The following is an 82,671-nucleotide window of genomic DNA, read 5'->3' as shown; positions in this document are numbered from 1 at the left end:
TTTGCGAGATTAAACCATTTCCGTGCTATTGCAACTCGATTTGATAAACTGGCACGCAATTATAAATCTATGATTCGTATAGCCTGTATATTTATTTGGTGCAAAGCCAAATGAGGACACACCCTAGCCTTTTTGAGAAATTTTCCAGATTTTTTGCATTAAAAGTATAACCAAATATTAATCTCTGCGCTCTACCCTATTAAAAAAGCATCAATACCATTTGATCCTTTATACTTGATCTTTTAATTCGTCTGTTCAGCCAACCAAGTCATAAATTTTTGACGTTCAGCTTTGGAGGCCTTTTGCCATAATTGAATGAGTTGTTGATCATTCTGCCCGATGAATTGAGTTTGAGGAGTGGCGACCGTAGCTACACTAGCTGCCTGAGCATATACAGGTGCTGGTTGATTAAGTGATGTTGCTGACTTGCTACTCATCTCGACTGTTTTGGTCAATACATTATTTGCAAACCATGTTCTCGCTGCATCTTTAGCGCCCGCTTGCTGAACAAGCAGCTGATTTTTTGCATCATATAAGCCAATGATGGGCTGATCCTGGTACTTTTTAGCTTCGTCAAAATTCTGAGGTGCATTAATTAACGCTAAACGATAGGTTTCACCATCTTTAAGCTCTGGAGTTTTTACAGTAAGCACTCCCGACTTTAAAATGTCATGTGAATTATCAGAGTGCTGAAAAAACTCATTATAGCGGACGCTGATATTATTCATTCCAGCATCCAGTTTATAAGTTGAATTAGAACGTAATAGACTTGATTTTATTTCCTGATTATTTACCGCAACGATCTTAATTTCTTCAGGTACTGTAATAGTCACCGCTGAAAAAACCGAGGTACTAAACAACAGTGCCGCTACAGTTGCCGCAATACGAAAATCCATATCATCTACTCATTTCAAGTTAATTATTAAAGTTGAGCTGCACTATGCCGCGTCGAAATGACAATTTTATGACAAAAACTTCTCTTATTTCACCTGAACTTTTAGCATTTATTTGACTAGCAATTTTAAATTATCTGCTATTAGCCAGTACAAATAAAAAAAGAAGCACAAAAGCACTTCTTTTTAGCTGAAACCCGATTTATGCAAAGGTTTTAAAACGCTCCGCATCATCCATAAAGGTTTTTTCGCCTGCAGGTGCTTCAATAGAACCAAAGACCAATTGCGCGCGAAGCTTCCAGTGCGATGGGACTTCAAAAGTTTGTGCAACTTCTTCATCAATAATTGGATTGTAATGCTGCAACGAGGCACCGATATTTTTCTCTGCCAAAGCTGTCCAGGTTGCAAACTGCGCAATGGCTGAAGAATGCTCTGACCAGACCGGGAAGTTATCGGCATAGAGTGCAAACTGTTCTTGCATCGATTTCACCACATTCTGGTCTTCATAAAACAATGCGGTGCCATAACCTGCTGCAAAACCATTAATTTTATTATTGGTTGCTTCAAATGCATCTGTCGAAACAAGATCACGCAAGGTTTCACGCACAATATGCCAGAAAGTATCATGTGATTGACCAAATAAAATTACCACACGAGAAGTTTGCGAGTTAAAAGATGATGGGCTGTGTTTAACTGCATCTTTAATGAGATTTTCAATTTCAGCCTGCTCCAGGCTCACATTTTTCCCAATGGTATAAATGCTTCGGCGCTGTTTGATTTGATCTAAAAATGCCATAAATTCACCTCTATGTATTTTGATTATTAAAAACTGATAAAGTCATACTACGTGTTTTGAGCACTTAAAACAGGTGCATTCCCATAACAATGTGTTTTATTTATAGAACAATCAGACTTAGATCTGAATAGAATATTTGTATTAGATTTCATTCGCAGCATCCATGCTGCTATACCGTCCTTCATCGGTTTTTAACCCAATACTTTAAAAAAGTGCTGATCTTGCTGTTCTAATTTTTCTTTTGCTGCCTGCTCAATCGAGCCAAAGCAAAGTTGGGCACGTAACAACCAGCTCTTTTCAATGTCAAAATGCTCGGCGACTAAAGTGTCGATCTGCGGATTATAATGCTGTAAAGATGCACCTAAACCCGAATCTGCCAATGCAGTCCACACGGCAAATTGCGCCATTCCTGATGTCTGTTCAGACCAGATCGGGAAATCTTCTGCATTGAGCGGCATTTTCTTTTGTAGTTGCTGAATCACGGCTTGATCTTCGTAAAATAAAATCGTGCCATATGCCGCGGCACACTGATTTAACTTGATCTCTGCACCTTCGTAAATATGTGTGGGCACATGCTGGCGCTGAACCTGTTTGACAAGTTCCCAAAACTTATAATGAGAATCCGCAAATAACACTACAATCCGCGTACTTTGGGAATTATAGGCTGAAGGACAACTGCGAACTGCTGCCTGAAGCATTTCACTCAGATACGCCTGACTATAATGTACCCGCTTGCCAAGTTCATAAATACTACGGCGCTTTTTCAACTGATCAACAAAAGTCAGTTTCAAATCATCATCAGGTTTGTTTTTTTTCGAAAATTTAAAGTCCTTGGTTATATCACTTGTTAATACCTGACCAATTTTATTTAGCAATGCCATTTCTTCCCCCCACAAAACCCAGCTAAAACAGCTCGAATAATCCCATACAAGTATAATGGCTTTATTACGGTAGATAGATCTGGTTCATATTTTCTAGCTGATTTTTAAAGCATTCAAACCCCTCAAAAACAACAAACTCCGCACTTAGCGGAGTTTGTGTGAATTATCACGCATTATTTATTTTCAGTTTCAAACAATGCAGCAACAAAAGATTTGGCAGAGAAAGGACGCAAGTCATCAATTTTCTCACCCACACCAATAAAGCGAATCGGCACATGAGTACGACTGGCAATATTAAACAGTACGCCACCTTTGGCAGTCCCATCGAGTTTGGTAATGGTCAAACCGGTTAGGCCTACCGCCTCATCAAACATTTCGACCTGGTTAATGGCATTCTGACCTGTTCCGGCATCGACAACCAACATCACTTCATGTGGTGCAGTCGCATCAATTTTCTGCATGACACGTTTTACTTTGGTCAACTCTTGCATCAAATGACCTTTGTTATGCAAACGACCAGCTGTATCAGCAATTAATACATCTACGCCTTTGGCACGCGCACTTTCAAAAGCATCGAAAATGACTGAAGCCGAGTCTGCACCATTGCCTTGAGCCACGACCGCAATATTATTACGCTCACCCCAGATCTGTAGCTGCTCCGTTGCAGCTGCACGGAAAGTATCACCTGCCGCCAGCATGACCGTCTTGCCTTCACCTTGCAGACGTTTGGCTAGTTTGCCAATCGTGGTGGTTTTACCTACACCATTTACACCGACCACTAAAATCACATAAGGCGATTTATTCGGATCAATGTGTAGCGGTTTTACCCGGGGTGCCAATAAAGCCACCAGTTCTTCCTGAAGCGCCTTATACAGTGAATGCGAGTAGATCAAGTCACCACGTTCGGTACGCTCGGTCAGGTTAGCAATGATGGTCTTGGTGGCTTCCACACCAATATCGGCCACCAGCAGCTGCTCTTCGACTTCTTCTAATAATTCATCATCAATTTCTTTACCACCGATCAGGATATTGACCATCCCATCGGCAAGGTTTTTACGGGTTTTGGTTAAACCCTCTTTCATACGGCTAAAGAAGCCACCTTTCGCCGCAGAATCTTCATTTTCAGTTTCTGTTACGACAGGTGCAGAAACTACAGCTGCTTCGCTTGGCGTTTCTACGATAGGCACATTGACCGCAGGTAAGCTCGGTAATGTGACATCATCATCTCCGATATCAGCATCAATCAAAAATTTGTTTTGCCCATTAGATTGCTGTTGCATGCCGAATCCTTGAAAAGCATTGCGTTAAAAACCCAGATTCTACCATAACTTGCCTGCTTTGCAGCTAGCAATGCAAATGCTGGACAAACATACCAAAAAGCTACAGCTCTTGGTTGCTTTCATCTCCGCATTTATTAAAAATAACCCTAAATACAAATGCCTATTTTTGGGAGATCTAGTGTCCGCCACCTTTTTGACTGTCTCCTCTTTTTCCAGAATGATTAAACAAACACTTTATCCACTTGGTGCCTTATTGCTGGGATTAAGTATTAATCAGGCCCAAGCCCAGACTCGCAGTGAATTATCACGCACCACTTTTGAAACGACTTTAAGTAATGGATTAAAAGTCATTATTCGGGAAGACCATCGTGCGCCCATGGTGATGACCCAGATCTGGTACAAAGTCGGCAGCAGTGATGAATCTGGCAATATTCTGGGGGTCTCGCATGCACTTGAACACATGATGTTCAAAGGTACGCATAAAGTTCCAAATGACGAATTTACCCGTCTGAGCCGGATTTATGGCGGTAGCATCAATGCCGCCACCTTTACCAATTACACCAATTATTATCAGCTCTATCCTAAGGCCTATTTCCCTATGGCACTGGAACTTGAATCTGACCGCATGAGCAATTTATTACTGCGGCAGCAGGACTTTGAGCCAGAAATTAAAGTGGTGATGGAAGAACGGCGCCAGCGTACCGATGACAACCCGCGCGCTCAGGCCTTTGAACGCTTTAAATGGATCAGTTATCCGACCAGCCATTATCGCCAACCGGTGATTGGACATATGAAAACCCTGAACAATATTCAGTTAAATGATATCAAAAAATGGTATCGGGACTGGTATAGCCCCAATAATGCCATTCTGGTAATTGTTGGAAATATGGAATCGGAAGCGGCTTTAGCGCAAGTGCAAAAATATTTTGGAGATATTCCCGCGCGTCCAACACCGCCACGTAATGATGTGCTGGAGTTTGAACGCTTAGGCTATCGACATATGGAAATTAACAGTAATGTTCAGGTGCCCAATCTGTACATGACCTGGAATGTGAAATCCCTCGGCACTGCCAAAAACCCCCAAGATGCGTATGCCTTGACCATTATTCGTAGCCTTTTGGACAGCGGCATTTCTTCACGCCTGCAAGACCGTCTGGTGCGTGATCGTAAAATTCTGACCTCTGTCAGCGCTTCTTATGATCCTTATAATCGTGGTGACAGCCTGTTTGGCATTTCTGCCTTACCTGCGCCAGGCGTATCTTTGCAAGAGTCACAACAAGCGATTCAGGATGAAGTGGATTTACTCAAAACCACCGCCATGACCCAACAGGAAGTAGATCGTATCAGCACCCGCTTTATCTCCAGTTTGATTTATAGTCAGGATGATATTGCCGGCCAGGCCAAAATGATTGGCAATCTGGAAGTCAATGGACTGAGTTATCGGCTGATGGATGAACTACCCAAGCATTTTGAAAGTGTCAGCGTTCAGGATATCCAGCGTGTCGCCAATGCCTATTTCGTCCGAGACAATCTCAGCACACTTTATCTCTCACCTGAACAAAAAGCCCAATAATGGGGATTGCAATGCGTCATCATCTTCGCCCTTTTTTACTTATTTTTATTTTAAGTTTTGCTTCTGCTGTTCATGCAGAAAATTATCTGGACCCTCAACCCGATCAAAACGATAATCCGAGTCAGTTACAGTCTATCCCTCTGTTGCAAAGCCTGAAAAATCTCAATCCGCAGCGTGAATTTCAGGCACCGTATATTCACGACCTGAACAATCGCTATCAGGTACGTACGCTATTTGTTGAAACCCAAGATCTTCCAATGGTGGATATCCAGCTGACCTTTAATGCCGGCTCGGCGCGTGATCAAGAAATTACTAAAGGACTCTATGGCCTGTCCAGCATGGCAGCCAGGCTGATGCGTGAAGGCACAGACAGATATAGTGCGAATCAGGTGGCGGCAATTTTTGACCAAGCCGGCGCACAATTTAGCGTACAGGCCTATCGAGACATGTTTGTGGTTCGGCTGCGTACGCTTTCAGATCCAAATAAATTGGAACCGGCACTCGGAATGATGATGGAAGTTCTAAAGAATGCGTCATTTAAACCCGCCAGTATTAATCTGGCTTTAAGCAATACCCAAGTGGGACAAAAGCAATTACAGGAAAATCCAAGCCGGCTGATGGATATTCGTTTTTATCGTACTCTATATGGTCAGCATCCTTATGCAGAACCAATCAGTGGCACCCAAGGCAGTACCAAGAAAATTAATGCCGAATTATTAAAACAATTCCGTGATCAGTTTCTGGTGGCGCAAAATATGAATATTGCTATTACCGGTAAACTCAGCCCCAAACAGGCGCTGGAACTGTCAGAACGGATTGCCGGCAATTTAACTCAAGGTCAAAAAGCAGCTGCATTACCACAGCCTGAAATTAAATCTGGTTTTGAAGTGGTGCATTTACCCTATAACTCGTCTCAGGCGCATATCACTTTTGGACATATAGGGCCATCACGCTTTACTGAAGATCGACTGGCCCTAGAAGTCGCCAACCGCATGTTTGGCGGGAGTGGATTTAATGCAGTACTGATGCAGGAACTGCGGGTCAAACGTGGTTTTAGCTACGGCGCTTATAGCTCATTCAGCTTTAGTCAGGCACCCGGAGTATTCAGCTTTAAATATTCTACACGGCAGGATCAGCTACTAGAGAGTATTCAGGTTGCACATCAGGCATTTATCAATTTTGTCAGCCAACCGATTGACACTCAACGTCTGGAAGAAACCAAAGCAGGCATGCTGCGCGCCTTCCCTAACAATTACAGCAGCAATGCCACCATTAATGCCCAGTTAGGCAATATGGGCTTTTATAGTGAGCAAAATGATTATTTATCCAGTTATCCGGAACGTCTGGCCAGAATTAGCGCAAAGGATGTGCAAAATGCAATACGCAAACATTTACATCCAGACCGCCTAACGCTGGTCGTGGTCAATAAAGAACTGGATAAAGATGCCTTGAAAATGCGCTTGGAGCAGAATTTAATGGATGCCAATTTCAATTTGCCAGCAAACCCTGTGCCTAAGGCATCTCCACCGAGAGCGGTGGCAGCTGACGCGCCCGCAGAGACTCCTGCTGATAGGCCTGCATCAATTTAAGATACTGCCCACGACGGATGTGCTGCTGCTCTAACAGAGCCAGTGCCAGATCCTGAGTTTGGGGCAAATTTTGCTGTTCAGAAAGTTGCCGAATCTGGGTGATTTGAGAGATGTTAAGCGGACGATAGAGAGCCAATGCGGCTAAAAATAAAATTACCACAACCATAAAAATGACAACAATATTATAAATCTGTTCCAGCTTGATTCTGCTGAACCATTGAATTAACTTTTCTGTATCTATAGACATACACTACCTCAAGTTAAAGGTAGTGTATGGTTAGGTTTATATAAGTTCAAGTCAGTAGCGCCATATTTAGCAGGGCTAAAACCCACGACTCTGCGGATTAGCTCATCATTCTGCTCAGAATAGTTGAATACAGCACCAATGCTACAATCACCAATACCAGTGCAACAGCAAATTTACTTAACCCCGCTTCTGCTTCAGGGGGATGCAGGCGATCTTCATCTGCAATTCGAACCAACTCGCCATTATAGAGTTTATAGAACTGCTCACGCTGATTGACATCCAGAGCACGGGTAAAGTCATACACCTCTTTACGTTGTGCCAGCCCATAATTACCCAGATGCGTATATTTACTAAATATAGCGTCATCCAGTTTTTTGCGATGCAAATGTGCAAGTTCCAGGATTTGCCCAGCAGTTGGTGGCATATCAAAATTTACACCATCTAAAGTTCTTGTCATCATGGTTTTCTCCTTATTGTTTGATCTCTATTTACAATTTATCTTAATAATATTTATAAGTGTGTATAGTTTAGTCATGTAAACTATAACTAAAGTAAACGAATAAAATCGAATGGTTGACTTTTCCATTATTTTGTAATATTAGTTTAACAATACTAAGTTATATTTGTATTTAGACTGATTAGTCTGTCCTGTAATCATAATTAAAATTAAGGAGTTTTTATATGATACAACAACTCTCTCAACACGATCTGGAACATCTGTATGCAGATGCCGTGAATACCATCCAATCCCAAATGAACTTTGTGGATGCGGTAAAACAGCTTGAAGATGCAGCTCGTGCAGGTCATGGTAAAGCGGCGCTTTTTTTAGCAGAACTTTATTATCAAGGCTTCCGTGTAGAACGGGATTCACTCAAAGCGCAGTACTGGCAAAACATGGCCACCCTACAAGCATGATGAAACGTCACCTAGGTGGCGTTTTTTTCCGCTCTTTTTTCGATAAATAGCAATAAATACATATTCTCTTACGAAATCTTGCAAAGCTGAAACAGTAATTTCATACAAAGTTCCTAGAATAGAGCCAGACACTTAATTGCACTTTATTCTAATGAAACCACGAAAAATTATTCAAATTGATCCGATCTGTAAAGAGTCTCTTTTCAAGATCACCATGCTGAAATCCCTAAGGAATTGTGGCGAGCTATGGGGCGCATATCATCAAGGCTGGGCCATGATGCGCGATCAGGAAGACTGTATTTTTCCCTTTTGGCTGAATCCACTGGATGCCAAAAACTACGCCAAGCAGCATTGGCCGGATTATATCCCGCGTAAAATCAACTCTGAAGATTTTGAAAATGCATTATTGCCGACCCTGTCACGACTGAATGTTACGCCAGCCCTGTGTAATACCAATGGCACCAGACTCAAACTGACTGCTGCACAAATGCGTCATCTATTTTTTTCTGAACAAAGACTGCACATTGCTTAAATAACATGTTATTTATAAAGACTAAAACCTAAACACTTAGAGATGTTCAGGTTGAATGCATACTCTAGGATTAATAATAAATTGACCAGTAAGGATGATTAAGCATGACCAATGTGGCACAGGTGCTCAATGAAAAAATGCATCAAGCTATTTATACCATCCGTCCAGATTCTACAGTTCTAGAAGCCATCACCTTGATGGCCGACAAAGGAATCGGGGCGCTTGTGGTAACCCATGAAGACAATGTAGTCGGTATTCTGTCAGAGCGAGATTACACCCGTAAAATTGCCCTGATGCAAAGAACCTCATTCGACACCACGGTTAACGAGATCATGACCTCTAAAGTGATTACCGTAACCACATCTACCACCGTAGAAGACTGTTTATCGCTGATGACTGAACGTCACCTGCGGCACTTACCAGTAGTGGAGAATGAAAAACTGATCGGTTTGATTTCAATCGGAGATCTGGTCAAGGCAGCAATGGATGATCAACGCAAACTCATTGAACAGCTGCAGCAGTATATTTCAGGTTAAAAGCATCTCTGGCTTTCTCTCCAATATTTGAAGCGCATTTAAATAACTGAAGATCAAGCTTCGATTGAATGTATAAAAAATCCCGGTATATAACCGGGATTTTTTATACTCGTGTTTTGGATAAAATCAGTTTAGACCTAATTTTTCTGCCACATAATCCGAGTCTTTATCACCACGACCAGAAAGATTGACCACGATCTTGACTTCTTTTGGCAATTTGCCTGCTTCACGAATTGCCCAGGCCACTGCATGCGAACTCTCTAAAGCCGGCACAATACCTTCTACACGCGACAAGGTCATGAAAGCATCCAGACATTCCTGATCGGTGGCGGTGGTGTACTCGACCCGGCCCAAATCCTTAAGCAGACTATGTTGCGGCCCCACACCAGGATAATCCAGGCCAGAAGCAATCGAATGTACCGGTAAAGGTTCACCCTGCTCATCTTCCAGCACATAGCAGGCCATACCATGCAATTGACTTGGTTTACCCAGTGTTAAGGTCGCCGAATGCATATCGGTGTCCAGGCCATGACCTCCCGGCTCTACGCCCACCAGCTTTACTTCCGGTTCATTTAAAAACGCGGTAAATGCACCCACTGCATTGGAACCACCGCCAACACAGGCCACCACATAGTCCGGGTTTGCACCAAAACGGTCATTACTTTGCACTTTGATTTCATCACCGATAATGGACTGGAAATCACGTACCATCATTGGAAATGGATGCGGCCCCACCACCGAACCAATGGCATAGATATAATTTTTCGGGTCTTTCAAGTATTCTTCAAATGCACTATCAACTGCATCTTTCAGGGTTGCTGTACCACGCGTCACAGAGATCAGGCGCGCACCCAGAATCTTCATTTTTACGACGTTTGGATGCTCTTTTTCAATATCCACCTGACCCATGTGAATTTCACATGGAATCCCAACCAAGGCACAGGCAGTTGCCAATGCGACGCCGTGCTGACCCGCACCAGTTTCTGCAATGACTTTGGTCTTGCCCATGTATTTGGCCAGCAAAGCCTCACCCAGACAATGATTGATCTTGTGTGCACCTGTATGATTTAAATCTTCACGTTTCAGATAAATCTGTGCACCGCCTAACTGATCTGACAGACGCTTGGCATGAAATAAAGGACTTGGACGACCCACATAGTTGGCAAACAGGTCTTTAAGCTCGTTCTGGAATTCTGGAGTATGGCGGATTTCCTGATAAGCGACATTGATATCGTCCATCGCCTGTTTTAGATCGGGCGGAATAAACTGACCGCCATATTGACCAAAAAAGCCGTCCTCATTGGGTAAAGCAATACCATTAATTTGATGAGCCATAATAATTCCTGAACTTTGGAATGTACAACAAATGACTTTATCCTAAAATAATGTGGTTAACCCACTCATAATTATAGATAAAGCCACTAACAGAAAAATAAAATTAACGCGCGAGATATTTGGTCATATCTTCAATGCCTTTCAAAGTCATTGGAAACATATGATCTTCAAAGATTTGCTTAATTAAACCAATGCTATGCGTGTAATGCCAATAGTTTTCTTCTTCGGGATTCAGCCATGCGGTTTTATCAAAATGCTGTCGCAGACGCTGTAGCCAGACCTGTCCTGCTTCATCATTCATATATTCAACCGAGCCGCCGACCGAGGTGATTTCATAAGGCGCCATACTGGCATCACCGACCACAATTACCCGATAATCGCGGCCATAGGTATTGAATAAATCCCAGGTATTCATGCGCGAGCTGGACCGGCGGATATTGTCTTTCCAGACATAGTCATACAGGCAGTTATGGAAATAAAAATAGTCCAGGGTTTTAAATTCGGTTTTGGCTGCGCTAAACAGCTTTTCACACTGGGCAATATGCGAATCCATCGAACCGCCAACATCAAACAGCATCAAGACTTTAATGCGGTTACGGCGTTCAGGCACCAGCTGTACGTCTAAAATACCCTGCTTGGCGGTTTCACGAATCGTGCCATCGATATCCAGCTCTTCGGCTGCACCCTGACGCGCGAATTTACGCAAACGGCGCAGTGCCATTTGCATCTGGCGACTTCCCAGAATCTGCTCATCATCGAGGTTGCGATATTGACGCTGCTCCCAGACTTTTACCGCAGAGCGTTTCCGTCCCGGCCCACCAATACGCACCCCTTCCGGATGATCACCATAAGCACCGAAAGGCGAAGTGCCGCCGGTACCAATCATCTTGTTGCCACCCTGATGTTTTTTATGCTGTTCGCGCAAGCGCTCTTCCAGCATTTTCATCAGTTCTTCTAATGATCCGGCTTTTTTCAGCTCTTCGCGCTGTTCAGGAGTCAAATGCTTTTCAAGCAGTTCAAGATCGAACCAGTCTTTGGGCAGCTTATGCACTTGATTCAGCAGTTCATCCAGATCAAAGCTCTGAATACCATCAAAATAGTCCTTCATGGCACGATCGAATTTGTCGAAATAGCGCTCATCCTTAACCATTACAGTTTTGGCCAGCTGATAGAACTCATCCTGATCGGCAAAGACCAGTCCAGCCGCAACCGCCTGATTCAAATCGATCAGCTCACGGGTTGAGACCGGTACGCCGTATTTGCGTAAGGTATAAAACAGTCGCACAAACATGCGTGTTCTCCCTTAACGACGTGACATAAAGGCTAGACGTTCAAGCAACTGTACATCTTGCTCATTTTTGATCAAGGCGCCGTACAAGGGTGGAATCGCTTTGGATTTATCAGTATTGCGCAAAATATCTTCCGGCATGTCGTCAGCCATGAGCAGGCTGAGCCAGTCAATCAGCTCAGATGTTGATGGTGGTTTTTTCAAACCCGGAATCTGGCGCAATTTAAAGAAAACCTGCAAGGCTTCATTGACCAATGTGGCAGAGATATTCTCGAAATGTACATTGATGATTTCGCGCATGGTCGCTTCATCCGGAAATTCGATATAGTGGAAGAAACAACGGCGCAGGAATGCATCGGGCAATTCTTTTTCATTATTTGAGGTAATGATGACGATTGGACGCTGGGTTGCGGTAATGGTTTCCCCGGTCTCGTACACATAGAACGACATTTTATCGAGTTCATGTAGCAAGTCATTCGGAAACTCGATGTCTGCCTTATCAATTTCATCAATCAGCAAGACACAACGTTCTTCGCTGGTAAATGCTTCCCACAGTTTACCCGGCTTGATGTAGTTCTTGATGTCATAGACACGGTCATCACCAAGCTGACTATCACGCAGGCGCGACACCGCATCGTATTCATACAGGCCTTGCTGTGCTTTGGTGGTGGACTTGATATGCCAGGTGATCAGTCTTAGGCCCAGACTTTCTGCTACCTGCTCAGCCAATAAAGTTTTCCCTGTACCAGGCTCACCTTTGACCAATAACGGCTTTTGTAAACTACGGGCAGCTTTAACCGCCAACTTTAAACTGTCAGTCGCAATGTACTGAGCTGTACCTGAAAATTGTTGATGATCAGCAGACATGATTTAACCTTATTTTTTTACTTACAACGGTGAACTTTTCTTGTGAACACGAAGATTGCCCTTGTTCGACACATAGGTCGACCAGCAATAGCCAATCACAGATCCAATCCCAATGACAAATAAAATAAGTGACGCATTAATCCAAATCAGAGCTTGCTCTTTGGTCAACACACCAAACAGCAAGCCAAAGATTGCAGGTGCGATAGAGGCATTCGGCCCCTCGGATACCGTCGGTGTCAATAGAATGGCAAAGCCTAAAATCCACAAAAAACCACCCAGTGGCTTAGGCAGGCGCCTGGTTACGCCATACCAGCACCATAAAGCAATCAGGCTGCCCAGCAGATAAACCGCAACAGCAATGCTCTGTTCAGGAATTGAGTCTAAGACAGCAACATAACCATTCATTTCACAACTCCTGAATTAACATTAAGCGCCACGCAATCCTTCTGGAGCGACTGCATTCGGATCAATCAAGCCTTCTGGCGGCATTTGCAAAAAGAAACCACGTGTAGCAATAGAATCCATCACATGCAATACATTGGCACGTGCCAGTTTACGCGATTCGCTCAGTTCAAGATGCATGACAAAAGTCGCACGTCCAAATGCGGCTTGTACGGGCTCAGACAATACGCTGAGTGGCTCGAATGTTTCAGCTTCGCTTTCATCCGCAGGACGCGCCACATACAGATACATTTCACTTTTTTTGCTGGATTTGTAGATAGACACTTGCATGTTTCAAACGACTTTTCTGGAAAAACATCCGCAAGGATACATCAAAAAAAAGACAGAAACATTAGCCACGTCTCATGCATCAGTCGTGATTTTGTATAATTGCTCTATCTTTAACCAATCCTGCAAGCGATCACTCGCTGACTTTCATCTGGGTCGATAAATAAGATTCATCCTGATGCAGCACCTGAATCAGTGGCTGGGTTAACAGTTCATAGCGCCAGCCCAGCAGATAATCCGGCAGATCCTGCTCATCCTTATGAAAGACCACATGCTGATACAAGGCATTCAGCCATTTTTTACGCATCAGCACTTCTTTTGGAATTGAGGTTTCATCGACTACATTTTGAATGATGTTATCGATCTTTTCGCCGATATCTTTGGAGGAATGACGGATTGGACGCGCCAGACGTAACGGCCAGCTTTCCGGTTCCGGCAAGAATTTCAGCAGATCCAGAATGGTTTTACCATGTTCACGAACCACATTTGAACGGATATCTTTGACTTGACTCAACTGGAAGTTATTGCGCGGGAACTTCTCGACCAGATCAATCATACTGACATTTTTTAAGATAAAACTACGTGGCTGATTCAGTGCTTTGGCAATCTGATCGCGCCAGACCATCAATTGCTGTAATTGCATCAGCTGACGGCGTGAATGGCGATAATTCCCCACATCCTGATATAACAAGGCCGTTGGTGTGTCTTCACCAATTTCCTGAGTCAAGAAACGACAGTCTTGCAAAGCAAAATCCAGTAGGTATTTCGTATCCAGCTCTTGTTTGATTTTGTCAGACAGCTTGACCAGATAATGCACATCATTGGCCGCATAAAGTAATTGCTCTGAACTTAAAGGACGTGCCAGCCAGTTAGAACGGGTCTGGTCTTTTTCGATATCGACTTCCAGCATCTGTTTGAGCGCATTCTGATAGCTGACTTGCAGACCATGCCCCAGAAAAGACATGCCGACCTGGGTATCAAACACATTGGTCAGTGATTTCTTTTGGGTATAGTGATAAAGCAGATCAATATCTTCGCTACAAGCATGAAAAATATTCTGCTGGGCGTTAAAAACTTTATTGAAGAACTCAGTCAGATCCAGGGTGGTTCCATCCAGCAAATAGACCTTGTTGTCTACATTGATCTGAAACACACCCAGTTTCGGCCACAAAGTATCGACCTTGATAAATTCGGTATCCAGCCCGTAAACAGAACTCTGATCCATCAGGTTCAGCACAGGGTATAAATCGTTTTGATGTTGAATAAATTGAAACATAAAGACTGAGTCTAAAATTAGATTCTCGATAGATCCATATTAACTGATCTATAGAATTTTTGTATAAAAAATAACGCTGATTCTGCTCTATCTAGCAAAAATACCCCTTATTTATTAGGCTCTAGATTTTAAATAATATCTTTTTTATATTAAAACTAACAAGATTTTTAAGTCTATCTTACTTCATGCGCATCCGGTTATGTACGGCCTGACTCAAGGTATGGCTATCGACATATTCCAGCTCACCACCTTGAGGTACGCCTTGGGCAATTCGGGTCATCTGGATCGGCAAATGTTTGCTGGCCTCAACCAGATAATGCGCCGTGGCCTGACCTTCTACCGTAGCATTGGTCGCCAGAATCACTTCTTTCACCTGACCATTGGCCAAACGGTGCAATAAGTACGGAATACCGATTTCTTCTGGTCCAATACCATCCAGTGGCGATAAATGTCCACCCAATACATGATATTTACCTCTGAAGCTGCCACTTTGTTCAATCGCCATGACATCTGCAGGTGATTCTACTACGCAAAGCAATTCATCATCACGATCCAGCGAAGTACAGATATTGCAGACTTCGTCTTCGGTCAAAGAATGACAGACTGAACATTCATGAATGTAATTGGTGGCCTCAGTCAGCGCATGTGCCAGACCAATTGCACCCTCACGATTTTTCATGATCATATGCAATGCCATACGTTGAGCCGATTTCGGCCCAACGCTTGGCAAAATGCGTAATGCTTGAACGAGTTGATCAAAACGATCACTAAACATTGCACATTCTTCCTTAGAACATACCTGCAAGACCAGGCGGTAAACCCATGCCTGAGTTCGCTGCTTTCATTCTTTCGTCAGATACCACTTCTGCCTGACGTGCTGCATCATTCATTGCAGCTGCAATCAGGTCTTCAATCATGTCTGGATCATCCTGAAGTAACTCAGGATTGATTTCGATACGTTTTACCACGTTACGGCAAGTCATGGTTACTTTGACCAGACCGCCACCCGCCTCGGCATGCACTTCAGTTTGCGCCAGCTCTTCTTTGGCATTTTTTACGTTGTTTTCAACTTCTTTCTGCATGCGCTGAGCTTGCTGCATCAACATGTTAATGTTCATAAATATCTCCGAACATAAATTTATAAAATTAAATCAGGTCTAAACCGCGACGAATATCCTGAATAATATCACCAATCTCTTCCAAACCAACAGATACGCGAATTAAACCTTCACGAATACCAGCAGCTTCTTTGGCTTCAGGCGACAATTTACCGTGTGTCGTGGTTGCCGGATGGGTAATAGTGGATTTCACATCGCCCAGATTGCCGGTAATCGAGATAAACTGGGTATTGTCGATGACAGTCCATGCTTCCTCACGGTCACCTTTCACCTCAAAAGACACAATACCGCCAAAACCGCTCTGTTGTTTGGCTGCCAGTTCATGGCCGACATGCTCAGGCAAACCAGCATAATAAACTTTTTCCACTTTTGGATGCTGATTCAAAAATTCAGCCAGTTGCTGTGCACTTGCTGAATGTTCACGCATACGCAAACGTAGTGTTTCCAAGCCTTTCAGGAAAACCCAGGCATTGAATGGACTCATTGACGGGCCGGTAGTACGCACATAGCCGAAGATTTCTTCCAGCAACTTGTGATTACCGACAACAGCACCACCAAGCGCACGGCCTTGGCCATCCAGATATTTAGTCGCAGAATACACCACCAGGTCTGCACCAAATTTGAGTGGTTGTTGTAACACAGGTGTACAGAAGCTGTTATCAATCGCCAGTAAAGCATCATTGGCATGCGCAATATCGGCGAGTCCCTGTATATCGGCTACTTCTGCTAAAGGATTCGATGGAGATTCAACAAAGAGAATTTTGGTTTCAGGCTTGATGGCATTTTTCCATGCATCAAGATCAGTCAAATCGACGAAATCAACACTGACGCTAAATTTTGCGACATATTTTTCAAACATGGAAACCGTAGAGCCGAAGACAGCACGTGAACAGATCACATGATCACCGGCTTTTAAGAATGCCATCATCACTGCCATAATGGCTGCCATACCCGAACTGGTGGCGACGGCGCGCTCTGCACCTTCAAGTGCAGCCAGACGCTTTTCAAACATGGCAACGGTCGGATTGGTAAAGCGAGAATAGATATTGCCCGGTTCCTGGCCTGAGAATTTGGCTGCGGCTTCTGCAGCATTTTCATACACAAAGGACGATGTTAGAAAAATTGGTTCGCCATGCTCACCTTCAAAAGTGCGGGTATGACCGGTACGAATGGCTAAAGTTTCTAATTGGTAAGAAATATCGTCTTGCTGGCTCATCGCTTTACCTCAGCCCTCGGGCTGCCTTTTGTAAAAATTTGCCAACATTTTGAGCGCCTAAGCTATTTCAGGTCAAGGCATAATAAGCGATTATTGCTTAGACTTCGATCAATCCTCCCGCGGATACGGATATTTTATTTACATGATTCAGTTAAAACAAAACTTTCAGCGCCAGCAAAAAAAATTGAAACACCTCAGCACCCGGGTGTTTAATGCCTCCTCACTGATCCTGTCGCAAAAAACCCCTTTTGAATATATTGCCGGCACCGAGTTTTGCAAGATTCGTTATTACGCTTCACCCGAGAAAAAATATAAGGAGCCTCTGGTTTTTATCGCACCCTTGGCCATTAATATGGATATTTATGATCTGTATCCTTATCGCTCTCTGGTCAAGCATTTTCAGCATAGCGGTTTTGATGTCTATCTGGTGGAATGGAAACGCTTTAACTTTAAGCACCGCCACCTGAATTTTTTATCTTTTATTGATGCAGCCATTCCTCAATCCATTGAAACCATCTGCAAGCATTCAGGCAGTCAGTTCATTTCCTTACACGGCTGGAGTATGGCTGGGGTGTTTGTCACGCTCTATACAGCCCTGCATTCGCCTGAACATGTCAAGAATCTGATCGTGGTGGGCAGTCCTATCGACAGTTATGCGTCAGGACGTGTCGGCAAACTTTTTTCTACGACCAATAAACTGATTTCTAAAAATAAGAATTTGCAACAGGCCATTCATCAAGGATTGATCCCGAAGCAATATATTCATACGCCGGGTATTGTAAATGCCTTGGGCTTTAAATTACTTGATCCGATTGGCTGGCTAAAAAGCCAGAAGCAGTTTTTGCTGAATCTGGATCATGTCGAAGATGTCTATGAACATGCCACCATGGGGAATTTCCTGAACAAGATGATCGATTATCCGGGCGGGATTAATCAGGACATGGTTCTGCATTTATGGCTGCAAAATCCTTTAAAATACGGTTCTATCACTTTAGATGGTCGTATTGTTGATCTTAAAAATATCAGCTGCTCCCTATTGGTAGGTGCAGGTCAAACCGACCAGATTGTCACAGAACAGTCAGCTAAGCCTTTGATAGAATTGACAAGTAGCCAGGATAAGACGTTTACTCTGATTCCGGGTGGTCATCTGGGCCTGATGTCCAACCAGAAAACAGCCAATACGTTCTGGCCCAAAATGACGACCTGGCTGGCGCAGCGCTCTACACGTCTTGATGCTTAGCGCATCTGCGTCAGCATCGCCAAAAAACATTAAAATTTATTTACATATTCAGAGGATACAGCATGATTCAGTCAGTAGCATTTATCGGCTTAGGTGCCATGGGTTATCGTATGGCGGCACATTTACCCAAGCAGTTTGATACCGTCTATGTCTGGAACCGCAATTTTGACAAAGCAGAGCAACATGCTGCTGAATATGGCACTCAAGCCGTTACGCTAGAACAGGCCGTTCAGGCAGATATTATCTTTTCATGTTTGCCGACCAGTGCCGATGTAGCACAACTTCTGGAAAATTTGTCGCTTAAATCCGGCTCAGTCTGGGTCGACTGTACCAGTGGTGTACCGGATTCCGCGCAAACACTGGCAGCACAACTGGCTGAACGTGGGGCGATCTTTCTGGATGCACCGGTCAGCGGTCAAACCATTGGTGCTGAAAATGGCACCTTGACAGTGATGGTAGGCGGCGATGTCCAAGGTTTTGAAAAAGCCCTTCCTGCGATGCAGGCTTTTGGCACACTGATTAAGCATGTCGGTGAATCTGGCGCAGGTTTTGCAGTGAAAGCCGTGAATAATATGTTAATGGCTGTAAACCTGTGTGCGGTCGCAGAAGGCTTTACTACGCTGAAAGCACATGGAGTCAACCTGAATGAAGCACTGGATTGTATTAATGCTTCAAGTGGTAAAAGCATGGTGACCGAAACCGTATTACCACAGCGTATTTTAAATCGCAGTTTTCCTGTAACCTTTGCCCTGCCACTCTTGGCCAAAGATACCGGCATCGCAATCGATCTGGCGCGTGAGGCTAAACTGTCTGCGCCTGTGCTCTCGTTGACCCAGAATCTAATTCAGGCGGCCAGTGATCTATCGGATAAAAACAGTGATTTTTCCAGTGCCGTGAAAATGTATGAATCATGGAGTAATATTACCATCGAGTAATATCTCGCCATTGAATAATGATAACAAAACCTCATATTGTGACTAGTAGGCAGGCACATATAGTGGATAACCCAGAGGAAACTCGCATGAAGAAATTTTCTGTTGCAGCATTAATTGGCTTAGCAACTTTGTTCGGGGCTTCAACATCGGTTCTTGCATCTGAACAGGAATGCAAAAAATTGAAAAATGATCATGACGTGATTTATGCGTCTAAAGGATTCTGTTTTAAAGATCCAGAAGCAAAAGCGAAGTTCGGCAATGACAATTGCTATACAACCAAGCCAAAATTCTCGGAAAAAGAGCAACAGCGTCTTGACGTGATCAAAGATCGTCAGAAAGAATTGAACTGTAAATAATTCAATTCAATAACGCTCAAGGAATGTACTTATGACTTATGATGATCAGAATATTTTTGCACGAATTCTACGCGGTGAACTTCCTGCGATTAAAGTGTATGAAGATGACCAGGTTCTTGCATTTATGGACATCATGCCGCAAGCAGATGGTCATACTCTGGTCGTTCCGAAAGCACCAGCCATCACTTTACTGGATCTAGATCCTGAAGCTGCGGCCTATACGATTCAAATTGTACAGAAGGTTGCGAAAGCAATTGAAAAAGGTTTGGGCGTTGATGGCATTGTCCTGATGCAATTATCAGGTGCTGCTGCTGGTCAGACTGTACCGCATATTCATTTTCATCTAGTGCCGACTTCTCTGCACAACTTGGGTAAACATGCTGCCCAGATGGGTGATCAGGAAAAAATTAAAGCGCTGGCTGAAAAAATCAAAGCTGCACTTTAAGTTTAACTGAATAAAAAAATGGAGCTTCGGCTCCATTTTTTTATTCTACTTAAAGCATAAAACTTTAGAAATAAATGCGAATCATTAAGATAATAGCAACCAAATTATCTTTAAATACAAAAAATTGAATGTGTAATATTACAAAACTTACAAAATACAACATTTAACAGATTTGAAATATTTCCTTAATCTTACTGTCTTATTTGTAATCGATACTTGGCACCAATAGAGCGGTACATGTTTCAACACATGACTGAAACTTGTTTTAAGACGATGAATAAAAAGTCTTTATTGGAGCAACACATGAAAAAAACGTTATCTGCATTAGCAATTGGGGCAACAATTTTAACACCAGTCATGGCAGCTGCTGCTGACGTTAAAATTTATGGTCGTGCACACGTTTCTTTAGATTATCTGGATGATGGTGCAGATTATAATGAAGTTGGACTTTCTTCAAACTCTTCACGCCTAGGCTTCAAAGCTGAACAAAAACTAGAAAATGGCATGACTGTTTTTGGTCAAATCGAACAAGAAATTAACTTTGCTAGCGGTTCTGCAAATGATGATGTTGAATTTGCAACTCGTGATACTTTTGTTGGTTTAAAAGGTGATTTCGGTCAAGCGCGTATAGGCCGTTTTGACAGCCCATTCAAAGTAGCACGTGGCCCGGTCAACTTCTTTGGTGATATGGTCGGTGACGTTCGTAACGTCACACGTGTAGGCAACCTGCGTTTTGATGAACGTAATAACAATACGATTGAATATAAATCACCAAAATTTGGTGGCGGTTTCAACGTATTAGGTGCGATGTCACTACATGAAACAAATAGCCCGGATGCTAGTAAAGATGGTGCCAAGGACAAAGATAAAGCTTACGACCTCGCTTTAACCTATAAAGAAGGTAAAGTTGATTTTGCTGCTGCATATGAACATTATGAAGAAGAAGCTACCCGTGGCGAACGTGATGGTTTCCGTATCGCAGGTGCTTACAAAATCACCCCTGAGTTCAACCTGGGTGGTTTATATCAATACTTAACACATGATAATGATATTGCAAACCCAGATGCTCAAGTGTTTGGTGTGGCCGGTGAATATAAATTTGCACCAAAAACCTCATTCCGTGGTGAAGTATTCCACCGTGATGTAGATGCAGATGATGCAAATGCAACTTTACTGGCAATCGGACTTGAGCACCGTTTAGATCCAACAGTCCGCATTTATGGCAACATAGCAACTGTACTCAATGATGAAAACTCAAACCTTAGCCCTTGGGCACAAGGTCGTACCAATGCTGTAGGTGGCGCACGCGGTGAAGACAGCTTAGGTCTTTCTCTAGGCATGCGTTACGACTTCTAAGCTGAATACCTATTCGCTTAAAGAGAACATCTCTGTAGCTATTATTTATTAAACATGACATACAAAAAGATCCCTAAACGGGATCTTTTTGTTGATGCGTTTCTATTAAAGAAACAGTATAAGAAAGCCTGTGATCAAGATCGCTTATCAGGCACATCTTTGAATAACCTCCTATAACACTTCCCTTTCAACCCTCTATAAAACCGACTAAAACAGTTTGAATAATTTAGACTCATTTTTTAAACCCAACCTTTTTAATCAGATTAAAAAGCAATCAATTAATATTAATCCAACTAAAACAATCTACATTTAAAGTATAAATATAAGCATTTTAGTCGGATTTAAAACCCAATAAGCTTACACAAAATAATACAAAATATTTAGAATAATTTTTAACTCATAAAAATATATAATCATTATATTCATATACTTATAAATATATATTTATTTAAACTGTATTGTCTATTTATTTTACATTTACAATTGGTTAATAATATATAACAAACCATATAACAGGCTTGTTCGAATGAGCTTAGTTCCCAAAAATCTAAACCAAAAAGTGGTGAGAGAAATAACCGCTATTTTAATTATCAAAGTTATTTTGCTTATGATTATTAAAAATATCTGGTTTGACGCACCTACTATTCCTAAAAATTTTGACAATCAAGTCGCCGAGCGTATTGCCGGCAATCCTTCCCAAATCCAGGAGACACGTTGATGATTTCTGAAAGCGTGGTCGATCTCTCGCGGTTCCAGTTCGCCATGACCGCGATGTATCACTTTATTTTTGTTCCACTGACTTTAGGTCTGGCTTTTCTGCTTGCCATCATGGAAACCACTTATGTGATTTCCGGCAAAGAAATCTATAAAGACATGACCAAGTTCTGGGGAAAACTGTTTGGTATTAACTTCGCCTTGGGGGTGACCACAGGTCTGACCATGGAATTCCAGTTCGGAACCAACTGGGCTTATTACTCGCATTATGTTGGTGATATTTTTGGTGCACCGCTGGCGATTGAAGGTCTGATGGCCTTCTTCCTTGAATCGACTTTCATCGGCCTGTTCTTCTTTGGCTGGGATCGCCTGTCCAAAGTGCAACATCTGGCAGTCACCTGGCTAGTCGCTTTGGGTTCGAACATGTCCGCGTTATGGATTCTGGTCGCCAATGGCTGGATGCAAAACCCGGTCGGTTCGGCATTTAACTATGAAACCATGCGTATGGAAATGGTGGACTTTGCTGCACTGATCTTTAACCCGGTCGCTCAGGTTAAATTCGTGCATACGGTATCCGCCGGTTATGTCACGGGCGCTATTTTCGTACTGGCCATTTCAAGTTTCTACATGCTGAAGAAACGTGATCTGCCTTTTGCACGTCGTTCTTTTGCCATTGCTGCCATCTTCGGGCTTGCGTCTACACTTTCAGTGATTTTACTGGGTGATGAATCAGGTTATGAGCTGGGCGATGTCCAAAAAACCAAACTTGCGGCGATTGAAGCAGAATGGGATACGCATCCTGCACCAGCAGCATTCACCTTATTTGGGATTCCAAATGCAGAAACCCAAACCACTGACTATGCGATCAAGATTCCTTATGCGATGGGTCTGATTGCAACCCGCTCCACCACTGAACAAGTGACCGGAATTAAAGATCTGATTACTCAGCACGAACAGCGGATCCGTAACGGTATGGTGGCGTATGAACAGTTAGAGCTGCTCCGTGCAGGAGATAAATCACCTGAGCTTAAAGCGGCTTTTGATGAATCACAAAAAGACCTCGGTTATGGCTTGCTGCTGAAGAAATATACGCCAAATGTGGTGGATGCGACTGAAGCACAAATTAAAGCTGCGGCGGCAGACACCATTCCACATGTACCAAGCCTGTTCTGGGCATTCCGCGCCATGGTGGGTTCTGGTTTCTTGATGCTGCTTCTCTTCATTCTGGCAACTGTTGCAGTCGCAAAACGCAATGCTGAAAACAAACCTTGGTTATTGAAATTTGCCTTATTTGCGCTTCCTTTACCTTGGGTGGCTGCACAAACCGGCTGGTATGTGGCAGAGGTCGGTCGTCAACCATGGACGATTGGTGAAGTATTACCGACGCATCTTTCAGCATCTAGCTTAAGTACTGGCGATGTATGGGGTTCAATCCTGGCATTGGCAGCCTTCTACACGGTGTTATTGATTATCGAGATGTATCTGATGATCAAATTCTCACGCCTTGGTCCAAGTTCCCTGCATACCGGTAAATACCACTTTGAAAAGCTTGCAGCAGAAAAAGCAAATGGGGAGACTCAAGCATGATCGAATATGAATTGCTCAAAATAATTTGGTGGGTGCTGGTTGGCGTATTGCTGATTGGTTTCGCCCTCACCGATGGCTTCGATATGGGTTCCATGGCAATCATGCCATTTGTGGGCAAAAATGATAACGAGCGCCGTGCTGCGATCAACACCATTGCCCCACACTGGGACGGCAATCAGGTCTGGTTCATTACCGCAGGTGGTGCTCTATTTGCTGCCTGGCCAATGGTTTACGCAACCGCCTTCTCTGGCATGTACTGGGCACTCTTACTGGTACTGTTTGCCTTATTCTTGCGTCCGGTCGGCTTTGACTATCGCTCAAAACTGGAAAATACTAAGTGGCGTACGTCTTGGGATTGGGGCCTGGCTGTAGGCGGTGCGGTTCCGGCATTGGTTTTTGGTGTTGCGTTCGGCAATATGTTTCTGGGCGTGCCTTTTACCCTGGATGAAACTGTGCGCTCTACCTACACAGGTAGCTTCTTTGCCCTGCTAAATCCATTTGCAATTGTATGTGGTCTGGTCAGTTTATCGATGTTATGCGCACATGGTGGTGCATGGCTGATGCTGCGTACTGATGGCGACCTGCGTCAACGTTCTGCCAAAGCGACACAAATCATGGGTCTGGTCTACTTGGCGACTTTCCTTGCTGCGGGTGCATGGTTGTATTTTGGAAACATCCAGGGTTATAGCCTGGTGATGCCTTTTGACACCAATGGTGTTGCCAACCCATTAGCAAAAGAAGTACTGACCAATGCCAATCCGGGCTGGATGAACAACTATTCAACTTATCCAATTACAATGGCAGCTCCAATTGCCGGCATTCTAGGGGGATTAATCATTGTACTGGCTGCAGGTAAAAACAAGGCTGGCTTGAGCTTCCTGGGTTCTTCTCTGGCAGTCGTCGGTGCAATCTTGACTGCCGGTTTTGCCCTGTTCCCGTTCCTGATGCCATCCAGCTTAAATCCGACTGTCAGTCTGACGATGTGGGATGCGGTATCCAGTAAAAACACCTTAACTGTCATGACAGTTGCAGCTTGTATTTTTGTTCCATTGATCCTGATCTATACCACTTGGTGTTATTACAAGATGTGGGGCGTGATTACCAACAAACATATTGAAGACAATTCACACAGCCTGTATTAAGGCTGTGCACTAAGGAGATAAAATTATGTGGTATTTTGCCTGGATTCTGGGTGTACTGATGGCGTGTTTTGCCAGTGTGATTGCTGCAATTTATATGGAACAACACCAAGACCTGGATGAGGAATAAAATATGACCGAAGCTGCGCTTGAGAAAACCGTTGTAGACAAGAAACCAAACAAATTTGCGATGATGATTTCCTGCCTGCTGGCTTTTCCTCTCGCCGCAGTGTTATTGGTTCATCCCTCTGCAATGCTGGATGCCAACGGTGAATATAGCCATAGTGCCATGATGTATATCATGATTGGTATTTCTGGAGGCTTTGTACATGGTGTCGGTTTCGTACCTCGCCACTGGTTCTGGAAATGGCTATTTAGTCCATTTTTGGCTTGGCCTTTGATGATCTGGGGCTATTACACCTGGTTTTTCAGTTAAGTTTTAAGACGAAAGAAGCCCTCGATTGAGGGCTTCTTTATATCGTTTATCCATTTCTGCTTTTTGTTGTACGCTTATATCACTCTGCATTTGGAAGCAATTTCCACATTGAGCATGAATGTAATGAAGATACTTTTCTTTACCCGCATGTCTTAACAATATTTGTAAAACCGGAACACATCCGACTTTTAGAATAATTTATCGATGGGTATGAATCGACATCACAATTCCCATGCCTGCGAGCATTGAGATTACCGCCGTTCCGCCATAACTCATAAGCGGCAATGGATCTCCAGTCACCGGTAAGATACCACTCACCATGCCCGAGTTTAAAAATACAAAGAAGAAAAAGGTCAGTCCAATAGCTCCGGCATATAAACGTCCAAAATTATGAAAACTGTTTAAGCCAATCATCAAACAACGAATAATAATCGCAGTAAATAAACTGAACAGCAGAAACACACCAATAAAACCGAATTCTTCGGCATAGGTCGACATAATAAAGTCGGTATGATGCTCGGGCAGATAACCCAAATGCGATTGGGTCCCCTCAGTATAGCCTTTGCCTGTGGAACCACCTGAACCAATCGCGATTTTGGACTGAATGATATTCCAGCCTGCACCCAATGCATCCGACTCCGGATCAAACATCGTGGTGATACGTTTCTTTTGATACTCTTGTAGTACGAACATCCATAAAACCGGTGCTGCTACAGCCAGTGCTGCGGCCGCACCAACAATCAGACGCCACGACATCCCACTTAAAAACAAGACAAAAACACCCGGAATCACCAAACCAATATTCAAGTCAGGTTGGAGTGCAACCAAAACAAATGGTATAGCCAGTAAAATTAATGCACCGACAATATGTACAAATTTGGGAGGAAATGGCTTACGTGCAAAATACCAGGCCATCATCAAAGGCATGGCAAATTTCATCACCTCACTCGGTTGCATACTCCCAATACCAGGCAAAGTAATCCAACGCGTTGCACCCAGGCGTTTTTCACCAATCACAAACACCAAGAGCAGCATGAATATGCCAAAGGCATACAGGTAGGGACTGATCGCCTGATAGACTTTCGGTGGAATCTGCGCACAGATAAACAGCAGCACAAAACCAATCCCGAAACTGATTGCCTGACGAACAACCATTCCGGAGTCTTCAGAGGTCGCGCTATACACCACCATCAAACCCAGGATTGCATTGAGAACCAGAAAGCACAACAACCAGGGATCAAGGTGCAACTTGGTCCACCGGGAGGAATCTTGCGGGTTAATACTACGTCCATCACGCAAAGAATGACGTAAAAACCGATACTGCTGTGAAGGTATCATTGGCCAAAAGGTGAAAAAGAATGATGGCAAAATTATAAGTGAAAGCTATAGGGAATAGATCGCTATAGCCAGATTTATTCTACTTTTATTCAAATTTTATCGAATATATTTTTAAGCCTGAGCTTGTAAAATCAGCTTGGCCAGTTCCAGATCATCTGGATAGGTAATTTTAATATTATCGGAACGTCCTTGCACCACACTCACCTGCTCACCGATATGTTCCAGTGCGCTGGCTTCATCGGTAATGTTAGCACCATCCTGCAAAGCCTGTTCAATCGCCCGTTTTAATGTGCCCAGCTTGGCCATTTGCGGCGTTTGTGCCTGCCAGAGCATGGAGCGATCCACCGTTTCCTCAATATCAGAACCGGTGACTACACGCTTAAGTGTATCTCGTACCGGAATCGCCAGAATCGCAGCCCGATCCTGTGCAATTGCCGTATTGACCAACTGTTGAAGACAATCCAGACTGACACAAGGGCGTGCCGCATCATGCACCATGATCCAGTCATCTTCAGAGGCCATTGCAGATAAATAATTTAATGCATTCAGCACCGAATTCACTCGCTCTGCGCCGCCCAAACAAAAATGTGCTTTTTCCAGATCGGAAAATGGCAGAGTTTTTGCGACATTGTCCTGTGTACCAATCGCCAATACATAACCAGTCAAAGGCAATTGATTCAGACGTGCAACGGTATGTTCAAGAACAGTTCGTTGTTGAAGCGTCTGATATTGCTTGAGTTCTGTTTTAGAAAAACGGCTACCTGAACCTGCAGCAGGAAGAATGACCCATAATTTACGGGGTATTTGTTGGCTCAGGTGACTCATTGGTTCGCAGATCTACTTTAGAATTTGGATTAAGATAGATGGGTTTATATTGAGTACTGATCGTGCTCATTTGAATAAAAGTTTCACGTGGCTTAATCAGGCCAAGATCTAAACGCGCATGTTCTTCGATGGCTTCAATACCATTCTTTAAATCGTAGACTTCTGCCGCCAGAACGCGATTACGTTCTTTCAGCTCATCATTCAATTCCATTTGCTGCTGGATTTTCTGGGTCAGCTGCTGATGATCATGATAACCACCTTCACCAAACCAGTATAAATATTGAAACCCTGCGATCAAAATGATCGCAAGGCCCAACAGTACTTTACTCGCAGTCGAGTCGAATACATTTAACATTGACATAAGTCGCTTAGTTCAAACCTTTGAACTCAGCTTTACCGCGATATGCAGCATTAGTCAATTCTTCAATACGAAGTAATTGATTATATTTCGCTACACGGTCAGAACGGCAAAGTGAACCAGTCTTGATTTGACCCGCTGCTGTACCTACTGCAAGATCCGCAATGGTTGAATCTTCAGTTTCACCTGAACGGTGTGAAATCACAGTAGAGTAACCATTTTCTTTGGCAAGATAGATCGCATCTAAAGTTTCAGTCAAGGTACCGATCTGGTTATATTTGATCAGGATCGAGTTACCTACTTTTTCGTTGATACCACGTTGCAGGATTTTAGGATTCGTTACGAACAGGTCATCACCTACCAACTGGATCTTGTCGCCAAGAATCGAAGTCAGGTAAGACCAGCCTTCCCAATCCGACTCATCCAAACCATCTTCAATTGAAATAATTGGGTATTGGTTTACAAGGCCAGCCAAATAGTCAGAGAACTGGTTGCTGGTGAACGCTTTGTTGCCTTCGCCCGCAAGAATGTACTGACCATTTTTGTAGAATTCTGAAGATGCACAATCCAGCGCCAGCATAATGTCAGAACCTGCTTTGTAGCCAGTTTGACCAATTGCTTCAAGAATAACCGTGATTGCTTCTTCGTTAGAACGAAGGTTTGGTGCGAAACCACCTTCATCACCCACAGCAGTGTTTAAACCTTTTTTGTTTAAAACTGATTTTAAAGAATGGAAGATTTCAGCGCCAGCGCGTAAAGCTTCAGAGAATGAAGTGAAGCCCACTGGCTCAATCATGAATTCTTGAATATCAACGTTATTGTCTGCATGTGAACCACCATTGATGATGTTCATCATTGGTACAGGCATGGTCAAAATCGAGTTGTTGCGAAGGTCTGCAATATATTGAAAAAGAGGAATTTTCTTTTCATCAGCAGCAGCGCGTGCAGCAGCCAAAGATACAGCTAAAGTTGCGTTTGCACCCAGTTTTTCTTTGTTTTCAGTACCGTCTAAAGCAATCATCGTGTTATCGATGTCTTTTTGTTCGAATACAGATTTACCAAGCAAAGCATCACGGATTAAGGTGTTTACATTATTTACCGCAGTTTTAACACCTTTACCTAAGTAACGTGCTTTATCGCCATCACGAAGTTCTAAAGCTTCACGAGAACCAGTTGAAGCACCAGATGGTGCACATGCACGGCCAACTACGCCAGATGCTAAGATTACGTCTGCTTCGATGGTAGGGTTACCACGAGAGTCCAAAATTTCACGTGCACGAATGTCAACGATTTGGCTCATGAACTATTCCTCAGTTGATTAATATGAGCTGCCTTTAGGGCAGCGCAAGAGTGATAAACTCAGTGTGTATCTAACTTTTCGAAACCTTTGACCAAGGTATCCAATTCTTTTAGCTGTGCCAAGAAAGGCTCAAGTTGAGACATGCGCAATGCACATGGGCCATCACACTTGGCTTTCTCTGGATCAGGATGTGCTTCCAGGAACAAACCTGCAAGACCGGTTGCCATACCTGCACGCGCCAATGTGGTAATCTGGGCGCGGCGTCCGCCAGCAGAATCGGCACGGCCACCTGGAGTTTGCAAGGCATGCGTCACATCAAAGAACACAGGCACATTCATTTCTTTCATGATATCGAAGCCCAGCATGTCTACAACCAGATTGTTATAGCCAAATGCTGAACCACGCTCACAAATGATCAGTTTGTCATTTCCTGCTTCCAGACACTTATGCAAAATATGACGCATTTCGTGTGGTGCAAGGAATTGTGCTTTTTTGATGTTGATGATGGCATCGGTTTTTGCCATGGCTTCCACCAGATCCGTCTGACGACTCAAGAAAGCCGGCAGCTGGATAATGTCCGCCACTTCTGCAACAGGCGCCGCCTGGTACGGCTCGTGTACATCAGTGATGATTGGCACATTAAAGTGTTTTTTAATGTCAGCTAACCACTCGAGACCTTTGTCGAGGCCTGGGCCACGGAACGAGTTCAAGCTTGAACGGTTGGCTTTATCAAAGCTGGCCTTGAACACATAGGGAATACCCAAACGTGTACAAATATCGACATAAGTCTCAGCGATCTCAAAAGCCAAGTCTTTAGATTCAAGTACATTCATTCCGCCGAATAATACAAATGGCAAATGATTTGCCATTTGTATATCGCCCAAACGTACAATTTCTTGTGGTTTTAATTGCGACATTTAAACTTCCTAGTTGTGTCCTACACACCGATTATTGAGTTTTTTGGTACTGCTTTTTCGCAGCATCAATGAAACCGGCAAATAATGGATGACCTTCACGTGGTGAGCTGGTAAATTCCGGGTGGAATTGTACCGCAATAAACCAAGGATGTTGAGGAATTTCAACTGTTTCTACCAGATGCTGTACCGGTGAATAACCAGAAATCTTCATGCCTTTTTCTTCAAGCAATGGGATATAACGGTTGTTCATTTCGTAACGGTGACGGTGACGCTCAATGATTTCTTCAGAACCATAGATTTCAGCTGTTTTTGTGCCTGCAACCAGTTCAGATTTTTGAGCCCCTAGACGCATGGTGCCACCCAAATCAGAGTCAGCAGAACGTTGCTGAACTTCACCGCGCTCATCTAACCATTCAGTGATCAAGCCAATCAATGGAGATTTGGTCGAACGGTTAAATTCAGTCGACGTTGCATCGCTAATGCCCACAACATTACGTGCATATTCGATTACAGCCAACTGCATACCTAAGCAAATACCAAGGAAAGGTACACCGTTTTCACGTGCGAATTGAATCGCCTGCATTTTGCCTTCAGTACCACGTTCACCAAAACCACCTGGAACCAGAATCGCATCGGCATCTTTCAATATTTCGTTCACGTCCTGGCTTTCAAGTTCTTCTGCATTGACATAGTCAATTTGGACTTTAACGCGGTTTTTCACCCCGGCATGTAAAAGTGCTTCGTTCACAGATTTATACGCATCTGGAAGTTCTACATATTTACCGACCATCGCTACACGAACGGTGTATTCTGGGTTCAATAATGCTTCTACCACGTTATCCCAATCGGTTAAATCCGCTTCAGGAAGGTCGTTATAACCAAAACGTTCGCAGATTAAATCATCAACATTCTGTTCGTAGAAAGTACGTGGAATCTGATAGATCGAACGTGCATCTTTACATACCACAACGGCACGTGCTTCAACGTTGGTAAATAATGCAATTTTACGGATAGTATCTGCATCTACATCGTACTCGGTACGGCAGATGAGAATGTCTGGCTGAATACCAATCGACAGAAGTTCTTTAACAGAGTGCTGTGTTGGTTTGGTTTTTAATTCTGCTGCAGACTTAATGTATGGGAGTAACGTTAAGTGCATTAACATGGTACGTTTATGACCAAGTTCAACCATTAGCTGACGTACAGATTCCATGAATGGGAGAGATTCAATGTCACCTACTGTACCGCCGATCTCTACAATCGCAACATCATAGCCTTCGCCTGCACGCAGGACACGCTCTTTGATATTGTCAGTAATGTGTGGAATAACTTGCACAGTACCACCCAGATAGTCACCACGGCGTTCTTTGTTCAGAACATCTTGGTAAACACGACCTGATGTGAAGTTATTCAGTTTGGTCATTTTCGCACGACGCAAGAAACGTTCGTAGTAACCCAAATCTAAGTCTGTTTCAGCACCGTCTTCTGTAACAAAAACTTCACCATGTTGGAATGGGCTCATCGTCCCTGGATCGACATTAATGTATGGATCCATTTTTACCATGGTCACTTTTAAACCACGAGCTTCTAAAAGTGCAGCAACAGAAGCAGCTGAAATACCTTTACCTAGTGATGAAACTACACCACCAGTAACGAAAATAAAATGGGTCATTGGGTTTCTCGTACAATCGAGCCTAAATCGGCCTGCAATGTTGCGCAATTTTACTTTACCTTGTACCTAGAAAGCAAAGTCAATCCGCATCAATTCAAAGAACAATAAACAATTGACTATTCTAACAGCAATTCCAATAAAAAATTACTGTAAGTTCATATGATTTCTATCTTGTAATTTGCTGCTATAATAGTGTAATCCCCTCCACACTTTTCTGTTTGATGCAATGATGATGAAGAAATTTTTACTCTGTACCGTAATCCTGACTGGCCTGAGCTTGACTGCGTGTGTAAAAAAAGAAGCACCTAAAGAAGAAGAACAAGTTGAGGTTAATCCAGCACCTGAAGTTGTAACGCCTGAACCAGCACAATTTGAACCGCTTGAGCCGGTAGAAGAAGCGGTAATTGAAGAAGTTCCAGAGACAACTGTGGAAATTCAACGTGAACAGACAGCTAACACGACGACTGAAATTCGTCGTGAAGTGAAGAAGCCTGAACCTGTTGAAGCTACACCAGCTCCAACAAGAACGCCGTCAGAAAACAATCCAGCTCCAGAGCCTTCAAAACCTGCAGCAACGCCTAAATCAAACTCTGATTCAAACAAATCTGAAGAAGACGCTGTGGCTGATGCCATTGCAGCAGCGATGCCAGCGCTTGATTAATCAAGAGAATTCATCAAAAAAACCCAGCTTTTGCTGGGTTTTTTTATTACTCTTTTTTAAGCAGATGTCGGTGCAGAATTACGAGACAAGTGCATCAAATAGTCTGCCATTAATCGCGTAGCCCACGATTCTGTTTGCATCAGACCTTGATAAAATCCGCAATGACTGCCTTTTTTGGTGGTAATCACCATGATATTCGACATTGCCCGAATTTTTTCTTTATAAGGTTCCAGATTCTGGATATGACACACCGGATCATCTTCCGCATTTAAAATCATTAATGGAACTTTAATGTTTTCAAATACATAAATTGGATTCGTGGCCTTACTATAACTCTCATAGTCTGAAAAACCGGCCAGTTGATAATAACGCTGTTCAAACTCCGATAAGTCTTTTACCTCCAGCAATTGCTTCCAGGAAGGATAAATTTGCCAGGTTTCCTGATAAGGATGAATAAAGCGTTTGATTAGTTTTTTGGCCATGACTTTGCTATAAAACGGATGTACATGGGCAAATCCAGTTTCGGTGTTATAGCCTGGACATAAGGCAAAAGCCGCTTTTAACGGTGTTTGTGATCCCTCTTCTCCGAGATAACGCACCAGCAAGCCTGTACCCGCAGAAGATCCGACCCCATACAGCTCAGACTGAGGAAATCTATCCTGTATATACAGCAGTTGTTCCCGCAGGTCTTGGGTCGAGCCGAACAGGTTCATTTTAGCTACAGGCATGGGCAGGTCTGCATGCCCACGGCGCAAACACAAGGCCACTCGCCAACCGGTATGTTTATGCAGATCCTGTACCAGTTCACGCATCGACTCTGGAGAGCCGGTGATGGTATGTAACAAGACAATGGTCGGTGTATTTGCTGGTAAATCCAGCCCATACCAGGCAATACCGGTAATCCCGCCATCCGACATTTTTAGCTGTTCAAGTACATCATATTTAAGTTTAATCGTATGTTTTTTAATAAGATCCAAATATAGAATATGTGCGTGTGCATTGGCTAACCACGGCGTAGGACGATATTTTTGTTGCAGCTGCGGTAAGCGTTCAATGAGTCCTGAAAAAACACCATTTGGATGGTAATACAGGGTCGGTTCATCTGCGCCACTGAAGCGATCCAGATATTCGCTGGACAGCTGACCCAATTTTTTAAGCAACATTTTCATCTGTCATCCTCTCTAGTTCGACTAGCTGTGATTTACAAACTTCATGCCGACTTGAATCAATAATTCGAATTAAGTTTTAACTTGGAATGACTGCATCCGTTGGCCCATTTGTACCGCTAAGGCTTCAAGTCCAGACTTAGGCCGGATCATCACTTCAAAATCAATGATCTGACCTTCTTCATTAAACTGAATCATGTCAACTCCCTTGAGTTTTTTATCGCTTACCTGAGCAGAAAACTCAAGTACGACATTGTTACCATCTTCACTTATAAATTCACGGTGATAAGTGAAGTTTTCAAAGACTTGGATCACATTGCTCAGAATAAAAAAGACCACCTGTTTGCCAGGATAAGGATGAAAAGCCACAGGTGAGCGAAATACAACATCCTCAGCAAGTAACTCATTCAAGATAGACATATCGCGGGTTGCTAACATCTCATGCCAACGATCAATGGATTTTTTTGTAGTTTCGATGCTCATTTGAGGTTCCTTTTTTGTTTTGATATTTTAAATACAGAGCGCTCCCCCTTTATTAAAGGTAAGAACTACTGCTTCACAAGAGAGATTCTTTCTTATAAATCCTCTCCTTTAATAAAGAAGAGGAAAAAAAGCAGGTTTTAATATTTTTAGATCACCGCTGCCAATTCAGCCCCCTGACGAATGGCACGTTTAGCATCTAACTCACCCGCTTCTTTGGCGCCACCAATCAGGTGTACACTTTTACCAGCAGATTTTAACTCATCAAACATGGCGGTATAAGATTCCTGACCAGCACAAATAATGACATTATCCACTTCCAACACCATTTGCTTATCATTGACGGTGATATGCAAGCCCTGATCATCAATCCTGTCATAGCTGGCACCCGCAATCATTTTCACGTCACGATGTTTAAGCCCTGTGCGGTGAATCCAGCCCGTGGTTTTACCCAGACTAGAACCCACAGAAGCAGCTTTTCGTTGCAATAAGTAAATTTCACGGGATGATTTTTCCAGAACTGGAGTTTTTAAACCACCGACCTGATCATATTTGGTATCGATGCCCCATTCATCATAGAATTTTTCTGGATTGATACTGCCACTTTCCCCTTCATGGCTCAGAAGTTCCGCGGTATCAAAACCAATACCTCCCGCACCAATAATCGCCACACGCTGTCCCACAGCTTTACGCTCTTTTAACACCTCGAGATAAGATAAGACTTTTGGATGATCAATCCCCGGAATATCCAGTTGACGCGGGGTTACCCCTGTTGCCACGACAATCTCATCAAATGCTGACGCTTCAAGTTCTGCAAAACTGGCAGTATGATTTAACTTTAACTTGATGCGTGGCTGCAACTCGATTTGACGTTTAAAGTAGCGCAAGGTTTCATAAAATTCTTCCTTGCCCGGAATGGTTTTGGCAATATTAAATTGTCCCCCAATCTGTGCAGCCGCATCAAATACCGTGACCTGATGACCACGATTCGCTGCATAGACTGCAAAACTTAAACCGGCAGGACCTGCCCCAATCACGGCAATATTTTTCGCTTCGCCAACGTCTTTGAAGATGAGTTCGGTTTCATAACAGGCCCGTGGATTGACCAGACAGGTGGCAATTTTCATCGAGAAAATATGATCCAGACAGGCCTGATTACAACCGATACACGTATTGATCTCATCGCTACGACCCTGTTCAGCTTTAAGCACAAACTCAGAGTCAGCCAGCATTGGACGCGCCATGGAAATCATATCGGCATCACCAGAAGCCAGTACATACTCAGCCATCTCAGGTGTATTGATGCGGTTAGAAGTAATGAGAGGAACTTTTACCAGACCTTTGAGCTTGCGGGTAACCCAGGTAAAGGCTGCACGAGGAACCTTGGTGGCAATTGTCGGAATACGTGCTTCATGCCAGCCGATGCCGGTATTGATAATCGTGGCACCGGCTTTTTCAATGGCTTTAGCCAGTTGTACCACTTCATCTAAAGTTGAGCCACCTTCCACCAGATCCAGCATAGACAGACGATAGATAATAATAAAGTTTTCACCGACCATTTCACGGGTACGGCGCACGATCTCGATCGGGAAACGAATGCGGTTTTCATAGCTGCCGCCCCATTCATCATCACGATGATTGGTTCGCGCTGCAATAAACTCGTTAATCAAATAACCTTCCGACCCCATAATTTCTACGCCATCATAACCGGCATACTGTGCCAGCTTGGCACAATTGGCGAAGTCATCAATAGTTTGCTGAACCTCAGCTGAACTCAAGGCATGCGGCTTGACCGGGTTAATGGGTGCCTGAATCGGAGAGGGTGCAACATTTTCTGCCTGATAGGAATAACGGCCCGTGTGCAAAATTTGCAGGGCAATTTTCCCGCCTGCATCATGCACCGCTTGGGTAATCACTTTATGCTTTTCAGCTTCTTCGACACTGTCAAGCTTGGAGCCGCCCTGAAACGTCACCCCATGATCATTGGGTGAAATACCACCCGTCACGATTAAGGCCACGCCACCTTTGGCACGCTCTGCATAAAAAGCTGCCATCCGCTCATATCCGCCGCGTGCTTCTTCAAGCCCCACGTGCATTGACCCCATCAGCACCCGGTTTTTGAGTGTGGTAAACCCTAAATCAAGCGGGGCAAGTAAATTCGGATATTTAGACATTTCAACTCCTTAGCGTGCTGATGTGCTGGCTATTTTTATTCAGCTGATCAGATATTGCATTTATCGATCAGAATTATGCAACTTGTTGCACTAATATATAAATCAGAATTGATTTTTATGCAACATGTTGCATAATAATCCCGAGTCATTTTTTTGAGACGTTTATGTCTTTATCGCATGTGCTACTGACCAGCCTGATTGAAAAACCCAGTACCGGAATAGAACTGGCGCGGCGCTTTGACCGCTCAATGGGATTCTTCTGGAATGCGACCCACCAGCAAATCTATCGAGAGCTGAACGCCATGTCAAAACAGGGTTGGATTTCAACACTCGAAGAAGAAGATGCACATTCACGTAAAAAAACCTATCAGGTTGAACTGCCCGGTCGTGAAGAATTGGCTCACTGGATGATACAGCAAAGCCCACCGGCACAGTTGCGCGAAGAATTGATGGTACGCTTACGTGCTGAAGCGCAGCTTGGTGGCAACAACACATTAGCGGAACTGGAACGGCATTTAGTCCTGCACAAAGAAAAACTCAACACCTATCAGCAAATTTTTGCCAAAGACTTTGCCCAAGCTAATGAAAATGATCGCACCCTGTATATTCATAAAATGATTTTACAACTCGGCATTGATCAAGAACTTGGCTGGATTCACTGGCTGGAAACCGTTATTCCGCGACTCAAACAGTTTAAATAAACGATCGGGATAAAAATAAGGAGAATATTCATGCCCTTTTATCGCATGCCAGACGGCGAACAGCTGTTTGTACGTGAATACGGTCAGGGTCAACCGGTTTTAGTGTTGTCTGGTCTGGGCATGTTGAGCTGGCAATGGGCGGCCTTTTTATCTCCGCATAAAAACAGGTTTCGTTTTATTATTCCAGAATGGCGTGGTTTCGGTGCATCCAAAGACTGTAAAATTCCAGCAAATCTGGATGCGATTAACTGTCATTGGCAGGATGTGCGCTCAGTGGTAGATCAGCTCAAGTTCGATCGAGTCATAGTCATTGCCTACTCTATGGGGGCAACCACACTTATGCATGGTCTGCACTCTGATCATTTTTCTAAACGGATCACGGCTTATTTGCATATTGATCAGACACCCAAAATACCGGTAGATGATACTTGGGCTTTTGGTCTGTTTGGATCAAAACATGACGAATTTAGGGAGATTTTGCAGCAACTGTCTGTTCTCCTCGCTGCACATCCGCAAATTCAATTTATTCGCGATCTAGATCAAACGGTACGCCAACAGATTGGCGCATTGTGGCTGCGCTTTATCCAGCTGCAAAACAGTCATCCCTATAGTCTTAAAGTATTTGAGTTTTTACTGCATCAACCTCGCTTTCAAAGTTTATTACTGCCATCCAGCCGTATGGACTATATGGCGTGGTATATCAACAATTATCTGTATCATCGAGAAGATTACCGTGAAGCATTAACCAAACTTCAATGTCCGGTGACTTTCTTTAGCGGCGCGCAATCCCGGCTCTATCCTTTTGAAGGACAGCGCCTGATTGCAGAAAGCCTGCCTCAAGCCAAACAGGTGATTTTTAAAAAATCCGGTCATACGCCCTTGCTGACTGAACCGCTAAAATTTTCCAGAGAACTCGGTGTCTTCTTGAAAGAGAATTCACAATCGAGTACTTCGGCAGTTTAAATATTCAGGAGAAAAATAATGAAAAAACTGGTGGTCTTTTCAGGTGCGGGTATGAGCGCAGAAAGTGGCATCAATACCTTCCGTGACAGCGATGGTCTTTGGGAACAGTATCGGATTGAAGATGTCGCCACTCCGCAGGCCTGGGCCAGAGATCCGCAACTGGTACAGCGCTTTTACAATGCACGCCGAAAAAATATTCTGGAGGCAGAGCCAAATACTGCACATCTCCAGATTGCGCAACTGCAACAAGATTATGATGTGCATGTCATTACCCAGAATATCGATGATCTGCATGAACGTGCCGGCAGCAGCAAAGTGATTCATCTTCATGGCAATATCCGACTGGCCAAAACCTCAGGTCCAGATGCACAAAGTACGACCGAATTCTATCCGGTTGAAGAAACTGATTTAGATTTAAACAAGCACTTTTGCACAGCAGGTTATCCACTGCGTCCACACGTGGTCTGGTTTGGCGAAGCCGTTCCTGCCTATGCAGAAGCCCAAAATTGTGTACAAGATGCCGATATTTTTGTGGTGATTGGCACAAGTCTGCAAGTTTATCCAGTGGCGGGATTGATTCATGACATTCCGGTATCTTGCCAGGCCTATTATATTGACCCCAGAGCAGACCAACAACAATTGCCGGTACAATTTCACAAGATCACCCAAACGGCTACTGACGGTGTGCAACAGTTGATTCAGCTCCTAGAAAAATAATTTCATCACAAGACATATGCTGTGTCATGTTCGATGATGATTATTCAGGTATTTAGAAAACGTAGCGACACTTAATCATATTGGTTACAGCCTAAATACTATCTAACTCTTACTGTCTATAGCATACACCTCGTGATTTTCTAAAGTGAAATAGCCGTATCTAAGGCGCCACACTTAAACCAAATTTTTTCAAATTTGGATATTCATAGGGGGCATCTTCAGCTGGATAACGTAATGACTCGAGCCCATAAATTTGTGCAATATTCCATAAAATACTTTCACCCGCAGGTAGAGTTTGTGGCTGAATTTTATAAATTGAATCCTGATAAGCGCTATCACTATCAACAAATTTCCAGCCCTGTTGCTTAAACAAATCAATAATGTCTTCTAGCCAAGCCGCATTAATGGCTCTTACATGAAGTAAAAGCACATGCTTGGGGGAACGTCCTAATGTTTGTTGTGCTAAATTATCGTAATACTGTGCTCGATCAAGCAAATGAAACAGATAGGCTTGTTTTAATTTATTCAGGTTTTCTTGATCTTGTGCTTGCTGATACTGCAAAAACAGTTGATTATAATACCAATCACTCGCATCGATGCTAACAGTTCCCGATTGATAATGATGGGTTATCAGCCATTGTCGTACTCCTTCCCTTTTTTCTAGCGTATTTCCCTCTTTAAGAAATGGAAATCGGTAACGTGGTACAAATCCGGGTAATGTAGAAAATATTTGATGTCCTTGCTCTATGTCTTTTAAATAATTTTTCAAGCTAATGTCATCTTTATTTAGGTTAAGATGTAAATTTCCATGATTGCCTATTCGATGCCCCTGTTTCCCCCACTCTGAAATCATCTGCAACCCTTTTTCTGTGCTAATTTTACTGACACTTGGATAGACAATAGCCAAAATTCGCTTTTGTTTTAGGGTATTTAGAATGTCATTATTGATATGACAAGCATCTGGGTTATTGGCTGGGTCTAGTCCATCATCGAAACTGAGGGCGATCTGTTGAGCAAAAGCCACATGAGAAACACAGAGACATAGGCTTAAGACAATTTTTTTAATCATAAATGAGTGCTAGAGCTTAGAAAATAAATACCTTTTAACCTAGCATAATTATTCAAACTGATTGAACTTTACATCGACGGCTAATACGAAATTTATTTATTATCTAAGCTTATATATTGAATGGCAATTTTTTTAATGAATCACCACTTAGCTGTGGTGTAATGAGATTCCAGACATTATAAATGAGCGCCTATGTATCACATTATCGAGTGTGTTGGCTTTTAAATTTTAGTAACTTCAATATTTTTTTAATTGACAGAACGTAACAATCAATTTTTAATCAGCAGATTGTTGCATAAATGGAATTTTGGAATGCTGACTGATCTTGATGATTTTTACTGCTTTGCACAGGTGGTGGAACATGGCGGCTTTAGCGCAGCTGAACGTGCAACAGACATCCCTAAATCCAAGCTTAGCCGTCGTGTCCATAACTTGGAAGAACGTCTAGGTGTCCGCCTGATTCAACGCAGCTCGCGTCATTTTGCGGTTACCGATATTGGCATGAACGTTTACCGCCATGCACAGGTCATGTTAAATGCAGCACAGGCAGCACATGATCTGGTCGATCATCTTAGTACCGAACCGCGTGGTACGATTAAAGTCAGTTTGCCGGTTTTAATTGCCCAGAATGAAATCGCCAAAATCCTGCCAAACTTCCTCAAGCAATATCCAGAAATTAAAGTTCAGATGATGATCACCAATCGCCGGGTCGATATCATTAATGAAGGCTGTGATCTGGCACTGCGGGTACGCTCCAATCTGGATGACGATCCGAATCTGGTCATCCGTCAGTTTGAAAAAATTGAACAGCATCTGTTTGCAAGTCAAGGTTATCTCAATCAGTTTGGTGAGCTAAAAACCCCCGAGCAACTGGCTGAACATAAGATTCTGACTATGGCAGAAGATCATACCGAACAATTTCTGACCTTACAAAACGAGCAGCAAGAACAAAAGAAAATTCGGGTCAGTCCAACTGTATTGGGTTCAGACCTCAATATGTTGGCGCAACTTGCGGCTTCAAGCTGCGGGGTGACCTTATTGCCAGATAACGTGGTAGAGCAGTATGTGGCACGTGGCGAACTGGTACGGGTTTTACCTGACTGGAAAGCACCGCATGGTATTTTTCATGCGGTTTATCCCTCACGTCGCGGTCTGCTGCCTGCAGTCCGGGTATTTATTGACTATCTGGTCGCAGAATTAAACCATAGCTAATAAAAATATGGACAAAAAAATAGCTCATTCTTGGGGAAAAATGAGCTAGAGAAACAGGTCACTACAGCACAGTGAATAAAAAAGGAAACTTTGTAACTGATTCTCAGTCTAACCAGACTTCTATTTTCAAACCATTGTTTTGCTGTAGTGTTTTGTATATTTTTGTCAGCAAAAACGATGAACTTGTAAATTTGGCAAGTCAAAAGTTTTTAACAGAAATCCCGTCAAAATTTTAAATTTCCGGATAATCACCCGTGCCTTCAGGCCATGGAGAGAGTAATTCAAATCCGGTTTCGGTCACATAAACCATATGTTCCCATTGTGCAGACCACGATTTATCCGTGGTAACCACAGTCCAGCCATCTTTTAGTTCTTTGACACGAGCTTTACCCATATTTACCATCGGCTCAATGGTAAAGACCATACCCGGCACCAGCTTGATGCCTTGACCCGGCTGTCCATAATGCAAAATATTCGGTTGTTCGTGATAAACCTTGCCGATGCCATGACCGCAATACTCACGCACAATCGAATAGCCTTCACGCTGTGCAACGGTTTGAATTGCATAACCAATATCGCCTAAGGTAGCTCCCGGCTTCACTGCATGAATCCCGGCCAGCATCGCTGCATAGGTGGTATTGACCAGACGTCTGGCTTCTGGAGATGGCGTTCCCACATAATACATCCGGCTGGTATCACCGAAATAACCATCTTTGATGATCGCCACATCAATATTGATAATATCACCATCCTGCAACACGGTTTTTGAGGATGGAATACCGTGACAGACTACTTCATTCGGCGAAATGCAGGTGGTCTTGGTATAACCATAATAGCCAATATTGGCCGGTGTTACTTTTAGAGTATTGATAATAAAATCATGACAGAGATCATCCAGATATTCGGTCGTGACACCTGGCTTGACATGCTCCCCGATCATCGCTAAAACTTCTGCGGCCAAACGCCCAGATATCCGCAGTTTTTCAACATCTTGCTCAGTTTTAAGACTAATCGCTGGAGCTCGCATATACCTATCCTCACTATGAATCCCTGAATTATAATCCCTTTTTTGCGAAATATGTCGCAGTTGTTGAGTTTCAGCATAGCAATTTTCCTTGAAATAGGAATTTTCACTGCTGCTTATTTATACAAACAATAACTGACATATTTTGATATCAAGTGTAGATATCTTTTGAGCTTATAAGGAAAAATATATTTTTCAGCGAATTATCAAACATATATTTCTACCAAGATTTGAATGACCGGTTATGTGATCCGCAAACTCACTAGAATCAAGGCTTCCAGCTTTAAAATAAACTCCAAAAAATTGGACATATACACTAAAATCGCTTTCTTTTGTTCTATTGATCTCCCTTTATGACAAGTCTGCGTACCCGGGATATTGTCGCCCTTGGTTTTATGACCTTTGCACTGTTTATTGGTGCGGGCAACATTATCTTCCCACCGATTGTGGCTCAACAAGCTGGTGAACATGTATGGCTCGCTGCTTTAGGTTTCCTTATTACTGCAGTCGGCTTACCTGTAATTACCATTATTGCGTTGTCGCGCGTTGAAGGCTCCATTCAGGCACTCAGTTCCCCACTTGGTAAAGCAGCCAGTATTTTACTGACTGTGGTGTGTTACTTAGCTGTTGGCCCTTTATTTGCAACACCGCGTACTGCAACCGTTTCTTATGAAATTGGTTTTTCTTCTTACTTTGGTGATGAATCGAGCAGCCTGCTCATGTACAGCATCATCTATTTTTCTATAGTCACTGTGGTGTCTTTATATCCAAACAAGATTCTGGATACAGTTGGCTATTTCCTGTCACCGCTTAAAATTATTTCTTTGATCATTTTGGGTGTGGCAGCCGTAATGATTCCTGCCAGCAATCCACCGGCAGCGATCAATAATTACGTTACCAGTCCGGTGACTGAAGGCATCGTCAATGGTTATTTGACCATGGACACTTTAGGTGCTTTGGTTTTCGGGATCGTGATTGTGAAAGCGATTACTTCACGTGGTGTAACCGATAAAAAACTGATTACCAAATATGCGGTGAATGCCGGCATTATTTCCGGTATCGGTTTAACACTGGTGTATTTAAGTCTGTTTAAACTCGGACTCGGTAGCCACGAAATTGCACCGAATGCAGCCAATGGTGCCATTATCCTGCATGCCTATGTACAACATGCCTTTGGTGATATGGGTGCTTATTTCCTGTCTGGCATGATTTTTATTGCCTGTATGGTGACTGCGATTGGCCTGACCTGCGCCTGTGCCGAATATTTCTCCAGTTTGACTAAAATTCCATACAAGATTTTTGTATTTATTCTGGTCGGTTTCTCACTGATTATTTCAAATCTGGGTTTAACCAAACTGATTGCCGTTTCGGTGCCCGTATTGAGCGCGATTTATCCACCTGCAATTAATGTGATTTTATTGAGCTTCTGCGCTAGCTTCTTCAAAAAACCGTCTCATGTGATTGCACCAGTGACGCTAGTGGCATTTATCTTCGGTATTTTTGATGGAATAAAAGTTGCTGGTTTTGAATTGCCTGCCGTACTACAAAATTTGCCGCTCTCAGAACAGAATCTGGCCTGGTTTATTCCATCCATGATTGTATTGCTAATTGCAGCTGTGATTGACCGTATTAGAAACTAATCTTTCTAGGCTGTCTGATAAAGATCGTATTTTTACCCAAAATCCGGTTTTAGCGTGATCAATAATTGTCAGGTTTTACCCAAACGGACTTTTATTGTTTCTTACAGACAATATCAAATCATCGCTGTGTGTCTATTTACTCGTGCTTTTTCCAGAAAGTGTGATTCATAATTAGGCTCGAATGATCCTATTTTTAATATAAATATAAATAATTTTTTGAATTTTAGCTTTTAGATACATGTTGTTGCTGACTTAAACGATCTTGCCCCCTGACTTATACACAGTCTTACATTCTATTGATTAACACTACATATCTTTGGCGTAGAATTTGCATTTTCTATCTGCTCACATCAAACAATTGCTAGCTATTGTTTTCATGACGATATGGAGGTGTAATCTGAATATATAATGCTTTACTAATCAATTGATTATGTATTTTTACGACTAAAGAAGGCCATTTTGACCCTGAAAGTGCAGCCCGATGGTTGCAAAGGCTGATATTAAACAGTACAACTGTATGTTCAATTCTGACTAACTTAATCTGCTTTAGTCTTCAATAACATAAATAAATGGGAGGGATGGAGATGTTATCATTACATTTCAACAAGCAAGTCTTCATTGACGCTCTTAAAGCCAACGACACCAATCTGGTGACATTTATATGCACCACTTTTGCACTTATGCTGACTTTAACCGTCCATTGCTTAATTCAAGGTAATTTAAAACTTGAATACTTTGGTTATGCGCTGATCGTCTCAGCTGCTTTCTTCCTATGGGCTGCCATAGACCAGAAATACCGATAATCAAATTTTAAATTAGCCCAGATGGATGATGTGGCCAGTCATCCATCTGGTAAAAAAACCAAAATATTACTTTTAAGAATAATTAAAATAGCCCACCAAATGCGCCATAGAGTAAAATCCCCGTTCCTCCAAGTTCTGCAATAATTAATCCCAGCATTGCCAAGCTCATCAGACTGCCAGGTAGATGAAACCGACCCAGTTGATGCGGTTGCTTAAACTGATTGGTGGTATCTTGCAGGAAACCATGCAGCATATAAGCTGCAATCGAAAAACTAAAAAATACGATATTCACCAGTACGCAGATCAAATTCATGGCACTGGATAAATCGGAATAATATGCCAGAACTGCCAGAATTAGCGTCGCTGGTGCATATAGCAGACTGCTACGATGGGCAATATCGACATAATAATGTGCGCGTGACTGTGGTGATTGACGGATCTGCCAATACTTCCAGACCCCGGTAAACATCCCAATCCACAAGAATATTCCACTAAAAATAATGGCGATTTTAACGGCCAGTGCAAGTTCCATTGATAGCATAAGCTCATTCCATATCTATTATTTTACTGACTTTTAAGTCATGCTTTGCGCAAGCATCCCTTCAAAAACTGTATAAAGTTAAAGCTTCATCAGGAAGCTAAAATCATAGTGTATCGTATGTCTGAATTTGAAACATTGACTCTACAGTGCCAGGATGGCTATCACTTAAGTGCACGCTTTTATGCGGCTTCTTCAGAATCTGAAAAACGTCCGGTATTGGTCTGTCCTGCCACAGGTATTACCCAACAGTTTTATCATCATTTCTGCATCTGGTTGCAAGCTCAGGGCTATGCGGTACTGGTCTTTGACTTTCGGGGAATTGGTGAGTCACTCGCAGGCCCTTTAAAACAGTCCAAAGCCAGCATTGTGCAATGGGGTCAACTGGATATTCCCGCCGCGATTGATGCTTTATTAGCACGTACTCATGCAGAAAAAGTGATTTTGCTGGGGCATAGTGCTGGTGGTCAGCTTCTGGGGATCGTACCGAATTATGACAAAGTTGCAAAAGTGGTGGCTGTTGCTGGCTCAACCGGACATATCAAAGGACTTAAAGGTAAAACCAAACTGCTGGCGCCGGTCATGTTCAATCTCATTTTCCCACTGGCCCGTATGAGCAAAGGATATGCTCCAACTCAAGCGATTGGCATGGGCGAAAATCTGCCTAAAGATGTGGCGCGTGAATGGGCACAGTTCTGTAGCAAACCGGGCTATGTCATGAATGCAATGGGTAAAACCCTATTACCACGCTCAGATTTTCATGCTCAAATCACCTGCCCGATTATTTCGATCTGGTCATCGGATGATGAAATTGCAACAGAAGCAAATGTAAAAGATTTACTGCGTTTATACCCCAATGCAGACACTCAGATGATTGAGCTTCAACCTAAAAGATATGCGCATAAAGCCATTGGCCATATGCTGATGTTTAAAAAATCACATCAAAACTTATGGCCGGTGATTGAACAACAATTGACGGTTTAAATCAGATTTAGATGGTTATTTGCAAGCTGCTATGTTCTAATACACTCAGTTTGAGATGAGCCTCTTACAGTATATGGGCTTGACCTATATACGACTAGCCCCTAACCATGGGGCTTTTTATTGCATGTATGATTTTAAAAACGTATTAACATTTAGCCGAAAAATGCAATGATGCTTTGGATCACCACAGCATTCACAATATCAATAAAAAATGCACCACACAGCGGTACAATTAAAAAAGCTTTATGTGATGGACCATAGCTATTGGTCACCGCCTGAATATTGGCAATCGCTGTCGGTGTTGCCCCCATACCAAAACCACAATGCCCTGCCACTAATACTGCTGCATCGTAATTTTTGCCCATGATTCTAAAGGTCACAATTGCGGTAAATAAAATCAATACCGCTGTCTGCGCCAATAAAATGGTAATGAGCGGACCTGCCAAATCGGCCAGTAACCAGAGTTGCAGTGATAGTAAAGCCATAGATAAATACAGGGATAAAGACGCATTGCCAAATACATCGATTGCACGGTCGAAGATATCGACTTTCAGCACATGCTCCAAGCCATTACGCACAATCACACCTGTGCCTAAAGCCCATACAAAAGTAGGCAATTCAAACCATCTTCCCTGACTGAAGTCTGTCATCTGATTGGCGACAAAAATACACAGGGCAAACATCCCCAAAGTCGACACGGCATTACTGGATGTAATCAATCGGGTTTTCTTTGGATATTCAAAGGGCGCAGTGTTGATGTGCGATTCGAGCTGCTGTTCATTGGTCTCTTGCGCTACTGTTTCAGCCAGTTGGTTGCGTTTAATCAGGAACTTGGCAACTGGACCGCCTACAAGTCCACCAATAATCAAGCCAAATGTGGCACTTGCCATACCGAGAACAACTGCTCCCTGGATTCCATATTGAGTCTCCAGAACCTCGCCCCAGGCACCGGCGGTACCATGACCACCCGTTAAGGTGACAGAACCAACAATCAACCCGATCAATGGGTCAAGTCCAAGCGCTGTGGCTAAACTCATACCAACCGCATTTTGCACGACTACAAATAAAATGACACAGACCAGAAAGATCAGGAGCGATTTTCCGCCTTCTTTCAGTTTCAAAAAGTCTGCACTTAAGCCAACAGAAGTAAAGAACATCAGCATCAGGATGGTTTGAATCTGTGCGTCAAATGTGGCACTGATATTAAACAATTTATAGAAAATAAAGGCCGTAATCGCTGCGACTAAACCACCGATTACAGGTTCAGGTAAGTTATAGTTCCTAAAGAAGCTAATTTTACTAACAAGATACCGCCCAATAAAAAGAAAAAAAACAGCAATTACTAGAGTGCCAAAGGCATCTATTTCATAAGTCATAACATTCCCTATTGGCTTTATTTTCATACAGTTTTGGGAAAGAGAGATGAAAAATCAATCACAGAAATGTAATGCAAGTTATTGTTTCTAATAATTGTTTAATTTATAGCCTGAATAGACGCAATTAACGTGATGGAATATCATAAACCCAGTTGCGCGCTTGCTGATCTGTGGTGCTTTCACAGACGTAATAATCATGATTCCAAGCATCTGGATGTAAAATTTCTTTTTTATAGTAAGTCACATTTTTAGACTTTTCGACACAGACAAAGCTATCGCCTTGGTCTTTAACTTGGGTTCCGTTAAGGAAACCGCCAATACAGAGAAATCTAGATTGTTTGGGCATTTTACGTCAACTTTCAATAATTTTTAATGTTTGAATTAAATAATATATTTAATAAATGTGTAATTTACAGAAGTTTTTTAATATATGACTATCTGAAAAATGATATTACTTTACATTCTTCATAAAACCACATTTGTACTACCAGCATATTATTAAAAGTGTCTTGATAAAATGCATATTGGAAAATCTCAGGATTATCGCCCTTTCTTTTAATATTCTTAAATTTATTAGAATAATAATCCTCCATTTGACTTTGTTGTTCTATCCAATTTTTATCAGGGATTGGTGAGAATAGAGGAGTTGAGTGTATTGACCCCTTATATTTCTTTCCAAATTCATAATAATAAAGTCCTAGAGCACAACATTTTAAAACTTCTTTTAATCTATCTCTATCTATTGTTAACTCTAAAGCCTCAAAAATATCTTCTGACTCTGGATCTTTTATTTTTACTGTTCTAGCTGTCGATAGTAATTTTTCTTTTAGTTTAGCAATTCGATCCTTTCTGGTCCAAGAACGCATTACCTTACTTTCAAAATTTAAAAGTCCATATTTACCCGTTTGAATCGTCATTGACAAAACATTAAACAGATATTCATCATCACCTGACTTCTTACAATTATGATCCACGCATGAAGGTACTTTGATTAGGGCTTTCCTTAAATCTAGGCTAATATCTTTTAAGTCCTTCTTTTCTGGAAATAAGCATTTTGGTGGCACGTGTTCTTTTGTTGTCGCCAAATTATCACACATATAGCAAGTCTGATTATTCATATAAAAAAATAAGGGCTGATTACTCAGCCCTTATCTTATACCGCTTATTGCTTAATTAACAAAGCAAATCATAGATTTGCTCTTGCGCTAGGGAAAAGCCTTTCGGCTTTTCTTAATCCTAGCTCATTAAGTCAATTGAGCAGCAGCAATTTTCTTCGTATCAACATTCGCAGCAGCGTTAGTATATTCGCTCATCTTGTCGAAGCTTAAGTATTGATAGATGTCAGCTGACATACTATCAATTTGAGCTGCATATTGTTGGTATTCTTCTGGAGTTGGTAATTTACCCAATACAGCAGCAACAGATGCAAGTTCAGCAGAAGCCAAGTAAACGTTAGCCCCCTGACCTAAACGGTTCGGGAAGTTACGTGTAGACGTCGATACACAAGTTGTGTTCGGAGCTACACGTGCCTGGTTACCCATACATAATGAACAACCTGGCATTTCAGTACGCGCACCAGCTTTACCATAAATATTATAGAAACCTTCTTCCATCAACTGATGTTCGTCCATACGCGTTGGCGGAGCAATCCACAAACGAGTTGACAATGCACCACCTGGAACTTTCTCTAACAATTTACCAGTCGCACGGAAGTGACCAATGTTTGTCATACAAGAACCAACGAATACTTCGTCAATTTTCACGCCTTGAACGTCAGAAAGAAGTTTTGCATCATCTGGATCGTTCGGGCAGCAAAGAACAGGTTCTTTAATGTCAGCTAGATCGATTTCATACACTTTCGTGTATTCAGCATCCGCATCCGCTTTAAGCAGTGATGGATTCGCTAACCATTTTTCCATGTTCTCAACACGACGAGCCATTGTACGCGCATCGCCATAACCTTCAGAAATCATCCACTTAAGCATAGTGATGTTTGAACGAAGGTATTCAGCAACTTTCTCTTCAGAAAGCGTGATCGAACAACCAGCAGCTGAACGTTCAGCAGAAGCATCAGACAATTCGAATGCTTGCTCAACAGTCAGGTCAGTTTCCATTTCTGTCAAATCGATCTCAAGGATACGACCAGAGAAGATGTTTTTCTTACCTTTCTTCTCTACAGTTAAGTCACCCGCTTGAATTGCGTAGTAAGGAATTGCATGTACCAGGTCACGTAGTGTGATACCAGGCTGCATTTTACCTTTGAACTTCACAAGTACAGATTCAGGCATATCAAGTGGCATAACACCAGTTGCTGCAGCAAAAGCTACCAGACCAGAACCCGCCGGGAACGAAATACCGATTGGGAAACGAGTATGCGAGTCACCACCAGTACCCACAGTATCCGGAAGAAGCATACGGTTTAACCAAGAGTGGATAATACCGTCACCTGGACGTAAAGACACACCACCACGGTTCATGATGAAATCAGGAAGCGAGTGTTGCATTTGAACGTCAACTGGCTTTGGATACGCAGCGGTATGACAGAAAGACTGCATAACAAGGTCAGCAGAGAAACCTAGGCAAGCCAAGTCTTTCAATTCGTCACGCGTCATTGGACCAGTGGTATCTTGCGAACCAACAGTGGTCATCTTAGGTTCACAGTAAGTACCTGGAAGTACGCCTTGACCTTCAGGAAGACCACAAGCGCGACCAACCATTTTCTGTGCTTGAGTGAAGCCTTTGCCAGTTGCAGCAGGTTGAACCGGAGTACGGAACAACGTAGATACTGGAAGACCTAAAGCTTCACGTGCTTTAGTGGTCAAACCACGACCAACGATCAGGTTAATACGACCGCCAGCACGAACTTCGTCTAGAAGTACAGGTGTTTTAAGATCAGCTTCAGCAATTACAGCACCGTCTTTAGATGCAGAAACTTTCGCAGCAGCATGATCGATTTTAAGAACGATTTCATCGCCCATGTTCATGTTGCCAACATCGATCTCGATCGGTAATGCACCCGCATCTTCCATCGTGTTGAAGAAAATTGGCGCAATTTTAGAACCTAGGCAGTAACCACCGTCTTTTTTGTTCGGGATATGAGCAATGTCATCACCAAAGAACCAAAGCACAGAGTTGGTTGCAGATTTACGAGATGAACCTGTACCAACAACGTCACCTACGTAAGCAACTTGGTTGCCTTTCGCGATCAATTCTTTGATTTGGTTTAATGGACCAACTTCACCAGGAACTTCCGGGTTGATTCCGTCACGTACGTTTTTCAACATTGCATTTGCGTGCAATGGAATGTCCGGGCGGCTCCAAGCATCTTGTGCAGGTGACAAGTCATCAGTGTTGGTTTCGCCAGTGACTTTGAAAACTGTCAGTTTGATTTCTTCAGGAACGTCTGGACGTGAAGTAAACCATTCAGCATCAGCCCAAGACTGCATAACAGCTTGTGCATTTGCATTACCCGCTTTTGCTTTATCAGCGACATCGTGGAATGCATCAAATACAAGAAGCGTTTTCTTAAGCGCTTCAGCAGCAAGCTCAGAAAGTTCAGCGTTGTCTAAAAGTTCAACTAAAGGCGCTACGTTATAACCACCAAGCATAGTACCTAGCAAGTAAACCGCACGTTCTTTAGAAATAAGTGGAGAGGTTGCTTCGCCTTTTGCCAATGCAGCCAAGAACGCAGCTTTTACATATGCAGCTTGGTCAACACCTGCTGGTACACGGTTTTCAAGCAAATCTACCAAGTATGCTTCTTCACCAGCTGGCGGGTTAACTAGTAGTTCAACTAATGCAGCGGTTTGGGCATCGTCAAGTGGCTTCGGTGGGACTCCGAGTGCGGCACGTTCTTCAACGTGTTGGCGGTAAGCTTCTAGCACAGTGTTATTCCTCTTTTTTAAAAAATTACTTATGAATTCCTGCTTATTCCAAGCTTCACAAATAATATGGACTCCGAAATTTTACTAAATTTCCAGTTAAAAGTTAATGCAACTCAAGTGTTTCTTTGTGATGCTCGTTATTTTATAACTAAATGATGCTCTTAATGATTATTCAATAATCACTTTTAGATCAGATCTCAAGAAACAAGCCTATGAGCAGGCCCTTTTAACTGAATTTAATGCATAAAAAAGGCAACCATGATGTTGCCTGATTTGAAGTTAAAAAGATACTCCACCTTAGTGTACAGTGGTCGAGTTTAAATATTGCTGATATGAATCCCGGCAGCCTTTGAATTTCACCACGCATTCATCTTCACACATCGTGCTGTGATTATTGCTGGCAAAGGAAATATCCACCTGATACAGCTTTTTTTCTTGTTCTAGCACCTTCTTTAAAAATACTTTGTCGCCTACGCTCAGGACATAGCGACTACCAGCAATAATGACTACACCATGTTCATCTTCTAAGAGCAGATCAGAATGATGTAAATATCTGACGACTTGCATATTGTGTTACTCCTCGGGTAATTGGAGTTAAATTCATTATTCAATATAAAGATAAGTATTTCTATATTTTAGATTTAGAAATTGTCACAAAGTGTACATTTTGCTTAGGCTATTTTTATTATTCATTAGATGTTTTTTTGTCTTTTATTCGGGTTGATAGTTTTTTTTAAAGAGATGCTGCATTATGCCCGATTCAGCCATTAAAAAAAACCGTTCCCTAGAACGGTTTGTAATCTGGTAATTCATCATGCGGCGTGGCAATACATTTTTCAGTAAACTCAGCGCGGACTTTTTCACGGGCTGCTTTTACATCTGCCTTAATCTCTTCGGCTGGAAGTGCGTAGACTTCATCAATAATGTTCAGAATAAAACCTTTGGTGGTTTCATCATCGATCTTGAGGGCATGCTCGATTGCTTTCTCTTTCTCAATCGCATTCTGACGATCCAGCATAATGGTCCGCGCGGCATTCCCCACACTTCGACAATAACCTTGCCACTGCTCTTCAGGGGTTAAGGGTTTCTTCTCGGCACAACCGGCCAGAGCCAGCATAAACGATAAAGCCAATAACTTTTTCATGAGTTTCTCCTTCCGAGGGGCAATATAAAAGATCGGGGAAGATTTGTCATTTAAAATGCCAGTATGACTCTAAATTTAAAAAAGCCCATCAATGGGCTTTTGTTTTTTAAATACTTAACCGCATGAAGCCTGAATAATTTTTTTGCTGGCAGGATCTACGGTTACTGTCACACGCTCTTCACGATAATCCATGGTGACTGCTTGACCCGGCTCGACCATACGTACAATCTGCGCCTGGGTTTTCTGTTTGATTTGCGCTTCAGTCAGGTTGGACTGACCAACCAATGTCATCGCCTGATCGGCAATACATTTAGGCTGGTTCATATGCAGCAACTCCCACTCTTCTACCACCTGTCCATTCTTTAAATGACAATATCCAACCTGGCCATTACTTTCATTACGTATTTCAAGCTTGCCACCCTGATTGACACAATAAGTGCTCGCCGGATTTGGCATACCTATTTTGGGCGCTTCCGTTTCTGATTGTGGTGTAGTGGTACAGGCGCTTAAAGCAACCGCCAGCAAACCGAACAGCATTGTTTTTTTCATGAGCGTGTATTCTTCTTCAATAATTCTGCACTAATTTAGCATATTTCCATACCTTTTCTAGGCACAAGTCTGTGTACATTGTTAATCAAATACCTTCAATAAGGTTTAATAATAAAAGTATTGCTAAATTCAGTATTGCTATCTTGCCAACTATTTGATTGATGAAGATAGAGATGCAGGGAATCTGTTTAAATTGAAACGAATACGAATTTAACGTTCTCAATGAAGTGATTCTTCATTCCATCATCAACACAATGTCATTACATAAAGTTTAAGTGACTGCATTTTTAGATTTGTGATCTTGAGCAGATTGATTTACTATTTGATTGAATTTTAAACTTTATACTGGCATGACAGACGATCTCCAACTCTCCCTCAAGGAATATCTTGCGACAGTTCAGGAAGCGGTCAAACTCACTTTCGATACGCCGGTATGGGTCAAAGCTGAGATTCGCAACCTTAGTACCAAAGCAGGTCATTATTATCTGGAACTGGCAGAAAAAGAGGCTGATAGCGATCAGGTCATTGCCAGTTGCCGAGCCACCATCTGGAAATTTAGCGCCCAGAAAATTGTCACTCAATTTGAACGTGAAAGCGGGATTGAATTAAGTCGTGATCTCAAAGTTCTGATTAAAGTCAAAGCCAATTTTGATCCACAATATGGTTTTTCTTTAAATATCGTCGAGATTGACTCGGGTTATACCTTGGGTGATATTGCCCGGCGTTATCAGCAGATTATTGACAGGCTAAGCGCTGAAGGGCTGATTCAGCGTAATAGAAACCTGCCCAGCCCTTTTGATTTGAACCGAATTTTAGTGATTGCTCCCGAAAACGCAGCAGGTCTCGGAGATTTCAGAAAAGATGCCGATGCACTACATCGTGCGCAAGTTTGCGAGTTTATCTATCACACTGCGACTTTTCAGGGAAATTCTGCCCCGCAAAGCATTATGCAGAGTCTGGCACAAGCTCTGAAACAATGGGCGAAAACCTATGACACTGCGCCAGATTTAATCGTCATTATTCGGGGTGGCGGAGCAGTCAATGATCTGGCTTATTTAAATGATTATGATCTGGCTGCCCTGCTCTGTAAACGCTCGGTTCCGATTTGGGTGGGCATCGGACATGAAAAAGACCACACCATTCTGGATGAGATTGCGCATCGCTCCTTTGATACTCCGAGTAAAGTCATCGCCGGAATTCGCAATCATATAGTCGAACTCACACAAGATGTCTTGAATTATTTACAGCGGATTCAGCGTTTATCTCAACAGCAAATTCAGGCCTACCAAAATCAGAATGATCAATTCTTAAAACTCATTCAAAGTCTGGCCAACAGCCAAATTATGGATGCCCTGCAACGTCTGCAACAGATCAAGGCCAATACCTCCAGTCTGGCTCAGCAACATACCCAACTAATCAATCAGCAGCTAGATGCCCTGATGCGGGAAACGCTATTGCAAAACCCACGACATGTTTTATCTAAAGGTTATGCCATCGTACGTCAGCAAGAACATGTGGTGGGTTCTATCAACCAGATTCAGCCCAGCGATCCGGTTCAGGTAGAACTGCAGGATGGCATTTTTTCAGCACAACTTATACAGGTACTTCCCCATGACTCATGATACTTTAAGCTTCCAGCAAGGCTATGACATCTTGAAAAAGAATGCGGAATTGCTCGAATCTCAGCAAGAACCGGACATTGATAATCTGATGAAAATCGTGGAAGAATCCATGAGCGCCTATAAAGCCTGCAAGGCACGTGTTGAAGCGGTGCAAAGTGCGCTAAATGACACATTTAAAGATTAGTGATTGAATGACTCTAGTTGAGTAGCTTAGGCTATTTAAGCATCTTTATATCATAAAAAACCCTCAAAAAATGAGGGCTTTTTTCAATTTAATTTACGCTATGAATATCCAGTTCCTCATTACTTGCCAATACGACAGAGGCTAAAATTGGCACCCCCAGAATAAAGGGTACAGCGAAGATCCATAAAACCACAGTCACTTCTGGATCAAAGAAAAATTGAATCGAAAGCGCAGTCAAAATAAGTACAGCGAATAGAATCATTGCAAAACGGATTATAAATTTAGTCGCCATGCGAACATACTCTGATGAGTGAAATTGTACTTTCAATATACACCTAATTTTATTAAGGCTTTATTGATTTTCAATTTATTATGATCTGATTTGATTGATTTTTTATATTTTAGCGCTGATTTATTGCTTCATTCATTTTTCTTAAGGATGTAACAGAAACATAATTTCAGCCATATTTCACAACTTTTTTGCAGCCCATTGCGCTTAAATTCTGATATTCATTGCTTCTACAGGTGTATACCCAAAGCACTGTACTTCATGACAAAGAAAATCACGAACATAAAAAGCCCAATATTGAATTGGACTTTTTTCTTTACTCTTCAACTTCTATGGGATTACCACCTTCAGGGCGAATATGCCGCGTGCCATCATCTGCAGGATCAACACTTGAACCATCTTTGGTAATCGTGTTGTACAGCTCATCCTCTTTCTTATCATCGATAAACTCTTCATCTTCGAAATCTTGAGGCTCATTGTCATCATCGAAGTTTAACGGCTTTTCTTCATCTATCATGGCGATCCATCACTTCTATAACCCAGAAAATATCATGCTCAAACATTTGATCGTTTCATTCAAGGGTCAAGCATGATCATTTGTGTAACCGGGTCTATATTGCGGTTTTCAAGCCAGATACATATCAATAGATACTAGCGTTCTTTGATAAGTCATTTTTTAATCATTATAAATAAAATACCCTCATCCTCTTGCGAAGCAGTGCTTCTCATCCCAGAAGGATGAGGGTATTTTCAGCATCTATTTAAATATGAATAAATTGAACATTTTTTGATCAATTAAAGATATCTAATGAAATCTAGCAATCATTTAAAAATATTTATCTGTCCTTATGATTAGAAACGCCAGTTATAGAACAAGTCAATTGCACGTTCTAAGGACTGACTCGCTTCCAAGTAAAGACGCTGATTCACCTGATAACGTAAAGTCAGCTTGTTCACCGGGGTAAACACCCCAACACCATAACGAAGATATAAATCAGGGGTAATATAGCCGGTCACCGACACCTGGGTATCATCCCCTGTCCCTTGTGCATCTAGTGCCAAACCACTCAAGCCAAAAGTCCGTCCAATCTGGTTGGTGAGCGCGCGGGTTCCACCCAGGCCCAGACTGATACCTGCTGCGGCAATGGTATTATTCACATCAGATCTGAATCCTTCAGCCTGACTTAAACCGGATGCACCTTCGTTGATACGACCAGTAATCAAGGCATTTAAAGCTTCCTGCTCTGACAAGCCAGCATCATTATAAATCTGAATATTTGGACTTGAAGCAGTGCCCGTCACCCGTACCCCGACCGTACTTCCCTGAACCGACTTATTGGCATCAACATCCAGCGTCGGATTGGTCAACTCACCATTAAAACGGGCAATGGCACGGTTCAGATCCAGACTCTGACCATAAGCTTCGATTTTCACCCGCTGTGATACCCCGATCGCACCATTGGCACGCATCGCAGTTTCCAGACCCCGCTGTGACAGATTGACCCGGCCCAATAGCGGAATACGGCTATCAAAGCCCTGGAATATCACTTGATTACCCAGAGAAACCGCCACATCAGCCCGAATATCCCAAGGACGGGCCGATTTGAGAATAGCCAGCTGGTCATCACCTTCACGCACCACACGTACATCTGAAGAAAGTCCAACCACAGGTTCTGAGGCTTCAGGCATAGAAATTAGTGCACGTGGCACATCAACCGTACCACTTAGACTCAGCTTTTTATTGAATGGATACATGTCCAAAGTTAAATCGGGCGTAACCACGGCAGTAATTAAAGGTGCCTGACGAATCAGCAGATTTTCACCTTGCAGTTTTAACTGCACTCGCGGATCACCTTTCCAGTCGACTGAACCGGTCAATTTACCCACGCCACGACCACTGTTAAATGCACCATTAATACTGGCAGAATTCTGACGTATCGATGAATACAACTGCACATTGGTCAGATTCACCGGCAAGGAGATCATGCTGATCGAAGCATCTTTGACTCGAACCTCACCTTCCAGCAAAGGATCAGTTAAGGTTCCACTCACTTTTCCGGCATAGGACAAGGTGCCATCCAGATTACGGATGTCCTGAATAAAGGGTTTAAAGACTTTAAGCTGCACCTGATTAAAGGCAATTTCGCCACGCATCGGTTTACTGTCCCGATATGGATCAATAATGACATTGGCATACCCTGTCCCGATATCCGGAGTTTTTACATCCAGTCGAACTTGCAAGCCTTCTGCGACACTTTTTGCCACCAGACCCACTTCATCATATTTTAGGGTAGAACCTAAATAATCCGGGTCTTCCGAAGATAAGCCGACCACACCACTTCGGGTGACCAAACGCGCATCAATTTTTGGTTTAGCACCTTGCGCCCAGGCTGCCTTGGCATAACCATTCACTTTACCGGTCAATGCCAGTCCTTCAGGCAGGAATGCACTGAAATCATCCAGATCCAGGTTTTGGGTCACAAAGGATACGCTGCCACGGGTTTTATTGACCCGAATCGGTTGATCAAAACACAACTGGCTTTGCTGACTCATCCAGCAATGTGCACCGACAAACAGATCAGACTGGGCCGCATTATAAATCACTGCCGCATTTTGACGCTGTACCAAATGAGCACGCAAAGAGTCAAAATCACCTTTTTGAATCTGACCCAGCCAGTTATTTTGTGCATTAAAGCCACCGGCCAGCTGCACAAAGAATTTTGACAGTTTATTTTCTGCCTGAACTTTAAGGATATGCGCCGCACGAGTACCGGCAAGTGATATTTCCCCGCGTACAATTTCCCGTGAACCGCTACGCAAGCGATCCATTGTGGCAGTTAATAAGGTTGCTGTGGTCTGCGAGGTCGGCAACTGTCCGCGGACACGAATTTTTTGCACACTCATCAGGTTTTTAAAGGCAAAATTATCAATCGAAAGATTTGCCGAAGCCTGCAAACGTGGCTGCGCCTGCATATTGATATAGCCCTGTGCACGACCTCTTAAGCCCGGATATAACTCATACAATGCTGGTGCGTTGACTTTGAGTTGCAGATTCTGCGCATTGCCAGTGGCCTGAATCTGGTTGCTGGCATAAGACAGGAACAGGTTATTGGCTTCAAACTGCTCTGGGACAAAACCACGCTGATTTGAATTAATAATGACTGATAAATTACCTGTGCCTCGTACCGGCTTGTTATTTAACATACCGGCCAGATTCAAACGCTGGATCTGAATGCGTTTTAAGGCATCTGACCAAACCCCTTGGGTTTTTACATTGCCCGACAACTCGCCTTTCAGGTTGGCATTAAAATATTGCGGCTTAAAGCGGATTAATGAAGCGTTAATATCCCAGCCAATACCATTTGCCAGATTCACCAGACCATTGGCATTAATCTTGCCAGCGATACCATCATGACGCAATTCATTGACTCTCAATACTTCTGGTGTACCTGAAACACGCAGTTTCAGGATTCCCTGACTGGCTTGCAACTGACTGGCATTTAAAGCCCCATCATAATTGACTGCATAGCCTCTAAAACCACCGCCGGCTTTTTCATTATGGAATAATAAAGCAATGGTACTGTTACCGGTCAGACGTACTGTTTCGTTCTGTTCTGCCAGGCGCCCAGTCAGGTCTACATTAGACAGTTTAATAATCTGCTGATTGGGTTGTGCATAGCCATTGGCCTTGATCTGGCCATTTAAACGGTCTATCGGTGAAGCCGCAGCCAGACTTCGGGTATTTAAGTCCTTGGCGTTTAATAATGCAGTCCATTTCAACTGGCGTTTTTCTTGTGGCAGTTCAATTCGCGCATGACCGCTTAAGCTACCTGCCTGTGCATTGGCGCTATAATTGAAGCTCGGCACATTTAGAATATTATTTTTCAGATCCAGTTTGGCCTGATACATGCCTGCTGGCAGAAGACCTTGTTCGTGCTGTTCGACTTTGGTTGCCACATGAATATTCTGCTGGCCTTCGACCAGTGCCAGTTTCACATCGCCAGACTGACTGCTGAGCCAGCCGACATAGGGTACGGCGCGGTCGATATTTTGCCAGGCAACATCCAGAAGAATCGGTTGTGCTTTATTGTCTTTAACCGGATTCTGATCCAGTTTGATATTCCAAGTTTCATAACGGTCAAAATCTACCAGCGCCGTCAGATGCAGGCCATTTTCCAGATTGCCTTTTGAGGCAATATTGCCATCCAGGCTAGGTGGTAAAAAGTCTTGTACGACTTGCGGGATACGTTCATACTTAGGATCAATTCCGTTTAATCGTCCGTTCAGATCCCAGCTTACCTGTTCGTTCCAGCCCACTGTCCCGGCAAGGCTAACCGCACCTTTCATCAGCTGGCCATTCAGATCGGTAATATTGAGCTGATTGACCAGATCGGTATACATCACCGCGTTATACTGGCCTTGTGGAATATTTTCACCGATCAGGTCGGTACGGACGTTCAAGTCCAGACGATCGATATCTCCATTGAACTCGGCAATCCCGTCTTTCGTAAACAGTTTCTGCTCAGTCAGAATCGGCCAGTTATAATCCTTAAATTTTAACTCGCCACGCATCGGCACCTGGGGCCGCATTGGATGTACGATGGCCCAACCGGTTAATAAATCGGGTGTATTGGTCGCTACGCCTGCCTGAATCGTATCCAGCGTGCCACGCGCCCGAACCTGAATATCATGAATATTCAAGCTGTCTCTTAAAGAAGGCAGATTGACGATTGCGCGGGCATCCAGTGGATATTTGCCTTCAAACTGCATTTTACCCGTCGCTTCACGCACCGAGAGATAACCCATATCCATGCGGGAATCTTCAAAGTTTAATTCGGTACCAGACCAGAGCGCATCATTTAATTCGATATTATAAAAATCAACTGCCGTGGTTTGGGTTTTAATCACCAGATGATCAAGGAGCAGATGATCGACGCGCAGCACAAAAGGCAAACGGATGGCATTGAACTTGAAAGGTTCGCTGCTAGACGGAGTTTTATTAATAATTTGCAGGTTACGGACATCTGCTTCATTCAGATGAATTTCTTTTTTGATGATCGCCCGCCAGCCCAGTTTTACATCAGCACGATCAATTTTGACATCGACCGGTTTCAGGCTGACCAGCACATTTTTAAGAATAATTCCACGCCATAAATTTCCGCCTTCATATTCATAATGAATAATTTGCTGGCGTTGTAATACCTGATCTAGCAGGAACTTACTGCCCTGATTGGTCGAAAACAGCAGCGCCAGCACAGAGAGCAGGAAAATGAGTGAGAAAAGTACCGACAACAGGATACTTCTCAATATACGGCGCTTTTTCGGCACAACGCTATCTTGTGGTTGTTGTTCTGGCTGTGGTTGGTTCTCGACCATGATGTACCCAAATAACTATTTTTAAAAAATGATGTTTTATAACTGCGAACCAATAAAGAAATGCAGACGAATTGGGTGATTGTCATCAGACAATCCAGTCGCCACATCGATACGAATCGGTCCAATCGGTGAGGCCCAACGTATCCCCACACCCGCACCATATTCGGTCGGATTACTGAACTCTTTATTATAAGCATTTCCGGCATCTGCAAAAACCGCAGCACGCCAGCCTTCCCTAAACTGATAGTTATACTCTAAGGAAGCAACCCCTAAGGCCTGACCACCGACTTTAAAGCCTTCAATTTCCGGAGAAAGACTCTTGTAATCAAAACCACGAATGCTCTGGTCACCACCGGTGAAATATCTCAGGTTATACGGCACTTTGGCAAAATCTTCAGTGAAGATATAACCGGCATCGGCACGTCCAACAAACTGATGATCTGCATTTTCACCCAATGAATAGATAAAACGCCAGCCTGCATTTACAATCGCCATATCTGCATCAGACAATAACGCCTCACTACCCAGCTCGACTTTGTAGGTCTGCTTGAAACCCTTGGTCGGATTGACCCGACGATCGGTATCGGTACGTGAAACTTCATAACCGACCAGTAACGACTGCTGTTCATCTTCGGTATTAAAGCGAAACGCTTCCGGAATCTGGTTAAAATCAACAGAACCATTCTGCTTCAAGCGATCCAGACGGTAACGCGCTCCAAAAGTACGCTGCCAGTTACCCAGCGGGTTTTTAATAATCCGGTCTACACCCAGCACTGCCGATTCAATTTGCAGACCTTCACCTTGAGCCACGCCATCACGTTCTTCGCGCTCATAACCACCGACAATACTGACATAATCATTCAGCGGATGGTGATAAGGAATGTTATAACGACCATCGATGGACTGCCGGATACCGGACAACTCGAGGTTGGCATCAAAAGAATGTCCGCGCTTATTTACAATGGCGCGGCGGTACTGACCACGTAGACGGATATTGGTATCTGTTCCATAACCCAGACCCAGTTCAGCACTGTTTAAACGGTCTGCATTTAAAGTCACAATCACTGGAACTTTCTTCTCTTCCCGCGCTTGTGCCTTTAAACGCTCCTGCTCATTTTCTTTGGTCTGCTGCTCGACCCGCAAGCTTCTTAAATTTGGATTTTCCTGATCGCGGCTACCGGCAAACTGGTCTTCATCGACGACATTTTGAGTGACTTCTTTAGCAGATGCCACTGAGCGATCAGGCTGTGTCGCAGTCGCCTGATCTTCAGAAAGTTTCTGTTCTTCTATCAGGCTTTGAATATCCGGTGCCAGCTCCAGCTCCCTGTCAACCGGATCAGGGCGAATTACGTCCACCAGGGTATAGTTAAAATAGCGCGAGTTGGTCAGGTTATTGGCCAGGCTATTCACTCGCCAGAAGGTATAGTCTGCACCATCTTTCCAGGTGACCAGACTTTCGAGTACATCACGATCCAGCGGAAATTCCTTTTCAGGATCACTCATTCTAAACTCGACATTGCCCAGCTTGTAACGCTCGCCTGTCTCGAAACGTAGATTTACATCGGCCGTATTTTGTGGCTGTGCAATCTTGACATCATGCAAGCGCCAGTATGAATCAAAATAACCGTTGTTATTGGCGGCAGTATTAATCCGTTGTTTGGTCTGTTCATAATTGCCGTGATTGAAAATATCGCCCTCTTCCTGCTCAGGCAAAAGACTGATGACCTGGAATTGCGGCTGTTCCGCACCCGCTCCGCTAAATTCCAGATTTTGTGTAGTGATCAGCACAGGTTCATTCGGAGTGACAAAAACCCGAACGCGACTATCAGAGATTTTTTCAAACCTGAACTGGGCATTGTAATAACCGACTGCCTGTGCCGCCTGTCGGGACAAGGTTCGCAGTTGTGGCAAAGCGGAATTAAAGTCGCCAAAAGACTCCAGGGTAAAACTGGACAGTTTGGCTTTGACATTATTTCTTAAATTCAGATAGCCTTCAGGCTCAGCTCTACGATTCAGCATACCATTGCTTTGCGCAATACCTTCGCCGTTCATAATCACCACATCCGCACTAATTCGCGGAACTCTCGCGGTCATGATCTGACGTGGCGGACGGATTTTATAAAATAGTCGTTTAAAAATATTGGGACGTTTCTCATCTTCAGCAACAAGTGGCCCCGTTACTTCTGGCAAAGTCATGCCGGCTTCATTATTTTGTACAATAATCTGGCTGTCTGCCTGAATCGATTGCATCAACTGGTCGACATTTACAGGTGCCTGATTGATTTCAAGTAACTCTTGCTGACTGATATCTGCTACGACTGTTTCAGCGGTCTGGGTATTGCGATAATTTTGTGCTTCCTGCTTGGCTTGCTCGGCCTCACGATAGATTTCATTCGCCATGTTCTGGTCAATGGACTGGATCGGCAGCTCTTCCAGATCATCGAACTGGATCGGTGTAAATACGTCCAGACCGGAGCCTGCATTTTGCTGTTGCTCCAGCATCAACATGCTGTCGACAGATGCTTCCGGCTGTATCGCTTCTTCAATTTTTTCGGTGGCTTCATTTTCAGATGTGACCAGTCCCTGTCGCATCGCTTCTTTGGACAGTTCATCTACCATTTCTGCCTGAGAAATGGCCACAGGTGTTTCAGGCTGTTCGGTTTGTGCCATGCTCTGATGGGATAACATCATAAAAAAAATGCTCATACACAGCTGTGCCCCACTCTGAAGTGGTATAAGCGACCCCATACTGCGATGAAGCATCGTTTTTTTAAATTTTTTCTTTGCAGGCATGGCAAACTCGAAACGAATACATTCTTTAATTGATTATTTGACCGAAAAATATAAGCTAAAGAGCTTAATTGATTGGTTTTTACCTTTACATGGCTGAAAGTATCTTACATGATTTTTCTCAATGTTTACGCATAACTGACATTTCTTAATAAAACTTAATGTAGCACGCTCTATATGAACAAAAATGAACATTTGTTAGCTTCTCGGCGCTTTTTACCGATGTTTCTGACGCAGTTTTTTGGTGCATTAAACGATAATGTATTTAAACAAGCGTTACTCCTGGTCATCACCTACGGCTGGATTCAGCAACAATCGGCCAGCATCAGCACCTTGAATAATCTGGCTGCTTTGCTGTTTATCCTGCCTTATTTTATTTTTTCAGCCACCGCCGGACAAATTGCCGATAAATACGAACGTTCACAGCTGATTCGCTATTTAAAGATTCTGGAAATTGTGATTATGTTGTTGGGAACGGTGGGTTTCCTGCTTGGCAATCTCTGGATTCTGTTATTTGCCTTGTTCCTGATGGGAACCCAGTCCACCTTCTTTGGCCCAATCAAATATGCCATTTTACCGGAAGTGCTAAAACCCAATGAGCTGATGTCTGGCAATGCCCTGTTTCAGTCCGGAACATCGCTGGCAATTTTATTCGGTATGATTCTGGGTGGTGCGGTCATTGCTGCATCTTCTGGTAATCTGATCTGGATCAGTTTAACAGTCGTTGTGATCGCCCTGATTGGTTATGGATCGAGTCGTTATATTCTCAAACAAAATATCCCTGCACCAGAACTGCAAATTGACTGGAATTTTTTCCGTACTAGCTTGCAAACATTAAAATATGCTCAGGGTTTGCCATTAGTCTTTACCATTTTATTGGGCAACTCATGGTACTGGTTTTACGGCGCAACCTATCTGACTCAAATCCCTCAACTGACCTTGCAAAATCTGCATGCCTCTGAAAATGTTGCCAGCCTGCTCTTAACTTTCTTTTCTGTCGGAATCGGGCTAGGTTCATATTTATGCCGTAAAATTGGCGGCAGCAAGGTCAATATCAAGATGGTGCCTTTTGGCGCAATCGGTCTGGTGATCTTTGCCCTATATCTGGCCGCGAGTCTGGCCTTTGTTCCAGCACGTACCGGTGAATTAATCGGTCTGGCTGATGTGTTTCAGCAAGGCTGGAGTTATTACCATGTGATGCTGGCAGTGACCTTACTCGGGATTAGTGGCGGTTTTTATATCGTACCGCTTTATGCCATGATGCAGGCGCATTCTCCCCGCTCACATCGTGCGCGTGTGGTTGCAGCAAATAACATTCTGAATGCCGTTTTCATGGTATCTTCTGCTATATTTTCGATTATTATTTTAAGTATTTTAGAGCTTGATCTTAAAGTACTTTTTTGTATTACCGCAGTGTTGAGCGGCCTGTTTACCCTATGGCTGCTTTTCCGACTCAAACCCATGATCAAAACCGCGAAAACACCCTTGGAGGATTAATTCATGCGTCAATATACAGGTGTCGACAAGCTGATTCATTCTTTTGATCAGGCATTACGCAGTCTCGTCCCGGGCACGACATCGGCACAACGTGAAAATCCAGCCCAACCGGTAGAAACACAATTGACGGTGAGCGATGCCCGTCATGTGGCAGGTTTGATGCGGGTCAATCATAGTGGTGAAGTGTGTGCACAGGCGCTCTATCATGGTCAGGCCATGACGGCAAAACTTCCGAATGTTCGTCGTGAAATGGAACAGGCAGCGATTGAGGAGCAGGATCATCTGGCCTGGTGTGAAGACCGCTTGAAAGAACTGGATAGCCATACCAGTCTGCTCAATCCGGTCTGGTACGGCCTGTCCTTTGGTATGGGCGCGCTGGCCGGAATTGCCGGTGATAAATACAGTCTGGGTTTTGTCGCAGAAACTGAACGTCAGGTGAGCATGCATTTGCAGCATCATATCAGTCAGTTGCCGCCGCAAGATGAGCGTTCTCGGCGCATTCTGGAACAGATGAATGAAGATGAGCTGCATCATCGGGATACAGCGTTGAAGGCAGGCGGTGTAGATCTGCCTGCTCCGGTCAAAATCACCATGACAGCTATTTCCAAACTCATGACCAAGACCAGTTATTTTATTTAAAAAGATCGATCCGATCTCAGCCCACGCATTGTGGGCTTTTTATTACGCTTCAAATCTTGAGCGAGATAATAAACTCAAGGCATCTGGCGATCTTATTACTTATAAGCTCTATAAAATGATAGAGATTCTCCACAGCATCCTTTTAATCTTTTTTGCTCATTTCAGAAAGTAGGTCTAACTGGATTTCCTGGATTTGCGCCAACCGTTCCCATTGATGCAGCAGCAGATGATCTAATTTTTCATGTAAATGCTGAATTTCCAGTTCAGCTTTTAAGTTGATCTGATAATCATTTTGCGAACGTAAGCGGTCTTTTGCTTCCTGTCTGTTCTGGCTCATCATAATAATAGGTGCCTGAATCGCCGCAAGACAGGAAAGGATTAAATTCAATAGAATAAATGGATAAGGGTCTGCAGGCTGAGTCACCATCACCACAGTATTTATCGTAATCCATAGACCTAGAAAAATTGCAAAACAGATCAGAAAGACCCAGCTTCCACCAAAAGTTGCAACTTTATCGGCCAGCCTTTCACCCAAGGTCCACTTTTGCTCTAATTCCGTTTCCACATTTTTGGTGATCAGTTCATGCTGATGCATGCTATGAATCACTTCGACCTCAAGATCTGTGACCTCACCCTTTTCCAAACTTAATAATGAATGTACATACTGCATGCGATAGCGGGTTAGATCTGTCTGACAAATATAATCTTGCGGCGTCCAGACTGGAATATCCTTGCCAATCTCTTCAGTAATGACTTTTCTGACCGTTCCCATCGGAGTAAGATCTTTCAGAAGAAAGTGCTTGCCGCACACCAAACATTTATGGCTCTCATTTTTTTCTTTCATGATAATTCTCTTTTTAAACCAGCTCACTCAGCTATAATTTTTATATAATTGTTTTTATTAAATAAATTTGATCCCTTGGATATCAATTATATATCAAGTCCGTCTGGTCTTTTGAATAAATGAATTTCACCTCGGTTTTATTTTGGATTGATAAAATACTTAACCAAGCGCACTATGATCTGATCATTCAAGGTAATTTTCAGATCGATTCAATCCTACTATCTATACATGACTTAAATTTACTATAATCATAATGATAATAAAAAAGGGCTTCATTGTGCGCCATTCATACCATCTTGAAAAACATTATATCGAACGTGCGGGCTGGCTTCGTGCAGCTGTACTGGGGGCAAATGACGGGATTATTTCGGTCACCAGTCTGGTGGTGGGTATCGCAGCCAGTGGAGCATCCACTGAAATTTTATTGGTAACCTGTGTTGCCGGATTGATTTCTGGCGCCGCATCAATGGCAGCTGGTGAATATATTTCAGTAAAATCCCAGCAAGATATTGAAACCAATGATCTACTCATGGAAGAGCGCGAACTGCAACGCCATCCCACCCATGAATTAAATGAGCTCAAAACGATTTATATACAACGAGGTCTGGAACCCGCTTTGGCACAACAGGTCGCTGAACAGTTGACCGACCATAATGCCTTGGATGCCCATGCCCGGGATGAAATTGGTATTTCAGCACATACCTCGGCTCAGCCCTTTCTCGCTGCATTTTCTTCGGCTATGGCATTTACGGTAGGTTCATTATTTCCTTTAATTTCAATCATGATTCTACCGGAACACTATCTGGATAAAGGCGTCATGCTGATTGGCGTTTTAAGTTTGGGGATGATGGGTGCACTGGCGAGCTATGCCGGTGGAGTGAGCGTATGGAGAGGTGCAGTTCGGGTGATGCTGTGGGGAATTATCGCCATGTTATTCAGTGCGTGGATCGGATCATTATTTAATGTGTCTGTTGCCTAAATATGGGTTTATTTTTTAGTTAAATACAGAATAGGATTGAGCGGTTCTTCTATTAACATCACTGAAAAATGTTTTTTCGAAAAACTAACGGCTCTAACAAAACTTGAGTTTATTTTAATTTACGTTCAGTTTTAATTTAGACGCTTAAACCTTAAGATCTATGTCTGAGAGGTATTGTTATGGAAACTGCGATCATTCTTGCCATCTTGGTGATCATTATCGTATTGCTGATTATTTTTTATAACAAGAAAAAGTAAAAGCGCGATGATGCATTTTTACTGCTTTGAGGATTTTTACCGAACTTAAAATAAATTCTATGGCTTCAAATCAATCACATATGAATTACCTGTCGGAAAACCATGAAATCCCCATTGAATGATATAAAGAATCACGAGGATTAAAATGACATAAGCCAAGATTTCTCATATTTTTATGTTTAAATTTTTTCTAATCTCATCTGCCCCATCTTCGCTGAATTTTTCTTTTGATCTAAATACAAAAACTAAATCATAACAAAGCCTGATCTTGCTTGATCAGGCTTTTAAACATTCGTATTGCATAAATTACATCAGCAAAAAATTAGGTGATTTGATTTAAATCAGCTGTTCAACTCTTGGGAAACAATGTAACTCATGCTCGAATACAGGGTCTTGCCAGATATCAAACATGGGAACTTTTACATCCAAAGCCAGGGGCAATTTTTTTTCATTAAACTGCATATGTCGAAGATCTGATCCCCAGGCAATCAGATCTACATCCAGGGTAATTTGATGCGATGGACGTGTCCGCCCTGATGCCTGTTCCAGCTGTTTAAGCAGCTCAATAATTTCTGCACTCGACACCGAACTTTTTAATAGACATGCCGCATTCCAGTAATCGGCGCCGATGCCATCCCGGCAAGGAATCCTATAAATGGGAGAGAACTGGACTTCTCCCCATTCAGAAATACCTTGCTGTGCAGCTTGAAAATGTTGCTGAGGATGACAATTACTCGCTAATGCTAGAGCGAAAATCGTTTCGGTGGCGTTCAAGACGTATCCCTACAGAATTGGCTTGCGCGATAATGGCAGGCTTACGGATCGTAATATTAATCGATTCAATTGCTGTAAAGGTAGTAAAAAGTGCATTCAGCACTAACTTTGCTGCATGTTCAATCAATTCAGGCTGAGCTTCTTGAATGACCTTGGCTGAAATCTCACAAATTTCTGCATAATTCAGCGTATCTGCAAGAGCATCTGAATTTGATGCCTGTTCTAAATCGGTTTGAATGGTCAAATCCAGCATTAAAGGCTGAATAATTTGACGCTCCCAGTTAAAGCAGCCCACGACTGTTTCAACCTTTAAACCTTCAATAATAATGGCGTCCATTGGATTGCTCGAGAATATGATATTTACAACTAATCTCCCTAAATCCCTCTTTTATAAAGAGGAACTTTTATCGCTTATACTTTATCAAGCAGTGAAACACTCCTCCCTGAGCTATTTTAAAGCGCTGCTTTAAAATTTGCGCAAGGAAGGGAGGTCGGGAGGGATTAAATTAATGCTTTAACAGTAAATTCGGATCAATGTCCTGAATCATTTGCAAACGCTGATCGGCATAGATATCGGTATATGGTGCCAAAATTCGCATAAAACGGTCGAAATACAGCATTTGCTTAAACAGCAAAGCAAAGTCGCGCGGGAAGCGGATGCCGTGACGTTCACCCACAGCCACCATATCCATCATGATATCGTTCAGATCAGCCGGATTTGATGTTAACAGCTCCTGAGGGTCTGCCATCAATACGCCACTGAATAAACGCTCAAGATCCGCTGCCAGAACTTTGGTATCAATCTGCACAGCAGTCATACCCATTTTCAGCATGTTCTGTGCCATCAACTCATAATTGGTATGTTGCAATGAATCCATAAATGCCATACATGCCGTCCATACCTCAGGTTTGAGCTGGCCAACAATGCCAAAATCGATAAAACCGACACGGCCATCTTCGAGCAGCATCAGGTTGCCTGCATGCAGATCGGCATGGAAACTGTTACACATCATCAGGCTGCCAAACCAGGTGTTCATTGCGGTAATGAGTACTTGAGATGGATCTTTGGATACTTTTTTGACCACTTCAAAATCGGTCAATGGCACACCATACAAGCGTTGCATGGTCAGCACACGACGGGTCGAATACTGATGATAAACCTTAGGTGCAGTCGCTGCCTTATTATTGGTGATATTCAGATAATTGACAAAATCATCCAGATTCTGTGCTTCTTCGATAAAATCAACTTCACGTACCATCCGGGTTTTGATTTCATCAACAATATCGGCCAGCGAAGCGAATTTGACTTTGGGCACGGCTTTTTCCAGCACTTTGGTCGCCCAGTGCAGTACATTTAAATCGGTGTATAAAATGGTTTCCACACCCGGTTTTTGTACCTTAATCACGACATCTTCGCCAGACACCAGCTTGGCCGCATGCACCTGTGCAATAGACGCAGAGGCCAATGGCGTTTCATCAATCGAGGCAAAGATCTCATCCAGATTACGCCCTTCAAATTCAGAGGCCAACACTTGCTGGATATAACTGAACGGCAAGCGTGGAGTCTGATCCAGACAGCCCTGAAATTCTTCTACATATTCACGCGGAAATAGAGACGGCGTACTGGCAATAAACTGCCCCAGCTTGATATAAGTTGAACCCAGAGATTCAAAAGTCTCCCGCATGAGTTTGGCATTGCTTGGCTTTTCAGTAGCATATTTAAAGCCCGCCTTTGCCGCAACGACCGCTGTTTCTCCCATGCGGGCAACTGAACGTATTCCATCTAACCAGATATTGTTTTTCATAATGTCTTAGGAAAAATTAATTACATGCAGTGTAGCAAAAAAATATTAATTTGCAGGCTTATCTTGCCTGACAGATCGGACAATCTGTATCTTTTTCGAAAGCGAGAATCCGCTGCTTAAAACTCAATCCATCCCATAACAGCAGTTTTTGTCTGAGTGGCATCAATCCCAAACCCAGATATAACAAGGCATGATGGGCTTGCAAGCTGGCCATCACGTTAGGCGTGGTCGCCAGTACTCCGGAATCTGCACAGCGCAGACTTTCATCGGCCTGATTCTCGGGTGGGAACAGGCAGGCATAGCAGGCCGAATCCCCTTCGAGCATAAAAAGTTGCCCTTGCAGGCCAATCGCCGAGGCACTCAACAAAGGTACATTCAGTTCTACACAGCGCTGATTAACCAGATAACGTGTCGCAAACTGGTCGCAACCATCCAGCACCAAGTCCTGATGCCGAATCACACTGACTGCATTTTCAGCCGTTAAGGCCTGATTAATATATTCAACCTGTACGTTTGGATTAATTTGGCCCAGTCGTTTCGCCAGAATTTCTGCTTTGTAAAGTCCAAGATCCTGCGGTGTAAATGCAAGTTGTCGCTGTAAATTGCTCATCTCGATCGTATCTGGATCGATTAGGGTAATTTTTCCTACACCGGCACGTGCCAAAAGCTCTGCCAGTGCACAGCCAATTCCACCACAACCAACAATGCAGACATTAGAAAATTTTAACCGTTCTTGAGCATCAATATCCCAGCCATCCAGAAGAATCTGACGGCTATACAGATGCAATTCAGCATCGGTGAGTTCGAATTCTGGGGATATGGCATCCATATTAAATGTAGACAACGTCTTTCCTTGTTTCGAAAATTTTTAACAATGATCGCAAAAATTGGCTTTACTGATGTTTCTAAAGGCTAAAAATTTTTGGAAGATCAATCTCACAGTCAATTCACAGCACATCAATAAATGGTTTGGCCATCGCTGAGCCAAATAGCATATCAGCTAAACGCTCGGTATCAAGCTGCAGCCACTAGGGCTTGGCAAGATTTTTTGAATCACCTCAATTAAACGGTTCCGGCAAACAGCTCTTTCTCATTTATAAAAGGTGTCAAACCTGAAGTTTTTAAAATCTTTGCTATTGAATTACCCTGTAAATAGAACTGCCTTGTTTAGCAATTCTGTAGTCTCTGCCTGTATTTGAGTATGAAAATGTATGAGTTCAGTGAGACCTAAGGCATCTGTCTCTAAATATGATTAATCTGAAAATACCAAGCAATCTTTTCAGCTTTCATAAAATCGTATGGAGAACATACATGACCGAGCATAACAATACTCAACATGATAATCGTGAAAAATTATGGGAATTGATCAAGGATGTTCGTTACACCATGATCAGCCATTTAACTGACACCCATGAAATCCATTCCCAGCCAATGACCATGCTGAACTCCGAGCAGATGAATGAACGCCAAAACTTATATTTCATCCTGCGTAATACCAATGATCTGGTCAAAGCAGCAGAAACAGGCCGTGGTCAGATTGGTTTGTCTTTTGCAAAACCATCAGATGGTATTTATGTGTCGATCAGTGCTCATGCCCAGATCAGTACTGACCGCATTCTGATTGAACAGTTGTGGAATCCATGGGCTGAAAACTGGTTTGAAGGCAAGGATGATCCGACTGTACGGGTATTGATTGCTGAAGCAGTTAGCGCAGAATATTGGAATGTGACAGACAACAAAGTCACCCAGCTTTTTAAAGCCTTAAAAGGCGGCGTAACTGGTGAAGCGGGTGAACCGCATGCAAAACATCAAAAAGTGAATCTGCAAGGCAATATCTGGTAATGAATGAGATTTAGCCTCTTTTTCTTAAGAGGCTAAACTTTTGATATATTTCATTTTAAACATTCATGTGATTTTAATGTAATGACATAAAAATTATAATTTTAGCTTGCCTCAATCTGCTCTCTTAAAAATATAAGTTTGGGAAAATCAGCTCAATATCTGACTAAAATTTAAGTAAAGGATTTATTTCCTAAAAAACCAAAAGGCTGCTATGGCAGCCTTTTAGCATTCAATCAAACAATTAATTTGAAAAATTAGCTGACTCGCTTCATCTCTTGAAGTTTGGCAACTTCCTGCTGTTTGAGTAAATTGCGCTGAATCTTGCCACTCGATGTTTTAGGCAAAGACGCCACAAACTCAATCTCTTTCGGATAGGCATGTTTGGATAAGCGTGAACGTACATAACTTTGCAATTTTAACATCAAATCCTCAGTAGCAGGATAAGCCGATTTAAGCACTACAAAGGCTTTCACAATTTCTGTTCGTTCTGGATCTGGTTTACCAACGACTGCAGATTCAAGCACTTCTTCACATTCCAGCAAGGTACTTTCTACATCAAAAGGCCCCACCCGATAGCCTGAGGTTGTAATGACATCGTCCGCACGTCCAATAAAATCAATACCGCCATATTCATTCAGTTTTACAGTGTCACCGGTTAAATAATACCGCCCGACAAAAGACTTTCGATTATGACCGGCATAGCCTTTAAACCACATCAAGGGTGAAGCCGAACAGTCAATTGCCAAGATTCCAATCCCGCCTTTTTCGACTTCCTGATGTTTTGGGTTCAATACCGCAAAGCGATGCCCCGGAATCGCAAATCCAGCTGAACCCACTTTTTTATGATGCTCCAAGCCATGATGATTGGCGATCACCATACCGAGTTCAGTCTGTCCATATTGATCATAAATATTCACATTTAAATCATGATTGAACCACTGGATCACTTCAGGCGTAAGCGGTTCACCTGCACTACTGACCACACGCAAATGCGAACTAATCCCTGCATCAAATTTTTCTTTAAAGCCAAAGAACATCCGGAATGCGGTTGGCGAGCCAGTCAGGTTACTGACTTTATATTTCTCAATGATATGTACAGCATTATCGACGCTAAATCCACGTTCATCCATAATGATGCTATGACCTAAACTGAGCGGGCCCGCAATGCCATAATATAGTCCATAGGCCCAACCTGGGTCGGCCAGATTCCAGAAGGAATCTTCTTCTCGCAGATCTACGGCGTGCAGCATATAGCCTTTAAAGGCCAACAACGCTTTTAAAGGTACAGGAACCGATTTTGCCAAGCCTGTGGTGCCTGAAGTAAACATCATCAGAAAAATATCATTAAATTGGCCACTCACTGGCTCAAACTCTTCTGACTGCTGCTTTAACTCGGTCCAAAAATCAGCATCCGGATAATGATCTGCCACTGCCTGATGTACGGTCAGAATATTTGGAACATTCAGATCATACAGTTTCAGGCGCTGCTCTTGATCGGTGACAATCAGTTGAGTAGCGGCCGTACTCATACGATGCTCAATTGCTTTACTTTCAAAGGCAGTGAACAAAGGCTGATAGATAGCACCGATCCGCCAAGTGGCCAAAATAGTAATTAAGAGTGCAGGTGTTCTTGGCAGTAGTCCAGCAATACAATCTCCAGCCTTTAAACCCAGAGAATGCATATAATTGGCCAGCTGTCCTGAAGCAGTTGCCAATTGTTCAAATGTCCACTGCTCTGTTTGACCATTTTTGCCTTCCCAGATCAGTGCGGTTCGGTTTTGGCCAAGGTAACGTCCACAACATTCAGTATAGGCATTGATGGACTCTGCATTTCCAGCCAGATGTTCCTGAACCATATTTTCAAAATTGAAATCAACATATGCTTGTTCTAGTGTCTTCATGACGACAACCTCTATCCTGTTGTATTTTCAGGCGACCTTGCCTGAGTGTGTCCACTTATCGTTGTTGTTCCTGCTGATTCCATCAGCATAGTTTCTTCACATCTGATTCATGCCTGATGACTAAGACATGAATCATGCTGCTTTATTTATCTTCTGCGTACTGTCTGTCTTTAGCTAATCAGGGTTGCTTGATCCTGGCAATTTCCATATCCATCAACCGAAATGCCAGATTTGAATATCGACCAAAATCTATTTTTTAATCAAAATCAACGTTGACAGACTTCACGCGCAATCACCAAACGTTGAATATCCGATGCACCTTCATAAATTTGGCTCACGCGCACATCACGGTAAATACGCTCTACTGGAAAATCAGAGACATAACCGTAGCCACCATGAATCTGAATCGCATCGGAACAGACCCGTTCTGCAATGGTTGATGCAAACAGTTTTGCCATTGAGGCTTCTTTTAAGCAGGCTAAACCAGCATCTTTTAAAGTTGCCGCATGCAAGGTCAGCTGACGTGCCGCTTCAATTTGTGTCGCCATATCTGCCAGCCTGAAAGCCACTGCCTGATGCTGCACAATTTCTACACCAAAGGCTTTACGTTCATTGGCATATTCCACCGCTGCATCCAGCGCAGCCCGAGCCATCCCGACTGATTGTGCTGCAATACCAATACGACCAGATTCAAGATTGGACAAGGCAATTTTGTAGCCTTCACCTTCCTGACCCAGCAGGTTTTCCACCGGAATCCGGCAGTTATCCAGAACAATCGTCGCGGTATCGGAACAATGCTGACCCATTTTCTCCTCTAGGCGTGACACGATATAACCCGGTGCATCGGTCGGTACCAGAAAACATGAAATGCCTTTTTTCCCTGCCAATTTATCTGTCACAGCAAAGACTAATGCGATCTGTGCATGTTTGCCCGTGGTAATAAACTGCTTGGTGCCATTAAGTACCCATTCATCGCCATCACGTTCGGCCCTACATTCTAAAGAACTGGCATCTGAACCGGCCTGAGGTTCTGTCAAGCAGAAACAACCCAGCCATTCACCGGTGGCCAGTTTAGTTAAATACTGCTGTTTCTGTGCTTCGGTGCCATAACGCTGGGTAATCCCACAAGGCAAAGAATTCTGCACACTAATAATAGTCGAAATTGCGCCATCTCCTGCGGCAATTTCCTCAAGTGCCAAAACCAGAGAAACATAATCCAGACCTGCACCGCTCCATTCTTCAGCAACGGTCATACCCAGTGCGCCAAGCTCACCCAGTTCTTTGAGTTCTTGTGCAGGAAATTGTGCTGTTTTATCGCGTAAGGCCGCTGTTGGTTTCAGTTTCTGCTGCGAATAATTGCGCATCATGTCCTGAATCATTTTTTGTTCATCATTTAAAATCATTGAACTTCCCTTTCTATATCTATTTTATTTACTTCAAGCTTTTTACTATTGAGATCGTTGGAACGTCAGTTAAGGCGGCATGCATGTCGCCTGCGAAACTGAGATACAGGGATGTATCTTCAGTTTCGCAAAGGATTTTTGTTTCTTTTGATCCTTCAAAAGAAAATGCATGCTTAAACAAAGTCATTTAAATTCAATGAGAAACTGGCAGCTGTGCAAATCATCATGTCCTATATAAATCGAAGACTTATTTAGGCTGCATGCGAATCGCGCCATCCAGACGAATCACTTCACCATTTAAATAGCTATTTTCAAAAATATGCCCCACCAGCTGGGCAAATTCCTGAGGTTTAGCCAAACGTGATGGGAATGGCACCATTTGTCCCAAAGCATCCTGAACATTTTGCGGCATACCTTTTAGCATCGGGGTTTCCATAATGCCCGGGGCGATGGTCATCACTCGAATGGCTTCACGTGCCAGTTCACGAGCCAAAGGTAAAGTCATCGCCACCACTGCACCTTTGGAAGCAGCATAAGCGGTCTGGCCAATTTGACCATCATAAGCGGCGACCGAAGCGGTATTTACAATCACGCCACGCTCTTCTTCACCAGATTGCAGTTCATATTTTGCAATTAACGCCGCTGCATGACGTAGCATATTAAATGTGCCATTCACGTTAATATTCAGCACTTTTTGGAACATCGCCAATTCATGAATACCGTTACGCCCCAGCACTTTGGCAGAAGGTGCAATACCTGCGCAGTTGATCAAACCATTCAGTTGAGCATACGCATTTTCGACATGTGCAAAGAACGTTTCTACGGCCTGCTCATCGGTGACATCCAGCTGTACAAATTCAGCCTGCTCACCCAGTTGTTGCTGTAATGCCTCACCCTGCTCTTGATTCATATCGACCAGAATCACTTTGGCACCGTGTGCAACCAGATGCGTGGCTGTCGCTGCACCCAAACCCGATGCTCCCCCGGTAATCACAACGACTTTTCCCTGAATTTTCATATTTCTTCCCTGATAATTTTCTATTTGAGATACGACTTAATATGCAGAGTAAACAGAGTTTTTATTCTGTACAATTTCCAAATATTGCATCTTGCCTGAGGTATTTGGACAATAAAAATGAGGATGTCACACTGAACATGCATAAGCCTGCACTGGAATATAGCAAAGGGACTATTTCGATCGACTTGGTCAAGGAAGCCTTGCTCGATGCCAAACGATTAGAATTTGATATCTCTACTATTCTGAAAAAAGCCAATATTCCAGCCGAAGTACTCAATGCACCTCAAGCGCGCGTGTCGGTAAGCCAGTTTGCCCAATTATGGACAGTGCTTGCAGACAGCATGAATGACGAATTTTTTGGCATGGACAGTCATGCCATGCGCCGTGGCAGCTTTAAATTGCTTTCAAAAATGCTTATGCAGGCAGATACACTGGAAAAGGCGCTACAACACATTTTGCAATTTCTCAACTTGATTCTGGACGATCTGCAAAGCACGCTTCTCGTTGAGGAACACTATGCCTATATCGTGATTTATGATTTAAAATCTACAAAACGCATGTTTAGTTATGCGACCTATCTGATGCTGATTCATACCTTGATCTGCTGGTTAAGTGGACAACGGATTTTGCTGAATCAGATTCAATTAAAATGTCCTGCACCACTCGATGATTTTGATTATAAAGTCCGTTTTTGTGAACAGATTGAATATCAGGCCAATGAAAACTATGTGCAGTTTGATGCAAGCTATCTGCAACTGCCGATTAAGCAGGATGCTCAATCCTGGTATCAGTTTATTCAACAAACGCCTCACAATTTATTGGTGCGTTTTAAAAATCCTTATGCACTCAGCACCCAGATTCGCAGACAGCTTCTGCAAGTTTCACCGTCAGAATGGCTAGAACTGAATGATCTTGCCTCAAAAATGAATATGTCCGAGGCGACCATACAACGGCGTTTAAAAAGCGAAGGGGTCAGCTACCAGCAATTAAAAAATGAAATACGCCGGGATACCGCAATCGAATTATTGACGCGTACTGAGCAAAGCTTGCAAGACATCAGTGACCAGCTCAACTTCCAGGAATCCAGCGCCTTTCATCGTGCCTTTAAGAAATGGACTGGAGTCAGTCCGGGAGCTTATCGTCAAAATAATATTAGATAATTTATATAATTTAATACTTAAAAAATATTAATAAAATTTTATTGAAACTTAAGTTCATATTTTTACTGTGATTATAAATTTCAAGCCCTGCAGCATATATTAGCAGGACTACACAGTCATCCAGAAAGCTTTGCAATTCGACTGAGAATAGATTATTTTTCACTCAATTTATAGCACTTTGCTATTGGCTGTACTCCCAAATTTTCTCCTAAGTTGAAGGTATTTTCATGTTAAAGATGACTGATGTTCTTGAACAGAATCTTGTTCAAAACTTCGCCAATGCTTTAGTTCATTCAGCTGATCAAATCTCTGAACAGCTTAATCAAGCTATTTTAAGTGCCTCTGACTCAGCGCTTAAAGATGTTGTGGTTCAGTTCTTTAACCGTGTTGATGCAACTGAAACTGCGGCAGCCTTAGAAATTCCGGCAGATCGCATTGTCGCCCTGCAACAAGGTATTGCGCTCAAAGATGAACAATACTTGGCAGATACCGTGAAAGTTGTAGCGCTTTGTCTGGCAATGGAAACCGGTGGCTTAGATCAAGTCGAAGTCTATGACTGCCTGCAAGACTATCCGATGTAATTCTTTTAAAGAATTTAACAAAAGTGATGCTCTGGCATCACTTTTTTCTTTATAGGATAGTAATAGAATGTCATTAAAAATACTGGATATTTCAGATGTTAATCTAAGAATTTAAAAAACCAAAAAAAAAGCGACCAAATCGGTCGCTCTTTTCATAAAGAAGGATTAAAAATTAATGCGGCCACTGACCCAAAGTCACCCGATCATTACCGCCATAATCTTTTACGGTACGGACCTTTTTATAACCGGCCTGCTTAAATAGATGCTGCACGGCATCAGCCTGATCATAACCATGCTCAAGCACCACCCAGCCATTGACGGTTAAATGCTTTTTGGCCTGAATAATAATGTCTTCCAAATCAGCCAAGCCCTTTTTATCCGCAACCAGTGCACGTTGCGGCTCGGTCGCCAGATGCTGCATATGTGCATCATCCGGATCGATATACGGCGGATTTGAAGCAATCACATCAAAGAACTGACGGCCAAATGGTTTCAACCACGAACCCAGAACGAATTCTACATTCTCAATATCATGTTGTTCTGCATTATATTTGGCTACTTCAAGCGTAGGCGCATAAATATCTGATGCAACAATCACCCATTCAGGACGCTCCGATGCAAGCGATAAGGCAATTGCACCTGTGCCTGTACCCAAATCTACCACACGGGCATCTTCAGGCAAATCTAACTTTAACACGGTTTCAACCAGCACTTCAGTATCAGGACGCGGCACCAACGTATCTTTGCTGACTTTCAGATCCAAAGTCCAGAATGGTTGTGAACCGGTGACATAAGCCAAAGGTTCACCGGCAGCAATTCGTGCCAGACCATCCTTATAAGCTTGTTCCTGCTCAGGCGTCAATTCCTGATCTTTTTTCATCAACAGATTAAATGAATCAATCTTGGTGATGTGTTCCAGCAACCAGGCATTTTCCTGACGCTCATAACTTTCAGCTTCACCGCGTAAAGCCAGCGCTTGTAAAATATTCATTATCCACCATTCTGCTGTGCAAGCATGGCCAACTGATCGGCCTGATATTCGCGATGCAGGCTGTCCAGCAATTCGGTCAAATCACCTTCCATGACCGCATCCAGCTTGTATAAAGTCAGGTTAATACGGTGGTCGGTCATACGACCTTGAGGGTAATTATAGGTACGAATACGTTCTGAACGATCCCCTGAACCAACCAGATCACGACGCATTTCAGAGGTTGCAGCATCGGCAGCAGCCCGTTTGGCATTTTCTAAACGAGACACCAAAAGTGCCATCGCTTTGGCTTTGTTTTTGTGTTGCGAACGTTCATCCTGACACTCCACTACCGTGCCTGTCGGTAAATGGGTAATACGTACCGCAGAATCAGTTTTGTTAATATGCTGACCACCAGCACCTGAGGCACGGTAAGTATCAATCCGCAAATCCGAGGAATTGATTTCTACCGAAGTATCGACATCGACTTCCGGTAAGATCGCAACGGTACAAGCAGACGTATGTACACGACCTTGCGATTCGGTTGCTGGCACACGTTGTACACGATGCGCACCACTCTCAAACTTCAAGCGACCATATACACCGTCACCATTGATCAGGCAAATCACTTCTTTATAACCGCCGTGTTCACCTTCATTTTCTGACAGGATTTCAATACGCCAGCCTTGATTTTCTGCATATTTACTATACATGCGATACAGATCACCCGAGAAAATCGCTGCTTCATCGCCGCCGGTTCCGGCACGAATTTCCAGATAAGCAGAGTTGGCATCATTTGGATCTTTTGGAATCATCAGAATATTCAGGTCTGATTCAAGCGCTTCAATCAAAGCTTTATTTTCTTTGATTTCCTCTTGTGCCATTTCCTTAAAGTCCGGGTCCGACAACATGGCCTGAGCTGTTTCAATATCTTCTTCAGCCTGTCTGTACTTGCTCCAAACGCTGGTGATTTCTGTCAGGTCATTATGCTCACGCGACAGCTGACGAAAACGTTTATTGTCTGAAATTACTTCTATATCAGCCAATAATGCTGTCAGCTCTTCGTGGCGGTCAGAGAGTTGGTCTAATCGTAAACGTAACGATTCTTTCATTTTTTAAAAAATCTCAAAACATAGGCTGCAACTAAAAACCGATTTAGCACAGCGAAATCAAAAAATTGCGCCTAGTTTAACGATTCTGGCTTCTAATGAACATCATTATTGAGTAAGTCCACGCCGCTATCATTCTCTCTCGGCAGCATTTGTTAACAAATAAGATTAAAAATAGTGGAATTGCCTTTTTTATAATCGATCTTATGCTTATTTCTTGCAGATTTTACAATTCATCAAATAAAGCAGTGAATTATGGAGAAACATCTTCATATTATTCTGGGCATGATTTGTTACATTTTCCACATCGAAATAAATACAGTCCTGTTAATGGACACGGAGTGATGACATGAAACTCAACGCACTTTTAATGAGTACAGTTTTAGCTGCTGGTTCAATGATGGCGGTAAATGCACATGCAGACAGTACAGCACGTGTTGCAGCAGCAAGTGCCTTAGGTAGTGTTGCAGGTACAGCCCTAGGTAAAAACATGGGCGGCAATACTGGCGCTACACTTGGCGCAGCCTTAGGTGGTGCAGGCGGCGCAGCAGTGGCAAGTAGCAAAAAGAACCGTACTGAATCTGCAATCGGTGGTGCTTTGGGTGGCGGTGCAGGTTATACCGTAGGTAAAAACATGGGCGGCAGCAATGGCGGTTATATCGGTTCAGCCTTGGGTGCTGCCGGTGGTGCTGCATTAGGTAACAAGATTTCCAAAGACAAAACTGCAGAAAAAGCCAAATCACGCCACTACAAGAAAAAACGTCATTACCGTTATAACTGATCAATGCGTTAGACCTCAGACATTCGTCATTAAGAGCACCTTCGGGTGCTTTTTTTATGCTTTTCAAACACAGTCAAATTCATGTAATACATAAAATTATTCACTCAAAATCATGAATAAATTAAGGAGATAAAAATCACAATTCGTCAACACGGCCTTCATGCTGTTTGACGCTTGCTAGATTAAATTGATCTTATCAACAAATACAGCTAGATATACGAAAAGGTGTACTCATGAACTATAAATCTCTAATGATCGCTGTTGTAGCAACCTCAGCCATGGGTATGACAGCAGCCAATGCCGGTAATACCACCAATACAGCTTTAGCTTCAGCACTTGGTGGTGTGGTTGGTGCAGCCGTGGGTAATAAAATGGGTGGTACAACCGGTGCAACCATCGGTTCTGCGATTGGTGGTGGTGCTGGTGCAGCTGTTGCGGCAAACAAACGTGACCGTAATGGTGCGATTATCGGTGGTGCCCTCGGTGGTGGTGCCGGTTATGCAGTCGGCCGAAATATGGCGGGTACCAATGGCGGTTATATCGGTGCAGCACTAGGTTCTGCGGGTGGTTCAGCACTGGGTAAAAAAGTCAGTGAGGATCGCCGTTATGATGACCGCTATGACCGTCGCTACAGTTCAAAAAACTACCGCACGAATGACTATCGCTATAACAACCGTCGTCGTTAAGGCTGCACTCTCTAAGCTTCCCTCCTTAAATAAGCATCTTCGGATGCTTATTTTTTTGCCTGTTATTTTCGTTTACACTTATATCGATTTTTTTCGATATACAAATACAATGCAAAGTCGTATGCTTTTAGTCATGTCTATTTAAGAGTAATACGATGCGTACACTTAACGATACCCGGTTCTCTATCCTCGAACTGGTTCCTGTTCGTGACGATAAGACTATTCAATTCGCGCTGAACCACGCGCTGGAGCTTGCCCAGGCAGCAGAACAACTGGGTTATAGCCGAATGTGGCTGGCAGAACATCACAATATGGATGGCATTGCCAGTTCAGCCACAGCCGTTCTTTTAGGCTATTTACTGGCGAACACCAAAAGCTTAACTTTAGGCTCAGGCGGGATTATGCTCCCGAATCATGCGCCGCTGGTGGTGGCTGAGCAATTCGGAACTTTAGCGACCTTATATCCAGATCGTGTTGAACTCGGTCTGGGCCGTGCTCCTGGAACTGACCAGATGACCATGCGTGCCCTGCGCCGTGGCCGTCAGGAAACTGAAGATCAGTTCCCGCAAGATATTCTGGAAATTTTGCAATATTTTAAAGATCCAGAGCCAAATCAGCGTATTGTTGCGACTCCCGGTCAAAGCACGCATGTTCCGGTCTGGCTACTCGGATCGAGTCTGTTCAGTGCACAACTTGCAGCAAAACTGGGCCTGCCTTATTCTTTTGCTTCACATTTTGCCCCGCGTATGCTCGGTCAGGCGATTCAGCTGTATCGTGAAAACTTTGAGCCTTCCGAATATCTGGAACGTCCTTATGTCTCAATGGGTGTCCCAACCTGTGTGGCAGATAGCGATGAAGAAGCAGAATACCTCGCGACCAGTGCCTATCAGCGGGTTTTGTCATTGATTCGTGGTCAGACCTTAAAACTGAAAGCGCCGATAGATTCAATGGACGGTCTATGGTCACCTGCCGAGAAAATGTCGGTTGATAATTTCTTTGCCATGGCACAGGTCGGCTCCAAAGAAACTGTGAAAGCTGGGCTGGAATCGCTTTTGGCCAGATATGATGTCGATGAGTTTATCTTCACTTGTGACATCTATGACACTGACAAGCGTCTGCATAACTTTGAGCTGTTGATGCAGCTTAAAAACGGGCAATAAATGAAAGCGACATCTACCTATTCTCAGCAATGGGTAGATGTTGTATAACTTTCAAATAAAATAGCAACAATCTGTTCAACACCGTCATCCAAACTTTTTCTATTCATTCTTCTCTCTTACTTAACACCACCGCTTTTTAATCATATTTATATCTCCTGACTTAGAAAAAATAAGCCGCTGTATTTCTGTCAAATAGATGACTGTCTAAGTTAAATTTTCTCCTTTACCCTGCT

Annotated in this window: 82 protein-coding genes and 1 pseudogene; 35 read left to right on the top strand and 48 right to left on the bottom strand. The window is 43.0% G+C overall.

The window, feature by feature from the left end; all coding sequences use genetic code 11:
- Positions 1–114: pseudogene (locus FTV48_RS04400) on the top strand (IS5/IS1182 family transposase); the annotation flags it as partial.
- A 128-nt stretch (positions 115–242) separates the two neighbouring features.
- On the opposite strand, the gene FTV48_RS04395 reads toward FTV48_RS04400, so the two are convergent.
- From FTV48_RS04395 to ftsY, 4 genes are all read right to left on the bottom strand, one after another.
- Positions 243–896 (bottom strand): DUF2057 domain-containing protein, encoded by a 654-nt coding sequence (locus tag FTV48_RS04395; RefSeq protein WP_100357024.1) that lies wholly within the window; start codon positions 894–896, stop codon positions 243–245.
- Between the two features lie 199 nt (positions 897–1,095).
- Positions 1,096–1,689, bottom strand: a complete 594-nt coding sequence (locus FTV48_RS04390) for a nitroreductase family protein (protein ID WP_005097059.1) — start codon at positions 1,687–1,689, stop codon at positions 1,096–1,098.
- Positions 1,690–1,880: 191 nt separating this feature from the next.
- On the bottom strand, positions 1,881–2,570 hold the full coding sequence (locus tag FTV48_RS04385; RefSeq protein ID WP_005097060.1) for a nitroreductase family protein: 690 nt from the start codon (positions 2,568–2,570) through the stop codon (positions 1,881–1,883).
- Between the two features lie 173 nt (positions 2,571–2,743).
- Complete coding sequence (gene ftsY, locus FTV48_RS04380; RefSeq protein ID WP_005097061.1) at positions 2,744–3,850, bottom strand: signal recognition particle-docking protein FtsY; 1,107 nt, start codon at positions 3,848–3,850, stop codon at positions 2,744–2,746.
- 178 nt (positions 3,851–4,028) lie between these two features.
- On the opposite strand from ftsY, the gene FTV48_RS04375 reads away from it, so the two are divergent.
- On the top strand, positions 4,029–5,423 hold the full coding sequence (locus FTV48_RS04375) for a pitrilysin family protein (protein ID WP_179999499.1): 1,395 nt from the start codon (positions 4,029–4,031) through the stop codon (positions 5,421–5,423).
- Between the two features lie 11 nt (positions 5,424–5,434).
- Positions 5,435–7,012: a pitrilysin family protein gene (locus tag FTV48_RS04370; RefSeq protein ID WP_179999497.1), complete on the top strand. Its 1,578-nt coding sequence runs from the start codon at positions 5,435–5,437 to the stop codon at positions 7,010–7,012.
- Here the strand turns inward: FTV48_RS04370 and FTV48_RS04365 are convergent.
- Both FTV48_RS04365 and FTV48_RS04360 read right to left on the bottom strand, forming a co-directional pair.
- Positions 6,936–7,259, bottom strand: a complete 324-nt coding sequence (locus FTV48_RS04365) for a hypothetical protein (protein ID WP_005170656.1) — start codon at positions 7,257–7,259, stop codon at positions 6,936–6,938. The two genes, FTV48_RS04370 and FTV48_RS04365, sit on opposite strands and share 77 nt — an antisense overlap.
- 97 nt (positions 7,260–7,356) lie before the next feature.
- Entirely contained in the window at positions 7,357–7,716 is a 360-nt protein-coding gene (locus FTV48_RS04360; RefSeq protein ID WP_035337940.1) for a hypothetical protein, read from the bottom strand.
- Positions 7,717–7,940: 224 nt separating this feature from the next.
- Between FTV48_RS04360 and FTV48_RS04355 the strand changes: the two genes are divergently transcribed.
- From FTV48_RS04355 to FTV48_RS04345, 3 genes are all read left to right on the top strand, one after another.
- Positions 7,941–8,174, top strand: coding sequence for a hypothetical protein (locus FTV48_RS04355; RefSeq protein WP_005097069.1), 234 nt, complete (start codon positions 7,941–7,943; stop codon positions 8,172–8,174).
- A 151-nt stretch (positions 8,175–8,325) separates the two neighbouring features.
- Positions 8,326–8,706 carry a DUF2750 domain-containing protein gene (locus FTV48_RS04350; RefSeq protein WP_005170652.1) on the top strand — a complete coding sequence of 127 codons (381 nt, stop codon included), beginning with the start codon at positions 8,326–8,328 and terminating at the stop codon, positions 8,704–8,706.
- Positions 8,707–8,810: 104 nt separating this feature from the next.
- On the top strand, positions 8,811–9,242 hold the full coding sequence (locus FTV48_RS04345) for a CBS domain-containing protein (protein ID WP_005170650.1): 432 nt from the start codon (positions 8,811–8,813) through the stop codon (positions 9,240–9,242).
- A 126-nt stretch (positions 9,243–9,368) separates the two neighbouring features.
- Here the strand turns inward: FTV48_RS04345 and trpB are convergent, their stop codons facing one another.
- The 9 genes from trpB to FTV48_RS04300 form a co-directional block, all read right to left on the bottom strand.
- A complete protein-coding gene (trpB, locus tag FTV48_RS04340; RefSeq protein ID WP_005170649.1) occupies positions 9,369–10,577 on the bottom strand; it encodes a tryptophan synthase subunit beta in 1,209 nt (402 codons plus the stop codon).
- Positions 10,578–10,680: 103 nt separating this feature from the next.
- Positions 10,681–11,868 (bottom strand): VWA domain-containing protein, encoded by a 1,188-nt coding sequence (locus FTV48_RS04335; protein WP_179999495.1) that lies wholly within the window; start codon positions 11,866–11,868, stop codon positions 10,681–10,683.
- Between the two features lie 12 nt (positions 11,869–11,880).
- Entirely contained in the window at positions 11,881–12,732 is an 852-nt protein-coding gene (locus FTV48_RS04330) for a MoxR family ATPase (protein ID WP_179999493.1), read from the bottom strand.
- A gap of 21 nt (positions 12,733–12,753) precedes the next feature.
- Complete coding sequence (locus tag FTV48_RS04325) at positions 12,754–13,137, bottom strand: hypothetical protein (protein WP_005170643.1); 384 nt, start codon at positions 13,135–13,137, stop codon at positions 12,754–12,756.
- Between the two features lie 21 nt (positions 13,138–13,158).
- The gene (locus tag FTV48_RS04320; protein WP_005097076.1) at positions 13,159–13,464 is read right to left on the bottom strand and encodes a YcgL domain-containing protein; all 306 of its coding nucleotides are present in this window, start codon (positions 13,462–13,464) and stop codon (positions 13,159–13,161) included.
- Between the two features lie 130 nt (positions 13,465–13,594).
- Complete coding sequence (locus FTV48_RS04315) at positions 13,595–14,737, bottom strand: HRDC domain-containing protein (RefSeq protein ID WP_005097077.1); 1,143 nt, start codon at positions 14,735–14,737, stop codon at positions 13,595–13,597.
- A gap of 178 nt (positions 14,738–14,915) precedes the next feature.
- Positions 14,916–15,512 (bottom strand): recombination mediator RecR, encoded by a 597-nt coding sequence (gene recR, locus FTV48_RS04310; RefSeq protein WP_004278698.1) that lies wholly within the window; start codon positions 15,510–15,512, stop codon positions 14,916–14,918.
- A gap of 13 nt (positions 15,513–15,525) precedes the next feature.
- Entirely contained in the window at positions 15,526–15,855 is a 330-nt protein-coding gene (locus tag FTV48_RS04305) for a YbaB/EbfC family nucleoid-associated protein (RefSeq protein ID WP_179999492.1), read from the bottom strand.
- A 28-nt stretch (positions 15,856–15,883) separates the two neighbouring features.
- Positions 15,884–17,071 carry an O-succinylhomoserine sulfhydrylase gene (locus tag FTV48_RS04300; RefSeq protein ID WP_179999490.1) on the bottom strand — a complete coding sequence of 396 codons (1,188 nt, stop codon included), beginning with the start codon at positions 17,069–17,071 and terminating at the stop codon, positions 15,884–15,886.
- Positions 17,072–17,213: 142 nt separating this feature from the next.
- On the opposite strand from FTV48_RS04300, the gene FTV48_RS04295 reads away from it, so the two are divergent.
- From FTV48_RS04295 to FTV48_RS04250, 10 genes are all read left to right on the top strand, one after another.
- A complete protein-coding gene (locus tag FTV48_RS04295) occupies positions 17,214–18,311 on the top strand; it encodes an alpha/beta fold hydrolase (RefSeq protein ID WP_179999488.1) in 1,098 nt (365 codons plus the stop codon).
- A gap of 62 nt (positions 18,312–18,373) precedes the next feature.
- Entirely contained in the window at positions 18,374–19,246 is an 873-nt protein-coding gene (locus FTV48_RS04290; RefSeq protein ID WP_005097081.1) for an NAD(P)-dependent oxidoreductase, read from the top strand.
- 86 nt (positions 19,247–19,332) lie between these two features.
- Positions 19,333–19,602 carry a YARHG domain-containing protein gene (locus tag FTV48_RS04285; RefSeq protein WP_005170626.1) on the top strand — a complete coding sequence of 90 codons (270 nt, stop codon included), beginning with the start codon at positions 19,333–19,335 and terminating at the stop codon, positions 19,600–19,602.
- A gap of 31 nt (positions 19,603–19,633) precedes the next feature.
- Entirely contained in the window at positions 19,634–20,047 is a 414-nt protein-coding gene (locus tag FTV48_RS04280) for an HIT family protein (RefSeq protein WP_005170623.1), read from the top strand.
- Positions 20,048–20,350: 303 nt separating this feature from the next.
- The gene (locus FTV48_RS04275) at positions 20,351–21,403 is read left to right on the top strand and encodes a porin (protein ID WP_179999486.1); all 1,053 of its coding nucleotides are present in this window, start codon (positions 20,351–20,353) and stop codon (positions 21,401–21,403) included.
- Between the two features lie 526 nt (positions 21,404–21,929).
- The gene (gene cydP, locus FTV48_RS04270; protein WP_005170617.1) at positions 21,930–22,121 is read left to right on the top strand and encodes a cytochrome oxidase putative small subunit CydP; all 192 of its coding nucleotides are present in this window, start codon (positions 21,930–21,932) and stop codon (positions 22,119–22,121) included.
- On the top strand, positions 22,121–23,704 hold the full coding sequence (locus tag FTV48_RS04265; protein WP_179999484.1) for a cytochrome ubiquinol oxidase subunit I: 1,584 nt from the start codon (positions 22,121–22,123) through the stop codon (positions 23,702–23,704). The genes cydP and FTV48_RS04265 overlap by 1 nt, the downstream gene beginning before the upstream one ends.
- The gene (gene cydB / locus FTV48_RS04260; RefSeq protein WP_179999482.1) at positions 23,701–24,846 is read left to right on the top strand and encodes a cytochrome d ubiquinol oxidase subunit II; all 1,146 of its coding nucleotides are present in this window, start codon (positions 23,701–23,703) and stop codon (positions 24,844–24,846) included. Before FTV48_RS04265 ends, cydB begins: the two co-directional genes overlap by 4 nt.
- Before the next feature lie 25 nt (positions 24,847–24,871).
- Entirely contained in the window at positions 24,872–24,973 is a 102-nt protein-coding gene (gene cydX / locus FTV48_RS04255; protein ID WP_004278713.1) for a cytochrome bd-I oxidase subunit CydX, read from the top strand.
- A 3-nt stretch (positions 24,974–24,976) separates the two neighbouring features.
- Positions 24,977–25,279, top strand: coding sequence for a cyd operon YbgE family protein (locus FTV48_RS04250; RefSeq protein WP_005170606.1), 303 nt, complete (start codon positions 24,977–24,979; stop codon positions 25,277–25,279).
- A 198-nt stretch (positions 25,280–25,477) separates the two neighbouring features.
- Here the strand turns inward: FTV48_RS04250 and rodA are convergent, their stop codons facing one another.
- From rodA to FTV48_RS04220, 6 genes are all read right to left on the bottom strand, one after another.
- Complete coding sequence (gene rodA / locus FTV48_RS04245; RefSeq protein ID WP_005170604.1) at positions 25,478–26,617, bottom strand: rod shape-determining protein RodA; 1,140 nt, start codon at positions 26,615–26,617, stop codon at positions 25,478–25,480.
- A 111-nt stretch (positions 26,618–26,728) separates the two neighbouring features.
- Complete coding sequence (gene ispD / locus FTV48_RS04240) at positions 26,729–27,442, bottom strand: 2-C-methyl-D-erythritol 4-phosphate cytidylyltransferase (protein ID WP_005097091.1); 714 nt, start codon at positions 27,440–27,442, stop codon at positions 26,729–26,731.
- Positions 27,411–27,803, bottom strand: coding sequence for a septum formation initiator family protein (locus FTV48_RS04235; RefSeq protein ID WP_005097092.1), 393 nt, complete (start codon positions 27,801–27,803; stop codon positions 27,411–27,413). Before FTV48_RS04235 ends, ispD begins: the two co-directional genes overlap by 32 nt.
- 7 nt (positions 27,804–27,810) lie before the next feature.
- Positions 27,811–29,100, bottom strand: coding sequence for a phosphopyruvate hydratase (eno, locus tag FTV48_RS04230; protein ID WP_005097093.1), 1,290 nt, complete (start codon positions 29,098–29,100; stop codon positions 27,811–27,813).
- 59 nt (positions 29,101–29,159) lie between these two features.
- Positions 29,160–30,017 carry a 3-deoxy-8-phosphooctulonate synthase gene (gene kdsA / locus FTV48_RS04225; RefSeq protein ID WP_005106657.1) on the bottom strand — a complete coding sequence of 286 codons (858 nt, stop codon included), beginning with the start codon at positions 30,015–30,017 and terminating at the stop codon, positions 29,160–29,162.
- 31 nt (positions 30,018–30,048) lie between these two features.
- Entirely contained in the window at positions 30,049–31,689 is a 1,641-nt protein-coding gene (locus tag FTV48_RS04220; protein ID WP_179999480.1) for a CTP synthase, read from the bottom strand.
- Between the two features lie 226 nt (positions 31,690–31,915).
- Between FTV48_RS04220 and FTV48_RS04215 the strand changes: the two genes are divergently transcribed.
- Positions 31,916–32,350, top strand: coding sequence for a hypothetical protein (locus tag FTV48_RS04215; RefSeq protein WP_005097096.1), 435 nt, complete (start codon positions 31,916–31,918; stop codon positions 32,348–32,350).
- Between the two features lie 56 nt (positions 32,351–32,406).
- Here FTV48_RS04215 and FTV48_RS04210 read toward each other — a convergent pair whose 3' ends face one another.
- The 3 genes from FTV48_RS04210 to FTV48_RS04200 all read right to left on the bottom strand — a co-directional run bounded on the left by FTV48_RS04210 (position 32,407) and on the right by FTV48_RS04200 (position 36,170).
- Positions 32,407–33,519, bottom strand: a complete 1,113-nt coding sequence (locus FTV48_RS04210) for a YheT family hydrolase (protein ID WP_005097097.1) — start codon at positions 33,517–33,519, stop codon at positions 32,407–32,409.
- Positions 33,520–33,588: 69 nt separating this feature from the next.
- A complete protein-coding gene (locus FTV48_RS04205; protein ID WP_005097098.1) occupies positions 33,589–33,999 on the bottom strand; it encodes a nuclear transport factor 2 family protein in 411 nt (136 codons plus the stop codon).
- Positions 34,000–34,145: 146 nt separating this feature from the next.
- Positions 34,146–36,170 (bottom strand): NADPH-dependent 2,4-dienoyl-CoA reductase, encoded by a 2,025-nt coding sequence (locus FTV48_RS04200; RefSeq protein WP_179999478.1) that lies wholly within the window; start codon positions 36,168–36,170, stop codon positions 34,146–34,148.
- A gap of 164 nt (positions 36,171–36,334) precedes the next feature.
- Between FTV48_RS04200 and FTV48_RS04195 the strand changes: the two genes are divergently transcribed.
- Genes FTV48_RS04195 through FTV48_RS04185 form a run of 3 tightly spaced genes read left to right on the top strand, consistent with a single transcriptional unit; the run spans position 36,335 to position 38,551 of the window.
- A complete protein-coding gene (locus tag FTV48_RS04195) occupies positions 36,335–36,871 on the top strand; it encodes a PadR family transcriptional regulator (protein ID WP_005097101.1) in 537 nt (178 codons plus the stop codon).
- 30 nt (positions 36,872–36,901) lie between these two features.
- On the top strand, positions 36,902–37,834 hold the full coding sequence (locus tag FTV48_RS04190; RefSeq protein WP_179999476.1) for an alpha/beta fold hydrolase: 933 nt from the start codon (positions 36,902–36,904) through the stop codon (positions 37,832–37,834).
- A gap of 18 nt (positions 37,835–37,852) precedes the next feature.
- Positions 37,853–38,551 carry an NAD-dependent deacylase gene (locus FTV48_RS04185; protein ID WP_100357034.1) on the top strand — a complete coding sequence of 233 codons (699 nt, stop codon included), beginning with the start codon at positions 37,853–37,855 and terminating at the stop codon, positions 38,549–38,551.
- A gap of 160 nt (positions 38,552–38,711) precedes the next feature.
- Here FTV48_RS04185 and FTV48_RS04180 read toward each other — a convergent pair whose 3' ends face one another.
- Positions 38,712–39,620: a polysaccharide deacetylase family protein gene (locus FTV48_RS04180; protein ID WP_100535317.1), complete on the bottom strand. Its 909-nt coding sequence runs from the start codon at positions 39,618–39,620 to the stop codon at positions 38,712–38,714.
- A gap of 312 nt (positions 39,621–39,932) precedes the next feature.
- Here FTV48_RS04180 and FTV48_RS04175 point away from each other — a divergent pair, with 312 nt between their 5' ends.
- The gene (locus FTV48_RS04175) at positions 39,933–40,832 is read left to right on the top strand and encodes a LysR substrate-binding domain-containing protein (protein ID WP_005097107.1); all 900 of its coding nucleotides are present in this window, start codon (positions 39,933–39,935) and stop codon (positions 40,830–40,832) included.
- A gap of 232 nt (positions 40,833–41,064) precedes the next feature.
- On the opposite strand, the gene map is transcribed toward FTV48_RS04175, so the two are convergent.
- The gene (map, locus tag FTV48_RS04170; RefSeq protein WP_074383204.1) at positions 41,065–41,859 is read right to left on the bottom strand and encodes a type I methionyl aminopeptidase; all 795 of its coding nucleotides are present in this window, start codon (positions 41,857–41,859) and stop codon (positions 41,065–41,067) included.
- Between the two features lie 350 nt (positions 41,860–42,209).
- On the opposite strand from map, the gene brnQ reads away from it, so the two are divergent.
- Both brnQ and FTV48_RS04160 read left to right on the top strand, forming a co-directional pair.
- Positions 42,210–43,496, top strand: a complete 1,287-nt coding sequence (gene brnQ, locus FTV48_RS04165) for a branched-chain amino acid transport system II carrier protein (protein WP_100355332.1) — start codon at positions 42,210–42,212, stop codon at positions 43,494–43,496.
- A 584-nt stretch (positions 43,497–44,080) separates the two neighbouring features.
- Positions 44,081–44,299, top strand: coding sequence for a hypothetical protein (locus FTV48_RS04160; RefSeq protein WP_005097112.1), 219 nt, complete (start codon positions 44,081–44,083; stop codon positions 44,297–44,299).
- A gap of 82 nt (positions 44,300–44,381) precedes the next feature.
- Here FTV48_RS04160 and FTV48_RS04155 read toward each other — a convergent pair whose 3' ends face one another.
- Positions 44,382–44,840: a hypothetical protein gene (locus FTV48_RS04155; protein WP_005097113.1), complete on the bottom strand. Its 459-nt coding sequence runs from the start codon at positions 44,838–44,840 to the stop codon at positions 44,382–44,384.
- Between the two features lie 117 nt (positions 44,841–44,957).
- Here FTV48_RS04155 and FTV48_RS04150 point away from each other — a divergent pair, with 117 nt between their 5' ends.
- Positions 44,958–45,821, top strand: a complete 864-nt coding sequence (locus FTV48_RS04150; RefSeq protein WP_074383206.1) for an alpha/beta fold hydrolase — start codon at positions 44,958–44,960, stop codon at positions 45,819–45,821.
- Between the two features lie 152 nt (positions 45,822–45,973).
- Here FTV48_RS04150 and gltS read toward each other — a convergent pair whose 3' ends face one another.
- From gltS to FTV48_RS04115, 7 genes are all read right to left on the bottom strand, one after another.
- Positions 45,974–47,197: a sodium/glutamate symporter gene (gene gltS, locus FTV48_RS04145; protein WP_179999474.1), complete on the bottom strand. Its 1,224-nt coding sequence runs from the start codon at positions 47,195–47,197 to the stop codon at positions 45,974–45,976.
- Positions 47,198–47,321: 124 nt separating this feature from the next.
- On the bottom strand, positions 47,322–47,543 hold the full coding sequence (locus tag FTV48_RS04140) for a hypothetical protein (protein ID WP_100357038.1): 222 nt from the start codon (positions 47,541–47,543) through the stop codon (positions 47,322–47,324).
- Between the two features lie 88 nt (positions 47,544–47,631).
- Positions 47,632–48,282 (bottom strand): hypothetical protein, encoded by a 651-nt coding sequence (locus tag FTV48_RS04135; protein ID WP_225554091.1) that lies wholly within the window; start codon positions 48,280–48,282, stop codon positions 47,632–47,634.
- A 159-nt stretch (positions 48,283–48,441) separates the two neighbouring features.
- The gene (locus FTV48_RS04130) at positions 48,442–51,081 is read right to left on the bottom strand and encodes a bifunctional aconitate hydratase 2/2-methylisocitrate dehydratase (protein ID WP_074383209.1); all 2,640 of its coding nucleotides are present in this window, start codon (positions 51,079–51,081) and stop codon (positions 48,442–48,444) included.
- Between the two features lie 297 nt (positions 51,082–51,378).
- Positions 51,379–51,648 (bottom strand): hypothetical protein, encoded by a 270-nt coding sequence (locus tag FTV48_RS04125; RefSeq protein WP_005097192.1) that lies wholly within the window; start codon positions 51,646–51,648, stop codon positions 51,379–51,381.
- 217 nt (positions 51,649–51,865) lie between these two features.
- On the bottom strand, positions 51,866–52,225 hold the full coding sequence (locus tag FTV48_RS04120; protein ID WP_005097193.1) for a hypothetical protein: 360 nt from the start codon (positions 52,223–52,225) through the stop codon (positions 51,866–51,868).
- 114 nt (positions 52,226–52,339) lie between these two features.
- On the bottom strand, positions 52,340–52,774 hold the full coding sequence (locus FTV48_RS04115; RefSeq protein WP_074383210.1) for an I78 family peptidase inhibitor: 435 nt from the start codon (positions 52,772–52,774) through the stop codon (positions 52,340–52,342).
- A 350-nt stretch (positions 52,775–53,124) separates the two neighbouring features.
- Here FTV48_RS04115 and xseA point away from each other — a divergent pair, with 350 nt between their 5' ends.
- Together xseA and xseB are read left to right on the top strand one after the other, a co-directional pair.
- The gene (gene xseA, locus FTV48_RS04110; RefSeq protein WP_159138307.1) at positions 53,125–54,396 is read left to right on the top strand and encodes an exodeoxyribonuclease VII large subunit; all 1,272 of its coding nucleotides are present in this window, start codon (positions 53,125–53,127) and stop codon (positions 54,394–54,396) included.
- Positions 54,386–54,580, top strand: coding sequence for an exodeoxyribonuclease VII small subunit (gene xseB / locus FTV48_RS04105; protein WP_005170556.1), 195 nt, complete (start codon positions 54,386–54,388; stop codon positions 54,578–54,580). Before xseA ends, xseB begins: the two co-directional genes overlap by 11 nt.
- Before the next feature lie 88 nt (positions 54,581–54,668).
- On the opposite strand, the gene FTV48_RS04100 is transcribed toward xseB, so the two are convergent.
- From FTV48_RS04100 to FTV48_RS04085, 4 genes are all read right to left on the bottom strand, one after another.
- Positions 54,669–54,872, bottom strand: coding sequence for a hypothetical protein (locus FTV48_RS04100; protein ID WP_005097198.1), 204 nt, complete (start codon positions 54,870–54,872; stop codon positions 54,669–54,671).
- Between the two features lie 313 nt (positions 54,873–55,185).
- The gene (locus FTV48_RS04095) at positions 55,186–55,386 is read right to left on the bottom strand and encodes a hypothetical protein (protein WP_179999472.1); all 201 of its coding nucleotides are present in this window, start codon (positions 55,384–55,386) and stop codon (positions 55,186–55,188) included.
- A 335-nt stretch (positions 55,387–55,721) separates the two neighbouring features.
- Positions 55,722–60,245, bottom strand: coding sequence for a translocation/assembly module TamB domain-containing protein (locus FTV48_RS04090; protein ID WP_179999470.1), 4,524 nt, complete (start codon positions 60,243–60,245; stop codon positions 55,722–55,724).
- A gap of 36 nt (positions 60,246–60,281) precedes the next feature.
- Entirely contained in the window at positions 60,282–63,038 is a 2,757-nt protein-coding gene (locus FTV48_RS04085; RefSeq protein WP_179999468.1) for an autotransporter assembly complex family protein, read from the bottom strand.
- A 174-nt stretch (positions 63,039–63,212) separates the two neighbouring features.
- Between FTV48_RS04085 and FTV48_RS04080 the strand changes: the two genes are divergently transcribed.
- Both FTV48_RS04080 and coq7 read left to right on the top strand, forming a co-directional pair.
- A complete protein-coding gene (locus tag FTV48_RS04080) occupies positions 63,213–64,532 on the top strand; it encodes an MFS transporter (protein WP_100535308.1) in 1,320 nt (439 codons plus the stop codon).
- 3 nt (positions 64,533–64,535) lie between these two features.
- Positions 64,536–65,171 carry a 2-polyprenyl-3-methyl-6-methoxy-1,4-benzoquinone monooxygenase gene (coq7, locus tag FTV48_RS04075; protein ID WP_074383217.1) on the top strand — a complete coding sequence of 212 codons (636 nt, stop codon included), beginning with the start codon at positions 64,536–64,538 and terminating at the stop codon, positions 65,169–65,171.
- A 142-nt stretch (positions 65,172–65,313) separates the two neighbouring features.
- Here coq7 and FTV48_RS04070 read toward each other — a convergent pair whose 3' ends face one another.
- Positions 65,314–66,015, bottom strand: a complete 702-nt coding sequence (locus FTV48_RS04070) for a DUF1003 domain-containing protein (protein WP_005097208.1) — start codon at positions 66,013–66,015, stop codon at positions 65,314–65,316.
- A 277-nt stretch (positions 66,016–66,292) separates the two neighbouring features.
- Between FTV48_RS04070 and FTV48_RS04065 the strand changes: the two genes are divergently transcribed.
- A complete protein-coding gene (locus tag FTV48_RS04065; protein ID WP_005097209.1) occupies positions 66,293–66,994 on the top strand; it encodes a VIT family protein in 702 nt (233 codons plus the stop codon).
- Positions 66,995–67,587: 593 nt separating this feature from the next.
- On the opposite strand, the gene FTV48_RS04060 is transcribed toward FTV48_RS04065, so the two are convergent.
- The 4 genes from FTV48_RS04060 to FTV48_RS04045 all read right to left on the bottom strand — a co-directional run bounded on the left by FTV48_RS04060 (position 67,588) and on the right by FTV48_RS04045 (position 70,659).
- Positions 67,588–68,025: a 2-amino-4-hydroxy-6-hydroxymethyldihydropteridine diphosphokinase gene (locus FTV48_RS04060; protein ID WP_100355339.1), complete on the bottom strand. Its 438-nt coding sequence runs from the start codon at positions 68,023–68,025 to the stop codon at positions 67,588–67,590.
- The gene (gene folB, locus FTV48_RS04055) at positions 67,982–68,362 is read right to left on the bottom strand and encodes a dihydroneopterin aldolase (RefSeq protein WP_074383219.1); all 381 of its coding nucleotides are present in this window, start codon (positions 68,360–68,362) and stop codon (positions 67,982–67,984) included. Before folB ends, FTV48_RS04060 begins: the two co-directional genes overlap by 44 nt.
- A 169-nt stretch (positions 68,363–68,531) precedes the next feature.
- The gene (locus FTV48_RS04050; RefSeq protein ID WP_005097212.1) at positions 68,532–69,830 is read right to left on the bottom strand and encodes an AarF/ABC1/UbiB kinase family protein; all 1,299 of its coding nucleotides are present in this window, start codon (positions 69,828–69,830) and stop codon (positions 68,532–68,534) included.
- Positions 69,831–69,888: 58 nt separating this feature from the next.
- Positions 69,889–70,659 (bottom strand): HesA/MoeB/ThiF family protein, encoded by a 771-nt coding sequence (locus tag FTV48_RS04045; RefSeq protein WP_100355341.1) that lies wholly within the window; start codon positions 70,657–70,659, stop codon positions 69,889–69,891.
- 482 nt (positions 70,660–71,141) lie between these two features.
- Here FTV48_RS04045 and FTV48_RS04040 point away from each other — a divergent pair, with 482 nt between their 5' ends.
- Positions 71,142–71,672, top strand: coding sequence for a pyridoxamine 5'-phosphate oxidase family protein (locus FTV48_RS04040; protein ID WP_179999467.1), 531 nt, complete (start codon positions 71,142–71,144; stop codon positions 71,670–71,672).
- A gap of 254 nt (positions 71,673–71,926) precedes the next feature.
- On the opposite strand, the gene FTV48_RS04035 is transcribed toward FTV48_RS04040, so the two are convergent.
- From FTV48_RS04035 to FTV48_RS04025, 3 genes are all read right to left on the bottom strand, one after another.
- Positions 71,927–73,573, bottom strand: a complete 1,647-nt coding sequence (locus tag FTV48_RS04035; RefSeq protein ID WP_179999465.1) for an AMP-binding protein — start codon at positions 73,571–73,573, stop codon at positions 71,927–71,929.
- 266 nt (positions 73,574–73,839) lie between these two features.
- Positions 73,840–74,976, bottom strand: a complete 1,137-nt coding sequence (locus FTV48_RS04030; protein WP_179999463.1) for an acyl-CoA dehydrogenase family protein — start codon at positions 74,974–74,976, stop codon at positions 73,840–73,842.
- A 247-nt stretch (positions 74,977–75,223) separates the two neighbouring features.
- Positions 75,224–75,994, bottom strand: a complete 771-nt coding sequence (locus FTV48_RS04025) for a 3-hydroxyacyl-CoA dehydrogenase (RefSeq protein WP_005097220.1) — start codon at positions 75,992–75,994, stop codon at positions 75,224–75,226.
- Between the two features lie 137 nt (positions 75,995–76,131).
- Between FTV48_RS04025 and FTV48_RS04020 the strand changes: the two genes are divergently transcribed.
- Together FTV48_RS04020 and FTV48_RS04015 are read left to right on the top strand one after the other, a co-directional pair.
- Positions 76,132–77,154, top strand: coding sequence for an AraC family transcriptional regulator (locus FTV48_RS04020; RefSeq protein WP_179999461.1), 1,023 nt, complete (start codon positions 76,132–76,134; stop codon positions 77,152–77,154).
- 227 nt (positions 77,155–77,381) lie between these two features.
- On the top strand, positions 77,382–77,735 hold the full coding sequence (locus FTV48_RS04015) for a hypothetical protein (protein ID WP_005170516.1): 354 nt from the start codon (positions 77,382–77,384) through the stop codon (positions 77,733–77,735).
- A gap of 172 nt (positions 77,736–77,907) precedes the next feature.
- On the opposite strand, the gene prmC is transcribed toward FTV48_RS04015, so the two are convergent.
- Together prmC and prfA are read right to left on the bottom strand one after the other, a co-directional pair.
- Positions 77,908–78,726 (bottom strand): peptide chain release factor N(5)-glutamine methyltransferase, encoded by an 819-nt coding sequence (prmC, locus tag FTV48_RS04010; protein WP_179999460.1) that lies wholly within the window; start codon positions 78,724–78,726, stop codon positions 77,908–77,910.
- Positions 78,726–79,814, bottom strand: a complete 1,089-nt coding sequence (gene prfA / locus FTV48_RS04005) for a peptide chain release factor 1 (RefSeq protein ID WP_005097224.1) — start codon at positions 79,812–79,814, stop codon at positions 78,726–78,728. Before prfA ends, prmC begins: the two co-directional genes overlap by 1 nt.
- Before the next feature lie 346 nt (positions 79,815–80,160).
- Here prfA and FTV48_RS04000 point away from each other — a divergent pair, with 346 nt between their 5' ends.
- From FTV48_RS04000 to FTV48_RS03990, 3 genes are all read left to right on the top strand, one after another.
- Positions 80,161–80,592, top strand: a complete 432-nt coding sequence (locus FTV48_RS04000) for a glycine zipper 2TM domain-containing protein (RefSeq protein ID WP_005097225.1) — start codon at positions 80,161–80,163, stop codon at positions 80,590–80,592.
- 233 nt (positions 80,593–80,825) lie between these two features.
- Positions 80,826–81,278, top strand: a complete 453-nt coding sequence (locus tag FTV48_RS03995) for a hypothetical protein (RefSeq protein WP_005097226.1) — start codon at positions 80,826–80,828, stop codon at positions 81,276–81,278.
- A gap of 155 nt (positions 81,279–81,433) precedes the next feature.
- Positions 81,434–82,438, top strand: coding sequence for an LLM class flavin-dependent oxidoreductase (locus FTV48_RS03990; protein WP_100355348.1), 1,005 nt, complete (start codon positions 81,434–81,436; stop codon positions 82,436–82,438).
- Positions 82,439–82,671: the final 233 nt, after the last annotated feature.

This window comes from Acinetobacter sp. YH18001 (assembly GCF_013416975.1).
Taxonomy (GTDB): Bacteria; Pseudomonadota; Gammaproteobacteria; order Pseudomonadales; family Moraxellaceae; genus Acinetobacter; species Acinetobacter pseudolwoffii.
Note: the sequence above shows the minus strand (reverse complement) of the source record. Positions and strands in the feature narration are given on the sequence as shown.

Excerpts from the sequence above, each read along its gene's own strand:
- FTV48_RS04280 (WP_005170623.1), top strand. The coding sequence starts at position 19,634 with ATGACTTATGATGATCAGAATATTTTTGCACGAATTCTACGCGGTGAA.
- FTV48_RS04300 (WP_179999490.1), bottom strand. The coding sequence starts at position 17,071 with ATGAGCCAGCAAGACGATATTTCTTACCAATTAGAAACTTTAGCCATT.
- FTV48_RS04085 (WP_179999468.1), bottom strand. The coding sequence starts at position 63,038 with ATGCCTGCAAAGAAAAAATTTAAAAAAACGATGCTTCATCGCAGTATG.
- map (WP_074383204.1), bottom strand. The coding sequence starts at position 41,859 with ATGCGAGCTCCAGCGATTAGTCTTAAAACTGAGCAAGATGTTGAAAAA.
- FTV48_RS04355 (WP_005097069.1), top strand. The coding sequence starts at position 7,941 with ATGATACAACAACTCTCTCAACACGATCTGGAACATCTGTATGCAGAT.
- FTV48_RS04285 (WP_005170626.1), top strand. The coding sequence starts at position 19,333 with ATGAAGAAATTTTCTGTTGCAGCATTAATTGGCTTAGCAACTTTGTTC.
- xseA (WP_159138307.1), top strand. The coding sequence starts at position 53,125 with ATGACAGACGATCTCCAACTCTCCCTCAAGGAATATCTTGCGACAGTT.
- FTV48_RS04350 (WP_005170652.1), top strand. The coding sequence starts at position 8,326 with ATGAAACCACGAAAAATTATTCAAATTGATCCGATCTGTAAAGAGTCT.
- rodA (WP_005170604.1), bottom strand. The coding sequence starts at position 26,617 with ATGATACCTTCACAGCAGTATCGGTTTTTACGTCATTCTTTGCGTGAT.
- FTV48_RS04020 (WP_179999461.1), top strand. The coding sequence starts at position 76,132 with ATGCATAAGCCTGCACTGGAATATAGCAAAGGGACTATTTCGATCGAC.
- FTV48_RS04235 (WP_005097092.1), bottom strand. The coding sequence starts at position 27,803 with ATGTCAATGTTAAATGTATTCGACTCGACTGCGAGTAAAGTACTGTTG.
- recR (WP_004278698.1), bottom strand. The coding sequence starts at position 15,512 with ATGTTTAGTGATCGTTTTGATCAACTCGTTCAAGCATTACGCATTTTG.
- FTV48_RS04390 (WP_005097059.1), bottom strand. The coding sequence starts at position 1,689 with ATGGCATTTTTAGATCAAATCAAACAGCGCCGAAGCATTTATACCATT.
- FTV48_RS04150 (WP_074383206.1), top strand. The coding sequence starts at position 44,958 with ATGTCTGAATTTGAAACATTGACTCTACAGTGCCAGGATGGCTATCAC.
- prfA (WP_005097224.1), bottom strand. The coding sequence starts at position 79,814 with ATGAAAGAATCGTTACGTTTACGATTAGACCAACTCTCTGACCGCCAC.
- FTV48_RS04050 (WP_005097212.1), bottom strand. The coding sequence starts at position 69,830 with ATGAAAAACAATATCTGGTTAGATGGAATACGTTCAGTTGCCCGCATG.
- FTV48_RS04265 (WP_179999484.1), top strand. The coding sequence starts at position 22,121 with ATGATTTCTGAAAGCGTGGTCGATCTCTCGCGGTTCCAGTTCGCCATG.
- FTV48_RS04155 (WP_005097113.1), bottom strand. The coding sequence starts at position 44,840 with ATGCTATCAATGGAACTTGCACTGGCCGTTAAAATCGCCATTATTTTT.
- FTV48_RS03990 (WP_100355348.1), top strand. The coding sequence starts at position 81,434 with ATGCGTACACTTAACGATACCCGGTTCTCTATCCTCGAACTGGTTCCT.
- FTV48_RS04275 (WP_179999486.1), top strand. The coding sequence starts at position 20,351 with ATGAAAAAAACGTTATCTGCATTAGCAATTGGGGCAACAATTTTAACA.
- FTV48_RS04220 (WP_179999480.1), bottom strand. The coding sequence starts at position 31,689 with ATGACCCATTTTATTTTCGTTACTGGTGGTGTAGTTTCATCACTAGGT.
- FTV48_RS04370 (WP_179999497.1), top strand. The coding sequence starts at position 5,435 with ATGCGTCATCATCTTCGCCCTTTTTTACTTATTTTTATTTTAAGTTTT.
- FTV48_RS04360 (WP_035337940.1), bottom strand. The coding sequence starts at position 7,716 with ATGACAAGAACTTTAGATGGTGTAAATTTTGATATGCCACCAACTGCT.
- FTV48_RS04345 (WP_005170650.1), top strand. The coding sequence starts at position 8,811 with ATGACCAATGTGGCACAGGTGCTCAATGAAAAAATGCATCAAGCTATT.
- FTV48_RS04325 (WP_005170643.1), bottom strand. The coding sequence starts at position 13,137 with ATGAATGGTTATGTTGCTGTCTTAGACTCAATTCCTGAACAGAGCATT.
- FTV48_RS04045 (WP_100355341.1), bottom strand. The coding sequence starts at position 70,659 with ATGGATGCCATATCCCCAGAATTCGAACTCACCGATGCTGAATTGCAT.
- FTV48_RS04160 (WP_005097112.1), top strand. The coding sequence starts at position 44,081 with ATGTTATCATTACATTTCAACAAGCAAGTCTTCATTGACGCTCTTAAA.
- brnQ (WP_100355332.1), top strand. The coding sequence starts at position 42,210 with ATGACAAGTCTGCGTACCCGGGATATTGTCGCCCTTGGTTTTATGACC.
- FTV48_RS04330 (WP_179999493.1), bottom strand. The coding sequence starts at position 12,732 with ATGTCTGCTGATCATCAACAATTTTCAGGTACAGCTCAGTACATTGCG.
- FTV48_RS04070 (WP_005097208.1), bottom strand. The coding sequence starts at position 66,015 with ATGAAAGAAAAAAATGAGAGCCATAAATGTTTGGTGTGCGGCAAGCAC.
- FTV48_RS04040 (WP_179999467.1), top strand. The coding sequence starts at position 71,142 with ATGACCGAGCATAACAATACTCAACATGATAATCGTGAAAAATTATGG.
- eno (WP_005097093.1), bottom strand. The coding sequence starts at position 29,100 with ATGAGCCAAATCGTTGACATTCGTGCACGTGAAATTTTGGACTCTCGT.
- FTV48_RS04385 (WP_005097060.1), bottom strand. The coding sequence starts at position 2,570 with ATGGCATTGCTAAATAAAATTGGTCAGGTATTAACAAGTGATATAACC.
- FTV48_RS04290 (WP_005097081.1), top strand. The coding sequence starts at position 18,374 with ATGATTCAGTCAGTAGCATTTATCGGCTTAGGTGCCATGGGTTATCGT.
- coq7 (WP_074383217.1), top strand. The coding sequence starts at position 64,536 with ATGCGTCAATATACAGGTGTCGACAAGCTGATTCATTCTTTTGATCAG.
- FTV48_RS04335 (WP_179999495.1), bottom strand. The coding sequence starts at position 11,868 with ATGTTTGTGCGACTGTTTTATACCTTACGCAAATACGGCGTACCGGTC.
- FTV48_RS04125 (WP_005097192.1), bottom strand. The coding sequence starts at position 51,648 with ATGCAAGTCGTCAGATATTTACATCATTCTGATCTGCTCTTAGAAGAT.
- FTV48_RS04090 (WP_179999470.1), bottom strand. The coding sequence starts at position 60,245 with ATGGTCGAGAACCAACCACAGCCAGAACAACAACCACAAGATAGCGTT.
- cydB (WP_179999482.1), top strand. The coding sequence starts at position 23,701 with ATGATCGAATATGAATTGCTCAAAATAATTTGGTGGGTGCTGGTTGGC.
- xseB (WP_005170556.1), top strand. The coding sequence starts at position 54,386 with ATGACTCATGATACTTTAAGCTTCCAGCAAGGCTATGACATCTTGAAA.
- FTV48_RS04080 (WP_100535308.1), top strand. The coding sequence starts at position 63,213 with ATGAACAAAAATGAACATTTGTTAGCTTCTCGGCGCTTTTTACCGATG.
- folB (WP_074383219.1), bottom strand. The coding sequence starts at position 68,362 with ATGGACGCCATTATTATTGAAGGTTTAAAGGTTGAAACAGTCGTGGGC.
- prmC (WP_179999460.1), bottom strand. The coding sequence starts at position 78,726 with ATGAATATTTTACAAGCGCTGGCTTTACGCGGTGAAGCTGAAAGTTAT.
- ftsY (WP_005097061.1), bottom strand. The coding sequence starts at position 3,850 with ATGCAACAGCAATCTAATGGGCAAAACAAATTTTTGATTGATGCTGAT.
- FTV48_RS04035 (WP_179999465.1), bottom strand. The coding sequence starts at position 73,573 with ATGAAGACACTAGAACAAGCATATGTTGATTTCAATTTTGAAAATATG.
- FTV48_RS04025 (WP_005097220.1), bottom strand. The coding sequence starts at position 75,994 with ATGAAAATTCAGGGAAAAGTCGTTGTGATTACCGGGGGAGCATCGGGT.
- FTV48_RS04305 (WP_179999492.1), bottom strand. The coding sequence starts at position 15,855 with ATGAACATTAACATGTTGATGCAGCAAGCTCAGCGCATGCAGAAAGAA.
- FTV48_RS03995 (WP_005097226.1), top strand. The coding sequence starts at position 80,826 with ATGAACTATAAATCTCTAATGATCGCTGTTGTAGCAACCTCAGCCATG.
- FTV48_RS04210 (WP_005097097.1), bottom strand. The coding sequence starts at position 33,519 with ATGAAAATGTTGCTTAAAAAATTGGGTCAGCTGTCCAGCGAATATCTG.
- ispD (WP_005097091.1), bottom strand. The coding sequence starts at position 27,442 with ATGAGTCACCTGAGCCAACAAATACCCCGTAAATTATGGGTCATTCTT.
- FTV48_RS04195 (WP_005097101.1), top strand. The coding sequence starts at position 36,335 with ATGTCTTTATCGCATGTGCTACTGACCAGCCTGATTGAAAAACCCAGT.
- FTV48_RS04140 (WP_100357038.1), bottom strand. The coding sequence starts at position 47,543 with ATGCCCAAACAATCTAGATTTCTCTGTATTGGCGGTTTCCTTAACGGA.
- FTV48_RS04180 (WP_100535317.1), bottom strand. The coding sequence starts at position 39,620 with ATGATTAAAAAAATTGTCTTAAGCCTATGTCTCTGTGTTTCTCATGTG.
- FTV48_RS04185 (WP_100357034.1), top strand. The coding sequence starts at position 37,853 with ATGAAAAAACTGGTGGTCTTTTCAGGTGCGGGTATGAGCGCAGAAAGT.
- FTV48_RS04365 (WP_005170656.1), bottom strand. The coding sequence starts at position 7,259 with ATGTCTATAGATACAGAAAAGTTAATTCAATGGTTCAGCAGAATCAAG.
- FTV48_RS04315 (WP_005097077.1), bottom strand. The coding sequence starts at position 14,737 with ATGTTTCAATTTATTCAACATCAAAACGATTTATACCCTGTGCTGAAC.
- kdsA (WP_005106657.1), bottom strand. The coding sequence starts at position 30,017 with ATGTCGCAATTAAAACCACAAGAAATTGTACGTTTGGGCGATATACAA.
- FTV48_RS04215 (WP_005097096.1), top strand. The coding sequence starts at position 31,916 with ATGATGATGAAGAAATTTTTACTCTGTACCGTAATCCTGACTGGCCTG.
- FTV48_RS04295 (WP_179999488.1), top strand. The coding sequence starts at position 17,214 with ATGATTCAGTTAAAACAAAACTTTCAGCGCCAGCAAAAAAAATTGAAA.
- FTV48_RS04115 (WP_074383210.1), bottom strand. The coding sequence starts at position 52,774 with ATGAAAAAAACAATGCTGTTCGGTTTGCTGGCGGTTGCTTTAAGCGCC.
- FTV48_RS04205 (WP_005097098.1), bottom strand. The coding sequence starts at position 33,999 with ATGAGCATCGAAACTACAAAAAAATCCATTGATCGTTGGCATGAGATG.
- cydX (WP_004278713.1), top strand. The coding sequence starts at position 24,872 with ATGTGGTATTTTGCCTGGATTCTGGGTGTACTGATGGCGTGTTTTGCC.
- FTV48_RS04250 (WP_005170606.1), top strand. The coding sequence starts at position 24,977 with ATGACCGAAGCTGCGCTTGAGAAAACCGTTGTAGACAAGAAACCAAAC.
- FTV48_RS04015 (WP_005170516.1), top strand. The coding sequence starts at position 77,382 with ATGTTAAAGATGACTGATGTTCTTGAACAGAATCTTGTTCAAAACTTC.
- FTV48_RS04200 (WP_179999478.1), bottom strand. The coding sequence starts at position 36,170 with ATGTCTAAATATCCGAATTTACTTGCCCCGCTTGATTTAGGGTTTACC.
- cydP (WP_005170617.1), top strand. The coding sequence starts at position 21,930 with ATGAGCTTAGTTCCCAAAAATCTAAACCAAAAAGTGGTGAGAGAAATA.
- FTV48_RS04100 (WP_005097198.1), bottom strand. The coding sequence starts at position 54,872 with ATGGCGACTAAATTTATAATCCGTTTTGCAATGATTCTATTCGCTGTA.
- FTV48_RS04320 (WP_005097076.1), bottom strand. The coding sequence starts at position 13,464 with ATGCAAGTGTCTATCTACAAATCCAGCAAAAAAAGTGAAATGTATCTG.
- trpB (WP_005170649.1), bottom strand. The coding sequence starts at position 10,577 with ATGGCTCATCAAATTAATGGTATTGCTTTACCCAATGAGGACGGCTTT.
- FTV48_RS04000 (WP_005097225.1), top strand. The coding sequence starts at position 80,161 with ATGAAACTCAACGCACTTTTAATGAGTACAGTTTTAGCTGCTGGTTCA.
- FTV48_RS04030 (WP_179999463.1), bottom strand. The coding sequence starts at position 74,976 with ATGATTTTAAATGATGAACAAAAAATGATTCAGGACATGATGCGCAAT.
- FTV48_RS04190 (WP_179999476.1), top strand. The coding sequence starts at position 36,902 with ATGCCCTTTTATCGCATGCCAGACGGCGAACAGCTGTTTGTACGTGAA.
- FTV48_RS04095 (WP_179999472.1), bottom strand. The coding sequence starts at position 55,386 with ATGATAGATGAAGAAAAGCCGTTAAACTTCGATGATGACAATGAGCCT.
- FTV48_RS04395 (WP_100357024.1), bottom strand. The coding sequence starts at position 896 with ATGGATTTTCGTATTGCGGCAACTGTAGCGGCACTGTTGTTTAGTACC.
- gltS (WP_179999474.1), bottom strand. The coding sequence starts at position 47,197 with ATGACTTATGAAATAGATGCCTTTGGCACTCTAGTAATTGCTGTTTTT.
- FTV48_RS04120 (WP_005097193.1), bottom strand. The coding sequence starts at position 52,225 with ATGAAAAAGTTATTGGCTTTATCGTTTATGCTGGCTCTGGCCGGTTGT.
- FTV48_RS04175 (WP_005097107.1), top strand. The coding sequence starts at position 39,933 with ATGCTGACTGATCTTGATGATTTTTACTGCTTTGCACAGGTGGTGGAA.